This is a genomic window from Sulfitobacter sp. M05 (assembly GCF_029285175.1).
GTDB lineage: Bacteria > Pseudomonadota > Alphaproteobacteria > Rhodobacterales > Rhodobacteraceae > Sulfitobacter.
The window spans coordinates 1-115,343 of record NZ_JABEDH010000008.1 but is presented as its reverse complement, the minus strand read 5'-3'; the positions used below and the strand labels follow the sequence as shown (position 1 = coordinate 115,343).

Here is a 115,343-nt window from a genome sequence, read left to right as displayed (position 1 = left end):
AGGACCGTATGACTGTCGAAGGTGGTCCAGAACAACGTCATCTCGACATCACCAGTGGCACCGTGACGGTAATGAAAGACCATTTCGATCAATGCGCAAATGCCCAGAATGCCAATTGCCGCCGGAACAAGGGTTTTGATGTAAGGCACCACAAGCCCCCTTGCCTTACCCAACCGGTAGGCCGGCACATGCATCATGATCAGTCCGGCAAGCCCGCCGGGGAAGAACATGACCGTGGCCAGAAACAACGCCCCGACATAGATCGCCCACAGCTCTGTCTGGAGGCTGAGAACGGTCTGCAAAAGCGTGAACACAATTGCGCCGATGATCGGGCCAAAGAAGAACCCAACCCCACCAAGGAAGGTCACCAAGAGGATCACACCAGAGGAAGCAGCATTCAGGTTCTCTTCGGTCAGAATTTCATAGCTGATGGCAAACAGGCCACCCGCGATGCCGCAGAAAAAGCCGGAGGCGCAGAAGCTGTAGAACCGGACCCAACGGGCAGAGTAACCAAGGAACTGCGCACGCTCCGGGTTGTCGCGTACCGCATTTGCCATACGACCAACGGGGGTGCGCGAAAACAGGTACATCAAAAGCGCCGACAGGATCAGCCAGAACGAGATCAGGTAATAAACTTCGATCTGTTTCAGGAACTCGATGCCAAAGAACGGCAGGCCATAGGTACGGTCACCCGAAATGCCCTCTTCGCCCCCAAAAAACGCCACGATAATCACCGAACAGGCAGCAATCAATTCGCCAACCCCGAGGGAAATCATCGCAAACCGCGTGCCTGCGCCAGAGGTTGAGAAGGACCCGATAATCATTGCAAAACCCATGCCGAACACACCTCCGAACAAGGGCAACAGCGGCAAAGGCAGCGCGAGGCCAAAGTCTTCGACATAGTTCATGATGTGCATACAGAAGAATCCGCCAAGGCCCATGTAAACCGCATGGCCAAAGGACAGCATCCCGCCCTGCCCCAACAACATGTTATAGGCCAGCGCAAAGATCACCGTGATCCACATTTGGTTCATGATCGTCAGCGCGGAATTCGACTGAAAGATGAGCGGCATAATCATCAATGCAATTGCAGCAATGATCCACGGCGCAACTGTCAGGGTCAATGAACCGGCCCGCATCCGCTGAGCGGGCTTACCGGGGTCTGTTGTGATCTGATCGGTCATGTTTCACGCTTTCCGAAAAGGCCTGCAGGGCGGAAGATCAGGATCAGCACCATCAGGATATAGGGTAGGATGTCTGCAATCTGCGGGCTGGTCACCGTCCAGAGATCTCGCAGCGGGTTCTCACTCATGTTTTCCGGTGTGGCAAAGCCAAGACCGTTCAGGATGTCAGACATGGCGATGTTATAGGATTTGGCAAAGGTGGTGATCCAACCGATCAGAAGGGATGCGACCAAAGCCCCCCAAAGACTGCCCAAACCGCCAATCACGATGGTGACAAATACAATCGAGCCCAGCACGAAGGCCATCCCAGGGAAAGTGCCCAGCACCGGCCCGGCAATTACGCCGGCCACTCCCGCCAGAGCAGTACCGACACCAAACACACCCATGAAGATTAACGGCACATTGTGGCCCAATGCCTCAACCGTACGCGGATAGCTCAGTGCGGCCTGAATGATCATACCGACCCGCGTTTTGGTCAGAACAAACAACAATCCGATAAAGATGCTGATAGAGATAAAGATCATGAAAATCTTAAACGCTGGGATCGAATTACCGGCAATTGAAAAGGCCGTGAAATCAAGAACCTCAGGCACAGAATAGGGCATCTGGTTTTTGCCCCAGATGAATTGAACAAGCTCTTCGATCAATAGCGCCAGCCCGAATGTAAAGATAAGTTCGGGGACATGCCCGTATTGGTGAACCCGTCTTAGGCCATATCGCTCGATACCGGCACCCAATACACCAACAATTAAAGGTGCAAATAGCAACCCGGCCCAGAACCCCAATGCGAGGCTAATCTGATAGGCAAAATAGGCTCCCAGCATATAGAAGCTGGCATGGGCGAAATTGAGAACGCCCATCATTGAGAAAATAAGCGTCAAGCCGGCCGAAAGCATAAACAATAGCAATCCGGTCACCAGCCCGTCGATCAAGTTGACGAGGATGAGTTCCATCGGTCCCCCCACAGGGTAGTCATGTGATTAGAAAGGAAACGCCCGACCCGCGATTGCCGCAGGTCGGGCAGAAAAGAGCCTGTTACGGGCGCTTCATTTCGCAGGTGCTGGCGATATCCATCGAGGCCATTTTGACCGTCGATTCAACCACAACGCCATAGTCGGAATTGTCATAGGTAAAGGTCACACCCTCATTTGTGTGTGCTTGAATATGCATGTCCTGGATCAGCTGGTGGTCATTCGGACGCATGAAAAGCTTGCCGCCCCAAATGGTATCGTATTCCATACCTTCCAGTGCAGTCGCAACTGCAACCATATCATCTGCGGTGCCGGCTTTTTCAATCGCCGCGGCCAGCATGCCAATGGTGTTGGAAATCCGGCTTTGGTCAACGTTGCCGTCAGGATACTTTTCCTTGAACGCCGTATAGAACGCCGCGGCCTCGTCGGATGGAGGTGGGTTAATCTGGCCTTCACCAATCAAACGGATCACACCCTTGCCGCTTTCGCCAAATGCACCGGTGATGCCAGAGCCCGCAGCGTAGTATGTGTAAATCGGGCCATCAAATCCGTTGTCGATGATCGACTTGCCCAGACCCAACATGTCCGCGCCCCAGTTCCCTGTGATGACCGCATCCGCACCGGATGCCACGATCTTACGGGCGTAGGGCGTGAAATCCTTCACTTTGCCAATTGGATGCAATTCGTTACCAACAATTTCGATATCAGGACGTTTTTCGGTAAGGTTTGCTACCGCAGATGCAGCAACCGCCTTACCAAAGGAATAGTCCTGTCCGATGATATAGACTTTTTTCAGGTCCTCTTTCTGGGCCATGACGTCGGTCAATGCATCCATTTTAATGTCTGCATTCGCATCGAAACGGAAATGCCAGAAATTACATTTGTCATTGGTCAGTGCCGGATCAACGGCGGCATAATTCAAGAAAAGAACACGGCTTTCAGGATTACGCTTGTTATGCTTGTTAATCGCTTCGGTCAGCGCGTTCGCAACACCTGAGGAGTTCCCCTGAACAATAAAACGGACACCTTGGTCAATTGCAACTTGCAACTGGATCAGAGACTCTTTCGGGCTGATCTTGTTGTCAAAGCCGATCACCTCAAACTTCTGACCATCCAATACACCGCCTTTAGCGTTCACCATATAGTCCGCCGAAAACTCGAACTGGTGCAGGCCATTTGTGCCGGTACTGGCGAAGGGCCCGGACAACGGATCAATGAATGCGATTTTAATATTCTCCGCAAAAGCCGCAGACGCGCCAATGATCAGCGAAAGCGCGGAAACCACGCCTAATTTTGATAGATTTTTCATGTGTTCCTCCCAAGGAATTTCTGCGCCCCAATTGTTATTTTTAGGGTCTCGTTAGATACAGAAAGAGTTGCATACCCCCTGTCAAAGTCAAGAGGACAGGTGATCTGTGCCACTGCGTAATTTTGCAAATGATCGGCGTAAAACCTGTTCCGATTTTTCAAAACTCACAAAGGTTTCAACATGAGAGATTTGCCCAACATACTGAAATATAAAAGAATAGAGTTGGGATACTGCTGATACGTGTCACGAACCTGCATCGCATAAGTCGCCAAACTGCGCATCATCCGGCACCGGATGAACCCCCGAAAAATCAGACCATTCCCATGGGATTCGACCTCCTTAACTCACGGCCAATTCCACTCTGCGAAACTACTCTTCCAGGGTCTCGTCACTGTGCCGAATACTCAGCGTCTCGCCGGCTTTTTTCAGTAACGGCGCATATACATTTTCAAGCTGTTTCGGCTTTACGTGAAATGATGGACCGCCAACATTCAGCCCATAAACACGCGCGCCGCCAAGAGAAAAAACCGGCACAGCGATGCCGTTCACATCCGACCGCCAAGTGCCGTATCCGGTGCAAAATCCGTTGATCTCGTAAAAGGCTTTTGCTTCGGCAAAACGGGCCCGACCGTCTGCCTCGCGCTGACTGCTTTCACGCCCGGCAATTTGAAAAACCTTTTCGCGCGCGTCATCCTGCATTCCCACCAGAATGGCCTGCCCGATCCCAGAATCAAACAGCGGCAGGCGTGTACCTACCCGGATCGAAAGCGCCACCCCTTCCAGAGAATTGCAGGTCACCAGATAGATCACATCCAGTTGGTGCTGTTCGCCAAGCGCCACCGTGATGTAACTATTGGGCCCATCGCGCAGCCGGCGCATCTCGTATTTCGCGCGCTCACCCACATCAATGGCGGAAAGCACACTGAATCCCAGATGCAAGACGCCGGCACTTAGGCGGTAGGTGCCGGCCCGCGTGTCCGCGGCAAGGTAATCCAACGCGCAAAGCGTATGAGTCAGGCGGAAAATCGTGGCCTTGGGCAAGCCTGTGCGTTCCGAGAAATCAGAGTTGCTGAGAGAGACTTCTCCAGGGCGGAAGCATCGCAGCAATTCAAGACCCCGCGCCAAGGCGGTGACGAAATTGCGGTCTTTCGAGTCTTCCACGCCTGTCTGAAGGCCGTCCATCACATCTCTATCCCCGTTTCAGCGCATCCAACCCGTGCCGGGCAAAGACCGGCACAAATGCCCCGACCTTCATCGCGCGTTCAGGGTTGGAAGCGTTTCCGTCCAGCGCCCGTTTCAGCACACCCTGGATGATCCCCGCCATGCGGAAAAAGCAAAAACCCAGATAGTAGCCAAAGTTGTCGATACCCTTCAACCCACGGCGTTTGCAATAGGCAGCAATAAACTCTTCGTCCGTGGGCAAACCAAGTGCGCCACGATCAAGCCCCCCCATGCCACGCCCCTCTGCCCCTGCGGGCAACTGCCATTGCATGATCACAGCCGCCAGATCAGCAAAAGGATGTCCGATCGTGGACAGCTCCCAATCCAGCACAGCCCGGCAATCGGTGGTTTTGGCATCAAAGATCATATTGTCGAGCCGGTAGTCACCATGCACCAATGTGCGCTGACCGTCATCCTCCGGGCGGGCTTCGACCAACAGGTTCATCAGCTCGTCCATCGCAGGAATACTCTGGGTTTCCGAGGCCTTGTATTGTTTGCTCCAGCGTGCGACCTGCCGTTCGAAATAATTCCCTTCCGGGCCGTAATCATTCAGGCCAACCGCACCGATATCGACCTGATGCAAGGCGGCCAGCACGCGGTTCATCTCATCAGTGATGCCACTGCGATCTGCCGGCGACAGATCCGGCATTGCAGGTTCGTTGAAATTGCGCCCCGGCACATGGTCCATGATATAAAACATAGAACCGATCACAGAGTCATCTTCGCACAGCAAATGCATCCTGCTGACGGGTACGTCAGAGCCTTCCAGCGCCTTTTGCACCCGAAACTCGCGATCCACCGCATGGGCAGATTTCAGCAACACCCCCGGCGGCTTGCGCCGCAGCACATAGTTCTTTTCCGGCGTTCCCAACATAAAGGTCGGGTTGCTTTGCCCACCCTGAAACTTGGTCACCGTCATCGGACCCGCAAATCCGGGCAGGTGATCCTTGAGGTATCCGGCAACTGCCGCCTCGTCCAATGTCTGTGTATCTGCGCTCATGGTTTTCCCTCAGCTATAGCTTAGCAGCTCCGCGCCCGAAGGCGTCATAAAATGCGGTGTCGCGTTGAATTCATGCAAACCAAACCGGCCACCCGAAAACATAAAACGCGTCATGGCCGTGTTCTTAACCTGTAAATTCAATTCCATCATGTGCCGCTTATCCGCCCCAAGCGCCATTGCGGTCATTTGACCAATGACACCACCCGAAGAGACCACCAACACACGTTTGGCTTTGGTGTCACAGGCAAAACGCCGGGCCGCATCCACCCGCATGATGAACTCTGCATAGGTTTCTGACGCGCCGTCGAATGCCGCGTCCTGCCATTCGAAAACGGTTTCGCGCAGGGCCCGGAAATGTGTCTTGCGGTCGCCTTTGACCAGTTCCGGCACATCCCCTTTGAAACGAGCCTGCAACAGATCCCCGAAATCATACTCATTGAAACCGGCATGTTCCTCGGGCGCTTGGGTGAACCCCATAGACGACATCGTATCACGCTGCCGTTTCAAGGTGCCTGTCACCAAGCGGTCCGGCACCCAGCCGACCTGTCGCAGCAGGGCACCAACCGCTTGGGATTGGGCGTGCCCCAGATCGGACAGAACGTCGTAATTGTCCTGTCCAAACGAGGCTTGCCCGTGGCGAATAACCAGAAGTTCGCTCATGAAAACTCTGCGGCCAGTTTCTTGCCCGCCGCAAAATACTCATCCGCCATCCGGTCCACTATCTTTTGCGCGGGACCAACTGATTTGACCGCGCCGATGCCCTGGCCTGATCCCCAAATGGTCTTCCACGCTTTTGGTTTTTCGCGATCACTGCCAAAGTTCATCGACGATGCATCCGCTTGCGGCAGGTTATCGGGATCCATACCCGCAGCTTCAACCGACCCCTTAAGATAGTTCCCCCATACGCCGGTAAACAGCGAAGAATAGACAATATCTTCGGCACCAGAATCGACAATCATGTCCTTGTAACCCTGATCCGCATTCGCCTCGTCTGTGGCGATAAACGGCGATCCGGTATACCCAAGGTCGGCCCCCATCGCGCGCGCACCAAGCAGGGATTCACCCGTTGCAATTGACCCGGAAAGCGCCAGCGGCCCGTCAAACCACTCGCGGATTTCACGCACCAGAGCAAAGGGCGATTGTTGCCCGGCATGACCGCCGGCACCAGCGGCAACAGCAACCAGCCCGTCTGCCCCTTTTTCAATCGCTTTCTTGGCAAACCGGTTGTTGATGATGTCGTGCATGACAATCCCACCGCAGGAATGCGCCGCCTCGTTCACTTCGACCCGCGCGCCAAGGGACGTGATCCAGATCGGCACCTCGTGTTTCACACAAATCTCCAGATCCCGTTCAAGTCGTTCATTCGAACGATGCACAATCTGGTTCACCGCATAGGGCGCGGCAGGGGTGTCGGGGTTGGCCTGATTGTGGCGGTCCAGCTCCTCGCGGATTTCGGTCAACCATGTGTCAAGCAGCGGATGTTCACCGGCACCTTCCCGTGCATTCAATGCCGGAAACGACCCGACGATCCCCGCCTTACACTGTGCAATCACCAGCTTTGGCACAGAAATGATAAACAACGGCGAAGCGATCAAAGGAATGCGCAGGCCTTGCAGCGCCTTGGGAAGGTGGGAATCGTTGCGGGCCATAGAGCCTCCAGATTGGATCATGTTGATGGTAAGGGGGCGGCTAAAACCGCCCCGTTTGTTGGCAAATTGCACGGTTACAGAACTTCGAAAAGACCGGCAGCCCCCATGCCGCCGCCAACACACATGGTGCAGACAACATATTTCGCGCCGCGGCGTTTGCCTTCGATCAAGGCATGACCAACCATGCGCGCGCCAGACATCCCATAAGGGTGGCCAATAGAGATTGCACCGCCGTTGACGTTCAACAATTCATCCGGAATGCCCAGAACATCACGCGACTGGATTACCTGAACGGCAAAGGCTTCGTTCAGTTCCCACAGACCGATATCATCCATCGTCAACCCATGCGCCTTAAGCAAAGCGGGCACCGCATAGATCGGGCCAATCCCCATCTCGTCTGGTTCACACCCTGCGGCCATCACACCAACGTAACGGCCCAGCGGCTGCAACCCTGCCTTTTCTGCCGCTTTTGCTTCCATAACAACGGATGCGGACGCGCCATCGCTCAATTGCGATGCGTTACCGGCAGTGATGAATTTACCTTCTTTAATATGGATTCCGTCTTTGTGAACAGGTTTCAGCCCCGCAAGATCCTTAGCAAGAGTGCCGGGGCGGTTGCCCTCGTCTTTTTCCAGCGTGACCTCGTGGCTGGAAATCTCTTTTGTCTCGCGGTCCTGAACCATCATCTTTGAGGGCAATGGCACAATCTCGTCATCGAACTTGCCCGCTTGCTGTGCCAGATGCGTACGCTCCTGCGAGCGGGCGGCATATTCATCCTGGCTGTCGCGGCTGACGTTATAACGTGCGGCAACGGTCTCTGCTGTTTCCAGCATCGACATGTAAATCTCAGGCTTATGCTCCATCAGCCATTTGTCGGCCTTCACGCGCATCTCTGGTGTTTGCACCATGGAAATGCTTTCGACACCACCGCCGACAACAACATCCATACCGTCCATGACAACCTGCTTGGCCGCTGTCGCAATTGCCATCATGCCTGACGCGCATTGGCGGTCCATCGACATCCCGGCCACGCTGACCGGAAGCCCTGCGCGCACTGCCGCCTGCCGGGCAATGTTGCCCGCAGAATGGCCCTGCTGCAACGCCGCCCCTAACAAGACATCCTGTACCGCGGCCGGGTCAACGCCGGCCCGCTCAACCGCATGGGCAATTGCATGGCCTGCCAGCTCCTGCGGCGTGGTGTTGTTAAACGCACCCCGATAGGCTTTGCCGATCGGGGTGCGTGCTGTTGAAACGATTACTGCATCACGCATGTGATTTCTCCTTGAATGTCGTTTACCAATCCAGCTTCAGGCCGCGTGCCTTGGCTGCATTGAGAGCGTATTTTTTGGTTTGGCTGAAAGCGTCCGGCAAATCCTGTTGATCTGCTGGGTCAGTCATTTCTTCAAATTTTGCGGCCACCGCTTCGGGTGTGTTTTCATCGTCCAGCAAAGTGATGCCTTGTGTCTCATAGACCCGCGTCTGAGCAAAACTGCCCGCGCCGGCCCCCATGATGAACCGGCTCGGCGCATCTTCACTCACCAGATACAACAATCCCGGTGTGATGGTTTCAGGGGCCAGCAACGCCGCCGCTTCGGCAGGCAACAACTCTTCGGTCATCCGTGTCGCTGCAGTGGGGGCAAGGGTATTGACCCGAATATTGTCACGCGCACCTTCCATATGCAGAACATTCATCAATCCCATCATCGCCGCTTTGGCGGCACCGTAATTGGATTGACCAAAGTTGCCATAAAGCCCAGATCCTGAGGCCGTGAAGACAATACGCCCGTATTTTTGTTCCCGCATGATCGGCCAGCAGGCGTGCGCCACATTCGCCGATCCGATCAGATGCACATCCACAACTTTGCGGAAATCAGACATCTCCATTTTGGCAAATGTCCGGTCGCGCAGGATGCCGGCGTTATTTACCGCAATATCAACGCGGCCCCAGGCTTCCATCGCCTGTGCCACCATATCCTGAACGCCGGCTTCATCCGAGACATCGCACCCGTGCGCCATGGCCTCGCCGCCCATCGCCCTGATCTCGGCGACGACAGCCTCTGCCGCTTCAGACGATGTGCCGGTTCCGTCGCGGGCCACACCCAAATCGTTCACCACAACTTTGGCCCCGCGCCGGGCAAGACCAAGAGCGTGTGACCGCCCCAGCCCCGTGCCCGCGCCAGTGACAATTGCCACGCGACCCTCAAATCTGATCTCGGCCATCAGTGCAGCGCCTGTTCAAAAATGTTCGGGCCAGACATCACATTGATGCCGCCACTTACCGGAAGGATGGCCCCCGTTACATAGGCCCCGCCCCGTCCACACAGGAACAGCATACAGCCCGCAATATCCTCATCACGACCAACCCGGCCAACGGGCACGTCTTTGCCCACCTTCTCACGGGTATCTTCATCATGGGTCGCAAAGGCGGTCATCTTGGACACAAATGGCCCCGGTGCCAGCGCATTCACCGTGATATGCTTGCCGGCGAGTTCTTTACCCAGAATCCGCGTCATGTGATGCACGGCGGCTTTGGACATGGAATAAGAATAGGCCCCGTCGCCCATTTCCCGCTCGCCCATGACAGAACCGACGTTAACCACCCGCGCCGGATCATCGACGCTGGCACCCGCCATCAGCATCGGCAACAGCTTTTGCGTTAGATCGAACATGCCGGCGACATTGACGTTCATTACCTTTTCCCAGGCCTGATGCGGGAACTGCCCCAGTGGGGCACCCCAGGTGATCCCGGCGTTATTCATCAGGATATCAAGCTTGTCGGTACGCGCTTTCACCGCAGCAACCAGCGCGTCGACACCGGCTTCGCTGCCGACATCGCCCGCAAAACCGATGGCCTTGCCGGATGCGCCCAATGCGTTCAGCTCTGCCGCGACTGCTTCGCAGGCATCGCCTTTTCGGCTGGCCATCAAGACAGTAGCCCCCGCACGTACCAGCCCCTCGCAGGCCATGCGGCCGATGCCGGTTGCGCCACCAGTGACCAAAGCCACTTTGCCCTCCAAACCGAACAGTGATTGAATATCCATCTTAAAACCCTCTCGCTGCTGCGACTTTTTCGGCATGGTAGGAGTAATCCCCCAGCCATTCGGCACCCACACGGGCGCGTTTCATGTAAAAACCCATATCGAAGGCATCGGTCATGCCGATACCGCCATGCATCTGAACACCTTCGATCACGGCCAGCTTGGCGGTGTCTGTCGCGCGGGCTTTGGCCAGCGAAACAGCCAAACCGGCGTTTTCGGGATCGTCGTCAAGCTTACGACCTGCATTCAGGATTGCCGATGCCGTCACCTCGATCTCACACCAAAGATGGGCAGCGCGGTGTTGCAATGCCTGAAAGCGGCCAATTTCAATGCCGAATTGTTTGCGCTCTTTCAGGTACTCAACGGTCATGCCGAATGCTCCTGCCGACAGGCCAGACATCTCTGCGGCCAAAGCCGCCTGCCCTGCCTGCAACGCCGGTTTCAAAACATCCATTGCATTATCAACCGCCCCCAGAACATCGCCTCCGGTGGCTTCGACATTGTCAAAATTGATCCGCGCCACGTCGCGGGCATCAATCATATTCGACGCATTGCGTTCGATCCCGGCGCGATCTGCCGGAATATCAAACAAGGTCAGACCATTCTCGGTTCTGGCCAGCACCAGCAAACGATCGGCAAGCGCCCCGTCTACCACAAACTGCTTCTTCCCATTCAGACGGAAACCGTTGCCGTCGGCCTTGGCCTCCATGGCCGTGCCTTCGGGGTCGAACTTAACTCCTTCGTCCACGGCCAAAGCATAGGTCATGTCACCTGCCGCGATCTTAGCCAATGCGTCTCTGGCACGCGTGTCAGAGACATGTTTCAACGCCGTTGCCGCAATCACCGCAGAAGACAGGAACGGCGATACGGCCAACGTCTTACCCATTTCACGCGCAATGATATTGGCCGCGGCGAACCCCATGTCTGAACCACCTGCATCCTCGGGCACCAGCACACCGGCCCATCCCATATCCGCCATTTCTTTCCACAAGGCCCGGTCAAAGGTCTCGCCCGCATCGCGCATCTGGCGGAATTTGGAGACCGGCGCCGCGCCATCCAGAAACCCACGCGCCATATCGGCCAACATAGTTTCTTCTTCGCTCATCACTAGCTTGCTCATGCCGGCAACCCCAATACACGCCTAGATACAATCGACAGCATCACTTCGGATGTGCCCCCTTCAATCGAATTCGCCTTGGTGCGCAGCCAGTCGCCCGCGCGGTTGCCCAAAGGTCCGTCCCACTCAAGCGCATCAGAACCGCCGGCAGACATCATCAGCTCGTGACGTTGCTTGTTCAATTCGGTGCCCATGTATTTCAGCATCGCCGATGCATCACCCGCGCCTTGCCCCGCTTCTGACTGGTCCTTGTAACGTTCCAGCGTAAGGCCAATGGCCAGCGCGTCAATCTCACAGCGCATCGCATCCGCCCGCAACGTGACGTCCATCTCTTCGACTGTATCGGCAATCACCGCACCCAATGCGCGCCCCCCGCCCGACAATCCGGCACCCCCGCCCGAAATCATCTCGCGCTCGTGGGTCAACAGATATTTGGCAACATCCCAACCACGATTCTCTGTCCCGACAATCTGTTCCTTGGGAATTTTCGCATCGGTAAAGAATGTTTCGCAAAACGGCGAGATGCCCGAGATCATCTTGATCGGGCGTGTCTCAACACCTTCCTGTTCCATGTCACACAACAGGAACGAAATGCCTTTGTGCTTGGGCGCGTCCTTGTCTGTCCGGACCAAAGCAAAAATCCAATCGGCCCGATCAGCATAGGAGGTCCAGATTTTCTGCCCGTTGACCAACCAATGGTCGCCCTTGTCCTCACCCTTGGTCTGGACGTTCGCAAGATCAGAGCCCGCGCCTGGCTCTGAATACCCCTGACACCACCGAATTTCCCCCCGCGCAATTGGCGGAAGATAGTGCAGCTTTTGCGCGTGCGAGCCAAAGTGCAACAAGGCCGGTCCCAGCATCCAGATACCAAAACTCTGCAATGGAGAGCGCGCGTTGATCGCCTCCATCTCTTCGTGAAACACCTTTTCCTGTTCCCGCGTCAGGCCCGCACCGCCATATTCAACAGGCCAAGTCGGCACAGTATATCCTTTGGCGGCGCAACGCTCCAACCACAGCTTTTGCGCCTCGGAGGTAAAGACCCAATTCTTGCCCCCCCAGCAAATACTATCTTCCGTCATGCCGCCGTCGCGCATCTCCTGCGGACAGTTCTCCTCCAACCACGCACGCAGCTCGGCGCGGAATTCATCTCTTGAATTCACAGTCATTCTCAAATTCCTCCCTAAAGACGTCACGTCAGTTTGCGGACATCCATTCCGCTGTGCAGAATGGCGACCCGAATTGCGATTGACAAGTCACGACGCCACGTCCCACTTTCAGCGCAAAGCAAATGGGGGAGAAGACGATGAAAGCAATGCTGAGCAAGGAAGTTGGCGGGCCGGAAACACTGGTGCTGGAAAACATGACCACACCTGAACCCGGCAAAAAGCAGGTGCGTATCAAGGTGAAAGCCGCAGGCGTGAACTTTCCGGATACACTAATCATCCGTGACATGTATCAGATGAAGCCGCCCCGCCCTTTCGCCCCCGGCGGTGAAATCGCCGGCGAGATCGAGGCCGTCGGAGAGAGTGTAAAACACCTTGCCGTTGGTGATCGTGTGCTTGCCATGACAGGCTTTGGCGGCTTTGCAACAGAGGTTGTTGCCGATGCCGAACGTGTCATCAAAATTCCCGACAACATGCCCTATGACGAGGCCTCCTGCTTTGTTCTGACCTATGGCACCTCGCATCATGCGCTGAAGGACCGGGCCGAAATCAAGGAAGGTGAATCCCTTCTGATCCTCGGTGCCGCTGGTGGTGTTGGCGTTGCAGCCATCGAATTGGGCAAAGCCGCTGGCGCGCGTGTTATTGCCGCGGTTTCATCGAAGGAAAAAGCGCAATTTTGCCGGGACCTTGGGGCGGACGAAACCATCATCTATTCCCGCGACATGTCAGACCGCGCCACGAAAAAGGAGTTCTCCAACCAAATCAAAAAACTGGCCGGCGGCGACGGCGTTGACGTTGTTTATGATGCCGTTGGCGGGGATTATGCAGAACCCGCAGTGCGCGCTTTGGCATGGAAAGGCCGCTACCTTGTGGTGGGGTTTCCGGCGGGCATTCCACAAATCCCACTGAACCTGACATTGCTGAAAGGCTGTCAGATCGTTGGGGTTTTCTGGGGCGCACATACCATGCGCGAACCGCAGAACCACATCGAAAACATGGGCGATCTGTTCCGTCTTTATGGAGAGGGCAAGATCAAGCCGCGCATCTCTGCCAGCTATCCACTGGCGCAGGCCGGGGATGCACTGACCCTGCTGTCAGACCGAAAGGTACTGGGCAAGGTCGTGGTCACAATGGAATAGATCCGGGCTTTAGCTCCTTAAATGCGACACATCATTAAAACCACGCAGGGTCATCTCTTCGCCGCGGATCACAAGGCGACTGATCGATCCGTTGTCCGCGCCGTTGAAAGCAAAGGCAGGGGATCCGGTTGCGATGGACAAGGCAGCGGCGATGACACCGCCATGCACGACAACCGCAACCAACTCGTCCGGGTGGGCCTGCGCAATCCGCAACAACCCCGCCCGCACCCGCGTTTGCAGTTGCGCGGTGGTTTCCGCACCGGGCAGCTCACCCCATTCCTGACGCGCGCGCGCCCGCAGGATGGCAGGATCGTTGTCCGCCGCCCGAAACCGGAATTCGCCGCCATCCCAATCCCCAAGGAAGACCTCCCGCAGGTCACGCTCGACCTTCGGTACGATACCCAAATGCCGCGCCAGGGGGGCCGCCGTTTGATGAGTGCGCTGCATGGTTGTGACGAAAACAGCCGAGATAGGCTCTGTTTTCAACCTTTCGCCAACCGCGGCGGCCTGCGCCTCTCCTTCAGGGCGCAGCGCCGGATCGCCCTGCCCTTCGATCATCGGAAAGCTCTCGCCGCGCACCGCCGCTTGCGTTTCGCCGTGCCGTATCAACAACAAATCCGCCGCACCTTTGGCAGGTCTAAACCTGTGCTGCCGTGCCTCTTTCATCTTTCACCTCTTTCTGTTTCATCACAATAGGACACATCCCATGCAAAACCGCCAGATCACCGTCGCTGAACTTCCCACTGATGCCCTATCACAGGACCATTTCGCCTTGGTAGAGAATGAAATGCCCGTCGCGGGGGACGGCGAAGTCCTGTTGCGCGTCATATTGATGTCAATCGATGCTGCAAACCGGTCCTGGATGAAGGGCGCGACCTATCGCGCCGCAGTTCAGGCCGGCGACCCTATGCCAACCTACGCCGTCTGCGAAGTTATGGAATCCAACAGTCCGCGACTGGCCATCGGAGATATTGTCGCCGCCGAAGCAACATGGTCGGACTACATCACAGCCAACGCCCGCAAAGTACAGAAACTGCCCAAGGTAGAGACTCTTTCGCACCTTATGTCGGTCTACGGTATCGCGGGGAAAACAGCCTATCACGGGTTGCTTTCGATCGGGAACCCCGTGGCAGGTGAAACGGTTCTGGTCTCAGCTGCGGCGGGATCCGTTGGCGGCTACGTAGGCCAGATCGCCAAGGCGCTTGGCTGTCGCGTTGTTGGCATCGCTGGCGGGGCGGAGAAATGCAAATGGGTCGAGAATGAACTCGGCTTTGACGCCTGTATTGATTACCGCGAAGCTGGCCTAAGCAAAAAACTGGCCGCCGCCTGCCCTAATGGCGTCGATGTCTATTTCGACAATGTCGGCGGGAAAATTCTGGAATCTTCTTTGAATTTCATGAATGAAAAAGGCCGGGTGATCTGCTGCGGTGCAATCAGCCAGTATGACACCGACGCCCCAAGCGGCCCGCGCAACCTGCCAGGTGTGATCGTGGTTAAGCGCCTCAAGATGGAAGGTTTTATCGTGATGGATTTTGCGCATAACGATGAAAAATGCATCCGTGCGATGCAGCATTGGGTTGGCACTGGCCAGATCAAGGTAACAGAAGACATCGTTGACGGGCTGGAAAATGCCCCGCAGGCGTTGATCGGTCTGCTTGCCGGCGAAAACAAAGGCAAGCGCATGGTGCGCGTTGCCGCAGACCCGTCATAAGGAGGCCGCAGATGTCCTCCTTGCAAACTGCCCTTTCCGAAGCGGAAAAACAAATTGGGACCGAAGTTGGCGTTTCGAACTGGATTACCGTTGATCAACCGATGATCGACCAGTTTGCGCAAACCACTCAGGATACGCAGTGGATTCATACGGATCCAGAACGCGCGGCCGCTGAAACCCCTTTCGGGGGCACCATTGCCCACGGGTTCCTGACGTTGTCACTTGCCAGCCGCTTTGCCTATGATTGTTTTGCGATGTTGCCCGGTCAGGTCATGGGCATCAACTATGGTATGAACAAAATACGATTTCTGATGCCAGTCCGTGCCGGTAGCCGGTTGCGGGGCCGATTTACCCTGAAAGAGGTCAAGGCTCGCAGCAAGACCGATCTCTTGCGGACCAATATCCTGACCATCGAAATCGAAGGGGAGGAGACCCCCGCCGTAGTGGCCGAATGGCTGGGCCTTGCGGTGTTCAAAGACTAATGCGACCATCCCGTCAGTAATGACTGTGCTGGCGGGATGTCTATCGACTGCCGACAATCAAGACGGGCTGTCAAAGCTGTCCGGCACCATTTCCTGCCAGAATGCCTTGATAGAGACTGTATTCAGCGCCGACATCCAACCATGCCGTTCAAAATCGGCAAGGGCATCAGCCGAGTCAATTTTTGACATGAACAACCGTCTGTCCGCATCCCGTTGGGTTGGTGTGCGCGACGCAACCAGATCACGAATACGTTCCAGATCCTTCGCGCGTGACGTCGAGACCGCGGCGGGCCTTGCCTCTGCGCTGAACCCGTCCCGGAGGGCGGCAGAAAGATATCCCACAGGGTTCTTCACATTGCGCTGTTGGCTCACATAGGCGATTTTCTCGGCGATATGGTCTTCGCCATGCTGTGCGATCCACTGGCGGGCCAATCGGTCGCTTACCCCCAGCGCCTGCAATCGGGCATATACATCCGACCGGCGTACACCGGTTCCGTCATCCAGATCGAGAATCGCCAGCTGTGGGTTCTCGCTGATCTTGAAACGGATATCGGTCACCGCCCTGCCCCGTTTGCGGATCTCGGGTGTGACGACGATATTCGACGTCTTGTTCACTTCGGCAACTGCGGTTTTGATAATCTTGGCGTTCAGATGTTTGTAGATCGCGTAATATTCGCTGTCCTCGACTCCCATCAACCGACGGAACAAATCAAGAGACCACCAGCCGGTACTGCCGGTGCGGATAAACCGGTAGCAGTTCTCATAAAGCGCCAAAGCATGGCCCGAGGTGAAACGGCGCTGAATATTCAAATTGATCAGCGCAAATACCGCCGGATCGTTCAGCTTTGCCGCCAGCGCCGGCGAATAGGCATATTCGCAGACCCCGCCCTTAAGGCGTGCGTAGCTTAGCAAACTGGAAACACCCCATTCCTGTTGCCCCTGATCATCCAGCATGTCCCATTCGGCAACAGTCTCTGCAAGGCCACGCAGGCTCGCTTTGAGGGTGTCCATGTCGTTGGAGTTATAACCAATCATCAAGCACAGGGTGCGGGCGTCGATCATATGAACCTGACCGGTTGTCAGCGTGTCATAGGCGTTCAACAAAAGAACATTGCTCAGCTTGCGCTGCAACAGCGTCAGCTTGCCGGACACATGAATCGCTGCCACGTGCTTTTTAACCGACCCACGCCGCAAGGCACCCGTTAACCGGTCTTTTGGAATATCTTCACTCTTGTTTTGCCTGCTCATCGTCCTGCCCGCCGAAGTTTTCTTCGATCATGCCGCATCATGGGCCAAAAGGAACCTGCTGGCAAGGAAAAGACAGGTGCCCTAGATAGGGAGCAGCCAGGGCGGCGAATTCAAGCTAAAGGTACCAATCTACAGGATAGGCATTTCACTCAAATCGAACAACAGGGTCTAACAGGGCTCAAAAAGTCTCTAATTCGACCGGTCCTGCATCATGGTCCCCCTTATACCGCGAATCGGGGCGCTTCCTCCCGTATCCGGGTCCCTTAAAAACTGTAAAGCGGCACCCTTGCTACCGTAACTAGGCGCCCAAACACCTATAACCAACTGAAAATAAATAGATTATATTCAACAAACATCATAAAGATACTGAAAGATACTACATAGTTTGTTGTTTGATTTATTATGCTTATGAATTTGCCGACAGTCCTTCCAAGGAATTCCCAATCGGCCTAGAGTGTGCGATAAACTCGCGAATACGCGTGAAAACAGCGCACATACCAGAGGACATATGGCCTTAACACCCAAAGCACCCCCGCCCCCCTATTTCAACATTGATCCGGCCAAGGCTGCGAGCCGCCTTGGTGAGCCTATTGATACTGCACGATTCGCAAAAGCCGCGGCCTTTGCTGCAAAGGGGCGCGATGATCTGGCCAAGCGCGGATATGCGCCTGACGGAAAAAAACGGCTGCGCCGGTTCTCCACATGGGAAATCTGCCGCTATCTGATCGACGTCGCGCCAGCCCATTTGCGTCGCGTTCTCAAGGCAAACCCTGATTTGCCACAAGGTACTGGTGAGGCAGGAAGCAAGTGGTTCACGCTTGAAGAGGTGCTGACGCTGCGCGAACATTTTGCCACCGAAGGTGCCTCGAACAAACAGTATAAATCCTGGCGTCCCGAGGGGCTGCCGGCCAAGATTGTATCGGTTGCGAATTTCAAAGGCGGTGTTGGCAAAACCTCAACCTGTGCGCATCTCGCGATGTCTGCGGCGCTGGACGGTTATCGCGTGTTGGTCATTGATCTGGATTCCCAGGGGTCGCTGACATCAATCATGGGAGGGGATGTCCCCGATGAATGGTCGACGGCTTTCCCCCTGATTGCCAAGGATTTCGCACGTCACTTGCAGGCGGAGAACACGGTGCGCCGCGCCAAAGGGACGCCGGAGTTGCCGTTTGACGAAACTCTGACAGAGAGCCTTGAGGTTTCGCCGCGAAACCTCATCCAGGAAACTCATTGGCCAAACATTGATCTGATTGGTGCGCAGCTGAATTTGTATTGGGCTGAGTTTCAGGTGCCGGTGTGGCGGATGCAGGTGCGCAGTTGGCCGCTTTGGGACGCATTGACCAACGCATTGGAAAGCGAAGGTATTCTTGATGATTATGACATCATTCTGCTCGATACGCCCCCTGCCCTTGGGTATCTGACAATCAACGCATTGGCCGCGGCGGATATTCTGTTGGTGCCACTTGGTGCGTCCTTTCTTGAGTTTGACTCGACGGGCCGGTTCTTTGACATGCTCTATTCCACCTTCGCCAGCATTGAAGAGGGCGAAAACCGGATTAGGCGGCAGGAGGGGCTGTCGGAGATGAAGTTTGAATGGGACGCGGTGCGGGCCCTGATCACCCGGTTTGACGCAAGCCAGCAAACCGACCTTGCGAATGTCATTCAGGCCTATTTCGGTGACTTCATGACCACCTATCGGCAGGAGGTCACAGCCATGGTCGGGCAGGCGGGTGAACAGGTAAACGGCATCTACGAAGCCGATTATCGGGAGTTCAATAGGGACACATATGTACGTGGTCGGGAAGCATTCGATCGGACATGGGCAGAGGTCAAGGAAGTGCTGCTGGGGACGTGGTGGCGCGACCTTCAGGAGTTGAACGAGCAGGAGGGCAACGATGGCCAAGCGACGTAAACTAGAGGCCCCCTCGGCGGATGCCTTGGGTCGGATCGAAGAGGAGTTTCGCCGCGAAACCCCTGCCCATCCAATTTCCGCGCCCATTGCGCAGGTCGCCGCCGATACGGCTGGCGCGCTTCAGGCCGGCACACCGGAAATGCGCCGAGACGAGGCGGAAGCCGCCGCCTATCGCGATGCCGAAGGTCAGGGGCGGCTGATCAAGGAAATCCCGCTGGCAGAAATCGAAGCCATGTCGATGCAGCGGGATCGCACCGTGATGGACGCTGAATCACTGGATGAGTTGCAGCATTCGATCGCGGCCCATGGGCTCCGTTTGCCGGTCGAGGTCTACGTCTTAACCAACGCGGCAGGCGGCAAACGTTATGGCCTTTTGTCAGGCTATCGGCGGTTGATTGCCCAACAGAACCTGTTGGCCCGCACCGGAGAAGATCGGTTTTCGCGGATCAAGGCGGTTGTGCGTGATCCGGATCAGATTGGCGGCGCCTTTGTTGCCATGGTCGAGGAAAACGAAATCCGGCAGGACCTCAGCCATTATGAACGCGGCCGCATTGCCGTTATCGCCACACAGCAAGGGGCGTTCCCCACAACAGAGGCCGCTGTCGCAGAGATGTTTGCGGCAGCTTCCAAAGCCAAACGCAGCAAGATCAGATCTTTTGCGATGATCTTCGAAGCTTTGGGCGATGTCCTTCAGTTTCCCGAAAGCTTGCGTGAGAAGGATGGGCTGAGGCTGGCGCAGGGGGTGCGAACCGGGGCTGAAACCCGGTTGCGCGAGGTTCTGGGTGCAGCGCAGGTTACGGATCCGAAATCTGAATTGACCTTGATCGAAAGTGTTCTGGCCGAACAATCATCCACCGGGGACGCCCCGAGCCGTGGCGGGCGGCCCCGTGCTGCAACGCCAAAGACCGGCTGGAGTGGCGACACATTGCGTACATCAACCGGTGTGACCATGCAGGCGGAAAATTCAGATGATGGGTTTGTGATCAGATTCAGGGGTAAGGGTCTGTCACAAGAGATGGCAAAAGCCCTGATGCTGGACCTTCAGGCCAAGCTGGAGAAAGGGTAGGGGGCGTTCTTCGTGACGATACGTCACTTACAAGGCCGCCGGATGGTTCTTGATCTGATCGGGGGCTAGCATACTTCCGATAACAGGGAGGAACGACAATGCAATTAGATCAGGCCATGATGGAGCGCCGGTCAATCCGGGGGTTTCAAGACAAGAAGGTCCCACGCGCCCTGCTGGAGGAAATTATCGCGCTGGCCAACCGCGCGCCCTCTTCGATGAACACGCAGCCGTGGCATCTGCATGTCCTGACCGGCGAGCCGCTTGAGAAAATCCGCGAGGGGAATTCGACCCGCATGATGCAAGGTGTCCCGCCGGTCAGAGAGATTGTCGATCATGGGGCCTACGAAGGGCCACACCGGGACCGGCAGGTTGGAATCGCCAAGCAGTTGTTTGCCGCCATGGGTATCGCCCGCGATGACAAGGCGATGCGCCAGGATTGGGTGATGCGCGGCTTTCGTCAGTTTGATGCGCCGGTGTCGATTGTCGTGACTTTTGACAAATCCCTTGAGGGGGGCACGATTGCGCATTTCGATCTGGGTGCGGTGACCTATGGTTTGGTTCTGGCCGCTTGGTCGCGTGGGCTGGGCGCGGTGATCAACGGGCAGGGGATCATGCAATCGCCCGTCGTTCGTGAACATGCACAAATCCCAGACGATCAGGTGATCATGACCTGTGTTGCACTGGGGTGGCCAAACGAAGATTTTGCGGCGAATGATGTGGTTTCAATACGTCGTGAAGTTGACGAAATGGCCCGGTTCGTCGGATTTGATTGACGTTAAGCACTTGATTAAATTCAATAAAGTGAAACCCCTTGGTAATCCATTTTCTTTATTCTAAAGACTGGATAGCTTGATGCAGAGCGATTAGAGGACCTAAACCGATGCGTGACTTCCACGAGCCGAAGCGATCTCCGATTTATGCAGCAAATGGTGCCTTGGCGACATCGCACCCGTTGGCGACACAAGCAGGGCTGGAGGTTCTGAAACGGGGCGACAATGCCGTTGATGCGGCCGTGACAGCAGCGGCGGTGCTGACGGTGGTTGAACCGGCAATGACGGGCATTGGCGGTGACGGTTTTGCCCTTATCTCGCAGCCTGGCAAACCGCTTTATGGATTGAACTCATCCGGTCGGGCACCTGCGGCCCTGTCCAGCGAGATGCTGCGCGCACAGGGCTGGCAGGAAATGGACGATTCCTCTCCTCATGCGGTGACTGTCCCCGGCGTTGTAAAGAGCTGGGAGAGCCTGTTGGAAAGCCATGGGACCATCGGGTTGGACGCTGCCCTGCAGCCGGCCATTCACGCGGCAGAGGAGGGCTTTGTTGTCTATCCACGTGTCTGGTCGGACTGGAGCGATTGCGCCGTCAAGCTGATGGAACAGGGGGCAGGCAGCAAACATTACCTGATCGATGGTCGGCCCCCAAATATGGGCACGATACATCGGCTTCCTGCATTGGCTACGACCCTTAGAACAATCGCGGCACAGGGTGCGCGAGGTTTCTATGAGGGGAGCGTCGCCGCGGATATCGTGGCCGAATTGCGCCGCCGTGGTGGTGTAATGACCGAGGAGGATTTGGCCAACCATGTTGCCGATCCCTGCACCCCTGTGGCATCAGGATACCGCGATATTGATCTGGCAGAGTTGCCGCCAAATGGCACAGGCATCACCGCGCAAATTATCCTGAACCTGTTGGAAGGTTTCGACATTGCGTCCTTTGCGCCAAATAGCGTCGAGCGCTTGCATCTGGAGCTTGAAGCCGCGCGCATTGGCTATGCTATCCGAGATGCGCATATTGGCGATGTGCAGACCATGGGGGTGAGTGTTGAGGCCCTGATCGACAAGGCCTGGCACAAGGGATTGCGCGCAACGATTGATCCGGCCCGCCGCAACACTGATTTGCCGCCAGTTGATCCGAATTTTCAAAGCGATACAATTTATCTAAGTTGTGTCGATCGCGATGGCATGGCGGTGTCGCTGATCAACTCGGTTTTCAAGGGGTTTGGTTCAGGGATTGTCACAGAAAAGACCGGTATCCACCTGCAAAACCGGGGTGCCGGTTTTCGTGTGATGGCGGGGCATCCCAATACCATCGAGGGGGGCAAGCGCCCATTGCATACGATCATTCCGGCGATGGCAATGGCAGGGGGCAAGCCCCGCTATTGCTTTGGTGTGATGGGCGGGCATTACCAGCCCTGCGGCCATGCCCATGTGATCAGCAATATGGTTGATTTCGGCATGGACCCACAGGCAGCACTGGACAGCCCGCGTGTGTTCTGGAAGCCGGACGGCTCTTTGGAGGTTGAGCCGACGTTGTGGCAGGGAGTCTTGGACGGGTTGATTGCCAAGGGGCACTCTGCGGCGTTTTCCACGTCTCCGATTGGCGGCGGCCAGATCATCGAAATAGATCACGAGGCCGGGGTGCTAATCGCCGGCTCTGATCCGCGCAAGGACGGCTGTGCCCTTGGGTACTAGCCGCCTGTCGCGCTGCGTTTGGTTTGGGCTCTGTAGGAGAACGGCAGGGATGTGAGGTACAGGCAATTGCCGATGATCAATGTGGGCCAAGGATAGACCATCAGGCAGACCACAAGCACCATGGCAGCAATCACCACAATGGGCAGATGGCTGCGTTTGATGCTGGCGTGTTTGATAGAATAGGTCGGCACGGTACTGACGGCCAAAAGGCCAACACCGATGATATAGAACGCCCGCAGGATTGGAAAATCAGAGTTTTCCCAGCCGTGCAGGTACATGAATACCGGCATCAACGCGAGACAAGCCAGCGCGGGGGCAGGCACGCCGACGAAATACTCGTCCTTTTTCAGCGAAACATCGCTGTCGTCCAGCGCCAGATTGAACCGCGCCAGTCGCAGGGCACAGCAGACCGCCAGAACCAAGGAGGCAAGCCAGCCCAGATTGGCATAATGAGTGTTCATATAGAGGGTGTGATACAGCAGCACCCCCGGCACGATCCCGAAGTTAAAGAAATCTGCCAGCGTATCCAGTTCAGCGCCAAAGGGGCTTGCGGTATCAAGAAAACGCGCCAGTTTCCCGTCAGCGGCGTCTAGAAAAACAGCCAACAGAATAAAATATAGTGCCACTTCCAGACGGCCCTCAAGGCTCATTCTGATTGAGGTCATACCGGCGCAGATGGCAAATACAGTAACCACGCTTGGCACGATATGGCGCAGCTTGATTTTCGACGTATGGCTCATTCAGGAACACCGGGCCGCTGGCGTGTCGGGTCGCGCAGATCGGCAAGGATGGTTTCCCCTGCGACGGCGGTTTGTCCGACTGAAACCAGTGGTGAAACCCCCTTGGGCAGGTAAATGTCCAGACGGCTTCCAAAGCGGATCAACCCGAACCGGTGACCGGCCCCCAGCAGGCTGCCTTCTTGCACGAAGCAAACGATCCGGCGCGCCACAAGGCCCGCGATTTGCACAACACCGATGCGGACACCTTCGTCGGTTTCGATGGTAAGGCTGTTGCGTTCGTTATGTTCGCTTGCCTTGTCCAACGAGGCGTTCAGGAACTTTCCGTGCCGATAGACAATATTGACCACTTTACCGGCGATGGGCGCGCGATTCACATGGCAGTTAAAGACGTTCATGAACACCGACACCCGGGTCAGCGGTTCGTCACCCAGTCCCAGATCGGGGGAGGGGGCGACATCCTCGATCAAGGAAACCACCCCGTCAGCCGGCGAGATAACCAATCCTTCCTGTTGCGGAATGACTCGCACCGGATCTCGGAAAAAGTAATAACACCAGACTGTTGCGCCAACACCCAGCCAGAAAAGCGGTGCCCAGACAAAGAAAAGTACAGCAGTGATAGCGGCAAAGATTGCAACAAACTTGCGCCCCTCATTGTGCATGGGTACCGCAACGATCTTGAGCATATTCATCAGCAGACTTTCAGGTCAGAGCAAAGGGAGGGCCAGAACCACCCCTGTAAAAAACACCGTTTGCACACAGGACGCGCGTGGTTGCAAGTGATCCAAAGTTTTTGGCATCGCGGGCGCGTTCCTGTCAATCCGGTGCCCGTTGGTTGGCAATTTAATCCGTCGCTGTGTGCCGCAGTTTGTGCCGCGCCCTGTCTGTTAGCTAGTACCATTTAGCCATCGGTGGCAGGCTCATCAAAACGGCGTCCGGGTCATGGCCGGTTTCCAGCCCGAATTTAGTGCCACGATCATAGACGAGGTTGTATTCGGCATAAAGCCCGCGGTGGCGCAGCTGCGTGTCTTTGTCTGCTTCTGACCAAGGGGTGCTGTGGCGCTTGTCAATCAGCGGCACAAAAGCAGGTAGAAAGGCACTGCCGACATCTTTGGTCAGATCGAAGTCCGCGGCCCAGTGACCTGTGTTCCGGTCATCATAGAAAATGCCACCAACGCCGCGTGCCCGCTTGCGGTGCGGAATATAGAAATATTCATCGGCCCATTTCTTTAGCTCGTCATAGAGCGTTTCGCCATGCGGGTCGCAGGCGTTCTTCATTTCCGCGTGGAAATGGGCGGTGTCGTCATCATATTCGATGCATGGGTTCAGGTCGGCACCGCCGCCGAACCACCAGGCATGCGGGGTCCAGAACATGCGGGTGTTCATATGTACCGCCGGGCAATGCGGGTTCTGCATGTGGGCCACGAGGGAAATGCCGGATGCCCAGAACCGCGGATCATCCGCCATTCCCGGGATGCCCTTTCGGGCCGCCATTGCGGATTGTGCGCGTTCGCCAAGTGTGCCGTGGACGGTCGAGATATTCACCCCGACTTTTTCGAACACTCTGCCGCCGCGCATGACGCTCATTTCACCGCCGCCTGCGTCCGATCCGTCTTCCGCGCTACGCTTGGTTTTGCGCACTTCGACACGGCCCGCGGGGGCCTCCGACGGGTGGCGGTCTTCCAATGCGTGAAACGCACTTACGATGTCATCACGCAGCTGGCGAAACCAATCCGCGGTCTGGGTCTTTTGGGCGTCGAAATTGTCGGTCATGGCAATAAGTCTCTGTCGGTAACTGGGGTGCTGTCGGCATCACGGTGGATAGGTGAATATCGACTTAGGTTCCACCGCAATATTGTGGGACAATCAGGCAGGGCAGGGCGATTGCGCCCCCGACGGAGCCGGTAGGGGCCATGCCCCTCGGTTTTGATGAGGATGACCCTCGGAAATCACGATTGGAATTCTTTGAAATTCCCTGACATTTACGCGGCATGACACATCGATTGAATGTACCGGCGGATACGATAAATTCCGCGCCCTTTCCCTGGCCGTCTTTCTTCAAGTGGATGGTTGTGTTTTGCGTCACCGGGGCCAGTGTGCTGTTTGCCCAGTACATCCTGCCCGGGGCACCTGCGGCACCCGTTATTCTGGCGGCTGTTTGTCTGGCGCTTTGGGCGACGGGAATTGTGCCCGAAGCATGGACCGCGCTGTTGTTTATCTTGGTGGCGTCGGTTCTGGGGTTGGCAGCGCCCATCGTGGTGTTCTCGGGATTTACTTCGCCGACGTTTTGGCTGTTCTTTGCCGGGTTGGTTCTCAGCGCTGCGATGACCCATACGGGCCTTGGGCAGTCAGTGTCGCCCCTTGTCGGCCGGTTTCTGGGTCAAAGCTACCGTATGGCTGTGGCGGGCTGTGTCCTTGCAGGCGTGCTGCTGGCTTTTGTCCTGCCGTCTGCGATGGTGCGGTTGATGATCTTGCTACCTGTGGTGGGATTGCTGGTGGAAGAAGCCGGATATGAAACTGGCAGCAACGGGCGAACGGGGATGTTGCTGGGCGCGGCCTTCGGGACATTTCTGCCGGCGTTTGCGATCCTGCCGGCGAATACGCCCAATATGATCCTTTCGGGTTCAGCCGAGGCAATTTATGGCCTGCGGGTTTCCTATTTCAACTACCTGCTTTTGCACTTTCCTGTGCTGGGTATGCTAAAGGCACTCTGTCTGATCATTGTTGTGCCCTTGCTGTTTCCGGCACCGGCGCCGCAGAAGATAAAACGTGCCGCCCCGCCACGGCTGTCACCAGCGGCTAAACGTCTTGGTTTTGTGTTGATGGTCACCTTGGGCCTTTGGCTGACGGATGGGATTCACGGTATTTCACCGGCCTGGATTGGCATGGCCGCAGCGCTTGTTTGTTTGGTGCCACACTCCGGTCTGGTCAGCCCGACCTGTCTGAAAACGGACATCGGTCTAGGCGGATTGTTGTTTCTGGCGGGTTTTCTGGGCGTCGGCGCGATTATTGCAGACGCAGGGGTTGGTGATGCACTCGCCGAGGCCGCCAAAGCCCTGCCCGATGTCACGGGCAAGCTTCAAGGCATTGGCCTTGTGGCCGGTTTCTCTGCTGTGATTGCAACACTCACAAATGTCGCCACAGTGCCGGTCATTGTGACACCGCTGGCGGAAACGCTGGCAGGGTTTTCCGGCCTTGGGTTAAGCACCGTATTGATGGCGCAGGTGATTGCGTTTTCAACGCCGCTGCTGCCCTATCAGGCACCGCCGTTGATTGTCGCCAAAGAAATCGCGAACCTGTCTCTTGGTGTCATTACAAAGCTGTGTTTGGTAATGTTCGCCCTAACGGTGCTGGTGTTATTGCCGCTTGATATTCTTTGGTGGCACATTCTGGGGCGTTTATAGGGGTATAGGCCGATGGATTTTCACCAGCTGAGGACGTTTTCAGCGGTTGCCGATACCGGCAGCATTACGCGGGCGGCAGAAAAGCTGAACCTCAGCCAGCCAGCGGTCAGTGCGCAAATCAAAGCTTTGGAAGAGATATTGGCGCTGACGCTGTTCGAGCGGACAACGCGCGGGATGGAATTGACCACTGAGGGTCGCGCAATCCTGAATGCGTCACAGAAGGCCCTTCAGGCTCATGCCGCAGTGATCCGCGAAGCGGTACAGATGCGGGGAACCGTGGCGGGGCCGTTCCGGTTGGCCGGTGCGGCAAACGCTCCCGGCGATGGGGTGGGGGCGTTGATGATTGCTTTGGCCGAGCATTACCCGCAGGTGGACGTAAATCTGATTCATGCAACATCGCCTGAGGTTTTGACCGGCGTGAGGGCAGGGGATCTGGACGCAGGTTTCTGCGTGACAAGTGAGGATCTGGAGGCGGATTTGGTGACCATCGAAACGGCCCGCTTCGGAACCTATTTGGCAGCACCTGCCGGACTTGTTCCCAAGGGTCAGGCGTTGGATTGGCACAGCCTTGTGCGTCAGGTCTGGATCGTACCGAATTCTGGCACCTGCTGCGGGTTGGCGATCGAAAAATTGTTTTGCGCCCATAATCTGCGCCCGAAACAAACAATCCAGATTGACCGGGAAAGTGTGACACGCACATTGATCGCTGGCGGGGTCGGGATCGGGTTGCTTCATGCTGATACTGCGCGGGCTGCTGTAGATGCCGGCGAGGTGGATATCCTGATGGAGGTCGAAAAGGCTGTGCGCGTGCTGTTTGTCCATGCGGCGGACAGAAGCGCCGATCCGGTGTTGCGGGCGGTGACCTCGATCCTGCGCAAAGGATGATCTGACGGCTGAGTGACCCGCCGCCCGCGGGCAGTTCAGTGTATGCCCGATGGATACATGCACAGACCCACAGGGCAGGGCAGGGGTGGCAAAAGCCGCGCGAATACCTATATCAAGGCGCTGACGGTCTGCCGGATTGGCCGGGCGCCAGACGATATTGCGGACTGTCAGGGAAATTCTGATGTTACTTCTTGAGAAACTGAAAAAAATCGATGCAACCATCGGGATTGTTGGCCTTGGTTATGTGGGGCTGCCACTCGCCAATGCATCGGCCAAGGCCGGATACCGCGTGATCGGCTTTGATGTGGATGCCGGTAAGATCGACAAGCTTTATAGCGGTCACAGCTATATCGAGGCGGTATCGGATGCAGATATCGAAGCAACGGCAGACCTGTCGGACTGGACGGTTGACTTTAGCCGGATCAAAGAATGTGACGTCGTGGTGATTTGCGTGCCCACGCCGTTGAACCAGCACCGGGAACCTGACCTTTCCTTTGTCGAAGATACCGCGCGGGTGATTGCCAAACACATGACGCCAGACACTTTGGTGGTGCTTGAATCGACCACATGGCCGGGCACAACCGAAGAGGTGATGAAACCGCTTCTGGCCGAAAGTGGGCACGCCATCGGGCGGGACATTTTCGTCGGTTATTCCCCGGAAAGGGAAGACCCCGGCAATGCGACCTACCGCACGAAAACCATTCCCAAGGTGATTGCTGGCGACGGGCCAGACGCACAGGCGATGATGGAAGCTTTTTACGGCGCTGTCGTGGAAACCGTTGTGACAGTGCCCAATCCGACGGTGGCCGAAGCCGTAAAGATTACCGAGAACATTTTTCGTTCGGTGAACATTGCTTTGGTGAACGAACTCAAGCTGATCTACGACGAGATGGGTATCGACATTTGGGAGGTGATCGACGGTGCTGCAACCAAACCTTTTGGGTTTATGCCGTTCTATCCCGGACCCGGACTTGGCGGGCATTGCATTCCGATTGACCCGTTTTACCTGACGTGGCGGGCCCGCGCGTTTGACGTGCCGACCCGTTTTGTCGAATTGGCCGGCGAAATCAACACCAACATGCCCCATCATATTGTACATCGCACCCGCGAGGTCTTGGACCTTGAAAAAGGCAAGGGTTTGAACGGGGCAAAGGTGTTGTTGGTCGGTGTGGCCTATAAGAAAAACGTCTCAGACATGCGCGAAAGCCCCGCGATGCGCTTGATGCAATTGTTTGACGAGGCGGGTGCGGAGGTTGCTTTTGTTGATCCGCATGTGCCGGTCATTCCGCCGATGCGGGATTATGCGATGTTTGAAGGGCAGACGGCACTTTCGGTAGATGCAATTGCGGATGGCGGGTTTGATGTTGTGGTGATTGCAACTGATCACGACGCGGTTGAATACGAGCCACTTCTTAAGTTGGGATGTCCTGTCATAGATACGCGCAATGCCATCGCCAAACGAGGGTTGCCGATGGATGGGGTGACCAAAGCCTAACGGGCACCGTTTGTGTTTTGTGGCGCGCAATTGACCTCAGATACCATCCCCCGCGCTTGCCAAAGGGGGGGACAGGGGGCGGCAGCGCAATGCGCCGCCCCCCAATCTTGATACCCGACTGGATGTTAGCCGATGGTGTCGCCATTGTCGCGCCACACGGCGATTACCGAAGAACGTGGTTTGCCGTTGCCATCGGGCCAGCTTGCGCCGGGGTGCTGGATGCCGACAAAGGCGACCTTGCGATCAAGAGACCAACACAGGCCGGTAACTTCAGCCCCCTTTGGGGCTGTCAGGAAACGGGCGATTTCGCCGGTTTCGGGATTGCCGACCAGCATCTGGTTGTTGCCCTGACCCTCGAAATCACCTTCGTTTGAATCGTTGCCATCGGTCTGGATCCACAGCATGCCCGTGGTGTCAAAGGCCATCCCGTCGGGTGAGTTGAACATATTCCCTTCGGTGATGTTTTCTGACCCGGCGTAGATGTTGTTATAGGCTGTGGGGTTGCCCGCCATCACGTAAAGGTCCCAGGTGAAACGATCCGATCCGTGATCCTCGCTCATCGGGCGCCATCGAACGATCTGACCAAATTTGTTGGTTTCGCGTGGGTTCGGGCCGCCAACCGGTGTTGCATCACCACCGGCGTTCGGTTTGACGCCGCGGTTTTTGTTGTTCGTCAGGGCGCAGTAAGCTTCGCAACGCAGCGGGTTTGCGGCGATCCATTCCGGGCGATCCATGGTGGTCGCGCCGACCTTGGAGCCGGCCAGACGTGAAAACACCAGAATGTCATTGACGGACATGCCCGTGGTTTCCGGCGTCAGGGCCAGCCAATCGCCGCTTTGGTCATCGTTGAACCGCGCAACATAGAGTGTGCCCTCTGACAGCAGGTTCTGCGTTGGCCCGCCTTCTACCCAGACATCATTGGAAATATATTTATAGATGAATTCGCCCCGTTCGTCGTCACCCATATAGACCACAACACGCCCGTCTTTGGCGGTTACCATTTCGGCGTTCTCGTGTTTGAAACGGCCCAGAGCGGTGTGTTTAACAGGGGTGCTGTTGGGGTTTGTCGGGTCGATCTCTGTCACCCAGCCGTGGCGGTTGGGCTCGTTTGGTTCCGTGCTGAGGTCGAACCGGTCGTCGAACTTTTCATAGGCATAGCGGCTTTTGCCACCAATGCCGTAGCGCGCAAGCCCATCGGTTACCTCATAGCTGCCCGTGGCTCCGAAATAGCCGTTAAAGTTCTCTTCGCAAGTCAGGTAGGTGCCCCAAAGCGTTCTGCCCGACCCGCAGTTGTTCATCGTCCCCTTCGGAGAAAGCCCGGCGGGATCCGCATTGGTTTTCAACAGATCGGAACCCGCGGCCGGCCCGTCTATGGTCATCTGGGTCTCATGGGTGATACGCCGGTTGAGCGGGCTGTCGATGACCGGTTTATAGCCATCGGCATCCTGTGCGATTTCCATCACCGTGACACCTTGAATGTTCTTTAGCAGGGAAACCTCATCTGCAGTACGCGGTGTACCTTCGGAGGCCGCAGGCAGGTTGATTTTGGGATTTGCATATTCCGAGTTAACAACCAGAACCTCTTTGCCCTCAATTTCGAACAGCTCCATGCCATCGGTGTTCTCGCCGAATACCCGATCGGATTTTTCAAGTGACACGCCGGTGTCTGCGGAATAGCTGTTGGCTGCGTCTGAAAACAGCGGATCGCCCCAACGCACCAGTGTTTTCCACTGGTAACCCGCAGGTACGTGGATATCGCTGTCGGTGGAAATTCCGATGGGCTCGAAAGGAAAGCCGGCGGATTGCGCACGCGCCGATGTGGAGGACCCAAGAACACCGCTGCCAAAAACCGCAGCACCGGAACCAAAGGCCAGAATGCCGCTCAAAAAGCCACGACGTGAAACGGCCCGTTCTACAACTTGATCAAAGCCGTTGTCCGCCGGACGCGGGTCGCGATGTTCATCGAATTCGTCCCATGAGATATCTTGAAGGGATGGGTGGTCCATGACGGATTTCCTTTGAATAGACTGAAATGGCCTGCTGCCAGTTGGTGTGGCAATGTACGGGCTGGATGGCACGGGTTTGTGAAAGTTATTTGACAGACCATGCGGATTTCTCAGATGTGGAATGCGCCGGCGCACTGGCATAACTGCTAAATTTATAACATAATCAAGATTACCGGGTTGCAGGGATCCTTGAGAACCCACGCATAATGATGTGAGGATACCGTCAGGTAGTATTCTGGATGACAATATTCACAAGCCGTTGAACGATTATTTTAAGGGCCGCACTGGATTGCCAACTGGCGGCCCGCAACAATTGGGCATTCGCGACGGGAAACCAAATTGCCGACCTGAATGGGTATTACTGATAGGTACTCTAAGTTAGTCCCATGGCGCGCTTCTTGTCTGCGGCCCATTTCATGATGGTGAGGTCAAAGGTAAGCGCCATCAAAGCAACACATATACCCAGCACAAAGTTCTTGCCCAAATCGGTTCCCGCCAATGTGCGTTGAAGCTCCTGCCCCAGATCCTGCGTCCCGATAAAGGCCGCAATGATGACCATAAAAAACGCAAACATGATCGCCTGGTTAAATCCAACCGCCATGGTCGGCAAAGCAAGCGGGATTTGTACATTCCAGAGCTTTTGCCAACTGGTCGCCCCCGACATATCAGCGGCTTCGGTCATCTCGGGCGGTACAGTACGCAACCCTTCAATGGTATAGCGGATTAGCGGCACCATTGCGAAAACCAGGATTGAGAAGATCACGGCGATGTCGGTGATTCCAAAAAGCATGATTGCAGGGATCAGATAAATAAAACTGGGGAACGTCTGCGCCGTATCACAGATCAAGAGCATCCTCTTGGCCCAAGCCTCTGATCGTGCAGCCAAGATCGCGATGGGCAGGCCGATCAAGGCGGCCAGTGCAACAGCTGCGGTAACGGAATAAAGTGTGATGATCGCGCGGTCCCACCACCCCGATAGGGCCACAAAACCAAAGAAGACCAGTGCATAAATCGCCTGTTTTCGCCCAGCCAGCGCCAATGCAAAGGCCGCAACCAAAAGTATGAACGCAGGGGTCGGGATCGACAGCATAAAATTACGGAACGGGATCAATACCTTCACATTCAGGAACGCGCGCAAAAATCCGGTGGTCGCTTTGACCCAGTCAATATTCAGAAACCACTTGATCAGGTTATCCAGTTCTTTGCCCTGAGAGAAATCCTGACCCCGACCAATTTCTCCAGCAATTGGCATCACCCATGACAGCAAAGTGAAAAAGACAAATAAGACCAATCCCAACAACAACATCTGATGCCGTTTCCAGAAAGGTGTATCCCGCTCGAAATGCTCGGGCTGTTTGATAACCCATGCCTTGGACATCCGGTCCAATGTCACTGCAAGTAATACAATCGTCACGCCGATCTCAAAAGAACGACCCAATTTGAAACTGCCCATCATCGCCAGCAATTTGGCACCCAAGCCCGGCATCCCAATAAAGGCGGTCAGGACCACCATAGCAAGACAGAGCATGATCACCTGATTCACACCAACAAGGATTTCGGTGCGCGCTGAGGGCAAATAGACGTAACGCAGCATCTGGAACTTGGAGCAGCCACTCATCTTGCCGGCTTCTACAACCTCGTCAGATACTTTTTGCAGCCCCAAAGTGGTCATCAGGATCATAGGTGGAATGGCATAGATTGTTGTCGCCACAGCCCCCGCGGTTGGCCCCACTTTGAAAAAGATCACAGCCGGCAGCAGATAGGTAAAGAATGGCAATGTTTGCAATACCGACAGGATCGGCTTGATGGCCCGGTCAACCCAGGCGTATTTCCAGGCCGCGATCCCAAGCGATAATCCGATGACAAAGGCAAGGGGGGCAGCAATCGCTAGCACCGAAAGGGTTTGCATCGCAATTTTCCACTGGCCAATCAGGGCGGTCCAGATAAATGTGCCTCCGCCCATAAGGGCCAGCCGCCAGCCACCAAGATAATAGCCAACAACCGCTACGGCAGCGGCCAGCGCCGTCCAGGGGATCGGTCCGATATTTGGCCAACGCCGTTTGCCAAAAAATATGTTGGCAGATGCATCAAGCAGCCATTCCAACCCTTCGGTCAGAAATCGGGTAAGGGCGAGCAATCCCAGATCATCTTTTACAAAAGAGAAAATCGCATCCAGCCAGCCTGCAAAATTCGGTACCAGAGCTTCGGGGACGCGGTGCAACCACTCAGGTAATGCCCCAGCATATTGAACCAAGGTCAGAAGAACGGCCAAGCCCACCATAGCAAACGCAATAGTGGCGGTGCCGAATTGGGGCGCTGCAACCTGCTTTTGCGCCCTGTCTACATTGTCGCTCATTTATCATCCCCAAGCAGGACGTCCAAAGCGGCCTTGCGCGCCAGCGCTCCGATAATTTGGCCGTCGCGCTGCACCGGAATGGTGTCGCGGGCATCGCTTACCAACATGCGCGCCATGTCATGTACAGTGGCCTTGGCGTCAACCGGCGCGCCCTCGCCTTTGTTATCCGTTGTTGCCAAGGCACCGGCATGAATAACCCGCGCCTTGTCGATGTCTTCGGTGAATTTGCGCACATATTCGGTGGCGGGGTTCAGGACAATGCGGTCGGGTGTGTCACATTGCTCGACGGCACCGTCTTTCATAATTGCGATACGATCGGCAAGGCGCAGCGCTTCGTCAAAATCGTGGGTGATAAAGACGATGGATTTGTTCAACATCTGCTGCAAACGCAGGAATTCATCCTGCATTTCCTTACGGATAAGCGGGTCAAGCGCGCTGAACGGTTCATCAAGAAACCAGATATCGGGTTCAATCGCCAGACTGCGGGCAATACCAACGCGTTGTTGCTGGCCACCAGAAAGCTCGCGTGGGAAATATTCCTCGCGCCCCTCTAGCCCGACCAGTTTTACGACTTCCAGCGCGCGTTCACGGCGGGTGTGTCTATCTTGACCCCGCATTTCTAACGGGAAAGCTACGTTTTCCAGAACAGTCCGATGTGGCAGCAACCCGAACGACTGAAACACCATCCCCATTTTGGAACGCCGCAGGTCGATCAGCTCTTTCTCGGGCAACGACATAATGTCTTGTCCCTCTACATCAATTGTACCACCAGTGATGTCATGCAGCCGCGAAAAGCACCGTACCAGCGTCGATTTGCCGGAGCCCGAAAGCCCCATGATCACCAGCATTTCGCCACGGTGAACGTCGATGGAAACATCCTTGACGCCTGCGATATAGCCGGCGGCGCGCATATCATCGAAACTCGTCCCCGGTTGCATGCTATCCAGATAGCCTCGGGGATCTTTACCAAAAATCTTCCAGACGTTCTTACAAGAGATGACGGGGGTATCGGTTGGCATGGTAATCCTTAGGATAAATTGCCCCGTCCGGCAGGACCGAACGGGGGTTGAGTGTCAAACGATCAGTTGAATCCTAGTTGATCCACGCTTCCCAAACGTCTTTATTGCCTTCCAACCATTGGGCCGCTGCGTCTTCGGGCTCCAGTTCGTCAATATCAACGAGCTTTGCCATTTGTGCGATTTGCGGGTTGGTAAAGCTGATCTTTTCCAGAACTGCATAAGCATCCGGCCACTTTGCTTCCATGCCATCCCAGGCCGCTTTTTTCAGGTAACCAGTTGCAGGGTTGCCGCAATCATAAAGCGCATCCGGGTTTGGCCCCACGGCTGGATCTTTGTCACAACCATCTTCCCAGGCAGGGAATTCGACAAATTCACCAGGCCAAACAGCCTCGGCGAAATTGGGGGTCCAGTTAAAGACCACAACGGGGCGCTTATCCGCTTCCGCCGCACCGATTTCGGCCCATAGCGCCGCCGCAGAGCCCGCATTTACCACAACAAAATCCATGTCGAGTGCGGCAACGCGCTCCTGACCATGCTTAAGCCAATCCACAGGACCATCAAGATAACGGCCCTTTTCGCCGGTCTCCGCCGTTGCAAAGATGGCCGCGCAATCGTTCAACGCTTCCCATGATGGCAGGCCGGGACAGGCGTCCTTGGTCCACATTGGATACCACCAGTCTTCGCGCGTGACGGCATTGTGGTCACCCACATCAACGATACCGCCTTTCTCCAATGCGGCACGGAAGGACGCGCCAAAGGCACCCTCCCAAACTTCAAGTTCCATGGTGACGTCACCCAGACGAATGGATTCATACACCGCTTGGCTGTCCGTGGTGACGTATTCAACGTTGTTGCCTTTTTCCTCCAGAATCTGGCCCACAACATTGGACATCACAATCTGGCTTGACCAGTTGTGGATCGGAATAACAATGGGGTCGCTGCTGTCTGCGGCAAATGCGGTCGTCGACATCAGCGCCAAGGCACCAGCTGTCAAAGCTTTGGTCATCTTAATCATTTGTAAACTCCCTAGTTGGTTGCGCCCAGTGCGGCGCATTGGACGCTTCGTCAGTCGCGAACCGCCGGAATGCAGAGCGATTCTATTGACCGCTTGCATGCATTCTCGAGCAGTTTGGCGTTATTTTCCCCTCAATCAAGTTTTTTTCTTACCAATGTGTAAGGGGGGCTCCAAGTTCCAGGTAGCATTGTCGTATCTGCAAAGAAATCTGTCCAAACTCGGACTGACAATTTTGTGCTTCTTCTTAGACTTAGGGCAAAGGGGATGTCTAAAATGCGCTACTCAGGACTGCGGGTTATCAAAGAGGCGTTAACTGGCCACAAAGGGTGGCAGCCAGCGTGGCGCGATCCCGAGCCGCAGGCGGCTTATGACATTGTGATCATCGGCGGAGGTGGGCACGGTCTGGCCACGGCCTATTACCTGGCCAAGGAGTTTGGCCAGAAACGTATTGCGGTTCTTGAAAAGGGCTGGATCGGTGGCGGGAATGTTGGACGTAATACCACGATCATCCGGTCAAACTACCTGCTTGATGGAAATGAACCCTTCTATGAATTTTCGCTTAAGCTGTGGGAAGGGCTAGAGCAGGACTTCAACTATAATGCCATGATAAGCCAGCGCGGCATTCTCAACCTGATCCATTCCGATGCTCAGCGTGATGCTTTTACGCGCCGAGGCAATGCCATGATCCTCAATGGTGCTGATGCCGAGATGCTGAGTACCGAACAGATCAAGGCGCGTTACCCTTTCCTGAACACCGACGACGCGCGTTTCCCTATCAAGGGCGGACTAGCGCAGCATCGCGGTGGCACCGTGCGTCACGATGCGGTTGCTTGGGGTTATGCGCGCGGTGCTGACAGTCACGGCGTTGATATCATCCAGAATTGCGAAGTGACCGGTTTCAGAATCGCAAACGGTAAATGCACCGGAGTGGAAACGACCCGCGGCTTTATTGGCGCGGGCAAGGTTGGGTGCGCGGTCGCGGGTTCCTCAAGCCGGCTGATGTCGCACGCGGGAATGCGGCTGCCAATGGAAAGCCATGTCTTGCAGGCGTTTGTTTCCGAAGGTCTCAAACCGGTGTTGCCCGGCGTCATCACCTTTGGCGCTGGCCATTTTTATTGCAGCCAGTCGGACAAGGGTGGGCTGGTGTTTGGCGGTGACATAGACGGCTATAACTCCTACGCGCAGCGCGGCAATCTGCCTGTCGTCGAAGATGTCTGTGAAGGGGGCATGGCAATTTTCCCGTCCTTCGGACGCGCCCGGCTGTTGCGGATGTGGGGCGGCATTATGGACATGTCCATGGACGGGTCACCCATCATTGATCGGACTGAAACCGAAGGGCTCTATTTTAACGGTGGCTGGTGTTATGGCGGGTTCAAGGCGACGCCGGCATCGGGCTATTGCTTTGCCCATCTACTGGCAAAAGACGCCCCCCACCCCACTGCAACAGCATATCGTTTTGACCGGTTCGAAAAGGGCAGGATGATTGATGAAAAAGGCATGGGCAACCAGCCCAATCTGCATTGAGGTGCGATAGATGATTATCAACCACCCCCTTCTTGGCCCCCGCGACAGTGCCGAATTCACCTATCTGGGCGATGCCCGTCTGATTGACCGACCCGACTGGCAATCACAGACCGCTGCCCGCGACTTTTACGAATATGGCTACCTGCGCGAAAATCCGGCTGGGTGGCACGAAGAATTGTGGTTTCATGAGGCCGGAGATCGTTCCTGGCTGGTGGTGACACGTAACACTGTGACCCATGAAATTTCCAAAGTTGAAATGGCCCGCGATGTGGCCCGTAAACGTGGGCGCAGCACATGACCCAGAAAAACAGACTTCAGGGCGGCCAGGTTGATACCACGACCACCTGTAAATTCAAATTCGACGGCAAGTCCTATACGGCTCATTCCGGCGATACTCTTGCTTCTGCCTTGTTGGCCAATGGCGTACGCCTCATGGGGCGTTCGTTCAAATACCACCGCCCGCGCGGGGTGCTGAGTGCTGGATCCGAGGAACCTAACGCACTGGTTGAGCTACGCAACGGCGCACGCCAAGAGCCCAACACCCGCGCCACGACAATCGAAATGTTCGACGGATTAAGTGCCAACAGTCAGAACAGGCTTGGGTCTTTGCGGTTTGACCTGCTGGCGATCAATGATCGGTTTTCAAATTTTCTGGCTGCCGGTTTTTATTACAAGACTTTCATGTGGCCAGCTGCCTTTTGGGAAAAGATTTACGAACCGATTATTCGCAAGGCCGCCGGTCTGGGCTCGCTTTCTCTACAGGATGATCCGGATGTCTATGACAAAGGTTTCTTGCACTGTGATCTGCTGATCATCGGCGCGGGGCCGGCGGGGCTGATGGCGGCTCTGACCGCTGGTCGGGCGGGGGCAAATGTTATTCTCGCGGATGAAGATTTCCGCATGGGTGGCCGGCTCAATAGCGAAACGTTTAGCATTGATGATGCGGCAGGGGCGGATTGGGCTGCGGCCACAGTTGCGGAACTTGCCAATCTTCCCAATGTGCGCCTGATGTCTCGCACCACTGTTATCGGTGCGTTTGACCACGGTATTTATGGCGCTGTTGAGCGCGTTAGTGACCATTTGCCAACCCCAGAGGTAGGCAAACCCCGACAGGTGTTATGGCGGATCTATACGAAACAAACTGTGCTTGCCGCCGGTGCAATTGAGCGGCCCATCGCATTCGAAAACAATGATCGTCCCGGTATAATGCTGGCTTCCAGCATCCGCAGCTATGCCAACCGGTTCGCTGTCGCGGCGGACCAGCGTGTCGCGGTATTCACCAATAACGATGACGGCCATCGCACGGCGGCAGACCTTCATGCAAAAGGCGTGAAAATCTCTGCTGTGGTGGACGTGCGCGCCGATGCACCGCGTAGTCACGATTACGAAGTTCTGCACGGCGAAGTCGTGAACACGAAGGGCCGCCTTGGGCTTGCGTTCGCCGAAGTGAAGCTGGCGGATGGCACCATGAGGGTGCTGGAATGTGGCGCGCTTGGCATGGCGGGGGGCTGGAACCCCAACGTTCATATGACCTGCCACCAACGCGGGCGCCCTGCGTGGAACGAAGACATTGCCGCCTTTGTTCCAGGCGGTGCCTTGCCTCCCGGCATGTCGGTGGCCGGAGCCGCCAATGGAGCATTTTCGACCTATGCCGCTCTGACGTCCGGGGCCGCCGCTGCCCAAAAGGCGCTTGGCCTCAAGGGGCGGCTTCCGGCAACGCCGCAGGCTGAAGATGCGCCCGTAAATCTCAAGCCGTTCTGGTATGTTGAGGGATGTTCCCGCGCTTGGTTGGATCTGCAAAACGATGTGACCGTCAAGGATGTGAAGTTGAGCCATCAGGAAGGTTTCCGTTCGGTTGAACACCTGAAGCGCTATACCACGCTTGGCATGGCCACTGATCAGGGCAAGACATCAAACATGGGTGGTCTTGCGATCATGGCCGAATTGGCGGGCAAGGCGATCCCTGAAGTTGGCACAACGATCTTTCGTCCCCCCTATACGCCCACAGCGATTGGCGTTTTGGCGGGGCGGCATCGCGGACAAGAGTTTCACCCCAAACGCCTGACCCCATCGCATCGTTGGGCCGAAGAACAAGGTGCGGTTTTTGTCGAGGTCGGCAATTGGCTGCGCGCGCAATGGTTCCCGCGTGCAGGCGAAACCCATTGGCGAGAAACCGTTGACCGCGAAGTCTTGGCGACCCGCAAATCTGTTGGTGTTTGCGATGTCACGACATTGGGCAAAGTGGATGTGCAGGGCGCTGACGCGGCGGACTTCCTGAACAAGATTTACTGCAACGGTTTTGCAAAACTCGCCGTCGGCAAGACACGTTATGGTCTGATGCTGCGCGAGGACGGGATTGCAATGGACGACGGCACCGCTGCACGATTGGCCGAAGATCATTTCGTAGTCACGACCACCACTGCAAATGCCCTGCCCGTCTACCGTCATATGGAATTCGTACGCCAATGCCTGTTTCCGGATATGGACGTACAGTTGATTTCCACGACCGAAGCATGGGCGCAATATGCCGTCGCCGGACCAAACAGCAGGAAACTGTTGGAAAAGATCGTCGACCAGGACATATCAAATGATGCCTTCCCGTTCATGGCCTGCGCCAATATCACCATTTGTGGTGGTTTGCGGGCGCGTCTGTTCCGTATCTCCTTTAGTGGGGAACTGGCCTATGAAATCGCGGTGCCCTCGGCGTACGGAGACGCGCTGATGCGTCGGATTATCGAAGTTGGTGCGGAATTTGATGTTACACCTTATGGCACAGAGGCGCTTGGTGTGATGCGTATCGAAAAAGGTCATGCCGCGGGGAATGAACTGAACGGGACCACAACAGCCCAGAACCTTGGTATGGGCCGGATGGTAAGCAAAAAGAAAGACAGTATCGGCTCAACCCTTTCCGAGAGAGAGGGGCTGAACGCTGAGGGTGACGTGCGACAGGTTGGCATCAGACCCGTGAATCCGGATGACCCGGTGCCGGCAGGCGCACATTTGATGAATGCCACAGGCCCGGTGGATGCTGGACACGATCAGGGCTATGCAACGTCTGCCTGTTTTTCACCCAACCTTGGCCATGCAATTGCGTTGGGTTTCCTTAAAGACGGTGCAAATCGAATGGGTGAAAAGATGCGCCTGGTAAGTCCGCTGACAGGTATTGATGTTCAGGTCGAAATTGTCAGCGCCCATTTTGTAGACCCAGAAGGGGAGCGGCTTCGTGCATGATCTCGTAAAACAAACGGCACTTGGTGGCACCGAGCCACGGGTCGACAAATACGATCACATCACCATTTCCGAAAATGACGGGTTGTCGCTGGCCTCTGTCGCCGCACGCCGGGGGAAAGAGGCCGACTGCCATAAACTCCTGAAAAAGCTGCTGGGTGCCGTGCCAGGACCGGGGCGTGCACAACTGCATGATCCTGAGGCGGGATTTTGGATGGGGCCGGAACAGTGGATGATCGGTGCCCCAAGTGAATCCCACGAGGATTTGGCCGAGAGGTTGAAAGGTCTATTGGGCGATGCCGCTTCGGTGACGGAGCAGACAGGTGCATGGGTTTGTTTTGATGTTATCGGGCCTGCTATGCAGGACATGTGCGAACGCCTGTGTTCTGTGCCCATTCGGCAGATGCAGGCCGGTGATGCGCAGCGCACTGTTATCCACCATCTGGGATGTTTTGTCATCCGCCGCACTGCTGCGGATCATATCCGTATTCTGGGGCCGCGTGCCTCGGCCGGCTCGCTGCATCATGCTCTGGTCGCAACGGCGCAGGCGCTGGACACAGGGTCCTATGGCTCCGACGCACCGGCCTGACAGATTTTGTGAAAGTTAGGGGCGAAGCTACAGGAATAGTGGCTCTACCTCAGATTGTCTTTGCGCAGATCGCGCCAGCGCGGCTAAATCAAAGAGTTGGCATGGCCTATGCCTAGGCCAACGGAACAATCGCGTTCTCTCTTACCCGGAACATATTGATCTTTTCACGGTCTTCGCGGGGATGGATGCCAAAGACTTCTTGGTAGTTTCGTATCATCGTGTGCGACGTCGCATATCCAACGGCAATCGCGATTTCTGACATGCTTTCCTTGGTATAGTGCAACAGTTGGCGTGCCTTGTGCATCCTGAGAGACCGATAATATCCCAGTGGCGTTGTGCCGGTGGTCTTATGAAACAGACGTTCGAGCTGGCGAACCGATACACCGATCTGTTCCGCCACATCAGCGATATTCACAGGATCTTCGATGTTCTGGCTAAATATCTCGACGGCTTGCCGGATCGGTTCGGGCAGCATGTCGTTGGTGCTTTGCGTCGTAAAGGTGGGCTTGCGTTGAACAACTCCCTGCCCGCGCATCATGGGATGTTGAAACCAACAGGCGACCTCGGTTGCGACATGGGCCCCCAAGGCGTCATCAACCAGCTGCAAGGCCAGTTCAAATGCAGCCGCCGCGCCAGAGGCGGTGACGCGGCCTCGGTCCATGATCATAACATCTTCTGTTGCGTCGAGATTTGGAAATTCTGATGCAAACGCAGCCTCGTAACACCAATGCACCGAGGTGACATATCCCGTTAGCAATCCTGCACGTGCCAGCGGGAACACACCTCCACTTATCGCTCCCACTGATACCCCGTGACGTGCGAACTTGCGCAACTTGCCATCCGATTGCGTGGGGTTTTCAAACTGCGAAGACGGCCCGCTAAGTAGAAACAACTGATCCAGATCGCCGCAATCATCCAGCGCTTGATCCGGTTCAAACCACACATGTGCGCTTGCCTCGATCCGCTGGCCATTTTCAGACACCAGTTTCCAGCCAAACGCATCCTTCCCTGCAACTTCATTCGCTGCACGCAATGGTTCGATCATTGACGTCAGGCAGGCCATCGGAAAACCGGGGAAGATCAGGAAACCAATTTCAATTTGTTTATCTGAGGGCATATTGTTATCTTAACAGGAAAAATCTGTGTTAGACCAGTATCAACACACGTCCAAAATGCGTAGTCGCGGTTGCGACATCTGGTCAATGGGCTATGTGCGGTGAAAATAAAAAGGATACGGCCATGTCTCCTAATAATCTTGACCAAGACCCGCATCGCCTACGTGAAAACCGAGAGAAAATCCTTGAGGTTGCCATTGGCCGCGAGGTTCGTGCCTTTCGGCGTCAACAGGAAATCACGGTTGCTGAACTGTCCGCCACAACCGGCTTGTCCATTGGTATGCTTTCCAAGATTGAAAACGGCAACACCTCTCCGTCGCTCACCACGTTGCAAACTCTTGCCAATGCGCTTTCTGTTCCGCTGACGTCCTTTTTTCGACGGTTTGAGGAAACACGCGACGCGGTGCATACCAAAGCAGGCGAAGGGGTTGAGATTGACCGTCAGGGCACCCGTGCCAACCATCAGTACAATTTGCTGGGGCATATTGGTGCAAACGCCAGCGGCGTGATTGTCGAACCATATCTGATCACGCTGTCTGACGAAGCGGATGTTTTTCCGGCCTTTCAACATGCGGGCATCGAAACCATCTATATGTTGGAAGGTGAAATTAACTACCGCCATGCGGATGATGTCTATCTGCTCCAGCCCGGTGATACATTGTTCTTTGATGCGGATGCACGGCACGGGCCTGAGGTATTGGTCAAGCTGCCCGCACGGTACCTCTCGATTATCAGCTACCCGCAGAACAGTTAATCTGGGCGGTCTACAGATAACCCAGCTTCCGGTTACCTGGTCAGCGGAGGTTCCGTGTCGAGTTCCGGCCAGATTCCCGGCGAAGTGGGCAACCCGTCATCAAAGTCTTTCAGATAGTCCAGCATCATAGGCCGGTTATCTATGAAACCTTTGTAAGTGGCCAGTTCCTCTGGAAGATCGCGGATGACCCGGTGCAGTCGGCGGCCCCATTTCGGCACCCCCATCAGATCCTGAAAGCTGCACAGGTAGCATCGGATCGGAAATACCAGAGCATTCGACCGCGGGAGGCGGAAAAACGTTTGTAGTTCCACGCGCAAATGTTGTTTTGCCCCGATGTTTTGCGGCGTCAGTTCGGTTTTCTGAATGCCCCATTTATGGTAGTTCTCTGGTGAGGTATCCAACAGCGGGTTCACTGTCATCGTCCAGTTCAAGCGCCGCGCCGGTGCCCCTTGCTGAATGTTCATCAAGAACTTTAAGGCGCGCACAAATATCCCTTTTTCATGGGCAAGAGGCACAGGTGCATGCCATTCGAAAAAGTTCATACCGATGTCGAAATCAAGTGACCAATCCGCCTGAGTTGTCACCATGCCGGCATCCATCCAAAGGTTATCATCGCGCTGATCAAGGACAGCAAAGTCGCCTTGCGCCTGACGGGTGATATACTCCATCGGGCCACATGGCAGCGTCGCCTCGTCCAGAAAGGTAAAGCTGTGATCAATGCCCAAAGGCTTGTTGATCCAACGCCATTTGTTCCCGTCGCGATGCAATTCAAACAGGTCTGGATAGTCCTCGGATTTGGACACCATGATAAGCTCAAGCAGGTCCCAGCCTGCCAAGGTCATATGCGGCAGGGACTGGCAGCGCAGAGGATCATCCGCCAACACCATGGCACGATCGCGCATTTCTGAAACATAGTGTTCATCCACATCAAAGCGCATTTCATATACAGAATCGACTGGCCCACCGCGATGTTGTTCCATGTTGACCGAATACATGTAGCTGTCTTCGTGAAAGGGAAATGGAAAGCGTTTGATCGCCCGTTCTGAGTTGTAGAACGAATAATCATCCCGAAAGCTCTCGTTGTTAAATTGGATCGTCATTTCCGCACCCTACCTGTCCAATACGAGGGTCTTGCCCTCAAATCTCGAAACGCAGGGCATGATCTTTTCGCCGCCTGCGTGTTCTGCGTCATCAAGCCAGTGATCGCGGTGAATGAAGTTCCCGGCATAGTCTATTACTCGGGTTTCGCATTGCCCGCAGGCACCGCCACGGCAAAGATACGGTGCATCGACATTTTCCCGTTCCATCGCTTCCAGCAGGCTTTCGTTTTCGCCCACTTCAATGGTTTTGTTGCTGATCGCCAATTTGACCTCAAAGGGTTTGCCGGGCTGTGGTGCCAGGAATTCCTCATAGTGAATAGCCTCGCGCGGCCAGCCTTCGGCAGCGGCGGTCTTGCGCACCCAGTCAATCATGCCTTTGGGACCGCAGACATAGACATGCGTGCCCAAAGGCTGGCCATCCAGAAGATTCACCAGATCAATGGTCTGCTTTTCGTCGTCATAATAGACGTGGGTTTCATTCGGATAATGATCCGTCAATTCATCCGCATAAGACCCAAGTGCGGCTGACCGACAGGCATAGTGCAACTCCCAATTGCCATTGAATCGTTGTAGCTGTTTGATTTGGGCTAGGAACGGTGTGATCCCGATACCCCCGGCAAGAAACAGGTGTTTCTTGGCCCGCAGATCCAGCGAAAACAGGTTCACCGGAAAAGAGATCACCATCTCGTCGCCGGCTTTGACCTGCTGGTGCATAAACAGCGACCCACCCCTGCCTTCGTCATCACGGCGTACGGAAATTGTGTAGGCGGTCTGATCCATCGGGTCCGACATCAACGAATAGGGATTCAACCGTGTAATGCCGCCGTCGTGCATTTCCACAACCGTATGTGCCCCGCCAGAGAATGTTGGCAACAGGCCTCCATCCGCCCGTTCAAAACGAAACCGTGTAACAAGTTCGTTTAATGGCACAACCTCGGTGACTTTGACGGTTATCTTTTCAGCCCCGCTCATTCGTAAATCCCCTTTTGCACTGGCACATTACCGGGGTCTTCGGCGTCGATGCAGACTCCCTGAAAGGCAGCAATCCGGCGCGAATAATGATCCCGCACGAACAGGTTCAATCCACAATGGGAGCAGACAAACGGATCGGTTTCCACGTCTTCTGTGATGCCCTTGCAATGCACGCATTGCATCCTGCGTGCGGTTGCGCCGCGGTGTTCTGTCTGGATCGCGGTGTGTGGTATGCCTGCAATAACAGCTTCGTTCATCGCCTGCCCCATCAGCCCCTCGGTACCTGCAAGATAGACCTGCAACCCCATCTTGGCGTCTGCCAGCGACCTGCGGATACGGGGCAGTGCCGCGCCGTAGGTCGGCCCCTGATAAAACTGGGCTGGGTTCAACGCCTTCAGCGCAGCCGCAAAATCAGTACCGCGTGTGATATAGACGATATGGGCCAGCTGCATCATGGATGGCGCACGCTGTGCAAGATCGAGGACAGCATTTGCGCCCTCGCCATCAACGATAAACATATGCGCCGCGCCGGCCTGTGGTTCGAGTGTGCCATAGACAGGGCGGCTCTTGATGCTAGGGGGAAAGGCGAACGTAGACATATCGATCCTTTGTTTTCTCAGGTGCGCAAGAACTTCGGTGCGCACCTGCTTGTAAATCAACCCTTTGCGGTGCGAACGGACTTATCTTTATCATAGAACGGCATCTCCTCGGCCGTTGCAGCGATTTCGGAGCCGTCAGCATTTTGCACAACCAGTTTGGTGCCAGGTTTTGCCGCAGCTACGGGCATCCGCGCGATGCCTACGTTATGCTTATTCACCTCAGAATACATTCCAAAGGTCACGTGGCCGACTTGCTTGCCATCTTGCAGTAGTGCCGCCCCTTCATCTGCGGGTGTGGTTCCCTCAAGAACCACACCGTAGATTTTGAACCGCTCCTTGCCTTTCAGCGCATAGTGATTTTCCGCACCGATGAAACCGATCTTGCCCGGTGAAACGGTGAACTCCAACCCCAGCTCCCAAAGGGTATCTCCGCAAGGTGTTCCATCCTCGAACGGGTAGGTCTCCGAATTGTCACCGGGGTAGAACAACAGATAGCTTTCCGTACGCAACAGATCGAGGGTAGAGAACTGACAAGGCCGGACACCCATATCCTTGCCCGCTTCCAAAATGCTGTCCCACAAATGGGTGGCATCCTTGGCGCGGCAGAAAATTTCATATCCACGTTCGCCGGTATAGCCTGTGCGCGAAATCATAACGTCACGGCCAAAAAGCCGTGTTTGCAGGATGCCAAAATACGCCAAATCCCGGATAACCGGAATTTCCTTGGCCAGTAGATCAACTGAAACAGGCCCCTGCAACGACATGTCGTGCAGGTCATCGTCGAACAGGATTTCACAGTTTTTTCCCGCAGCGACAGAGGCCAACTGCTCCATCCCGGTGCCGGTACCATGCACAACCATCCATGTGTTCACCGCAAGGTGATAGATGATGCAATCGTCAATGAACTTGCCCTCTTGGTTGAGAATAGAGGCATAGGTGGACCGACCGGGCGCGATTTTTTCAACATTGCGGGTGGTGACGCGGTCAATGACATAGGCCGCATCGGCCCCGACAACGTGAACTTTCTTAAGGCCAGAAACATCCATCAGCCCCGCCTTGGTGCGAATGGCTTCATAGTCCGCTTTGGCGCGTTCGGGGGTGTCATCATAGAACCAGGCTGTCCCCATCCCGTTCCAATCCTCTAACTCGCCGCCTATTTCGGCGTGGCGGTGCCCTAGTGCGGAATGTCTCCAAAGAATGGCCATGTTTCTCTCCCTTAAGCCCGACTCTGGGCGGTTGAGAGCTATTCAGACCCAAGAATATTCAAAAAGCAATATTTGGATGCAACTTTTTTTCCTGGCAGGCAATTTCCCGCGATATCTCTCACCGCAACACTGAGCCGTGATGCACCGTTCCAAGTAAATTCATTGACAGAACCTGACATTTCGGGAACTTTCAGGAAAAAAATATTACTGAGGGGCAAGCGCGCCTCCTAATCAACAGAGGGAGAAGATGTCGTGGAGGGAAACCTAAACGCACTCACAACAGTGTTCACAGAGTTTTACTACTGGGTAACAGTCGTATTCATGTTCTTAATCCATGTCGGGTTCTGCATGTACGAAGTCGGCGCAAGCCGGGCCCGCAATCACATGCATACATTGATGAAAAACATTATGATCATTCCACTGGTAACAGTGACGTTTTTCTTCTTTGGATGGTGGATTTACTGGGCTTTCCCCAATTTTTACATCTTTGGCGGGGCCATTGATTTTGATGCAGGCGCAGCAAACACACCATGGTCCCCCAACATGGCGACCAACCTTGAAGACCGCATTACCGGTGTCTTCTGGGCGGCATTCTTGCTGTTCTCATGGACGGCGGCTTCAATCGTGTCGGGCTCAGTGATCGAACGAATCAGATCGTCGGCGCTTTGGGTGCATGCGGTTCTGATTGGTTCGGTGTTCTGGATCGTCGATGCTGCTTGGGGATGGCACTGGGATGGCTGGATGGTCAAAGTGCTGGGCTATCACGATGCCTATGCGTCGGGGGTGATCCACGCAATTGCGGGTGGCTATGCTCTGGGTGTGATTATGGTATTGGGTCCGCGGATCGGCAAATTTGCCAAAGATGGCACACCACGTGATATCCCGCCTCATAACCCTTGGATGCTAACGATCGGCATCTTTTTGATTTACACGGGTTTCTGGGGCTTTTACGCGGCCTGCAATGTACCGATCATTTCACCCGAAGTGATTGATGGTCAGATCACCGGGGCAACCTGGACTGCGACGAATATCTATCTGGCCCCCACAACCCTGTCGGCCATTACCTTTAACTTCCTTATGTCATTGTCTGGTGGATTAATGGCCGCCTATGTGGTCTCGAAAGGCGATGCATTTTGGACATTCTCCGGCGGGCTTGCCGGGGTAATCACCGCCTCTGCCGGTAACGATCTGTACCACCCTGTTCAGGCGATGATTATCGGGGCAATTGGCGTCGTCATCGTTTACAAGCTGCACTATTGGGTTGAACGTAGGTTCAAGCTTGATGATGCCGTCGGCGCGGTCGCGGTACACGGGTATTCAGGTGTTGTCGGCCTAATCATTGCAGGTTTTGTCCTTTGGGGTGCGCCAAGCTCACCCTATGAGGGCTATGCAACAATCAGTCCTTGGGGTCAGGCAGCAGGTGCTGTCATCATGTTCTTCGTGCTTGGGTTCGCACCTGCATGGATCATCTCGAAAATCCAGGCGTCGATGGGTGTGCTGCGTATCCCCGAAGAGGTGGAATTGCAGGGTCTCGATTACGAGGAAAACCATGTCTACGAAGATGCAAAGGCTGAAATCATTGCAGCGAACAATGCGGCGTTGACCGCAAAATCCTAACTCAAAGGAGTGAAACAAATGTCTATTGGTTATGATAGCTGGGCTGTTGATCTAGGCGAAGTTGGCCCGATCTACCCGATGCAAGGTTGGGAAATCCCGATGGTCGTTGTTGGCGTGATCTTCTGGCTTGTGTGGCACCGTCTCCAGTTCGTTCAGGAAGGGAAAGATCTGGAGCAGGCCAAACAGATTGCTGATGCCGATAAGATCGCGAAGGCGATTGAACGATACTAAGTGCGGTCTTCTAGCGTCTTGGAGGGGGCGGCGATTGTCGCCCCTTTCCACTTTCACAGACACATACTTAAATGAAAAAAAGTTTCCCAGTGGTTGAGCGCCCATGCCATTGGTGCTAGCGTTAGAATCAGAGTGCTGCCCTGTTGGTGGCCGTTAATTTCGGAGATTTGGAAATGTGCGGGATTGTTGGACTGTTTCTGAAAGACAAGTCGCTCGAACCCCGGCTGGGCGAGTTACTGACCTCGATGCTGATCACAATGACGGACCGCGGCCCGGACAGTGCCGGCATCGCAATTTACGGCGGTGAAACCCAAGGCCGTACAAAAATGACAGTGCAATCAGACACTCCTGATGTTGCTTTTGATGGGTTGGACAAGGCTCTGGAAAAAGCTCTGGGCGGTTCCGTTTCCATGCGAGTCAAAAGCACCCATGCGGTTCTGGATATTCCAGCAGGTACCGCAGCCAATGTGCGGATGCTTTTGACTGAAATGGATCGAGGCATCCGCATGATGAGCCGCGGTGACAGCCTTGAAATCTACAAGGAGGTTGGCCTTCCCAAAGACGTAGCAGCGCAGTTCGATGTCTCTAACATGGCGGGCACTCATGGGATCGGCCACACTCGAATGGCAACGGAATCTGCCGTCACCACAATGGGTGCCCATCCATTTAATACCGGTGATGACCAGTGTCTCGTGCATAATGGTTCGCTGTCGAACCACAATTCACTGCGCCGCAAATTGCGCCGTGACGGTATTCATATCGAAACTGAAAATGACACCGAAGTTGGCGCTGCCTATCTGACATGGCAAATGCAGAATGGTGCAACGCTGGGTGACGCGCTGAAAAACAGCCTTGATGATCTGGATGGCTTTTTCACCTTTGTCGTTGGCACTAAGGATGGTTTTGGGGTGGTGCGTGATCCGATTGCCTGCAAACCGGCGGTAATGGCCGAAACCGATCAATACGTTGCATTCGGCTCGGAATACCGTGCGCTGGTGGATCTGCCAGGCATCGAAACCGCTCGTGTCTGGGAACCCGAACCCGCAACCGTGTATTTCTGGAGCCACAACCCAACCTCGCCAACTTCTGCAAAGGCTGCCTGACCATGCAAACAATCGACCTGTCAAAAATCGGTCTACGCGAGATGAATAAGACGCTTCATGCGCAGGCTGCCAATACCAACCAAACCACATGGGAAATCGTCAACCCTAAGGGCGCACATGCCATCGCCTGCGGTCTGGATGCCCCGATTGAGGTTACTGTCAAAGGGTCCACCGGGTATTACTGTGCGGGCATGAACCAACAGGCAACTGTGAACATTAAAGGGTCTGCCGGGCCGGGCACAGCCGAAAACATGATGTCCGGCAAGGTCTTTGTCGATGGCGATGCATCGCAATACGCCGGAGCCACAGGCCATGGTGGCCTGCTTGTTATCAAGGGCAACGCGTCGTCGCGCTGTGGAATTTCGATGAAGGGCATCAACATCGTTGTACATGGTAACATCGGCCATATGTCCGCCTTTATGGGACAATCCGGCAATTTGGTCGTTTGCGGTGATGCAGGTGATGCGCTGGGGGATAGTTGTTATGAAGCGCGGCTGTTTGTGCGCGGATCGGTGAAATCACTGGGTGCCGATTGCGAAGAGAAAGAAATGCGGCCAGAGCATCTTGAGATCCTGCGCGATCTTCTTGCTGAAGCAGGATCAGACGCCAAACCGGAAGATTTCAAGCGCTACGGTTCGGCACGCAACCTCTATAATTTCGACGTTGATAACGCCGCTGCGTATTAAGGATACCATGATGAACAAACACGACCCCAAGGGTATCCCCCATACCACACCGCGCCAATCAGCGACATTCACCCAGGATGTAAACTCTGACATTCGCCGAGCAGCGGCCACAGGGATTTATGACATTCGCGGTGGTGGTGCCAAACGCAAGGTGCCGTCCTTTGATGACCTTTTGTTCATGGGTGCTTCTATCTCGCGCTATCCTTTGGAAGGGTATCGCGAGAAGTGTGAAACATCAGTAACCATTGGCGGGCTACATGCCGAGAACCCGATCGAGTTGGATATCCCGATCACTATTGCGGGCATGTCTTTTGGCGCACTATCCGGCCCCGCGAAAGAAGCGTTGGGGCGTGGTGCTTCTGCGGCAGGCACGTCAACCACCACGGGTGACGGCGGTATGACCGCCGAAGAGCGCGGGCACTCTAACAAGCTGGTGTACCAATATCTGCCATCGCGCTACGGGATGAATCCTGATGATTTGCGCAAGGCAGACGCCATCGAGATTGTTGTCGGCCAAGGCGCGAAGCCGGGCGGTGGTGGTATGTTGCTGGGCCAGAAAATCAGTGACCGCGTCGCAGAAATGCGCAACCTGCCCAAAGGGATCGACCAGCGATCAGCCTGCCGTCATCCCGACTGGACAGGGCCGGATGACTTGGAAATCAAAATTCTGGAGCTGCGCGAAATCACCGGTTGGAAAGTCCCGATCTACGTCAAGGTTGCCGGCGCACGCCCTTACTATGACACTACACTTGCGATCAAAGCGGGTGCTGACGCGGTTGTTCTGGACGGGATGCAAGGTGGGACTGCCGCAACTCAGGACGTCTTTATCGAACATGTGGGCCAGCCAACTTTGGCCATCATTCGCCCTGCTGTGCAGGCATTGCAAGACCTCGGTATGCATCGCAAGGTACAGTTGATCCTCTCGGGGGGCATCCGATCGGGTGCCGACGTGGCCAAGGCGATGGCGCTGGGTGCGGATGCTGTTGCCATTGGCACAGCGGCCCTGATTGCGTTGGGAGACAATGATCCCAGATGGGAGGCTGAATACAACGCCCTAGGTACCACAGCCGGTGCTTATGATGACTGGCATGAAGGGCAAGACCCAGCGGGTATCACCACGCAGGACCCCGAGTTGATGGCACGTTTCGATCCCATTGAGGGGGGACGCCGGCTGCGCAATTATCTCAAGGTAATGACACTTGAAGCGCAAACAATTGCGCGCGCCTGTGGCAAGAACCACCTGCACAATTTGGAACCCGAGGATTTGGTGGCGCTGACAATGGAAGCCGCCGCGATGGCCCGCGTACCGCTTGCCGGAACCGAATGGTATCCCGGCAAACCAGGAACAGGATACTAATACAGATATTTTGGGGCGCGGATCATGATTGGTCCGCGCCCCTTTCACTTAAAAAGACCACAGGGAAAACATTAATGGCATTAGATCTCGCTAAATTCGCCGAAGAGAACGGCGTCAAATACTTCATGATCTCCTTTACGGATCTTTTCGGCGGTCAACGTGCCAAACTTGTCCCCTCCCGCGCCATTGCTGACATGCAAGAGGAAGGCGCCGGTTTTGCAGGTTTTGCCACATGGCTTGATCTAACCCCTGCCCATCCTGACATGCTGGCCGTGCCGGACCCGGAGGCCGTGATCATTCTGCCATGGAACAAGGAAATCGCCTGGGTGCCGGGCAATTGCGTCATGGAAGGCGAGGATGTCGCGCAAGCTCCGCGAAATGTATTGCGCCGCCTGATTGCTGAAGCTGCCGAAGAAGGTATGCACGTCAAGACAGGTATCGAAGCCGAATTTTTCCTGCTAACCCCCGCCGGTGACGAGATCAGCGATCTAAGTGATACTGCGGCGAAACCCTGTTACGACCAACAGGCATTTATGCGTCGTCTCGATGTGATCCGCGAAATCAGCGATTACATGCTTGAGTTGGGCTGGAACCCCTATCAAAACGACCACGAAGACGCCAATGGCCAGTGGGAAATGAACTGGGACTTTGACGATGCATTGACGACCGCAGACAAGCACAGCTTTTTCAAATTTATGACCCGTACGGTCGCCGAAAAGCACGGCTATCGTGCGACTTTCATGCCTAAACCGATTGAGGGGCTAACCGGCAACGGGTGCCATGCGCATATCTCCGTCTGGGATGCGCCGGGGGACGCGTCAAAGACCAACGTATTTGCAGGGGAAGGGTCAGGCCAGACTGGCGAATTGGGTCTTTCAGAACGCGGCAAGCATTTCCTTGGCGGTATTATGAAACATGCCTCTGCACTTGCTGCGATAACAAACCCTACCGTGAACAGCTATAAACGCATCAATGCGCCGCGCACATCATCCGGGGCCACATGGGCACCTAACACGGTGACATGGACCGGCAACAACCGCACCCATATGGTGCGTGTGCCCGGCCCAGGTCGCTTTGAATTGCGTCTGCCGGACGGTGCCGTAAATCCATACCTTTTGCAGGCCGTTATCATCGCCGCAGGCCTGTCGGGTATCCGTTCCAAAGCGGATCCTGGGAAACGTCACGATATCGACATGTATGCTGAAGGCCACACGGTTCGCGGTGCGCCCTTGCTGCCGCTTAATATGCTGGACGCTCTGCGCGAATACGACAAGGATGAGGGCCTAAAGGCGGCAATGGGCGAAGAGTTTTCTGCCGCCTATCTGAAATTGAAACATCAAGAGTGGAGCGATTTCTGTAGCCATTTCTCGGAGTGGGAAAGAGCCAATACGCTCGACATCTAGATCTGGTGCCCTAGGCATCTTGAACCCGACATCATGACATCAAGAGGATTCCGCATGACAAAACGCATCGCAATTATTGGGGCTGGCCCGTCCGGCCTGGCGCAGCTTCGCGCGTTTCAATCTGCAGCCGAAAAGGGGGCCGAAGTTCCTGAAGTCGTCTGCTTTGAAAAACAGGAAAATTGGGGTGGTCTGTGGAATTACACATGGCGCACGGGTCTGGATCAATATGGCGAACCTGTGCACGGGTCGATGTATCGCTATCTGTGGTCAAACGGCCCCAAGGAAGGGCTCGAATTTGCCGACTATTCCTTCGAGGAACACTTTGGCAAACAAATTGCGTCCTACCCGCCCCGTGCCGTGCTGTTTGATTACATCGAAGGCCGGGTTCAAAAGGCCGGCGTGCGAGATCTGATCCGTTTTGACACCGCGGTCCGCTGGGTTGAAAAGGCTGGTGACCAATTCAATGTCACTGTTTGCCATCTGCCCGACGACCGCACATATACCGAAAGCTTTGATCATGTGATTGTGGCCTCCGGGCACTTCAGCACGCCCAACGTGCCGCAATTTGACGGGTTCGAAACCTTCAAGGGGCGTGTTCTTCATGCCCATGACTTCCGTGACGCAATGGAATTTAAAGACAAGGACTTGCTGATTGTCGGTACCAGCTATTCCGCCGAGGATATTGGATCGCAGTGTTGGAAATACGGGGCCAAATCCATCACCGTCAGCCACCGGACCGCGCCAATGGGATTTGACTGGCCTGACAATTGGGCCGAGGTGCCCTTGCTGACCCATGTTGATGGCAACACTGCGCATTTCAAAGATGGGTCAAGCCGGGACATTGATGCGGTGATCCTTTGCACTGGCTACAAACACCACTTTCCCTTCCTGCCAGATGAGTTGCGTCTGAAAACCGCCAACCGGTTGGCGACGCAAGACCTCTATAAGGGCGTTACCTATGTTAACGAGCCTGCGCTGTTCTATCTTGGAATGCAGGATCAATGGTTTACCTTCAACATGTTCGATGCACAGGCGTGGTGGGTGCGCGATGTCATCCTTGGCCGGATCGAACAGCCTGATACAGCCACAATGGTCGCCGATGTTGCAGACCGCATCGCGCGCGAGGATGCTGGCAAAGACGATTATGACGCGATCTGGTATCAAGGCGATTATGTGAAAGAGCTGATCGCAGAGACCGACTATCCCTCTTTTGATGTTGAGGCGGCCTGTCAGGTGTTCAAGGAATGGAAGGGGCATAAGAAGGCGGGTATCATGACCTTCCGCAACAACAGCTATACCTCCGTCATCACAGGCACGCTGGCACCGGCTCACCATACCCCATGGAAAGACGCGCTGGATGACAGTCTGGAAGTCTATCTGAAGAATTAACCACTTCGACAAAACCTGATAGGAGGAGTATCATCCAACGCGTTGAAATCTTTGATTTCAGGCCGCGTTGGGTGTTCCGGGGTTTTCACAGGTGTGTAACCGCGCCGTCATTGACGAGCATCAGTGCGACCCGCCGCAACGTTTGGCGCAACCGGTCAATATGGGGGCCGTTATGCCCCAGATCATCCAGCGCCTTGTCCATTATCGCCAGCCAATTCTCTGCGTCGCAGGTCTGGATCGGGATATGGGCATGGATTTCTTTCACATTCATATGCCGGTGTTTTTCAAGGTAATATTGGCGCCCTCCCATAAACCCGGACAGGAAGTTGAATTGTTCAACCCGGGTATGGGCCATCCCGTGATGTTGCAGATGCAGAGAATTGATCCGCCGACCTTCCGGAACTGTCTCGACCAGATCATAGAAGTGTTCAACAAGGGTGCGCAGGGCCTCCTCTCCTCCGATCTGATCAAGGACAGTCTGTGTCATGAGCGGGGGCGTTCCTTCTTCGGATCAAAGGCAGCGAGATTTTCGGCGATTCGGGCCGGCAGGCGCTTTTGATGTCCGTCCAGTTTACCAATTTCTAGCTCTGTTCCCGGCTCACAATGGGCCACATCCACACGCGCCAAGGCGATGTTCTTGCCCAACAAAGGAGAGCGGATCGCTGATGTCACCTCACCAATCTGGGCGCGGCCAACATGCACACAATCGCCGTGTCCCACTTCCACGTTACTGTCGATCTCAAGCCCGACCAACTTGCGCATGGGGTTCTCTTTGCGCCGGATCAGCGCATCACGCCCAATGAAATCATCTGTCTTTGATTTCAGCGGAACGGTGAACCCAATCCCCGCCTCAAAGGGGTCGGTCTGGTCCGAAAAATCGTAACCGGCAAAGATCAACCCCGCCTCGATCCGCACCATGTCCAAGGCCTCAAGCCCCATAGGTTTGAGGCCGTGGTCCTGACCCACTTGCCAAATGGCATCAAAAATCTCAGCGCAGTCCTTGGGGTGGCACATAACCTCGTAACCCAATTCGCCAGTGTATCCTGTCCGGCTCAGAACGAAGGGTGTGCCGGATTCAGTGTTCAGGCGCGCAGGCGTAAACCGGAACCAGCCCAATTGATCAAATTCGGGGTTATGAGGTGCTGTCCATACGATCTTGCGCAGCAGATCACGGCTTTCCGGTCCTTGGACCGCAACGTTATGCAACTGATCGGTTGAGGCCCGTACCAGCACTTTCAACCCAAGCTTTTCAGCCAGTTCGCGCAGCCATTCACCGCCGTAGTCCGATCCACCAATCCAGCGAAAGTTGTCTTTCCCCAGCCGGAATACAGTGCCGTCGTCTACCATCCCGCCGTGTTCATAGCACATCGCCGTGTAGACAACGCCACCCACAGCCAATGTCTTCATATTTCGGGTAAAGGCGTATTGGCACAACGCCTCTGCATCCGGTCCGGTGATCTCAAACTTGCGCAGTGGTGACAGGTCAAGAATGATGCATTTCTGGCGACAGGCATGGTATTCTTCGATCGGTCCCGCATCGGCATAGCAATTGGCCAGCCAATAGCCGTTGTACTCGATAAAATTCCGCGTGTGCTTAGCAAAGCTATCGTGGAAACCGGTTTGTTTGGTCATTTTCGGCTCCGAATCTGGGGTGACGCGTGTCGCGATGGAACGTTGGAAGGTTTCCTCACCGCTATAGGTGCGGACGTGAATATCGGTCGGGTTCCAGCCATTGGCTGCGCTGGTATCGTCAGGGCAAGCCGAGCTGACACAGACAATATCGGTCAGGGCGCGCAGCAATACATAATCACCAGGGCGCGACCACGGTTCATCCGTATACATCACGCCATGTTCGTCGATTGATGTATTGAAGAAAAAGTTGATCGCCATCCAACCACGCCTTGCACCTACGCCATGTTCGGCAAGCGCAGTGTTGAAATTGTTCGAACAATTGACGTGCCCGGGGTAGCCGATATCGTTGTAGTATTTTTCAGTGCAGGCCATTGCAAAAGCGTCGTGACGCCCGCAGGTGTCTTGCACCACCTCGACCAGCGGGATCATTTCCTGATCATAGTATTTGGCGTGCAGCCCCGGCATTGGATAGGCGTGGCCCATCAACGTGCGGGTGGTGGTAACGTCCAATGCGTGTTCGATCCCCTTATCAAGCTTTCGGGCCGAGAAACATTCGAAGTCTGTGCATTGGCGTCCGTCGACATCGATGATCTGAATGTAATCACCGGCTTTCACAAAATAGGACTCAGCCGTTTGGGTATGTACGCGAATGTCCTGCAATGGATCCGCCAAGGGATCTGGTAATTCAAAGCGCAGTTTGCTCTTTAACACGGCGCGTTTGACCATCACCGTGAGGGGTGTTGCGGTATTCTGTGCTTCAATATCCATGGCATCGCCGGGGGCCGCGATGATCACCACACCATCCCGGGTAGCGCGAAATTGCTCCTGCGTTCCGGCCGGCGTCGTCGCTTCGAATAAATGCACGGCCTGTGCCTCAGCCAGATCTATTCCGCGTGCCTGAAGGCCCATCCGCATACCCCGCAGCGATTGGTTGTCACTGCTCAGCAGCCCTTTCAAACCACGCGCGTCACCCTGTGCATTGGCACCAATAATTCCGGCGTCAAGCACCCCTCTGGGGTCACTTGCCACCACTTCGCAATGTTGGCCACCTTCTGTGTTTATTATGGTCAGGTGATCGCCCGCTTCGACTGGGATCAGCACAGCGCCCTGCCCTTCGACAACGTAGCGTTCCGTGCCGGGGGGCAAAGAGAAGACCTGTGGCTGAATAATTTTGCTGGGCTTTGGCGGGCCGGGGCGCACCCTTGGATAGTCGTCTAACATGATTTGTCTCTCGGCATATCAGTGTTGCATGGGCGGAATATTTATTTAATGATAAGAATGCATACACTTTTCTCTACGGCAAACAAAATCGAACAAATGTACCCTCTTATCATCAGTTTCTGGCACCTGCACCGACGGAGGTCCTATTCCCGATCTCTTTTCCGCATGCCCGCATGCTTTCTAAAGCGCTGTGAACGCCGCGAATCAGCATGATTCTCAACACTGGGACACCCGAATGAGCGCCCTTTCCCTTGGGTTGATTGCCGCACTTTGTTGGGGGTTCCATGATATCTGCGTTCGGTTCTTAAGCCAAAAAACCCCTAACAGCGCCTGTATCTTTGTGGTCCTCTCGACGGGTTTGATCTTCCATCTTGGGGCCGTGATCTTTCATGGTGGGGCCGCGCCGATACCTGTCGGGGCACTCTGGTTGTCTGTCTTTGCTGGCGGCTTTTTTGTGATTGCTACCGTTGGTCTGTATTATGCGTTTCAGCGCGGCCCGGTGGGATTGGTCGCGCCCTTGATTGCCGGGTATCCGGTTCTTTCCGTTGGAATTGCCATGGCCCAAGGCACCCCGGTATCAAGCCTGCAGTGGCTGGCGGTTATTGCAATCGTGTCTGGGGTTGCCTTTGTCGCGGCGCGTTCTGACGGCACAGCCGCCACGGCCCCTGCCAAAGGGCCAACGATTGCCCTTGCAACCCTTTCCGCCATTGGGTTTGCGGGTACCTTTGCACTAGGGCAGCACGCCGCGCAGCTCAGCGATGAGGTTTCCACCACCCTTGTCACCCGCGTCGTGGCGGTCGCATTGATCATCCTGGCCTTACTGCTGCTCAAACTGCCGTTCTGGCCGGGTAAGCGCGCTTTACCGTTGCTGATTTTGATGGGCATCGCGGATGGTATTGCCCTTTTATGTGTTCTCTCCGCTGGCAATCTTCCTCACCCGCAATACGCTGCGGTAACCTCCTCGATGTTCGGACTGTTGACGATACTATTGGCTTGGTTGTTGCTAAAAGAGAAAATGTCGCTGGCGCAATGGTGTGGCTGTGTTGTTGCTTTTTGCGGTGTTGGGTATCTGGCTTTATAACCATCCGGCCGCAATTTGACGCTGATGAGCGACCATTGCATTGCGCATCAGGATGGCCACGGTAACCGGCCCGACACCACCCGGGACCGGCGATATCCACCCCGCAACGTCGATCACTGCGTCGGTATCTACATCCCCAACGATTTTGGGGCCTTCTGGCGTTTCAATCTGATTGATCCCGATATCAATTACGGCGGCACCCGGTTTGATCATATCCGGTCCTATCAGATGGGCCTTGCCAACCGCCACCACAACCACATCAGCGCGCCGCGAATGCATTGCAACAGAACGGGTCATGTGATGGCAAACCGTCACAGTGCATCCCTCTGCCATCAGCATCATCGCGGCAGGTTTTCCAACAATCTCGGAATGGCCGATCATCACAACTTCAAGCCCCTCCATTGGCAGGCCGGTTTCCTTTATCAACGCCACCGAGGCCGCAGCCGTACAAGGTGCAAGGGCAACATCGGAATAAACGATATTGCCAATCGAAGCCGGGCTCATCCCTTCGACATCCTTCAGCGGATGGATGGCAGACTGCAACGCCCGCACATTGATATGATCCGGCACGGGCCGCTGCAAAATAATGCCCAGAACCGTCGGATCGTCGTTCATCTTTAACAGCATTGCCTTGCAAGATTCCTGGGTGATGTCACCTGGCCAGCTGATCTGCTCAAACGGCAAACCGGCTTGCTCTGCGCCGCGCGCTTGGTTGCGCACATAAACGGCCGCTTCGGGCACATCACCAATCAGGATCGACACAAGTCGGGGCATCTGCGGAAAACCTGCGACGTAGGATTTAACATCAGCAATCATATGCTTTTTGACAGCAACACCGTCGATCAGGCGATTGTCTTTGGAATTGGGCATTGGTTGTCCTTGCGCTGGCAAACTTCTTTTCAGACTGCCCCATTGTAAACCGCGACGCTTCTATTGGGGTCAATCCAACAGAGCGACAGAAATAACATTAATTGCGGCATTTGCATTCAAACCACCAAATTGCATGTAATCTCCATGCTTAAAAATATCGGGTGTTAGAGCGTCCCGCCTTAAACATGAATCGCTTGTTCGTTGTCTCTGTTAGGCCACTGTCTCCACTCTTGGGCAATATCCATGCCGCGTATGGGAAATGGCAGGTATATGCGCCATAGTTGCTATGTCTGATGTCGTGGCTGGAAAGGCTGGGAAAAAAGAGGGTGGGTGCCGCCGAAGTCTAGGCAGCGGCAGGAGACCACCCGCCGAAACCGGCGAGCCTTGGGATCAGGCCCGCCAATTTCGCCTACCGCTAAAGGGTCAATGTGCCGATGCTGGAGCCACCGCAAACGAATAATGTCTGACCGGTGACAAAGCTGTTTTCTGGCGCACAGAAAAACAGAAACGCATTGGTGACATCTTCGACCTTGCCCAAGCGGCCAACCGGTATCCGGGTTGCCAGAGCAGCCTCCTGTTCGCTTTCTTTTGGAATGATACCCCAGAAATTATCTGTCTGCACCGGTCCGGGGGCCACTACATTCACGGTGATACCCTGGGGTGCAAGTTCCAGTGCCCATGTGCGTGCCATGCCGATCATACCGGCTTTGGAGGCGGAATAGGCAGTTCGGGTCGGGGCACCCAGTGCCGCGCGTGACGCGTTGAACATGACCCGTCCGAAACCGTGTTTCTTCATGGAAGGCAGGAAAGCCTGCAACAGACCAAGGGCGGAACCAAGATGCAACTGGGCCAGTCCGGTAATGTCCTCGGGCTTGGCCGATTCAATCAGGTTAGGCCAGATCAATCCGGCATTGTGGATGAGGTGGGTTACCTCGTAGCGGGCCGCAATATCGGCGGCGACTGCGGCGACAGAGGCCGGATCCAGCAAGTCGGCTTGGATATGTTCACAGCCTTCGGCGCTCCAGTCGGCCGTATTGCGGGCGATGGAAACCACACGGTAGCCACGTTCAAGCAACCTATGGGCGAGATCGGCACCAATCCCTTTGCTGCCCCCGGTGATCACTGCGGTATAGGTCGTCATGTGGTTTCTCCCGGTATCAGGGCCAATACGCGAAGCGGGCTTCCTGTGCCGCCTTTGATCTTGAGCGGTGGCGCGATCAGCATTGCGCCTGTCGGCGGTAATTGGTCGAGGTTGCACAGGCATTGCAGCCCGTATTTGCCCGCCCCATGCAGCAGGTAATGCGCCGGATAGGGCGGTGTGTAATGGGCACCCTGTCCGGCATCCGTGCCGACGGTTTCCGTCCCAAACCCGCGTATCCCCCGTTCAAGAAGCAACTCAATTGCAGCAGGGACCGGACCCGGAGAATGTGGCCCATCGTTGTGCATGTTCAGATAGTCGGTACCGCGCCGCTTTGACCAATCGGTGCGCATCAAGACCCAGGCATCGGCAGGAATACGTCCATGCGCGTCCTCCCAAGCCAAAATAATGTCTGGCGTCAGTTCGAAATCAGCGTCCTGTGCTGCGCCTTCGGAGCAATCTATAACAACGACTGGTCCGACGAACATCTCGGGTGGGATTGCATCGACCGCGCCGTTCGGCACATCCTTGCCAGACACCCAATGGATTGGGGCGTCAAAATGCGTCCCGGTATGTTCGTTCAGGGTAAGGTTGTGCCATTTCCACGCTGGGCCCCGGTGATCATAGGCCGATACTTCCTCCATCCGGAAACGGGCGCATTGGCCGAATTCAGGCGGCAGAATGATGACCGGAAAATCCGGATCGAGTGTGTGGGTCAAATCAACTATGCGGGCTTGTCCGTCTGCCAATGCGCTGACCAGATCTGTGATTGCGTTGCTCATGAGCCGCCTCCGCGTAATTCCCGTTCAAACAATGCGGGATCGGCTGACCATCGTTCCAACGCCTCGCGGGCGATATCTCCGCAAGCGACCTCTTCCAAACCGTCAATCAGTCCTTTGACAATCGCGCGGGCAACAGAACTGGGCGACACCTTTGGTGGCGGAAGTGGTTGATGCCATTCATCGTCCGCCGGACCGGAATAGACGTTCATGACCCGCAAGCCCGCCTTGCTGAATTCCGCGCGCAGTGTTTGGCTGAGAGAGCGGGCAGCGGCCTGCGTGGCCCCGAATGTTCCAAAAGAGGTATCCGGTGCCAAGGCCTGCGATGACAGCAGGTTCACCCATGCCGCCGCCGAATTGACGCCATCCGCGGTGCGCCCCGCCATGGCAGGACCGAAGGCCTGCGCTAGCCGCATCAGGCCAAGGACATTGGTTTCCATACTGTCACGGGCGAAAACCGTATCGCCCCCCAGTACGCCGCCGGGACGCAGGAAGCTTGCGGTGTTGATCAGGATATCAACTTTACCGCCGATCTCGGCCGCCAACCGCGTGACCGATGACGTATCCGTCACATCCAGGGGCAACAAATCCACATTCTCCAGCGCCGCCAATGCCGCGCGCCCTTCCCAGTTCCGCCAGTCTTCTGGCTCGCCAATAAAGATAGTGGTGGCACCAGCACCTAACAGCGCTTTGGCCAGCGGCAGGGCAAGCGGGGATCGCGCATCGGTGATCAGCACGCGGCGATGACGCGGATCACAGGACATCGCGCGTAACATTGGATCATCCTGCATATGTTCACTTCCTTTCTGTGGAAGGGCAACCATCACTCCCTGCCCCGCCTTATCCAGTTTCAAAACTATCTCCGCGGTGTCACCCCGGACGACCTCGCTATGCAAATGGCAGACAACCACCGGCCCCGCCGCCAGCTTGACCGACCCCATGCGCCACGGAAGGCGTTCACGGAAATAGGGGTCGGGGGAGACACGGATGGTGGTTTGCGCCAGCACCTTTGCTGTCGGATCGGTTTCACGCCAATCCAGCGCAACAGAAAGGCATTTGCAGCAGGCGTCGCGCGGCGGATATTGCACCGCGCCGCAATCCTCGCAGTGCTGAAGTGCAAAAGCACCGCGCGCCGCCGCGACCGCCAGCCCTAGCGCCGCACGCGAGCGTGCCACCGGTGGCAATGTTGGAACGGTACTGCGTTTTTGTGGGTTCTTTTTTACTGGTGTTGGCAACGGTTTTGTCATGTGCATGCCCCCTGAATGATGGCAGCAGCAGAACAGACGCCGCGATCATAATTGATCATGCCAAATCCGGAGACCATCGCACAGCGTGCATGAGGAACCTGTGTGCCGCCGGCCTGATCGGTTACCTGACGCAGCGCCTCTACCAAACCCAGATAGCCACCTGCCGCCCCCGCTTGTCCGACGGACAGCTGCCCTCCTGACGTGTTGTGCGGGAAATCTCCGGATATGGTCAGATCACGGCTGCGTACAAATGCGCCCCCTTCGCCTTTGGCGCAAAACCCAAGGTCCTCGAATTGCATCATCGAAATCACCGGATAGTCGTCATAGGTCTGAAGCACATCAATATCTTCGGGGCTGGCATCGGCCATCTGATAAAGTTCGTCGATGTCGACCCCCCAGCCACCACACAGCTGGATTGGGTCGTCGGCAAAGGCATTGTGCCGTTCGATGGTGCCCGAGATTCGGGCAAACGGCAGGCCGCGGCGCAGTGCGTCATCTTCGCGCATGACCAGAAATGCCTCGGACCCCGCGCAGGGCATCACACAATCAAAAAGGGCGATCGGATCGGATATCATCCGCGCATCCATATACTGATCAAGGGTCAGCGGCGTTTTCATCAAGGCATCGGGATTGTGCAGCGCATTGGCGCGCTGCGCGACGGCAATGCGGCCAAAGTCTTCGCGGGAGGTGCCATATTCTTCCATATAGGCGTCCATAAGGAGGGCAAAGCTGGCGTTTGGCCCGCCAAACCCGTAAGGAAACGTGGCATCCATCGAAAAGCGTGAAAACCCGCTGAGCAGGGTGCGGAAGCTATCGATCCGGTTGGTATCCCCGGCGACGCAGGCGACGACATCCACATCCCCCGCCTGAACCGCGCGCGCGGCGCGGCGCAGCGCGATTACACCGCTGGCCCCCCCCGTTGGCACAGTGTCCAGCCAGCGCGGGCTCAGTCCCAGATGCTGGGTCAATCCGACGGGTGTGTCTGGAAACAACGAGAAGCTGGAGATCGACAGCCCGTCAAGGTCCTGCGGGGCGATGCCGGCAGTATTGAGTGTGTCGCGCAAGGCCCGTGCGATCCACCAATGCGCGGTTTCCATGCTGTAACGGACATAGGGAACAGAAACCGGTGCCGCGAGAACAACACCATCATAGGTTTGCCTTTTCATGCAGCGTTCCGTTTCTTGAGGGGGCGGGTGTCGATGGTATCGGGGTTGGAAACCAGTGTGTTCGCCAGTGTTTTCAAGGCCGCCCGTTGCAATTTATGTGTCGCCGTCAGGGGCAAGGCGTCGACAAAGGCAATGAACCCGGGTGCCTTGTAATAAGCCAGTTGGGTCAGGCACCATTCGGTGATTTCGCGGGCCAGATTGGCCTTGTCTGTGGTGGCTGGTTTCAAGACAATACAGGCAAGCACCTCGTCTCCGCGCACGGCATCCGGCACGGCAGCCACGGCGGCGTTTGCAATCGCCGGATGGCGCATCAGGGTTGATTCAACTTCGACTGCGGCGATGTTTTCGCCCGACCTGCGGATCACGTTCTTTTTGCGATCAACAAAATACATCATCCCGTCGGCATCACGCCGGACGATATCACCGGTATGAAACCAGCCGCCCTGCCATGCTTCGTCTGTTGCGGGGGTGTTTTTGAAATATCCGGAAAAGAACCCCCGGCGCGGGTCACTGCCTGCACGGCGCACTTGCAACTCGCCTTGATCTGCCAAGGCCCCGTTTTCGTCAATCAGACGCGCTTCCAGACGAGCCTCGACCGTACCGAGGCAGCTTTTGCCGATGAGACGTGGTTCGCGATTGGCGCAGATCACGGCCCCTGCACCGGTTTCGGTCATCGCCCATGCTTCGACCAATGGGAAGCCAAACCGATCTTCGAAAGCACTGTGTAGTTTCGGATCAACACCCGCCCCGAAACCGAAACGCACGTTATGCTCTTTGTCGTCAGGTGACGGATCGGCTCCCATTAGCATCGACGGCATGACGCCAAGGTAGTGTAGGCAGGTTGCCTGAGATGCACGGACAGAGGCCCACCAGCTGCGCGGGTGAAAACGATCCAATACCGTCAAACAGCCGCCTGTGGCGATCATTGCCATAAAGGAGTAGGCCATGGCGTTCATGTGGAAAATCGGCAGAGGCGTAATCATCCGCTCACCGTCATCGCGTAGGGCGCACAGCCCGCCGGTTCCCGCATACCACGCGCCGGCCTCCAGAAAATAGGTGTTGGTCAGGATGCAGCCTTTTGGATCACCTGTTGTCCCAGAGGTATAGAGTAGTGCGGCCTCGGCATCAGCGCCGCTGCCTGTGGTGATCCTGTCCGGCGTCGCGGGTGGTGGCAGGGCATCGGTGGGCGTGACCACTGGCATTGCGCAATCCACAGCCTTTGCCGCGTTGCGCAAATCATCGCACCGACCAGGCAGTGCGACAGCCAGAACCGGCTCTGCGTGGCCGATCATATAGCTTAGCTCGGTCAGGCGCAGGTCTGGGTTAACGGGCACAACTGACAAGCCCAATTCGTTCAGTGCAAGCCACCACAGAAAGAAGGACGGCCGGTTCTCCATCAACATCATGACGCGCTGTCCGTCGCGGTATCCTGCGTTGTCGAGTGCTATGCGCAAGCGGGTCACTTCAGTTTGCGCCTCGGCATAGCTTATCTCGCCCGCCTTGATGTCATAAATCGCGGCGGTTTCCGGCAAAACGTTCAGGAACGCCCGATCAGGGAAATGCGTGGCCGTATCGCGGAATGCTGCGAAAACCGAAGGGAGGTCAGGCATATTCATGGCAGCAACTGGATGTTGCGAAAAGCAGCATCGCAGTTCACGATATCCACCCGTTTGTTTGCGATCCGCAAAGCACCGTCAACCAGGGCCAGATCATGCCGTGCTGTAATGGCAAGCAGTTGCTGTTCATCCAGACGCGTTTCGACGTAGTGCATGAAGGTCGTGGTGACAAAACGTGTCTCCTCCATTTCATCGACGAATGGTCGTTGTAACACGTGGTGACAGCGGCTTTTGGGCTTTTGGCTGAAGGTGCGCGCACCGTTCAGGCGTTCCACACGCAGCTTCAGCATGAACATGTCTTCATACATCAGCGACGTTTGGTTGATGGGATCGGATTGTTTGTAATCCAATGGCATCCAATAATGCCCGTCCGGCAGCCAAAGGTTCAGCCAGTCGGTATAGTTCCCTTCATCAAGCATACGGGCTTCATCGTAGATGAAATCAATCAACGTATCGCGGGTGACAGTCATTCAGCGGCCTCCTTTTCATCCATTGCGATGGTCATGAACTTGACCCATGCGTGAAATTGGTTGCGCATCTGACGTTCTGTGGTGCCGTTCTCTATTGCCTCTGTCTCGAAATCCTCATCCTCTTCGATCAGGCGCTGGATGTTGACCCATTCAAGGCCATCAACCATCAGCCCCTCTTGCGCGCGCTCATACATTTCCAGATCGTCATGTCCGACAATTGACGTCGGTGCGTTGATCATCCGGTTGTACATCGCCGTGCGCGCCGTCAGCTCATCAGGCGCATCAACCAACCGGTAGATATAGCTTTCTACAATGGTCTTGTCGGCAGCCAAGGGGATGAAGACCCGCAGCTGCTGGATCGGCCCTTTGATCATGATGTTTGGGAAATAGACGGTGTTGTGCCGGTTGTCGGCCAAAATTGCCTTAGCCTTTTCCGCACCATAGCTTTCAGTCATCGCCTCCAGATACCCCGGAATTTCGGAGTAGTCGGAATGGATCGAATGCGAAACGCCGGTATGCCCGTGCCCGTTGGGCCAGGTGCGAATGCCCATGTCCTCAAAGAACTCATAGGCCGACATGAAGGGGGCAATAATCTCCATCGCGGCCGGTTTGGGGGCGTCTTCCGGCAGGCCCAGTTCTTCGTAAAGCTTGACCGCGGTCCCGGCACTTGATTCATGGGCAACCATCGGATGACAGGTGTCGGTCTGGTTCTCGACCAGCATTTTCCAATTGCAATGGTGAAGGTATCGCAGAGGTGGCCCCACAACCTCCAGCCGGCCAGCCGGTGACCGGTCGACCATGTTATCAAGCGATGTCAGGCTTTCGCCAAAATAATCTTCAAAGCTGATACCCTCTTCGGCGAGACGGGCAAAAATGAATCCGCGGTAATTCCTTACATCCCCTACCGCTTTCATACCGTTGCCGCTCTGGGTCTTTTCCAGACCGGTATCCTGATATCCCTTTTTCAACGGGATCGCCAAAAGACAGCCATCGGTCTTGAAAGACCATGCGTGGTAAGGGCAGCGGAAAAACTTGCCGGTATTGCCCTGACGGTCGATGACAATCTTTGTGCCCTTATGCGGACAGCGGTTCAGCAACACATGGATATCACCGGTTGAATGGCGAACCTGAATAACCGGCTGGTTGCCGATCTGTGTGCTGAAATAATCCCCCTTGTTCGGTGTCTGGCTTTCGTGCCCCACAAAAATCCACGCGTTGGCAAACAGGTGTTTCATTTCCTGCAAGTAGACTTCCTGACTGGTATAGATGTCGCGGTGAACCTGATGTGGTTCGACCAATGCGGCAAGTGCGGCTGGATTGTCGGTATAGGTTCCCATGTCGTTAATCCTTTATATATCCAACACAAGGCGTGGTGATTTTGACCGGCTGACACAAATCTGCATGACCTTGCCCGCTGCGCGTTCGTCTTCGGACAGGACGACGTCCCGGTGATCGGGGGTGCCGCTGATGACATCGCATTGGCAGATGCCACAATCGCCGCGCTGGCAATCGTACATCACGTCAACGCCGCCTTTTTCGAGCGCCTCAACGATGGATTGGTCGGCACCAACCGTAAAGACTTCACCCGAGTTGATCTCGACCTCGAAGGGGGCATCGCCGTCCTGCGCTTCGGGGGCGTCAAAAAGTTCAAAATGTATGCGCGCGTTGTCGATACCCGCCGCTTCGGCCTTGGTGCGACAGGCATCAATAAGTCCCTTGGGGCCACAAACATAGAGATGGGCCGCGACATCAATCTCGGTGATAAGGGCGTCAAGGTTCAGCGCGCTGGACGGATCATCATCGCAATGCAGGTGGAACACATCGCCAAAATTCTCTTGCAACGTCTCGACATAGGCCATCACCCCAGCAGAGCGGCCAGAGTAGTGAAATTCAAAATGCTGCCCCGCGGCGCGCAACGTGGTGGCCATGGATATCATCGGCGTAATCCCGATGCCCCCTGCCAGCAAAACAGCGGGGGCACCATCATGCAGCGGGAAATCATTTTTTGGCGCGGCGAATGAAATTGGTGTTCCCGCGGTCAGCCCGTGCATATGCGTTGATCCGCCCTTGCCTTCAGGCTCGTGCTGAACCGCGATACGGTATTCAGTGGGGTTTGGTGTGATCGGTTCAAAGGCGATCATCGAATAAGCCCGCGTGTCGCCGTCCGGCAGATCAAAGGACACATGTGCGCCTGCCGTAAAGCCTGGCAAGGCTGTGCCATCGCGTTGGCCGATGCAAAACTCGCTGATGCGATCAGTCAACTTTGTTACCTTAAGTACAGTACCTTCGAGTTTTGGCATGAATGTTCTCCCCCCGCTCCAAATAATATGAAAAATCATATATTTTAGGTCAAGGGTTTTCTTGCCATCGGATTACAACCGCTTCATTTAGGGGCCGCCGGCACCTGTTGCCGGGGCTATTCAGAAGGGTAATCGCCGTGTCACGACAAGTTTCGGAAACCGAAAACGATCACGGCGCGGCAGATGAATTTGTCCCGGACTACCTGTTGTATTTGCTTGCTGCCGCGAGCGAATCGGCCAGTGCGCAATTTCATGCTCAGGTCCGAAAAGCGGGCCTTCGGGTGCCGGAATGGCGCGTATTGGCGTGTCTTTCTGACCGCGATGGAACCATGATAACACAGTTGGCCCGCGTCGCTCTGGCCGAACAATCGCGGCTGACTCGCATCATTATCCAAATGGAGGATCGCGATCTTGTTATCCGGCGCAGCGATCCAAAAGATGGCCGCCGGGTGCGTGTTTTTCTAACCGAAAAAGGCCGCGAAGTTGTGTCAGTGTTGGTGCCGATGGCGCGCCAGCATGAAGCATCTTTGTTGGAGCTTTTGAGAACCAATGAAGGGGCCACCCTGAAGCCGGCGCTGAAATCACTTCTCGCTGCACTGGAGGAAAACGGGAAAAAAGAGTTTCCATAACGTTCCAAATGTGAATATATGAAAATGCATATACATTGAGGTTGGACCGATTATTTTCGGAACCAATCCTGCTGCACATAAAACGGGAGGAAGCTAAATGACTAAATTCACTAATTTTCTGGCCACCACAGCCGTAGCCTTTTGTACTGCCACGGGCGCGTTTGCGGCCGACACCCTAACGATTTCCACCTGGCTGCCGCCAACCCATCCGGTCAACACCGGGATGTTCACCCAGCTGTCTGAAATGATGTCAGAGGCCACCAACGGCCAGATCATCACCGAATTGAAAAACGGTCTTGCACCGCCTCCGGCCCAGATGGATCTGGTTTTAGATGGGGCCGCTGATATTGCGATCCTGTTCCACGGATACACGCCCGGTCGTTTTGTCGGGACCAAGTTGGTCGAAGTTCCGGGGTATGAAGGCAACGCTGAAGCGGCTTCGGTCGCCCACTGGCGTGTGCATGACGCGATGCTGGCACAGCTGGATGAACACCGCGGCGTAAAGGTGATTGCGCTTACCACCCATGGGCCGGGACAGATCCACTCGAACAAGGAAGTTGCGACACTGGATGACCTCAGCGGTTTGAAAACCCGTCTGGGCGGGGGTGTCTCTGCGGATGTGGGGGCCGAGCTGGGCTTGGTCGGGATTCAGGTTCCTGCACCGAAAGTATACGAGACGCTTGATTCAGGTGCCGCTGATGCTGTGGCGATGAATATGGGCGAACGGATCAGTTTTAAACTGAACGAAGTGGCCAAGAACGTCTACGAGATGCCCGGCGGTTTTTACCGTGGGTCTTTCTCCGTCATTCTCAGCCAAGAGACATTCGACAGCCTGCCAATGGATGTGCAAAAGGCACTTGATGAAAAGGTGTTCGGCGAGCCGGCCAGCCGTATGATGGGTGCGGTATGGGATCAAAGCGATGTCACCGCGCGAAGCGCAACTGAAGCGGCCAGCGACAACAAGATTGTGACCGCCAGCGCCGAAGATCAGGAACGGTTCGCCGAGATGGCCGCCCGTGTCCGCGAAAAGGTCATTGCGGAACTCACTGATTCCGGCATCGACGGTCAGGCCGCATACGAGATGATGCGCGCAGAGATGGCTAAGGCCAGCGAATAATAACGAAACCTTGGCAGACCACCGGTTGTGGTCTGCCAGTCCGGAGTTGTCATGCGCCGTCTTGCCCAATTGTTCCAAAAACTATCCGTCATACCGATGATGATGGCATCCCTTGCCTTGTTTGCCCTCATGGTGCTGACATTTGCAGATGTCGTCATGCGGTCTGTGTTCAACGCACCGATTGAAGCGGCGACGGAATTGATCCGCATAGGGATTGCGCTGATTGTATTTTCGGCCTTGCCCATTCTGTCATGGCGTTCTCAGCATATCGCAGTGGACCTTCTGGATGGCCCGTTTGCCCGGCTAAACCTACAGCGATGGCGTGACGGTCTGGTCGCACTTGCCTGTGGGGTTATGCTGTGGGCTCCTGCGAGCCGCGTTGTCGATCTGGCCTTTCGCGCGCGCAGCTATGGCGACCAGACGGAATATCTTGAGATTCCGACGTTTTATATTGCGATGTTCATCGCCGCGATGACTTTCCTGACCGCTGTTGTTCTTATCTTGCGAGGGCTGCTCCACCTGCTTGCGCCCCATCTTCTGGAGACCGCCGAATGATTGCTTCTGCTGTCGGATTTACCGCCGTTTTTTTGCTTGTCCTGTTTCGCATCCCGATTGCTTTTGCCATGGGCTTGGTCGGTATGGTCGGGTTGGTCTATGAGACCAGTTACCGTGCATCGATCTCCATGGTGTCGCGGCTGATCATTGATACCAGCCAAGACTATGGCCTGTCCGTGATCCCCTTGTTTATCCTGATGGGATTGTTCGTGAACAAAGGCGGCATCAGCCGCGAACTCTATCAGGTGTCCAACGCGTTTCTCGGCCATTTCCGTGGCGGGCTGGCCATGGCCACGATCGTAGCTTGTGGTGGGTTTGCGGCGATCTGCGGGTCATCACTGGCCACTGCGGCCACTATGTCCAAAGTGGCGATGCCTGAAATGCGCAAATTCGGCTATGCCGATTCACTTTCTACCGCGTCGATTGCGGCGGGGGGCACATTGGGCATCTTGATCCCGCCATCGGTGATCCTTGTGATCTATGGGCTGCTCACGGAAACCTCTATCGGGGCGTTGTTTATCGCCGGTATCATTCCGGGGTTTTTGGGTATTCTGTTCTATCTGGCCGCGGTGCGTTTCTCTGTTGCCCTAAACCCCGATGCGGGGCCTGCCGGCCCACGTGCGACTTGGCGCGAACGGATCGGGGCGTTGAACAATGTGTGGTCGGTGCTGGCGCTTTTTGCATTGGTTATTGGCGGTCTTTATGGCGCACTTGATTTCTGGCCCATCCACCTTGCCTTTTCGCCAACCGAAGCGGCGGGCATGGGGGCAATGGGGGCGTTTATAATTGCCCTTGCCCGTGGCGGCCTAAGCTGGCGGGACCTGCGCGAGGTGCTTGAAGAGACGACCTTGACCAGCGCCTCATTGTTTGCAGTGCTGATCGGTGCCTGGATTTTTTCGAACTTCGTGAACCTTGCCGGCTTGCCGGAGGGATTGTTGGCGCTGGTTACATCGCTGGATCTGGGACCGTGGGTGGTGATGGCTCTTATTCTTCTGATCTACATCCTGTTGGGGTGCATCTTCGAAAGCATGTCGATGCTTCTGTTAACAGTTCCGATCTTTTTCCCATTGGTAACAAGCCTGGGATTTGACCCGGTTTGGTTCGGGATCATTGTTGTTGTGGTTACAGAAATCAGTCTGATCACCCCCCCTGTCGGATTGAACGTCTTTGTCCTGAAAGGTGTGGTTGGGGATGTGTCGACAGGTACAATCTTTCGCGGGGTAACACCGTTTTGGGTGGTCGACATCCTGCGCCTGTTGTTGCTTCTGGCCTTTCCTGCTCTGGTGTTGTTCCTGCCCGATCAAATGTAGGGGCACCCGGCGCCAAGCCGAACCTTATACGTCCCACAGGTTGGTCATCTCAGACCTTGGTCGAATATTGCCGGGGCACTGTGGCGACTACGGTTTTGCCTATGGATGACAACACGCCCTTCCGCGCGAGTCTACTTGGGCTCCTGTTCTGGATGCTCACGGTCTGCGCTATCGTAGCAGAGCCCTTGCCGCGTGAGGCCCTTGAGCCCTACATCGCACCGCCCATGTCACTGGGCGAGGCGCTGAACGATCAAGGTGTCTGGGAATTATTAAATTCTGGCGGTGCCCAAGCCGGCTATGTGTTTGAGACAGAACCGATGGCACCCCTGCCCGGGTTTTCAGGAGCGGCAATCAACATGTTGGTTGTGCTTGATCTGGATGGCCGGTTCCTTGACGTACAACTGATTTCCCACAATGAACCAATCTTTGTTTCCGGCCTGCCGGAAAAGCTGTTTTACGACTTCTTCAAACAATATCGTGGCCACTCCATTTCCGAAACTCTGGTCGTGGGGTCACCTTATGGTGGCGGTAGCGAAGGCTCGGCGCTGGTTTATCTGGACGGGGTGACCAAAGGGACAGCATCGGTACGCATCGCCCATGAAAGCATCCTTGCCGCGACATTAAAGGTGGTGCGTGAAAAGATGAACGGCATCTCTACCGGTCCTCCGGCATTCCCGAATCCAGATCACGTGGAAACGTTAACATGGGAACAGCTGGTCGCCCAAGGCATCGTCACCCGCAAACAGGTGTCGAACCGCGAGATCGAAGCGGCATTTGCCGGCACCCTTTGGGAGGGTGACGATCCGCAAGCAATCGAGGACCCCGAGGGCCGGTTTCTGGATTTGTGGATTGTCGATCTTGGCCCGCCATCCATCGCTGCCGCGGTTCTGAGCAAATCCGGTTTTGACGAGTTGCAGGACTTTATGTCGATTGCTACCACAGACGAGCCGATACTGGTCATTGATACGGCACGGCACGGCTTGGTGACGGAAGATTTTGTGCGCAATACCTCGCCCGATTTGATCCGCGCACAACAGGGCGGGTATCCGATTGCCCTGCGCGATTCTGATGTTTTTGTCGACCTGAACGCAGCGCTTCCCGACGCGCTGCACGACGGGACAGCTTTGATCCTGCGCACTGATCGGCGGTTGGGTTTTGATCCGACCGCGGAATGGAGCTTGCATATCAAAGCTCTGCGCGCGCATGGATCCTTTCAGCCTGAAATCGGGTCTGTTGACCTGACTACGACCCATGCCGCTCCTGAACGGTTCTTTACCCGGATAGAACCGATAAAGCCCGCGCCGCCTTGGGTTGATGCCCTGCGCAACCGGCAAGGTGACCTGATTGTCCTAGGTGTATTTTTGGCCGGGTTACTTGCCCTGCTTGGCCTGCGCCTGAACCGCCTCGCAGGGCACCGGCATTTCACCGCCATTCGGTTATCGATCCTGATGTTTGTTATCGGCTTTATCGGCTGGTGGGGACAAGGCCAGCTTTCCATTGCCACGCCGCTGGCAGTGGCACGCACGGCGCTTGAGGGTGGGTCATACGGGTTCTTGCTCTATGATCCGTTTTCACTGGTGGTCTGGGGTGTGACCATTCTGGGTTTCGCCCTCTGGGGGAGGGGATTGTTCTGTGGCTGGCTTTGCCCGTTTGGGGCCTTGCAAGAGTTTGCCCATCACATTGGGCGCCTGCTGCGCCTGCCCCAGATTGAACCATCGGCGGAATGGGATGACCGGTTGAAGTGGCTCAAGTACGTTGTGCTCGCGGTATTGGTTGCGCTGCTGCTCACCGCCCCTGCCCGTCTGGACAAGGCCATCGAAGTTGAACCTTTCAAGACTGCTATCACCACGTTCTTTATCCGTGAATGGTACTATGTCGCTTATGCGGTCGGACTACTTTTGTTGTCGATGGTGCTGTTCAAAGGGTTCTGTCGCTATGTCTGTCCTTTAGGTGCCGTGATGGCAATTGGCGGTCTTTTGCGCGGGCGCAAGTGGATTGATCGGCGGGAAGCCTGCGGCTCACCTTGCCAACTATGCAAGGTGAAATGCGCCTATGGGGCCATCAAGCCAACCGGAGAAATCCAGTATTCCGAATGTTTCCAATGTCTGGATTGCGTGACGATCCACGATGATGCGGCGCAATGTGTGCCGCTAATCCTTGCCGCAAAGGGACGCAAATTGAAAATGGCCGCAGAATGACCCTATCCCGCCGCAGATTTCTAACCGTCTCGGCTGCTTTTGCCGCGATGCCCCTAGGCGCGCAGGCCCATTCATGGCAGGGGTTTGCCTTTGGCGCGCAGGTGAATTTGACCGTGAAAGGCCCAAGGTCGCAGGCGCAGTCGGTGCTGGCCGAGGCCCGCAGGTTGATCGGAAAACTGGAGCGGTTGTTCAGTCTTTATGATCCTGCATCGGCCCTGTCGATGTTGAATCGCAACGGGGCACTTGCAGCACCGGATGCCTCTTTCATGGCGCTGATGCAGGCCGCTGATTATGCACATCGGGTATCGGACAGGTTGTTCGATCCCACGGTGCAAGCGCTTTGGGCGGCACTGTCACAGGGGGTAACTCCTGATGCGGCACGTGCCAGGGTGGGCTGGGACAGGGTGCAAATATCAGAGAACCGGATCGCCCTTGGACCGTCTCAGGCAGTGACCCTGAACGGCATCGCACAAGGATTTGCCACGGACCGCATCGCAGATATGCTGTTGGCGCGTGGGTTCGGTGATATGCTGGTGAACATTGGCGAATATCGCGGTACAGGCGGACCGTTCACACTGGCCCTGTCGGATCCAGCGCATGGCATCATGGGACACCGCACCCTATCGGATGGTGCAATCGCAACCTCCAGCCCCACCGCTACAATGCTGGGAGTGCAGGGCCATATCCTGCATCCGACAGCCCGCCCGCAATGGTCGAGCGTGTCAGTCGAGGCCGCGCAGGCCACGATCGCAGACAGCTTGTCTACGGCGATGGTGCTGGCCCCGCGTGATCAAATTCAAATCATGAAAGAACGCTCAGGCATTGCCCGCGTGACCCTTGTGGATTTCGATGGCAACCTAAGCACGGTCTAACCTGCCTTAGGGCTCGTTTCACGCAAAAGGCCCCACCATGCCGGCGGGGCCTTTATACTTTGATCCAAGCTCAGGACGCAGCAGAAACCGCGCGGGCCGTCATCACTTTGACCAGGTGGGCCCGATATTCCGGGGATCCGTGAAGATCGGAAATCATATCATCGGAAGAGACGGTTAACCCCTCCAGTGCCGCAGCGGAGAAGTCGGCGGCCAGGGCATCTTCGGCGGCATTCCAACGATGCACCCCTTCGTTAGAGGCACCGGTCACGGCCACCCGCACGCCGTCACTGGTCTTGGCGACAAACACCCCAACCAGCGCAAAGCGCGACGCGGGCTGTACAAACTTTTGATAATTTGCCTTTTCAGGGATTGGAAATTTGACGGCGGTGACGATTTCGCCTTCTTCTAGGGCGGTGTCGAACATCCCGAGAAAATAATCATCCGCCGCAATTTCACGGGTATTCGTGACAATGGTCGCGCCGGAAGCCAGCGCCGCCGCTGGGTAACATGCTGCCGGATCATTGTTGGCGATGGAACCGCCGATCGTGCCTCGATTGCGGACCGCCGGGTCCCCGATATTGGCAGCCAGTTGTGACAATGCAGGATAGCTGCCGTTGGTCGCGACATCCGCATGGACAGTGGTACCGCCGATGGTTAATATGCCGCCGTCCAAGGAAATGCCTTGCATTTCGGACACGCCCGCAAGCGAGACCAGTTTGTCAGGGCTGGCCAGCCGCGCCTTGAGGGTCGGGATCAGGGTCTGCCCACCGCTTAGTGGCATCGTCTCTCCGCCCAATGCGTTGACCGCCTCTGCGATTGTTGCGGGGCGCTCTATGTCAAATGTATACATGTTGCTTGTTCCTGTTACGCGTTCTGCATTGCTGACCACACACGGTGCGGGGTCACGGGCATGTCGATATGGGTGACGTTCTTGCCGCCTGATTGCATGGCGTCGATCACTGCATTCACAACTGTCGGAGGTGATCCGATGGCCCCCGCCTCGCCGCAGCCTTTCACCCCAAGGGGGTTATGCGTGCAGGCATTTCCTTGCGAGTGATCGACCGTGTAAAACGGCACATCATCCGCACGTGGCATCGCATAGTCCATGTATGACGCGCTGAGTAGCTGGCCGTTCTCGTCATAGGTTGTGTTCTCAAGCAAGGCTTGACCGATGCCCTGCCCCAGACCGCCATGCACCTGTCCGGTCACGATCATCGGATTGATAACATTACCGAAATCATCCACGGCGGTCATGCTTTCAACGGTAACCTTGCCGGTTTCCGGGTCCAGTTCAACCTCGCAACAATAGGCCCCTGAGGGATAGGTGAAATTGGCCGGGTCGTAAAATGCAGTTTCCTCAAGACCCGGTTCGATGTCCTCAAGCGGGAATTCGTGCGGGATGTAAGCCTTTAGGGCGACGTCGCCGAAGGAAACCGATTTATCAGTTCCCGCGACAGAGAACTGCCCGTCGTTGAACTCGATGTCCCCGTCCGAGACTTCCAGCATATGGGCTGCGATCTTTTTGGCCTTGTTGATCACCTTTTCTGTTGCACGCACCACCGCCGAGCCACAAACCGCAAGTGACCGGGATCCATAGGTGCCCATGCCGAACGGGATTTTCGAGGTATCACCATGCACAATGTCGATTGCAGCGGCATCAATGCCCAGCATTTCGGCAACCACTTGCGGAAAAGCCGTTTCGTGCCCCTGCCCGTGGCTGTGCGCGCCAACCATAACCGACAGATTGCCGGTGGCATTTACCCGCACGGTTGCAGCATCATAAAGACCAACACGCGAGCCCAAAACCCCAACAAGGTTCGAGGGCGCGATGCCGCAGGCCTCAATATAGGCGTTTACACCGAACCCGCGCAGCAGGCCTTTGGCCTCTGACGCTTTGCGCCGTTCCGCAAAACCCGCCACATCGGCGACTTTTTCCATCTGGTCCATCAGCGCGTCATAGTTGCCGCTGTCGTATTCCAGACCTGCCGCAGACGCGAAGGGATACTGATCCGCTTTGATAAAGTTCTGGCGCCGCAGCTCTATCGGATCACGGCCAATTTCACGCGCCGCCTTGTCGATAACGCGTTCCAGAGAATAGGTGGCTTCGGGCCGCCCGGCACCGCGGTAGGCGTCGACGGGTGCCGTGTTTGTAAATACCGCTTTCACGTTCACATACACATTCGGCACGGTATAGTTGCCGGCCATCAATGTGCCATGCAGGAAGGTTGGCGTCGCCGTGGCAAAATTCGACAGATAGGCGCCGACGTTGGCCAATGTCTCTGTGCGGAACGCAAGGAAGTTGCCATCTTCATCCAAGGCCAGCTCGATCTTGGTCACGTGGTCGCGGCCATGGGCATCTGTCAGAAAGGCCTCACTACGATCCGCGGTCCACGTCACCGGGCGACCCAGCTTTTTGGCCGCTGCCAGAACAAGCGCCTCTTCGCCGTAGTGATAGATTTTCGACCCAAACCCGCCGCCCACATCAGGGGCAATAACCGTTAGCTTGTTTTCAGGAATGCCCAGCACAAAAGCGCTGATCAACAGGCGCGTCAGATGCGGGTTCTGCGAGGTGGTGTGCAGCACGTATTCGTCGTTTGCCGCCCTGTATTCCGCCCGTGAACTGCGTGGCTCCATTGCGTTGGGTACAAGACGGTTGTTCACCAGTTCCAGCGTCGTTACGTGATGTGCGCCCTTGATGGCGGCGTCTGTCGCTTCGCGGTTGTCTTCAATCCAACCCCAGTCAAAACACTGGTTCGTGCCGATTTCATCATGCACAAAGTTGGACCCGGCCAGCGCATCCTTCATGTTTACGATGGCCTCCAGTTCCTCAATGTCGGCCTCGATGGCTTCGGCCGCATTTTTGGCCTGCTCGACGGTTTCGGCAATCACTGCGGCATAGGCGTCGCCTACATGACGCACTTTGCCATGGGCCAGAACGGGCCGCTTGGGTTCGTGCATCGGCGTGCCGTCGCGCGAGTTGATCAGCCAGCCGGCGGGGTTGCCTCCGACCTCGACAAAGTCCTCTCCGGTGAAAATCGCCAATACGCCCGGCATGGCTGCGGCGGCTGTTGTGTCGATGCTTTTGATTATACCATTGGCGACCGTCGAACGGGCAAACACCGCTGCCGTTTCGCCGTAAGCCTTGATATCGTCTGTGTACTGGCCGGCACCTGTCAAAAACCGGACATCTTCGCGGCGCACGGTTGCGGCACCAATTCCATCATCCTTGGGCATGTCTGTCCTCCCTTTATGTTCGTTATTCAGCAGCGATGGCAGAGACATCCTGTCCGGACGCGGCCATGATCGCTTTGACGATGTTGTGATATCCGGTGCAGCGACAGATATTGCCCTCAAGGTGTTCGCGCACTTCGTCAACTGTCGGTTTGGGGTTGTCTTTCAACAAGGCAGCGGTGGTCATCACCATCCCGGGAGTACAGAAACCACATTGCAAACCGTGGTGATCCTGAAACGCCTGTTGGATCACGTTCAGTGACCCGTCCGCATTCGCCTGCCCCTCGATTGTCGAGACCTGCGCGCCTTCGGCTTCGGCGGCGAACATTGTGCAGGACTTAACCGGACGGCCATTCACATGCACCACACAGGCCCCGCATTGCGAGGTGTCACATCCCACATGGGTCCCCGTCAATCGTTGATCATCGCGCAGAAACGCCGACAACAGGGTGTTGCCCTCTATCTCGCCCGCAACGGATTTGCCATTGATGGTCATTGTCACTTTCGTCATCGTAATCCTCCCTTGGATCGTCCTTTTTTGGCGCAAGGTTCTCAGCTGACCAGCTTTTTGAACCAGCCCTTTTTCTTGGGTGTCTCTTCATTGCCCTGTTCGACGGCGTTGTCGTCATCCGCATCCGGTGCCCCGACAGCATCTGAAAAATTTTCGAAAAACTGATCGGCCATTTTTTTGGCAAATCCGTCGATGATACGGCTGCCCAGCTGTGCCAGCTTGCCGCCCACCTTGGCCTCGACGTCGTAGTGTAAAATCGTGGTTTCGCCTTGCGGCTCAAGACGGACATCTGCCCCGCCCTTTGCAAAACCTGCGGCACCGCCTTTGCCCTCGCCCGAGATCGTCAGGCTGCTCGGGGGCTGCATGTCGGTGAGTTGTACAGCGCCTTTAAAGGTTGCTTTGACGGGGCCAACTTTCTGCACGACGGTTGCTTCGAAGCCCTCGTCGGGGGACCCACTCATCTCGGTACAGCCCGGCACACAGGCGCGCAGAACTTCCGGATCGAGCAATCCAGCCCAAACCGTCGCAGCATCGGCGTTGATCTCGCGGCTATCGCTTAATTTCACTGAATTTCCTCCCTAGCTTCAGTCGAGCCTAAGCAGGGGAGGGCAGCTGTTCCATTGGACTTAATGTGTAAGACCAAAGTCTCGGGTCAGCAGTTTGGATTAGCGTTCCGGTGCTTGAAAACTCAGGCCATAGTTTTGATATATCTCTGCAATCCGGCCATCCTGGAGGGCATAGTTCACCGCGTCATCCACCGCATAGGATAACGGGCGGTAGCGAAAATTAACGGCAACCCCCAGTGTCCAGCGGCTGACGGCAAAGCCCGCCAATGGGGGTTGATGCACATCCGTGCGCTCGCCTAGCCCGTGTTCAAGTTGCGCCAGTGGCCCCATCGCGGCCATCGTGTTGCCGGCGTTAAGGGCGGCCATTGCCTGTGCCATGTCAGGATAACGGTGAATCTTACTCGCCAGTTGTCCGCCCGCGAAAGATGACAGGTAAAAATCCGAAATCGAATCGTTTTCGACCGCGACCGTATCGAAACGGAAATAGGCCGGAACCGGCTTCTCTTCCGGATAACTGGCCCTATCAAATGCAATGGCAATCGATTCCGCGCTATATTGACCGGTAAACACCACCTGTTCAACACGGCACTTAAAGGCGCTGTTGTAGGGCACCCGCATCATCACATTGGACACGCGCCCGCCGATGATTGCACCTTTCCAAATGTTATTGCGCAGATCTGCTTCTAGGTTTTCGCCCGCGGCAACAAAGTTAAACCGGGCCTCAACCCCAAGGTCCGCCGCGATCAGGCGGGCAATATCGACATCAACGCCACGCGGTTTGCCGGCCTCCTGCCATGAATAAGGCGGGTGGTTTTCATATACCGCAAACAGCATATGGCCCTGTTCCTGAAGGGTATCCATATCTTGCCCAACGATATCCCGCCCGACATTCTGGGGCTTGGGTTGGGGGATGTGATCCGCGCAGGGATCGCTGGCTTGGGCCCCGGTTGCGATCAACAGGCCCAAGGTAAACAGTACGTTGCGTGCGAAGGGATACAGGGTCTTGATCCTTGCGTGTCCTAATGTGTGGCTGACAAACCGATGGTCAGGGTTTCGGCAGCAGATTGATAGGCCGCAGGCGTGCCGTCAATCAGGTTCGCGGCGCGAAAGGCAACTGAATCCGCCACTGGTGCCCCTGAAAGAGTTTCAATATTGCTGGCAATTTCGCTCAGTCGGGCTTTTAGGGCATCCGCATCCGCGCCACTTGCATCACTTGCATAAGACGCCAATTGATCGCGCAGCGCCTTTAGCTCGTCCGAAACTTCTTCCATGGCGTCTGTGTCGGGACGGGTTTCGATATAGGTGCGGATTGCCCATGCCGCATCCTGACCCAACAACTCACCAAATGCTGGCATTTTGGTGATGCCGTTTTGGGTGTACCCTGTGCGAAACCGCTCGACGAACCATTCGTCACCGTATTCTTCGGCCTCAATATAACGCAAATCAGGGGCCAGACCGCCCGATACCACCTCAAGCCCGTGACAACGTGCGCAGTTCTGGTTGTAGCCAGAGGCACCGATTTCAAGAGCTTTGAGCCAGACGTCCTGCCCCGCTGTTTCGGCGCGGTATGGGTTCTCGATTAACCACTCTTCGCCAGTCTCCGGCAGCCCCGCTGTATCAACCGCTTGGGGCGCGACATCCCCATGCGCGAACACTGCTGCCGCTGATACAAAAAGAATACTGGCGGCCAAAACGGCCTTTGTTGACATCTGTTCCATGGTCTCTCTCCCTAGAGGATACGGTTTTCCCTTTGTAGATCGGCCTGCGTTGGTGTTGGTATTGGACTTTGGTTGTGGTCCCCACGGGTCCGACGAAAGTCCTATTCGAGGCAAATAGTTACCCTGCTAGCGTTGTGATCTGGGAGGGCAAAGATGTTCAGGTTTTTTGGAATTTTGATGGCGGTGCTATGCGGACTGCCCGCTTGGGCAGAGACCGCCATGAACATCGGATACCTTCACGTCGACGTGCCGCGCGCGCCAACATTGTCCAATCTTGACCCAATTCCGGCTGACAATGGTCTGGCTGGTGCGCAAACGGGTTTGCAGGACAATCAGACGACGGGCAAGTTTCTGGGCCAGACCTATACGCTGGAGCCTGTGGTGATCCCCGTCGGCGATGATCCCTTGGCCGCCGCCCGCCAGTTGCTGGCATCCTCGCCCTTTCTGGTTTTGAACGCGCCCGCCGAGGTCGCGCTTGCCATTGCAGACATGCCCGCGGCCCAAGGGGCGCTGTTGTTCAACGCTTCTGCCGGTGACATTTCGCTGCGCGACGAGGACTGCCGCAGCAACCTGTTTCACAGCCTGCCGTCGGATGGGATGCGCGCCGACGCGCTGGCGCAGGTTTTGGTGCAGAAACGCTGGACTGATCTGGTGATGATTTCAGGCACCCATGCGATTGATTTGGCCTATGCCACTGCCATGCGTCGGGCACTTACTAAATTCGGTTTGGCTCTTTCCGGGGAGAAGACATGGGATGCAGATGCAGACATGCGGCGAACGGCATCACAAGAAATTCCGCTATTTACTCAGGGTTTCGGTGATTATGACGCGCTGATCGTGATTGACGAGCTGCACGATTTCGGGCGCTATGTTCTTTATAACACGTGGCAAGCCCGCCCTGTTATCGGCTCTGAGGGGCTTTCGGCACTGACCTGGGCACCGGTGATCGAACAATGGGGGGCGGCGCAGTTGCAGAGCCGCTTTGAGGAACAGCATGGCCGCAAGATGAAATCCGTGGACTACGCCGCTTGGGCAGCCGTGCGCACCTTGGGCGAGGCCGTAACACGGACAAATGCAAGTGATCCGGCCACCCTGCGCGCCTATATCTTATCAGACGCATTCGAGCTGGCAGGTTTCAAAGGGCGGGCGCTGACCTATCGCGACTGGAACGGGCAATTGCGTCAGCCGATTGCCATCGCCCACCCGCGGGCGCTGGTAGCACAGGCCCCGCTTGAGGGGTTCCTGCACCAGACGAACGAACTCGACAGTTTGGGACTGGACCGTCCTGAAAGCAGATGTGAGGCCTATCAATGATATATCTTTCCAAGATCGCAGGCGCAGCCATAATGTTGGCCGTCACCTGTTCCATGGCCAACTCTGGTGAAATCTGGGTCACCAATGAAAAAGACGACACCGTTTCTGTGATCGACACGGACAGCCTTGAGGTGATCCAGACCTATGAAACGGGCGAACGACCACGCGGCATCACGTTTTCCAACGATTTCAGCCGGGTCTATATCTGCGCATCAGACAGTGATGCCGTGCAGGTCATGGACCCGAACACAGGCCGGATATTGCACGACTTGCCTTCGGGTGAAGACCCTGAGCAGTTTGTGCTGCATCCCGACGATACCCATCTTTATATCGCCAACGAGGACGACGCGATTACCACCGTTGTGAACACGCAAACCCGCAAGGTTGTCGCGCAGATTGACGTTGGCGTTGAACCAGAAGGCATGGCGGTATCGCCGGATGGCAAGATTGCGATTACCACCTCAGAAACGACTAATATGGCCCATTGGATCGACACCGCGACACAAGAACTGTTTGCCAACACCCTGGTTGACAGCCGCCCGCGCCACGCGGAATTCGCCAAAGACGGCAGCGAAATGTGGGTCAGCTCCGAGATCGGCGGCACGTTGACTGTTTTTGACACAGCCACCCAAAGCGAAAAGGCCAAGATGAGCTTTGAGGTGCAAGGGGTGCATCCCGATCGCGTGCAACCGGTAGGTTTTGAGTTCACCAGCGGGGATACCCATGCTTTTGTCGCCTTGGGGCCGGCCAACCACATCGCGGTTGTGAATGCCGATACCTATGCGGTTGAAGACTACATTCTTGTCGGGCGGCGTGTGTGGCACATGGCATTTAACGCGGACAAGACAAAACTGTTCACAACCAATGGTGTCTCGGGGGATGTCACCGTGATTGATGTCGCTTCCCGAAAGGCCCTCAAATCCATCAAAGTTGGCCGTTTCCCCTGGGGGGCGGCATTCCGTCCCTAAACAATCTAGCGAGGCTTTTATGTCCCTTTCCATGAACTTCTTTCGCAGCGCGGTCGTAACCGCCGCCCTGTGCCTGTGTGGTGCTGTCAGTGCCGAAGGGTTTGGTGCAGCGGGTGTTCTGTCCGGCAAGAACAAAGAAGACCTGCCGCCGATCACACTGTCTGCCGGGGAGCCGATATCGGAGACCCCTTGGACGTTGAAATCCGGCACCTATTACGAGTTCGAAATCATCGGTGATGGGTCTCAGGAGCTGGCCCTTGTCGGGCCGGAGTTCTTTCACGCCATCTGGATTGATGAGATCGTGGTTGAAGGCTTGGAAATCCGCCCGCTTGGTCTGGACTCGGTCGAGTTTGACGAAGCTGGCGAGATGGAAATCGGTTTCCTCGCGATCAAGCCGGGGCGGTACTATATGAAGGTTCCCGGTTCCACGGGCGAGACACAGCGCATCGAGATCACCATCGAATGAACGGGCTCAAGGTCTCGGAGTTAAGTTTTTCCTACGGCACAAAGCCGGCCCTTGAGAACGTGAGCCTCGAAGTGCCGGCAGGCCGATTTTGCGCCCTTCTTGGGCCGAATGGCGCGGGAAAATCAACGCTGTTTGCCCTGCTTACCCGATTGTTAAGCTCGCCCGGTGGCCGCATTCAGATTGCCGGTCACGACTTAACGAAAACCCCCGGTGCCGCCCTGTCGAAACTGGGTATTGTGTTTCAACAGCCCACGTTGGACCTTGATCTAAGCGTGCGTCAAAACCTGAGTTACTTTGCGGCCTTGCACGGCATTGCAGGGCGCGATGCGACCCGCCGCATCGACGCGGCGCTGGACAAACTAGCGATGCTGGAGCGGGCAACGGAAAAGGCGCGTAATCTAAATGGAGGGCACCGGCGGCGGGCGGAAATCGCGCGGGCGCTGATCCATGATCCGGCTGTATTGCTATTGGATGAACCGACGGTTGGTTTAGATGCTGCGGCGCGGGCGTCCATCACCGGCCATGTGCATCAGCTAAGCAAAGAGGGGACAACGGTGCTTTGGGCCACCCATCTGACGGACGAGGTTGGGCGCGATGATCAGCTGGTGATCCTGCACCAGGCGCGGGTTCTGGCACAAGGGCGCTGTGAAGAAGTTTGCGGCGACGCACCCTTGGCCGACAGATTCCTTACGCTGACGGCACAGCCGAGATGAACCGCTATGCCACCTCCCTGCTTGCGATCGTCAAGCGCGAGGCGCTGCGGTTTATCCACCAGCGCGAGCGCTTTATTGCTGCGCTTGTGCGCCCTTTGGTCTGGTTGCTGGTCTTCGCCGCCGGTTTTCGTGCCGCGCTCGGCCTCAGCATCATCCCACCCTACCAAACCTACATCACCTACGAGACCTATATCGTTCCGGGCTTGTGTGGAATGATCCTGCTGTTCAACGGCATGCAGTCCTCGCTCAGTCTGGTTTATGACCGCGAAATGGGCTCAATGAAACTGCTCCTGACCAGCCCGCTGCCACGCTGGTGGCTGCTGTTCAGCAAGCTGGTCGGATCAACGGCGATATCGGTTTTGCAGGTCTATGCATTCCTTGCCATTGCTGCGGTTTTCGGCGTCAGTATGCCGGTGCCCGGATATCTGGCCGTCCTGCCCGCCTTGATCGTCGGGGGCATCATGCTGGGGGCATTGGGTTTATTGTTATCAAGCTTTATCAGCCAGTTAGAGAATTTCGCAGGTGTGATGAATTTCGTCATCTTCCCGATGTTTTTTCTGTCATCCGCACTGTATCCACTGTGGAAAATGGCAGAGAGTTCACAGCTGCTTTATACAATATGCGCGCTGAATCCGTTTACCCACGCGGTCGAATTGATCCGCTTTGCGCTGTATCTGGATTTTAACGGGTCGGCGTTGATCTGGACCGTGCTGGCGGCAACCGTTTTCACGTGCGCCGCGCTTTGGGGATACAAACCATCCCGCACGAGCGAGGGCCGAAAGCCCTAGGCCCCCAAAGCCTGACGACCGCTTTTCACCTCTTGATGCCGCTGTGGATCCTGGCTTGTCGCGGTTGCCTTCGGCGTGGTTTTTCAGGGGCCTTTGGGGCGGTCACCGCATATTTCGCGGGCTTACGACCATTGTTCAATACCGCGAAACGCGGTTTGCACGAATACTCTAACCCGGGACCAATGCGCCTATGCAAAGTGCGCGGCCTGCAAAGATGCGCCCACCAACAGGGCATAGGGAGGAGATTATCACATGAATAGGTTTATCATCGCCGCCACCATTGGCATCATGGCGAGTACGGCATTTTCAGGGGCACAGGCCGCCGGTGTCACAGAAGAGATGCTAGCCAATGACGCGGCCTCGACCGGTGACGTTTTGACCAACGGAATGGGGCGCCACCTGCAACGTCATTCACCCCTCGATATTTTGAACAAGGACAACGTCAAGAACCTGCAACCGGCATGGGCATTCAGCCTTGGCGGGGAAAAACAGCGCGGTCAGGAGACCCAGCCAATTGTGCATGACGGTGTGATGTACATCACCGGTTCCTACAGCCGGATGTATGCCATCGACATCATGACCGGCAAGGAAATCTGGCAATATGATGCCCGTCTGCCTGAAGGCATCCTGCCGTGTTGCGACGTCGTGAACCGCGGTGCCGCGATCTATGGCGACAATATCTATTTCGGCACGCTGGATGCCCGCATTGTGGCGCTGAACCAGAAAACCGGTGATGTGGTCTGGAACAAGAAGATCGCCGATTACAAAGCCGGCTACAGCTATACTGCCGCCCCGCTGATTGTCGACGGGTTGATCATCACTGGCAATTCCGGCGGTGAATTCGGTGTTGTCGGCGAGGTACAGGCCCGGGATGCCGAAACAGGTGATATGGTCTGGACCCGCCCGGTAATTGAAGGGCACATGGGCACGCTGAACGGTGAAGAAAGCACGATGACCGGCACGTTGAATGCGACATGGCCGGGTGACATGTGGAAAACCGGCGGCGGTGCAACTTGGCTCGGTGGATCTTATGATGCAGACACTGATACGCTGGTGTTTGGTACCGGCAATCCGGCCCCGTGGAACAGTCACCTACGCAATGCCGGCACGCCGACAGAAGGTAACGCCGGTGACAACTTATACGCCGCGTCACGCCTCGGCATCGACCCAAAGACTGGCGAAATCAAGTGGCACTACCAGACAACCCCGCGCGAAGGTTGGGATTACGACGGTGTAAACGAGGTGGTTGCCTATACCGATCGCAGTGGCAACAAACGTTTTGCCACGGCTGACCGCAACGGCTTCTTTTACGTACTGAACCGCGAGGACGGTAAATTCGTCTCTGCCGTGCCCTTTGTGAAAGATATCACATGGGCCAGCGGTATCGATGACACGGGCCGCCCGATCTATGTCGAGGAAAACCGCCCCGGCAATCCAGCGGATGCGGCGGACGGTAAAAAGGGCTCGGTTGTGTTTTCCTCACCGGGCTTCCTTGGTGGCAAAAACTGGATGCCGATGGCGCATTCACCCAAGACTGGCTTGTTCTATGTACCTTCCAATGAATGGGGCATGGACATCTGGAACGAGCCTATTTCCTACAAAAAGGGCGCGGCCTACCTTGGGTCCGGCTTTACCATCAAGCCGAACTATGACGATCATATCGGCAGCCTCAAGGCGATTGACCCTGACACGGGGGAGCTGAAATGGGAGTTCAAGAACAACGCTCCACTTTGGGGTGGTGTGATGACAACTGCTGGTGGTCTGGTGTTCACGGGCACGCCAGAAGGTGATTTTATCGCCTTTGATGATGAAACCGGTGAAAAGCTGTGGTCCTTCCAGACCGGTTCCGGTGTGATCGGCCAGCCGGTTACATGGGAACAGGACGGCGAACAGTATCTGACCGTGATTTCAGGCTGGGGCGGTGCTGTGCCGCTTTGGGGTGGTGAAGTGGCCAAAAAGGTCAATTACCTGAACCAAGGTGGCCTGCTGTGGACTTTCCGCCTGCCCAAACAGCTCGCCTCGAACTGATCCTACCCATACCTTCCTGAATGCGCGCCCCTGCAAGGGGGGCGCATTTTATCTTTGTGGGCCCAGAGCGTCCCGCCTTAGTACTATTGGACAGGTGCGTAGGTGCGACAAATCGCCTAATGTGGAATAATGAAACCACAAGAACCAGTACAACCGGGGGCGCGATGAATAAGACTGCACAGGGTTGGGCGTTGGTTGTGGATGACCATCCCCTATTTTGCGACGCACTTGAACTGACGCTGAAGTCGGTTGCGAATTTCACTGCTGTAAGAACGGCGGACAGCCTTGAGAATGCCCTTGGCCTGCTGGAACGCAATGACGCCCCATCGCTGGTCATTCTTGATTTGAACCTGCCGGATGTGCATGGTCTGGATGGGCTGATCCGCCTGAAACGGCAAACCGAAAAGACACCGGTGATTATCGTTTCCTCGATGACCGACAACGCGATAATCAGCGGTGCCATTGTCGCCGGCGCGGCTGGGTTTGTGCCCAAGCACAGCCCGCGCGCAGTCTTTAAGGAAGCCATCGAACATATTGCGCGAAATGAGGTCTACAAACCTGCGGGCTTCGTCGAAAGCAGCCCCGCCAATGATCGTGACGACACCGTAAACAGGTTGTCATCCTTGACCAATCAGCAGGCCCGTATTCTGGAACTGATCTGCGAAGGCAAGCTGAACAAGCAAATCGCCTTTGACCTCACAATCGCGGAAACCACCGTCAAAGCCCATGTAACTGCCATCATGCGAAAGCTTGGCGTGCAAAGCAGGACACAGGCCGTATTGGTGGCCCAGAACGCCCGTTTTGCAAGTGTCTTGCCAACTTCGATGTGACTGGAATATCCTTCCCAACGGGGAGAACATCAAACATGACACAGAGGGTTGCGGCAGGGCCAAGTGCCGATGCCACGGATATTGCCACGGCTCCGATTGTGCTGACCAGTCAGGTTTCATGGTCCGACACATCCCCGATCAGGAAAATCAAACAGGACTTTGGCAAGGTGCCACTCAGTTTTGTTTCTCTGTTCGTCTCTCCCAAAGCCGACTTTGAAAGTATCGTGAACGAGGCGCAGCGGCTTTTTCCTGAAACAAATGTCGCCGCCTGCACAACCGCTGGCGAGATCAGCGCACTGGGCTATGACGAGGGCAAGATCATCGCCGTCGGGTTTCCGTCGGCAGGGTTTGCAACAACCTCTTTGCTGATCGAGGATATTCACGCCCTGAACCCCCTGCCCCTGATTGACCGCATCACGCTGGAACGGGTGCGGCTTCAGGAAGGTCACCCCGATCTGACATCCAATTTTGCCTTTCTTGTTGTGGACGGCCTGTCCCTTTCTGAAGACGCGCTCACGGCTACTATTTCACCCGCCTTGCGCGAGATGCCAATGTTCGGGGGCTCTGCTGGCGATGGCACCGACTTTAGCCGCGCACTGGTGTCATTAAACGGCAAAGTGGCGGTTTCTGCGGCGGTCCTGACGCTGGTACGCAGCCGGTACCGAACTCAGGTTTTCAGCCTCGATCATCTTGTCCCCTCAGAGCGCCAGATGGTGGTCACCGAAGCGGACCCGGAAAGACGCATTGTGAAATCCATCAATGCCGAACCGGCGGCACGTGAATATGCCCGCATCGTTGGCAAGGACCCTGAACAGCTGGACCGGTTCACCTTTGCATCTCATCCGGTTGTGGTGCGGATTGGGGCCGCCCATCACGTGCGGGCCATCCAACAGGTGAATGAAGCCGGCGAACTTGTGTTCTTTTCCGCAATTGACGAAGGCATGGTTCTGACCGTGGCCGCGCCGCAGAACATGGTGGATCATCTGCACAACAAAATGACGGACCTCTCCAGTCAGGACAAACCTGCCCATATTTTAGGCTGTGACTGTATTTTGCGCCGAATTGAGGCGGAGCAACGCCAGATGACACGTGATCTGTCCCACATAATGGCCTCTTATAACGTGACCGGATTTTCGACATACGGCGAGCAAATAGGCCCGCTTCATGTCAACCACACGATGAGCGGTGTCGCCATCTACGCAAGCGAAGACTAGACTTTTGTCCCTGATAAACCCTGCCGATACGATCGAACGCCAGAACCAAAAACTGTTGCAGATTGCACAGTCGCTGATGCGCAGGGTTGAACAGAAAAACGAACAATCTGGTTTCGCTTATCACCAGTTCGAACGCGCTGCCTTGCTGGAAACCGAGGTACGCGAGCGGACTCACGATCTTGAACGCGCGCTTGACCTTTTGCAGGAATCCAACACCCGTCTGGAAATCGCAAATGACGAAACCGAAAGAGCCCGCTCTAATCTGACAGAAGCGATTGAAACCATCAACGAGGGGTTCGCCCTGTTCGAGGCAAAGGACGGGTTGGTGCTGTCCAACAGCCGGTTCTGCCGCGACCTGAGCGACCTAGATGGTGCCTTAGTCAACGGATTGAGCTTCGAAGAATATGTCGAACTGGTTTCGCAAAGCGCCTTTCTGGCCCTGCCCGACGGCCAGCTACCTGCCGATTGGGTGGCCCAAAGGTTGGAACGCCACCGTGACGATCACGTCGTGTTTAACGTCCGGCTGAAATGGGACCGCTGGTTACAAGTCAGCGAACATCGCACGTCACGCGGCGGCACGGTTATCTTGCAAACCGACGTGACCACCATCATTCGCCGTGAACGGCAGGAACGCGACAAAATCCGCGATAAACAGGCCGAAATCCTGCAAGCAACGCTGGACCATCTCAATCAGGGCGTTTGTATTTTTGACAAAAACCACACGCTGATCGGGTGGAACTCCGGGATGAACGGATTGTTCGAAGCCACGCCGGACGCCGCTGTTTTGGGGATGGAGTTTTCGGTTCTGCTGGAGCGAATCGAAGACGAGTTGACCTTTGAAGGGCCGTTCGACCCGGAAAACCTGCGCGAATGGGCCAATCGCAAGGGCGGGCGCAAGCCGGTCTTGTTCGAAGTGCGCAAAGGGTCTGAACATACTTTTAGTGTCTTTGCACAAGAGATGCCCGACAAAGGGTTGGTAATCAGCTTTACCGACGTCACCTCGGAACGTGCGGCGGCGCGAACGCTGTTTGAAATGAACGAATTGCTGGAGCGGCGGGTCAAGGACCGGACCCGCGAGTTAGGCCTTGCCCTGGCCGAAGCAGAGCGCGCGAATAAATCAAAGACACGGTTCGTCGCCGCGGCCAGCCATGATTTGTTGCAGCCCCTGTCAGCGGCCAAGCTCTTTGTTTCTTCCCTTTCCGACCAGACCGATCCCATAGATGCGCAAGAGATCATCACCAAGGCAGAGATGGCGTTGAACAGTGTGGAGCAGTTCATTTCCGCCCTTCTCGACATTTCCAGACTGGACGCCGGCAAGGCGGTGTTTGACGTACGACCCCTGCGATTGTCGGGTATTTTCAGCCCCTTGCGCAATGAACTGATGCCCGTGGCTGAACAAAAAGGCATTGATCTGACGATCCTTGATTGCAACCTTACAGTCAAAAGCGATCCGGGGTATCTGCGCCGGATCATTCAAAACCTGCTGGCCAACGCAATTCGCTACACGGATCAAGGCCGGGTTTTGGTGGGTGTACGCCGTTCCGGCACCATGGCCCGTATCGAGGTTTGGGATACCGGACGCGGCATTGCGCACGCCGACCAACAAAAGATTTTCAAAGAGTTCGAGCGGATTTCACCAGACAATTCAGATGCGGGGCTGGGCCTGGGCCTGTCGATTGTCGAGCAAGCCTGCAAGGGGCTGGATCATGCATTGAGTATCTGGTCAGAACCCGGTCTTGGCAGCTGCTTTTCGCTCAATGTACCCATCCACGTAGAAGAATTGCCGGTCTGCGCGCCCAAAGTGTCCAGCGGCATTTCCGGGACAGTGCCCGCAACCGGTCAGCTGCTGCTTTTGGTCGAGGACAATCCCCAACTGGCCCATGCCATGACCGCGATGATCGAAAACCTTGGCGGGACGGTGATCCATGCGCATACCGCCGAGGAGGCCTTGGGAATACTCTCGGAAATCCAGCTGGTGCCGGATGCTTTGCTCATTGATTACCAACTGGGCACCGGGCGCAACGGCATCGAATTGCTTGAGGAACTCACCAACCGCTACGGCCCTCTTCCCGCGGCCATCGTATCGGCTGAACGCACCAAATTCCTACGCGAACGGTGCAAGACACTTGGTGTGCAACTGGTGGCCAAGCCGGTGGAAAAGGCACGCCTGACCGAGCTGTTCATTGATATGTTCGACACCGCGCCACGCTAGAACCTTCGCACGATAGCGCCCGGCCCTAAACATGTATCACCAGCACTTTCCGACACCTCGGGTTCTTGGGACATTGCGGATCCAAGATGCCCTAGGATGAAGGCCGAATGCGTTAGGGACTTTTGCGGTACACCAGCTCGCCGGTCTCATCCTGTGAAAATGCCTGCGCTAACTCAACCATCTTGCCATGAACCGGTGATTTCACGCAAACCGGATCAGTCGCGGCGGCCTGTCCGGCAATCGCCATCGCCTGACACCGGCATCCCCCGAAATCCAGTTTGCGCCGGTCGCAGGATTTGCATGGCTCCTGCATCCAGTCTTCCCCGCGATAGGCATTAAACGCAGTGCCATTGTACCAGATATCTGCCAGCGGCTTGTCACGGACATTGTCAAATTCCAACGTCGGAATTGTTTGTGCTGCATGACATGGCAATACCAGACCATCAGGCGTTACATTCAAACCGGTTGTGCCCCACCCCCCCATGCAGCGCTTGGGGTAATCGCTGTGATAATCCGCCGGAACATAGTCGATCACCAATGTGCCTTTCAGCCGGCTGCGGGCCTCCTGTACAATACGGCTGGCCTCGGTCGCCTGTTCCGCTGTGGGCATCAAGGTCTTTCGGTTTAACATCGCCCATCCATGGAATTGAACAATCGCCACTTCCATCCGCCGCGCTTTCATCGCGACAGCCATTTCAATGGCTTGCGGCAACTGGTGAAGATTTTGACGATGTACCACAGCATTCAGTGTCAGCGGAAATCCGGCCTCGACGATCCAATGCGCGGCCTGCATTTTGCGATCAAACCCGCCTTTGTACCCGCCAATCCGGTCGGCCATATCAGCATCGGTGCCCTGTAAGGACAGTTGCACGTGATCCAGTCCCGCGGTCTCCAGCTCTTTCAGGCGGCGCTGGGTCAGGCCAATCGCCGAAGTGATCAGATTGGTATAAAGCCCGGCAGTGCGGGCGGCAGCAACCAATGCCACCAGATCGCGCCGCGATGCGGGTTCACCTCCCGAAAGGTGCAATTGCAGCACACCAAGCCGGGCCGCTTGTGCGAATACATCTGCCCAAGCTTCTGTATCAAGTTCGGCCTCCTTTTTGGCCATCTCGACGGGGTTTGAACAATAAGGACAGGATAAGGGGCATCGATAGGTCAATTCGGCCAGCATCGCGATAGGTGCCGGAACTGTAGGACGCGCAGTCATCAGGTTAGCTCCACAATTCGGCGGTCGGCCAAACCCGCCAGAAACTCGCCGACGTCCCCTGAAATCTGATCCACGGGTGCCTCGTACTTCACCGCAAGTCCGGCCACAATCTGGCTGAAAGTCCGCAGGCCATCCACCTCTTGCAAGATCGCCAGCCCGATGGGATCAAGGTCAATCGTCCTTTCAGGAGCAAGCAAAACCCAACGTGAACGCACCTTGTCCGCGTGCAGGCGCACCCCGCGCGGGATCACTGGAATGGTGTGGGACGCAACGACAGTCATGCACTCGCTCCGCGCAAGAATGTGCCGGGTTGCCACGCGCCGGGTGGTATGCGTGCCGGCGTCACATAGGCCGCGTGCAGCGCATCAAGCTGCGCCCAAAGCACATCTGTTTTAAAGATCAATGCCGCCGCTGCCGCGTCCTGTTTTTCGGCAGTGTCAGCATGTTCCAGAACCCAGGCAAGGCCAAAGGCGACGTCCTTTGGTGCCTCGGTCAAGCGGTTGCGAAAATAGGACAGGCTGTTGTCATCGGCGAATGCATAGTTGGCCAACAACCCTTCGATCCGCGCCGCATGGATTTTTGGCGCAAAAAGTTCCGTCAGCGAAGCTGCAACCGCCTCAAGCAGCGATTTGTCACGTACGAAACGCACATAGGCATCAACAGCAAAGCGGCTGGCCGGCAGCACCCCCTGTTTACTGGCAACATAGTCCCGGTCAACGCCAACCGCATCCGCCAGCCGCAGCCAACGGGCGATGCCGCCCTCGTTCTGTTCTGTACCATCGTGATCTTCAATGCGCGAACGCCACGCACGCCGTAGCGCGGGGTCATCAACACGGCTCATGAAAGCGGCGTCTTTTATCGGAATGCTGGCCTGATAGTAGAACCGGTTAATCACCCAGGCCCGCACTTGATCCGGCGTGCAGCCTCCAGAATGCAGCAGATGGTGAAACGGATGTTTGTCGTGATACCGCTCTGCCCCGATCTGGCGCAGGCGGGCTTCGAATTCTGCCGGGGATGCTGTCAAATTTCCAACTCCATCCCGTCACAGGCGACGGTCCAACCCGCCGCCTCGACTTGTTTCTTTTCATCCGACGTCGGACGCAAAACGGGGTTGGTGTTGTTCATATGGACAAATACCTTTTGTTTCACATCAATGTCGGCAAAGGCACGCAGGGAGCCGTCCGGGCCGGACATCGACATATGCCCCATCCGTTGGCCGGTTTTCTGACTTAGCCCTGCAACCACCATTTCGTCGTCCCGCCAGAGGGTGCCATCAAACAGAACCATATCAGCACCTTCAATTCGCGCCCGTAAATCCTTATGCATTGTGGAACACCCCGGAATGTAGAACACGTTCTTATCCTCCGCGCGCAGATGCACTCCGACGGTCTGCTCCCCCTCCAAATCGGTTTGGACACTGTCCCCCTCAAGGTACAGCGGCACCTTGCCCGGTACCGCAAACAGTGTGGCCGTCAGCCCCTTGGCCAGCTCGAATTCCTGATCCAACGAAATCTGATGACGTGTCACAAAGGCGGGATTAAGGGCTGCAAAAATAGGATTGTCCGCGACAACTTGCTGAATTTCGCCGGTGGCAAACAATTCAAATTTCTGCTGTTCTCGCAAGGTTAACAGGCCTGCCACATGGTCAATATCGCCATTGGTCAACAGCACCGACCGCAGCGGCAAGGTGCGTTTGCCAGTTGGGTGCAGCGCTGGTGTACGCGCCAGTTGCTCGCGAATGTCAGGGGATGCGTTGAGGATTGCCCAGTCTTCGCCGGTTGCACTGAAGGCAACCGACGATTGGGTTTGTGCAGGAATTCTTCCCAAGCGAGCGAGATTGCAGTTTTCACAGCCACAATTCCATTGTGGCAAACCGCCCCCTGCTGCCGCACCGAGTATCTGCGCGCGGAATGTCATTCTGATCTCCGCACGCAGCCGGCTTTAGAACAGGTCGTCGCCGTCGCGATCACCATCCGGACCGTACATATTGATTTCCATGCCACATTCGATTTCACGAATAACAGGTTTTGACCATGCCATCTTAGTTCCTCCCAAAATTATCAGCACAACGTAACGCAAGTGTCGGGCGGTCGGTGCCAAATGTCTATGAGACCAAGGTGCAATTCGGCAGGAAATTACAGTGCTGGTGAAAACCGCCCCCCCCCTTAGCGTTTCGAGAAAACTTGAATCACTTGTTCGCCTTCTCTCCCTTGGGTCTAACGCGAAAAGGGATGCGTTATGTCTCAAGTTAAACATGAAAAGCTTAAATCAAGCTGGTGGAAAGCCCTTCAAAGTAGCTGAGCATAACCAGCACAACGGCAACCGCCACAAGGAAGGGCCAAAGCGCTCTGAGGATGGCCCCCGGCGAGGTGTTGCTCATCGAAGATGCTATATAAAGCCCGATGCCGACAGGCGGTGTCAAAAGGCCCAGCACAAGGTTCAGGCAGATTACAACGCCGAACTGATAGGGGCTGATGTCGTATGATTCAGTCGCAATTGGCAGCAGGATTGGCGTGATCAGAATGATCGCGGCAATCCCGTCGATGACCATGCCCACCACCAACAAAACGAGGTTCACGATCAACAGGAACACAAACGGGTTTGAAGTAACGGATGTAATCAACGCCGCCAGATTTTGCGGTACCTCCTCATAGATGATCACCCAGCCGAAAACGCTGGCGGCAGCGATCATAAAAATGATCATTGACGCGTTTACCGCGGTGCGCTTGAACATCTCGCCCAATTGCGCAGGGCGCAGCTCGCCATAAACCAACCAGCCGACAAGGAAGGCAATCAGCGATGCAATTGCGGCGGATTCCGTCGGCGTGGCGATGCCGAAAACAATGCCCCCGATGATGGCAACCGGGATCAGCAGGGCCGGAACTGCGTGCAGACAGGCGCGTATCGCCAGCGGAGCCGCCATCCATTCACCCTTTGGGAAATTCTGCCGCCAGCCGATTACGGTAATGACAAGGGCAAAGGACACCGACAGCATCAGACCCGGAATAATACCGGCAATGAACATGTCGCCGATCGGAATTTGGGCCAACACCCCGAAGATCACAAACATCATCGAGGGCGGGATTACCGGTGCCAACAGGCCGCCGGCAGCGGTGGTCGCCGCCGCGAACCCCTTGTCATAACCTTCTTCTTCCATGGCCGGCACCATAGCCCGCGACATCACGGCGATCTGCGCCGTTGCCGAACCGATGATGGCTGCCATGAACATATTCGCCAGCAGGTTGATATAGGCCAGCCCGCCGCGAAATCCGCCGACAAAGACCCGCGCCATGTTGATCAGGCGCCGTGTCATACCGCCTTCGTTCATCAATTCGCCGGTCAGCATGAAAAGCGGAATTGCCAGCAGCCCGTAGTTTTCCAAACCGCCAAACATCTTCTGCGCAAGGCTGTCATACAGGACGGTGTTTCCGCTTTCCCAAATGTACCAAATGGCAGTGATGATCAGAACAATTGCAACCGGGACCGAGATCAACAGCGCCGCAAGAAAGACAACCGGGCTCATGAGGGACGGTCCTTGCCAAAAAGATGCATCGCAGAATGCAGTGTCGCGCCAATGGAAAACAGCCAGATCACAGACCAGAACAGGTATTTCGGTACGCCGAGGGTGGAGGTTGGTTCGGCATAAACAAAGTTAAAGGTTTGGCCCTGGAAGGCCACAGTGTCGAACCCGGCCCGCATCAAATCAAGCGGCAGAAACCAACGCCAGCAAAACCACAACATCAACAGGGAAAATGCAAAGACGACAACGTCCACACATTTGAGCAATACATATCTAGCGTTCGGCGAAACCGCTTCGGGCAGCAAGGTTACCGCAACCGAACTGCGGTGATGAAGAGCGGCGGACGCGCCCAGAAACGTCATCCACGCCATGGCGTAAATGGCAAGCTCATCAACCCAGAACAGGGCGTTGCCCGCAGTACGTGTCACAACGTTCAGCAAAACCAGCAAGGTCACGCCGACCGCTAAAAGTGCAGCCATCCAAAGCTCGATCCGCGCCCAAGCCGCCGAAAGTCGATAAAGCATTACAATCCCCGATGCTGAAAGGGCGCAGGTTCAACCCGCGCCCCATAGTCCGATACAGATGACTTATTCGGTTGCCACGGCAGCAGCACGCAGGGCGTCAAGGGACGTGGCTTTCTCAGACCAAATAGCGTTCCATTTGTTCACGGCATCGCCAAAGAAATCCGCGCCGACTTTAACATATTTCGTATCGGTCCCTTCGATCTGTTCCAGCCAACCTGCCTCGCGTTCGATATAGCTGTCGATGGTGCTGTCGACGTGTTTCGCCATCAGATCACCAATCATAGTACGATCCGCTTCGGACATGCCGGCCCAGACACGGGCAGAAACAAGGCCAACCATCGGGAACATCATATGATCGGTCTGCACAACCGTATCCGCGTGTTCGTAGTATTTCAGCACCCAAATCAGCTCTGCATCCATGTCGATGGCATCAACTTGACCGTTGGCCAAAGCGTCATAAACCGATGGCAACGGCATGGGGGTTGGAGCAGCACCGACAGCGTTATAGAAATCAAGGATCGGGGAAAACGGCGTGATCCGCAATTTCAAGCCGGCCAGATCTGCCGCGCTGGAAATTTCGCCACGGCTGACGATCTGACGCAATCCCGCCATCCCATAGCCGACCCCAACAGCGCCAACCTGTCCTGCCAAGGGTGCCAGCAAACCGGTCGCCGTATCCGAGCGCAGGATGCGGCCTGCGTGGCTGATGTCTTTGGCAAGATAAGGCGCGTAAAAGGCTCCCAGATCTGGCGCACGGTTCGAGACCTCGGCCACGGTCATAAACGCCATATCAAGGGCACCGGTCTGCAACTGTTGCAGCATCTCAGCTTCATTGCCAAGCTGACGCGCCGGAAAGACCGACACACTGTGCGCGCCATCGCTGGCCTCTGCCAGTTCTGTACCAAAGGCCTCGGCCGCTTTTGTCCAGATATGGGGTGGGGGCGTGATCAGCCCAAGGCGGAATTCCTCGGCCTGCGCGGTTGCAACAGACGCTGTCAGAGCGACGGCGGAGGCGATGAGTTTAATTGTATTTTTCATTATATTCTCCCTGTTTTTGTTTGTTCTTAGACGGTGACCCAACCAGCGGGCGGCTCCTTGCCCGGATGCACCGTCTGGCAATTCGGGCAGGTACGCAGCTCGGTCGATGCATAGAAGCTTTCGTAAACCGGCGGCAAATCACGTACGATGGATTCAAGCTGCATTTCGGCGCGATGCACCTTTGTGCCACACTCAAAGCAATACCATTCGACCGCGTCCAACTGGCCTTTCTGGCGTTTGGGCTCGACGACCAAGCCGATAGACCCTTCCTCGGGGCGTTGCGGCGAGTGCCGGACATGAGGTGGCAGCAAGAAAATCTCGCCCTCACGGATCGGCACGTCGTAGAATTCCTCACCGTCAAAAATCTTGAGAACCATATTGCCCTCAAGCTGATAGAAAAACTCTTCGACCGGATCATCATGGTAATCCGTGCGTTTGTTCGGCCCGCCAACGACGGTCACCATAAGGTCGGCATCTTCCCAGATTTGTTGATTGCCGACTGGCGGCTTCAAAAGGTGGCGATGCTCGTCAATCCAGTTTCGGAAATTAAAGGCCTTCAGCTTTGACATGGTGTTCTCCCTTTCAAGAAAACTTCTGTGACTTTGCCCATAACCGCAAAGTAAAGTTGGGGATGCAGCTATCTGAATAAGTTATAGCCAGCCCGACAAGTGTCGCCCTAGATTTTCAAGCCACATCCGTCGAATGCACGTTGTACCGCCGCTTTTTCAGCCGCTGTCAGATCCAGCATAGGCGCGCGTACCGGCCCGCCAACCTGACCCAACAACTCTTGCCAGTATTTCCCGAAAGCAGTTGGTTTGCCCGCAGGTCGGCTGTTCGCCATCGCGGCGCGCACCGGATCAAGACTGTCGCGCACTTTGCGGGCAGCGTCGAGTTTTCCTTCGAAGGCAAGCTGCGTGTATTCGTGCATCCGTTTGTCATTAGCGGTCTGCAACTGGTAGGGTGGCGAGGAACACAGATACAGCTTCCAATCCAGTTCTTCGATGTTGTCCAGCCAATCGTCTTCCAGCGATGTAGAGACATGGATCTTGTCGCCGATCATCCGGCTCAGCTGCACGTACATGTCACGCGGGACTGAATATTTGATGGCCATAATATTGGGCAGCTCAGCAATCCGTGCGCATTCGTCAGGTTGCATCAGATAACCACTGTCGGGATGGCTCCACATTGCGATGCCAATGTCCAGTTCATCACAGAAGCGTTTGTAATACTGATACAAAACCTCGCTGCGATCATGCACGAAACTCAGCACCGGGGCATGGACCACGATGTAATCGGCGCCACAGTCCTGTGCGTAATGGGCAAGTTCCAGTGCCGTGTTCATGTTCTGATCAGAGACCGAGGCAATCACCCCAGCCTTGCCGCCACATTCATCCACCGCCAATTGGATGTTCCGCTTGCGCTCCTCAAGGCTCATTGAAAAGAACTCGCCCTGTTTGCCGGCCACAAACAGCCCCTGGATTTCCAGGTCATCCACCCAATGGCGAATATTCGACCGCAATCCGGCCTCGTCAATTGACAGGTCAGCATTGAAAGGGGTCAGTGCCGCGGCCCAAATGCCCTGCATGTTTTCACGGGCATAGGCCTTGGCATCATTCTTTGTGTATTTCATCGGCTCCAGCCTTTGTTTGGTATCTTCTGCGCTTGCCCTCAGCAGGCCGCAGTTTTGTCGTCAAACCAATGCGAAACGGTCGAACTGGGTATAAAAATAATCTATACCAAGGCGCAGCCAATTCAGGTTAGACCCGTTTCAAAACAAGGAGAGAGCAATGAAAATTGGTTTGATCGGAACGGGCGCAATCGCAAATTACGTGCGCGATGCGTTGGCATCACGTGATGAAACACTGGCTGCCGTACTGGTGCGCCCTGCGCGGGTGCAAGAAGCCCCAGACCTCTATGTCGCGGCAGTTGCCGATCTGCCGGCTGATCTTGATCTGGTGATTGATTGCGCGGGCCACGCCGCCCTTGTTGAACACGGGCCGGCCATCCTAAGGCGTGGCTTCGACCTGATGAGTGTTTCCTTGGGCGCACTGGCAGATCCGGACACACATGCCGCACTGGAGCAGGCCGCAAAAGCAGGGCAGGCGCGGTTGCATCTGGTCAGCGGGGCCATCGGCGCGCTTGATTGCTTACAGGCTGCACGGATCGGAATGATGGAAAATGTAACCTATGTCGGGCGCAAGCCGCCGAAAGGCTGGAAAGGCTCGCCAGCCGAGGACGTGGTCGATCTGGACACACTTGTTGCAGGTGAGGTAGTCCATTTTGAAGGCACCGCCCGACAGGCCGCGTTGCGCTATCCCAAGAATGCCAATGTCGCGGCGGCGGTTGCCTTGGCCGGTAAGGGGTTTGACGCCACCCAAGTGCGCCTGATCGCTGACGCAGAGGTGACCGAAAACATCCACCAGATCGAAGCCGCAGGGGCCTTTGGCCGATTTACCTTTCAGATCAACGGCAAGTCGATGCCGGACAATCCGCGCAGTTCAGCACTGGCCGCCATGAGCGTCCTCAGCAAACTGGACCAGCTGACCCAGCCAATTACACTTTAGGGGCCGTTATGATTGCCAAACATTCCCGCATTGTTGACCGGGCTCTGACCCGGCTGAAGCTGCGCCAGCTGCGGTTGCTTGTTGCGGTCGGTCGACAGGGCAATATCCAGAACGCCGCTCGCGAACTGGGTATTTCGCAACCCGCCGCAACCAAAATGATTCAGGATCTAGAGCTGGATTTTGAGGTCAAACTGTTTAGCCGAACCAACCGTGGCGTTATCCCAACGGTATTTGGTGAAACTCTGATACGGCACGGCAAGCTGATCTTTGCACAGGTGTCGAATGCGGCCCAGGAACTTGACGACCTGAACGAAGGGAACGCCGGACGGGTGGTCATTGGTACGCTTCTTGCCGCCTCGACCGGCCTTTTGCCCGAAGCCATCGACAACCTGCTAAAAGACCGCCCTAAGGTGGCGATCAAAATCACCGAAGGCACCAATGAGGTTCTGATGCCCGCGCTGCTGTCGGGAGAAATTGATCTGGTTGTCGGACGGCTTCCTGCGCACCGTTTCCGTGACAAAATCACGCAAGAGACGTTGTTTGATGACCGTATTCAGGCGGTTGTCGGGCCGCAGCACCCGCTGGCCAGCAAGGCCTCTGTCACCTTTCAGGATGCAACCCCATTTGGTTGGGTTCTGCCGCCACTAGAGACAACGTTGCGCCGGCAAGTCGATCATTTCTTCATCAGTCAGGACCAATATGTACCGCCGCTGGCGATCGAATCCGTATCCTATCTGGCCAACAGGGCCTTACTGCAATCCCGTGATCTGATCGGCTTGATGCCGGCAGAAGTCGCCGCGCATGACATCGAAAGAGGGTTTATGTGCGCCCTCGACTGGTCGGTTCCTTTTGGCCGTGGCCCGGTCGGCGTTTCATACCGGTCTGATTCAAGCCTGTCGCCCGCGGGCCATGCTTTCCGCCTTGCCCTGCATCAGGCTGCCGCGCACCGATAAGCCTCAGGTATTCGTCAAAGTGATAGCTGTATTCGGCCAATTACCTTGAATTGAATGTCAGCTTCACTTGTTCTGGCAGAGAAAATATCAATGAGGACCGGGGCAGATGTATCCTGAATTAAAATTGTTTATTGCAGGCGAATGGCGCACCACAAAGCAGGACATGCCGGTTGTCAATCCGGCCACCGAAGAGGAGCTTGGCCGCCTGCCCTGCGCCGGTATCGCGGATCTGGATGATGCGTTGACCGCCGCCGAGGCTGGCCTGAAGACATGGAGCATGACCTCCCCCCGCGTGCGCGCCGACACCATTCTGCGCGCAGCCAGCCTTATGCGGGACCGACAGGAAGAAATCGCACAATCGATTACCCTGGAACATGGCAAGCCGCTGGCACAGGCCCGCCTGGAGGTTATCCGCGGTGCCGAGTTTTTCGAATGGGACGCGGGCGAAGCGATGCGCACCTATGGGCGGATCATCCCTGCCGCACCGGGGAATAAATTTGCCGTGCATCACCAGCCGATTGGCGTTGTCGCGGCCTTCTCACCGTGGAACTTCCCGATGAGCCAACCCGCCCGCAAAATTGCCGGCGCGTTGGCGGCGGGATGTTCGATTATCCTTAAAGCAGCTGAAGAAACGCCCGCCGGTGCGATCCATATCGCGCGGGCATTTGAGGATGCCGGCCTGCCCGCAGGGGTTTTGAACCTGGTGTTCGGAGAGCCCTCGGAAATCTCGGGCCACCTTATTCCGCAAGATCCCGTGCGCCTTGTTGCCTTTACCGGATCAACCACAGTGGGCAGACATCTGACGACACTGGCGTCGGAAAACATGACCTCAGTGTTGATGGAACTGGGCGGACATGCGCCGGTGATTGTCTGCGAAGACACCGATGTTCAGGCCGCTGCCCGCTCTGGTGCCATCCGCAAAATGCGCAATGCCGGTCAGGTCTGCACCTCCCCCACCCGCTTCTTTGTCCACGACAGCATTTTTGAAGAGTTCACCGAAACATTTGTTGCCCGCGCCGCGCAGACGGTTGTCGGCAATGGCATGGATGCCGGCGTCGAAATGGGCCCGCTTGCTAATGACCGCCGTGTGCCTGCGCTCAGCGCCTTGGTGGAAGATGCCCGCGCACAGGGCGCAACCGTCGCAACAGGCGGGGCACGCCATGGCACGCAGGGCTATTTCTTTCAACCAACGGTTCTTGTGGATGTACCTGACAGCGCGCAGATCATGCAGGAGGAACCCTTTGGCCCGCTTGCGGTCATTAATCCGGTCGCCTCTCTGGATGCGGCAATAGCGGCGGCGAACGCGGTACCTTACGGCCTTGCGGGATACGCATTCACCAACCGTGCCGATTATATCGACCGCATGATCGATTCCGTCGAGGTCGGCAATCTTTCGGTTAACACGCTTGAGGCCTCTATGCCCGAAACCCCCTTTGGCGGGGTGAAATCAAGCGGCTACGGACGTGAGGGTGGCTCGGAAGGGTTGGACAACTATCTGAGCATCAAACACGTCTGGCATTCCCGCGAGATTGCCTAGCGCCACACCCATGACCGGCACAGATCACGCAAGGCCTGTGCCGGCTATGGTTTACCCCTCTGAGATCAGGCGAAAATTTCGCCGCCCCGCAGTCAGGCCAGCGACCTTTTGCACAATGGAGTTGGCATCAATACCATAGTGTTTGTAGAGGTCAGCAATCGTGCCTGTCTGGCCGAAATGCTCGACACCCAAGGGCACAGTCTGGTGGCCCTGTACCGCGCCCAGCCACGACAGGGTTGCAGGATGGCCATCAATCACCGTGACAAACTTGCAATCGCGTGGCACAGCGCCAAGCAGGGTTTCGATATGACTTTGTGCGGCCGCATTGCCACGTGAACGGGCGCGCTGCGCGGCGGTCCAGCCAGCGTTCAGCCGGTCCGCCGATGTCACCGCCAATACGCCAACATCGCGACGCCCCTCTGCAATCATACCCGCCGCCTTAATGGCTTCAGGGGCCACTGCACCTTGATAGGCAATAATGACCTCGCAGTTCGGGCCCGGTTTGCGCAGCCAGTAAGCCCCGTCAATCGCCCCTTGGCGAAAATCCTCATCACCACGTTGCCCAGGTTGTTCAATCGGATTGGTGGTCAGGCGCAAATAGACCGACCCACCAGTTTCATCGCGCAACCATGTGCGCTCGTCGGGGTCCCCGTCGCCATCCTTTTGCAGGTATTCAAAAGCCCATTTCATGATCACGGCCAGTTCGTCGGAAAACGCTGGTTCAAAGCTCGCCAGCCCGTCTTGACTCATTCCGATAAGGGGGGAACCGATGGATTGATGCGCGCCCCCTTCGGGGGCCAGAGTGACACCCGACGGCGTGCCCACAATCATAAACCGCGCATCCTGATAACAGGCATAGTTCAACGCATCCAAACCACGCGCGACAAACGGGTCATAGACCGTTCCAATCGGAATGATACGCTTACCCCACAGAGAATGCGACAGACCCGCCGCGCCCAGCAAAAGGAACAGGTTCATCTCGGCAATACCCAGCTCGATGTGTTGGCCTTTGGGCGTGAATTCCCATTTTGCTGTCGACGGAATTTTCTCGTTGATAAAAGTATCGGCCTGTTCCTTGCGTGCAAAAAGCTTGCGCCGGTTAACCCAAGGGCCAAGATTCGTGGTGCCGGTCACGTCAGGCGACATTGTGACAATACGGTCTGCAAGGGAGCTGTTGCCCTTGGACAGATCATCCAGCACTTTGCCGAAGGCCATCTGTGTGGAAATCTCGCGATCTGTGCCCAGCTCGATCAACGGCACGTCAATCACTTGGTCGTTATAACGGCGCCGGCCTTTGGCAAAAAACGCAGTCCGGTCAAGGAAGCTCTGCAAGGCAGCAGGATCATCAACCGTTGCGAATTTCTCCCACTCCTCCCCTTCAGCAACCCCCATATGGCGCTGCCATTCGGTCATCTGGGTCTTGTTCATCAATCCGCCGTGGTTGTCTTTGTGCCCGGCAATCGGTGTGCCCCACCCCTTGACGGTATAAGCGAGGAAGCACACCGGGCGGTCGTGGTCGATGGCATCAAATGTCTCGGCCATTGTCTGAACGCAGTTACCGCCAAGGTTCTCCATCAGGTCGGCCAGCGCCTCGTCAGAGCGGGCTTCGATTAGTTTGCTTACGTCGCCTTGATCTCCCAATTCCTCCATCAGGCGTTTGCGCCAAACCGCGCCCCCCATAAAGGTCAGGGCCGAGTAAAGCTGGTTTGGACAGCCATCAATCCAATCGCGCAGTTTGTCACCACCGGGTTCCAGAAACGCCGCACGCTGCAATGCGCCGTATTTGACCTTCACAACATCCCAACCAAAGGCGTCGAAAATCTGTTCGATGCGTTTGAACAACCCTTCACGCACCACCCCGTCAAGTGACTGGCGGTTATAGTCGATGATCCACCACGTATTGCGCAGATCGTTTTTCCACCCTTCCTGAAGTGCCTCATAGATATTGCCTTCATCCAGTTCAGCATCCCCGACCAAAGCCACCATTCTGCCCAAATCCACGTCATTGCCCCAGCTTTTGGCAGAGATGTAATCCTGAACAATTGAGGCAAAGGACGTGATCGCGACTCCCAGACCAACGGACCCAGTCGAGAAATCGACATCGTCGATGTCCTTGGTCCGGCTGGGATAGCTTTGAACGCCATGGAAACCGCGGAAGCTCTCCATCTTTTCACGGGTCTGATTGCCCATAAGGTACTGAATCGCATGAAAGATCGGCGAGGCATGAGGTTTAACCGCAACCCTGTCTTCGGGGCGCAGTGCGCTGAAATACAGCGCCGTCATAATTGAGACCATCGACGCAGAGGATGCCTGATGCCCACCAACCTTGATCCCGTCGGCTTTGGGTCGGATGTGGTTGGCATTGTGGATCATCCAGTGCGACAGCCACAACAGACGCTGCTCAATGGTCTTGAGGTGTGTTTGGTTGATATCAGTCATGGCGGGGCTCTCCTGCTGCGCAGTATCGTGGCGTTAACACTGGCGATACTCTGGCGTTTGTCTAGGGGGCGGGCGCAGGCTGGTGGATAACCTGCGCCCTGAGTTGACCTGTGAAAATCAGGCCGCCTGCATGTTATGCGCACCAAGCGCGGTATGCAGATCATCGATAATATCCTGCACCCCCTCAAGCCCCACTGAAAGACGCACCAGACCCTCGGCGATACCATGTTCTGCGCGTTCTTCCGGTGAATAGGTTGAATGGGTCATGCTTGCCGGATGCTGGATCAGACTTTCTGCATCCCCAAGGCTGACCGCGCGGTGGATAAGATTCAGGCGGTTCATCATCGCAATCCCGCCTGCCTTGCCCCCTTTGACTTCAAACGGGATCATCCCGCCAAAATTAGCCATCTGCCGGCGCGCCAGCTCCTTTTGCGGGAAACTGTCCAACCCCGGGTAAGACACGCTCAGCACCGCGGGATGTGCTTCAAGTGCCTGCGCCACCAAGAAGGCGGATTGGCAGTGTCGCTCCATACGCAGCTCAAGCGTTTTGATCCCGCGCAACAAAAGCATAGCCGTCATCGGTGACATCACCGCACCGGTCATGTCCTTAAGGCCAACCAGCCGGATCTGGGTAATGTCCTCGCGATTACCAACGACCAGACCAGCAACCACATCCCCATGCCCGCTTAGGAACTTCGTGGCGGAATGCACCACGATGTCCGCACCATGTTCGATCGGACGGGTGACCACTGGCGTGGCATAGGTATTGTCGACAATCACCTTGGCCCCTACCCGATGGGCAATTTCTGAAACCCTCGCGATATCAACCAGACGGTTGTTCGGGTTTGCAGGTGTTTCGAAATAGACAACTTTGGTCTTGGCGCTGATGGCCTCTGCGACGTTTTCGGGATTCGTCATATCCACCGAAATGACCTTGATGCCAAAACGCGGCAGGCCGTGGCTTAGGAAAGCGAAGGTGCAGCCATACAAGGTCTTGTCGATAACCACCTCGTCCCCGACCTGTAAAAACGACCAAAGGGTCGCTGTAATGGCGCCCATGCCTGATGCCGTACACAGGCCGGCCTCCGCGTTTTCAAGATTGGCAATCCGTTGTTCCAGATGATCCAGCGTTGGGTTGGAAATACGCGTGTAAAAGTGCCCCTCTTTCTCACCGGCAAACATCGCTCCGCCGCTCTCAGCACTGTCAAAAGTAAACGTCGACGTCATATAGATTGGCGGATTCAGCGCACCCTGATGGGATTGCGGATCATAGCCGTGATGAATGGCGCGGGTGGAAAAGTCGTAGTCACTGGAATGCATCGCTGTCTCCTCGATTTCAAAAGCATTATCCACTAGAAACCGAGGTCATTTATTGCTAAATCACCCAACAATATCATAATTATTGGTTTAAAATGCCACAACTTGACGCAATTGACCGAAAAATCATCCGAACCCTTCAAAAAAACGGACGGATGACCAACCTTGACCTCGCCGCAGAGGTGAATCTTTCGCCATCTCCCTGTCTGCGCCGCCTGCGCCTGCTGGAACAGAGCAAGGCGATCACCGGCTACAGCGTTGATGTTGACGCCCGCGCCTACGGGCTTCCCGTCACCGTGATGGTGCGGATCAGTCTTGAGAAACACACCAAAGATGTCGTTGACCATTTCGAAGAACAGATGAAACGCATCCCCGAAGTGCTTGAGTGTTTTGTGATGACCGGCTTGTCAGACTATATGTTACGGGTCGTGGTCAGTGACCTCGAAGGCTATGAACGATTTGTCAGGGACAGGTTGCAGTCGATTGGCGGAATCGGCTCAATCGACAGCAGTTTTGTTTACGGCGTGGTCAAACGCACCCATGTATTTCCAGAGATATCCGGCCATAACATGTAGCATAAGAGGCGTTGTAAACAGCCCCCGACTGACTGGACACAGGAAAGACAATCCGCTGCCCTTGCTCCCACGGCGACAAAAGGAAATTGCCCATGCCCGACACAGAGCTTTCCAAAGATCCCAGTTCGCAGGAATTGGCAGACACCCGAACCGCTTGGGCCGAAGACCGAACCATTCTGGCAAATGAACGCACCTTTGCCGGCTGGATGCGCACCGGGATGGCCTGCATCGCGCTCGCGCTGGGGCTAAAGGCCATTTTCAAAGACACAAATTATCCGCTGATTGCCAAAGGTGTCGCCGAGATTTTTATCGTGGTTGCGATCCTGATTTTCTGGGCGGCGGCGACCAAATGCCGCCAGGCGCAAAAACGTATGAATGACCACGATGTCGAAGCGCAGTCACATCAACGGATGATGGTCTTGGCGTTTGTCTTGACCTTTGGGGCCGTTGCAACCGGCGTCATACTCTGGCTGCTTTAGAGGCAGGGCCCGAAATCAACACCCGTCATTGCGGATCGGTGTGGGCCAGTTCGTGCCGCACCTGCCCCCAAGCCATCATCGCAAAAATCGCGGTGCCACCAACCACATTGCCACCTAGAACAGGCAGGAAAAATTCAAAGACAGCGGCATAAAACCCAAGATCCCCCCGCACGGCGAGCAACGCCATTTCAACCGATCCCGCGACCACATGGGTAAAATCACCGGCAGCGATAAGCCAAGTAAACACAAGGATAACAAAGAAAGTTGCGTTTTCCGCCTGCGGCAACATCCACACAATCGCCGCAATCAGGATACCCGCCGGAACGGCGCGTGCAAAACTTTCGCCGGCCGGCATCCCGACCGCATGTTCCGACAAGGACACCAATGCCGGCATCAGCTCGGCAGGGATCGCAGGTGTATGGGCAAACAGCGTTGCAATCGCGAAGGCACCGACAACATTTGCAGACAGAACAACCAGCCACAGCCGCCCGACCTCGGCAAATTTCCGTCGGGTTGGTTCAACCATCAATGGCAGGACAGTTGTAATAGTGTTTTCGGTAAACAGCTGCATTCGGCCAAGGATAACCAGCAAAAACCCCAAGCTGTAACCAAGGTTCTCAACCAGATAGCTGCCCGGGGTATCAGGCAGATAGGTTCGGAAAATCGCTTCCCCCAGAACCGAAAAACTGATCATGATACCGGCCGCAATACCAGACCAGATAAGAGAACGGACAGGGCGCTCTAGCTCCTCCTCGCCATCACGGCGGATCACTTCGTAAATCAAGCGCGAGGACAGTTTGGACGCGTCTCTCACCGTCTTCTCTTCTGCTACACTTTCGCGGGTGCGCGCCAAGGCATCGTTATGTGGTTTACTCATCTTCGTCCGGCCTCTCTGTGGCGGGGGTCTGCTTGGATAGTGTCTCTGCCCGCCGTCGTTCATATTGTGCTGCAGACCCAGAACGGGCCGCAACAACCGCTTGGACGATCATCTATTTCGATTTGACCCATTGACCAGCATACTGCCCTGCCGTCGCTGTTATTTTTCCATTGTGGCAGACATCTTGCGAAGACTCGCGGCGTTTTCCCCGTGATCCCAAGGCCGCACAGCGTTAACTCCGATCTGGATAGTTGCGCCTTTCCGCTTCCCCTCTTTCGGGATGAGCGCTACAGAAAAACACCTCCTAAGGTATACCGAATGGGAAAACGCGTGCGTATTACAGATATGGCAATACAGTTGGTCCCCTCTTTAGCCCTGACAGTCGGGGGACGATTCCATTTCTGACAATGTAAATCCGCGCGAAACAGATGCGCCCAAAGACGCACGCGGCTTTTTCGGCACAACCCTTTTGGCGCGGGCGGCACGCGGGTCGACCTGGACGGCGCTTGCCTTTGTGATCTCACAAGGGGCGCGGTTTGTTTCGAACCTGATCCTTGCCCGCCTGCTGTTCCCTGAATCCTTCGGCATCATGGCGCTGGTTACCATGATGCTGATCGGTCTGACCCTGATTTCGGATATGGGCATCGCTCAATCCATCATGCAAAGCAAACGTGGTGACGAACCGGCCTTTCTTGATACCGCGTGGACGTTACAAATCATCCGCGGGTTTGTTCTCTGGCTTGCCGCCTGCGCGCTGGCCCTGCCGGCTGCTGCCTTTTACGAACAACCTGTCATCGCCTTGATGTTGCCCGTGGCGGCTGTGTCGCTACTGTTTGCAGCGCTAGAACCCATTCGCGTTGAAACCGCCAACCGGCATTTGCTGATCGGGCGAGTCACAGCGCTTGATCTGGCCGCGACGCTGGTTGGCATCATTTCGATGGTGGTCCTGGCCTGGGTTAACCGGTCAACATGGGCGCTGGTGGCCGGCTGGACCGTCACGGCAATCGTACGACTGACCTTTATGTGGTTGTTCCTGCCGGGCCCCGGGAACCGCCTTCGCTGGGAAAAGGCCGCCGGATCGGAACTGTTACACTTTGGCCTGTGGATCTTCCTGTCGTCGATTTGTGGACTGCTGGTATCGCAAGGCGACCGCGCCATTCTGGGCAAGTTCCTCAGTATTGAAGGGCTGGGCATTTACAATATCGGCATGTTTCTGGCCAGTTTCCCGTTAATGCTGGGTATGATGATCACATCGCGCGTGTTGATCCCACTTTACCGCGAGCACCTGAATGCCGAAGACAGATCAGCCCGTGACCGTTTGTTCAAACTGCGCTACTACCTCACCGCACTGATGCTTGCCGTGTTGTTCGTGCTTGCAATCGCCGGCCCCTGGATCGTTCAGTTGTTATACGACGACCGCTATCTGGCGGCCGGTGGCATTATCGTTGCCGTGGCCAGTGCCCAGATGATTACCGTGGTGTCACTCACCTATGATCAGGCCGCACTTGCCACCGGCGATTCACGCGGCTTCTTTGGCGTTAGCCTCACCAAAGCACTGTTAAGCACCGGTGGTTTTCTGATCGGGGTCAGTTTGTACGGATTATTCGGGGCGGTCGCCGGCCTTGTCATTGCGCTGCTGCTCTATCATCCGTTCATCGCCCTGCTGGCTTGGCGGCATGGTGCATGGGACCACCGGCACGACCTTTTGTTCCTGCCGGTTGCATTGCTGTTGGGGGCTGTCGCAGTCTGGATGAACTGGCACGATGTGATGATGTTGCTGCCCGGATCAGCGGACGCACTTCACGCGCATTAATCCCGACCCGCGCCCAAGGCGTTCAGCAGCGCGGCAATCTCTGCACCAAGCCTTTGTACATTCGGCTCCGCAAGGATACCCAGATGATCACCCGGAACATCCGTCAGATCAAAACCGGCAGTCGCGATGCCGCCCCAGCCCAACCCATTACGGATCGCTTCTTTACTGTCGAACCTATCGTCACCTGCCCTGAAAATGGTCAACCGCTTGCTATAGGGTTGGGGCTCATAAGCTTCGATGGCAATCTGATTGGCAGCCACAAAGTCATTGACCCCACCCAGATCATCCGCCTGCACTTCGGCTGATGCGCCATCATCGGATTGCAGCCGCTGTTTCGATACATCCTGCGCACGTGCTTCTTTACGCAGTGCAAGATGTCTGGTGATGTAGGGCCAGCCATGACGCAGGGTTTCGCCCAGATGCACACCAACCCGCGCCAGACGACCCACACGATCACGCCCCGCCGGTCCTTCTGCATCCAATAGGATCAGCGCCTGAACGTCACGGCCCGCCTTTTGCAGCAATTGCGCCAGTTCCAGCGTCACATAACTTCCCGCCGAGACGGCAATCAGGGAAAGCGGGCCTTCGGGATGGTGCCGCTCGATCTGGCGTAAATAGAATTGTGCAATGTCGGGCACGGTCGTCGGGGTGGTCTTTGACAGCAACCCAACCGTTAACCCGAAAACCGGCTGTTTGGTACCCAGCACCTTTGACAGAGGTCGGAAATAAGAACCGTTATCGCCCAACACATGCACCGCATAGATTGGTGCCAGCGTCCCTTTCTCCTGTATCGGGATCACCACCAGCGGATCGGGATCCTGTGCAATCAACGCCCGCACCACACCCTGCGGTGTTGGGTCAGTATAGATCGCTGTGGGCTCCAGCTTGAGCTTAAACGCGCGTTCCAGTTCGGGCATGAGCCGCAAGAGCGACAGTGAATCCCCACCCGCATCAAAGAACGAAGTTTGCGGCCCGATACTCTCAGCCTGCAAAACATCGCGAAACAGCTGTATTACCTCTTCAACCAGCGTGCCTTCGGGGGCTTCGTTTCCGCCCACCGCATCCATACTACCCCCGGGATCGGGCGCGGGCAGACGGGCGACATCAACCTTACCCCCCGCGGTTTGCGGCCATGTGTCGACGGGCACCAGAACAGGGTGCATCTGGGGTGGCAAAACATCAGTGATCGCGGTTTTCAAGGCTTCCGGTGTCGCAGCGCCGCCGCCCCCTGTAACAGAGTACCATGCAACCAATTGCTGCCGACCCGAGGCGGGGCTGAACAGATCAGCATGAGCGCGCTCGACACCGCTTTGCATTTCGATTGCGGCTTCGATCTGGCCCGGCTCAATGCGGAAACCGCGCAATTTGATCTGGCGGTCCATACGGCCCAGATAATGCAGCACGCCACCCTGCCACTTTACACGGTCACCTGTGCCATAGATGCACCCGACATCAGGGTCGAACCGCGCCTGCGCAAAACTTTGGGCAGTGCGGTCGGGATCACCAATGTAACCTTTTGACACAGCAGGCCCAGAAATAAACAATTCGCCCTCAACACCCGGGGGCAACAACCCGCCATCCCACCCCAAAACCCAGGCGCGGGCATGGGACAGGGGCCGACCGATTGGCACGGTTTCACCAGTCAGGTCTGCGGCGGTCGCCTCATGGGTGGTACAGGTGATTGTGGTTTCTGTCGGCCCGTATCCATTCAGCCAGCGGACCTGCGGCAGCAGCGCCTGCCAACGTTTCAGCGCTGATAACGGCACCCGCTCCCCGCCGACAATCATCAGCCTGACCTTGGGCGGAAAGACCACATCATGGGTGTCCAGCATCTCTGTCAAGGCGACCCAGAACCCTGTTGGCAGGTTGCTCACCGTGATTTCAAGCGCCTGCAACTGGGTTAGGAATTCGGGCACTGATTGCGCCATGGCGTCATTGCGCAACACCAATGTGGCACCACTTAACAATGTTGGGAAAATCTCTTCCAGCGCCACGTCGAAACTCAGGGCCGCAAACTGCAAGACACGGTCCTGCGGCGTAAGGCCGAAATGCGGAATGATCGCATCGGCATGGGCGGCCAGCGCAGTATGGCTGATCATCACCCCCTTGGGCCGCCCCGTCGTCCCAGAGGTAAAGATAACATAAGCAAGGTCATCCCCATTGGGCCGCGCCCCCTTGGGCAACAAAGCATCCGTGTCAGTCAACGTTGCAATATCACGTGTCGGGGCATCAAGCGCCGGGGCTGTGGCGTCCGTCAGGACAAACCTTGCCCCGCTGTCCTGCGCGATAATGTCCAAAGTTGCTTTTGGATACCCAGGATCCATCGGGACAAATGCAGCGCCGGTTTTCCAGACCGCCAGCATGGCCGTGATAAACGCCATACTGCGCACCATACAGACACCGACAGTATCGCCCTTTTGCACACCCGCTGCGATCAGGTTCGCGGCCAACCGATCCGCGGCATCATTCAACGCCCCATAGCTTAGCGGGGTGTTCTCTGGCTGCATCAAGGCAATCCTGTCAGGGAAGCCGGCCACCACCTGTTCAAATCTGTCGAGACTTGTCGCGCTTTGAGAAGGTATCGCTTGGGCCGGACCGGCCAGCGTAACAATCTGGTCTTGCTGGTCCGTGGTCAGCATATTCAACGCAGCCACGGCGGTATCCGGTGTCACCGCGCCCAACCCCGTCAACACCTGAACCATAGCGTGCCCAAGGCCGGGCCCATTGGGCACCTGAGCAGGGTCATATTCAACGACGATCTTTAACTGTTGCCCCATATAGGCGGCGATAGAGACCGGCGTGTCCCCTTCCTCAAGCAGATCAACCCGACGTTCTGCCCACTCCCCACCAAGGGAGTGCAGCTGCTCTTGCAGAGTGCCGAAGTCAAACATCAGAACGGAGTCAAAAAGCGACCGACCCGGCGCAAGCCCCAGACGCCGGCTAATGTTGGTCAACGGTGTATGTTCAAACGGGCGCAATGCAACCTGCTCCGCACGCAACGCCGCCAACAGCTCCCCGAAACTCTGTGTCGGGGCCAGCTTTATCCGCATCGGCACGGTTGTGATAAAGCAGCCAGCCGCGTCGCCAGAACCATCGATAACATGGCGACCATTGCGGGTCGCCCCGATAACCACATCGCTCTGGCCAGAAAAGCGCGCCAGAACAATCCCCCATACGGCAGATACAACCGTGCTGCTGGTCACACCAGCCTGCGCGGCCAGCTGCGCCACTGCTTTGGTCTGCACCGCGCTCAGGTGAAAGGCCACTTCCTTCTTGCGGGTGGGTGCCACCCCGTCCTGCACCAGACCTTCGCTGCCTTCCCATCCTGCAAGACTGCGCGCGAAATGATCTTCGCCGGGGCCATGATCAAGTGCAGCCAGATGTCGGCAATGCGCCTCAAAGAGATTGTCTTGCGGGGCAATCGGAGTGCCGTTTTCCGCGCCCTCAGTGAGTTCCCTATAGCGCTTGAATACTGCATTCAAAAGCGGTGCAAAGGCGCGCCCGTCAAGCAAGCTGTGCGGAAAGCTCCAGACCAACACCGATTGCGCCTGACCGGTACGACACAGGGCAACCCGAAACGCCGGAGAAGACGTGGCGTCGATCCCTTCCTTGCGGTCCTGCTCCAAAAACTGCTGCAACGCCGCATCGCTCTTTGCGGAATCCAACTTCTGCCAATCGTGCAGAGCGGGGATGATCGCTGCCGGTTCTGCACTGTGTTGCAAAAGCTCCCCTTTGGGTCCGTCGCTGATCACATTGCGCAGCGCCGGATGGGCCGCGCAAAGTTCGGACCAAGCGCGCGCCATGGCCTCGACATCCAGCTTAGCAGAACCGATATGCACAACGATCTGTTCAACGTAATGCCAGGGCCGATGCGCCAATGCGGAACTGGCGTACATGCTGTGTTGCAACGGTGTCAGGGGATAGCCGGTCACCATCCGAAACACTCCTTGGACAGGTTTTTCATTCTCGAAAGCACCCTTTGAACGGGTTTCGCCCTTGTTACGACGCAAATTGCGATTTTTCCAGCATCCTGTGCAGAGCTGGCACGCCTGTAACATTTCTCGTCCGCGCAGCACTGTCTTATGCGCCGTCTCACACTTGCCAGTGCCATATCGGAGGATTCGAAAAACACCAGAGTCTCGCCAGACAAAAAGCAGCCCAAAAAGTGGAATGACGTTCCGTTCTGCGGTATTGGCACCGGTTGATTTCCTGCCTAGTCTCTGTGTCACAGAGTCGGCTGCGATCTATTAATCGCCAGTACCGGCGGGCTACCTTGGGAGGGGGAACCATGCACGCATACCTTTGGCTGAGATGACAGCGATGACACCTGAAGAGGCAGTACGCCATGTCATCGAGACAGACCCGACATTTGCAGTAGATACTGTTGACGTCCGCGGAGTGACTGTCAAATCGTTCCGCAACATACCACCAACAGTACCGGGCCTTATGGCCGCAGGCTGGGCACGGCATGGCGACGGGAAATTCGAATATATCGCCTACGAAGACGAAAGTTATACATACGCAGACTACACCGGATCGGTGAACCGTCTGGCCCATGCGATGCAGGACAGTTTAGGTTTGGGCAAAGGGGACCGGGTTGCTATCGCAATGCGCAACTATCCTGAGCTGCTCAAGCTGATACTGGCAATTTCGTCCATCGGCGGTGTGGTCGTATTTGTGAACGCTTGGTGGACAACCGAAGAATTGGAATATGCCCTGACCGACAGCGCCGCCAAGGTGGTGTTTGCCGATGGCCCCCGCATGGAGCGCCTTAAACCCCTGAAAGAAAAACTGGACCTGACTCTGATCGGTGTGCGGGATGCCGAGGGCCAGACCAAACATGACCTGACCGGCCTGCGAGACGGAGCGGCCAGCGATCAGGCCCCAAAAGTGGCCATCGACACAGATGATGATTTTGCCGTGATGTACTCCTCTGGCACCACTGGCGACCCGAAAGGTGTGGTTCAAACCCATCGCGGCGCGGTTAACGCAGTGTTCAGCTGGCTGATGCAATCGGTGCTGGCACCGCTGATCGACCCACCCACACCGGACGCCGCAGAACCGCCCCGCCCTTCGGCATTGGTGGTCACCCCATTGTTCCACGTTACGGCGACACATCCATTATTCCTGCTTAGCCTGCCAGCGGGTGCCAAAATCACCTTGATGCACAAATGGGACGCGCAGGAGGCCGTGCGCCTTATCCGCGACAATGACATCACCCGTTTCCTTGGCGTGCCGACACAATCTGCCGAACTGATGGAAGCTGCGAAG

General features: G+C 56.0%; 102 protein-coding genes (1 of these 102 running past the window's edge). 45 read left to right on the top strand and 57 right to left on the bottom strand.

From position 1 onward, the window contains the following. From HKX44_RS19295 to HKX44_RS19240, 12 genes are all read right to left on the bottom strand, one after another. Nucleotides 1-1,184, bottom strand: partial view of a branched-chain amino acid ABC transporter permease gene (locus HKX44_RS19295; protein WP_276152912.1) — the 5' portion only. Its footprint begins 115 nt before the window's first position; 1,184 of the gene's 1,299 nt are visible here — the first part of the coding sequence; the start codon lies at nt 1,182-1,184; the stop codon falls past the left edge of the window. After that, complete coding sequence (locus tag HKX44_RS19290; RefSeq protein WP_276152911.1) at nt 1,181-2,137, bottom strand: branched-chain amino acid ABC transporter permease; 957 nt, start codon at nt 2,135-2,137, stop codon at nt 1,181-1,183. Before HKX44_RS19290 ends, HKX44_RS19295 begins: the two co-directional genes overlap by 4 nt. 82 nt (nt 2,138-2,219) lie before the next feature. Then, the gene (locus HKX44_RS19285) at nt 2,220-3,464 is read right to left on the bottom strand and encodes a branched-chain amino acid ABC transporter substrate-binding protein (RefSeq protein ID WP_276152910.1); all 1,245 of its coding nucleotides are present in this window, start codon (nt 3,462-3,464) and stop codon (nt 2,220-2,222) included. 369 nt (nt 3,465-3,833) lie between these two features. Further along, on the bottom strand, nt 3,834-4,646 hold the full coding sequence (locus HKX44_RS19280) for an IclR family transcriptional regulator (protein ID WP_276152909.1): 813 nt from the start codon (nt 4,644-4,646) through the stop codon (nt 3,834-3,836). Nucleotides 4,647-4,653: 7 nt separating this feature from the next. Beyond that, entirely contained in the window at nt 4,654-5,685 is a 1,032-nt protein-coding gene (locus HKX44_RS19275; protein ID WP_276152908.1) for a phosphotransferase family protein, read from the bottom strand. Between the two features lie 9 nt (nt 5,686-5,694). Beyond that, nucleotides 5,695-6,345, bottom strand: coding sequence for a histidine phosphatase family protein (locus tag HKX44_RS19270; RefSeq protein WP_276152907.1), 651 nt, complete (start codon nt 6,343-6,345; stop codon nt 5,695-5,697). Continuing rightward, nucleotides 6,342-7,334, bottom strand: coding sequence for a nitronate monooxygenase family protein (locus HKX44_RS19265; RefSeq protein ID WP_276152906.1), 993 nt, complete (start codon nt 7,332-7,334; stop codon nt 6,342-6,344). The genes HKX44_RS19270 and HKX44_RS19265 overlap by 4 nt, the downstream gene beginning before the upstream one ends. Nucleotides 7,335-7,408: 74 nt before the next feature. Beyond that, complete coding sequence (locus HKX44_RS19260) at nt 7,409-8,605, bottom strand: acetyl-CoA C-acyltransferase (RefSeq protein ID WP_276152905.1); 1,197 nt, start codon at nt 8,603-8,605, stop codon at nt 7,409-7,411. Nucleotides 8,606-8,627: 22 nt separating this feature from the next. Further along, entirely contained in the window at nt 8,628-9,554 is a 927-nt protein-coding gene (locus HKX44_RS19255) for an SDR family NAD(P)-dependent oxidoreductase (protein ID WP_276152904.1), read from the bottom strand. Then, on the bottom strand, nt 9,554-10,375 hold the full coding sequence (locus tag HKX44_RS19250; RefSeq protein ID WP_276152903.1) for an SDR family NAD(P)-dependent oxidoreductase: 822 nt from the start codon (nt 10,373-10,375) through the stop codon (nt 9,554-9,556). Before HKX44_RS19250 ends, HKX44_RS19255 begins: the two co-directional genes overlap by 1 nt. A 1-nt stretch (nt 10,376) precedes the next feature. Continuing rightward, nucleotides 10,377-11,492, bottom strand: a complete 1,116-nt coding sequence (locus HKX44_RS19245) for an acyl-CoA dehydrogenase family protein (RefSeq protein WP_276152902.1) — start codon at nt 11,490-11,492, stop codon at nt 10,377-10,379. Further along, nucleotides 11,489-12,655 (bottom strand): acyl-CoA dehydrogenase family protein, encoded by a 1,167-nt coding sequence (locus tag HKX44_RS19240; protein WP_276152901.1) that lies wholly within the window; start codon nt 12,653-12,655, stop codon nt 11,489-11,491. Before HKX44_RS19240 ends, HKX44_RS19245 begins: the two co-directional genes overlap by 4 nt. A 137-nt stretch (nt 12,656-12,792) precedes the next feature. Here HKX44_RS19240 and HKX44_RS19235 point away from each other — a divergent pair, with 137 nt between their 5' ends. Next, complete coding sequence (locus HKX44_RS19235) at nt 12,793-13,791, top strand: NADPH:quinone oxidoreductase family protein (protein WP_276152900.1); 999 nt, start codon at nt 12,793-12,795, stop codon at nt 13,789-13,791. Nucleotides 13,792-13,800: 9 nt separating this feature from the next. On the opposite strand, the gene HKX44_RS19230 is transcribed toward HKX44_RS19235, so the two are convergent. After that, the gene (locus HKX44_RS19230) at nt 13,801-14,457 is read right to left on the bottom strand and encodes a histidine phosphatase family protein (protein WP_276152899.1); all 657 of its coding nucleotides are present in this window, start codon (nt 14,455-14,457) and stop codon (nt 13,801-13,803) included. 40 nt (nt 14,458-14,497) lie between these two features. On the opposite strand from HKX44_RS19230, the gene HKX44_RS19225 reads away from it, so the two are divergent. After that, nucleotides 14,498-15,502 (top strand): NADP-dependent oxidoreductase, encoded by a 1,005-nt coding sequence (locus HKX44_RS19225; RefSeq protein WP_276152898.1) that lies wholly within the window; start codon nt 14,498-14,500, stop codon nt 15,500-15,502. 11 nt (nt 15,503-15,513) lie between these two features. Further along, a complete protein-coding gene (locus HKX44_RS19220; RefSeq protein ID WP_276152897.1) occupies nt 15,514-15,984 on the top strand; it encodes a MaoC family dehydratase in 471 nt (156 codons plus the stop codon). 57 nt (nt 15,985-16,041) lie between these two features. On the opposite strand, the gene HKX44_RS19215 is transcribed toward HKX44_RS19220, so the two are convergent. Next, the gene (locus tag HKX44_RS19215; RefSeq protein ID WP_276152896.1) at nt 16,042-17,232 is read right to left on the bottom strand and encodes a replication initiation protein; all 1,191 of its coding nucleotides are present in this window, start codon (nt 17,230-17,232) and stop codon (nt 16,042-16,044) included. Between the two features lie 508 nt (nt 17,233-17,740). Here HKX44_RS19215 and HKX44_RS19210 point away from each other — a divergent pair. The 4 genes from HKX44_RS19210 (at nt 17,741) to HKX44_RS19195 (ending at nt 22,680) form a co-directional block, all read left to right on the top strand. After that, nucleotides 17,741-19,144 (top strand): AAA family ATPase, encoded by a 1,404-nt coding sequence (locus HKX44_RS19210; RefSeq protein ID WP_276152895.1) that lies wholly within the window; start codon nt 17,741-17,743, stop codon nt 19,142-19,144. Beyond that, a complete protein-coding gene (locus tag HKX44_RS19205) occupies nt 19,128-20,210 on the top strand; it encodes a ParB N-terminal domain-containing protein (RefSeq protein WP_276152894.1) in 1,083 nt (360 codons plus the stop codon). The genes HKX44_RS19210 and HKX44_RS19205 overlap by 17 nt, the downstream gene beginning before the upstream one ends. A gap of 98 nt (nt 20,211-20,308) precedes the next feature. Continuing rightward, entirely contained in the window at nt 20,309-20,983 is a 675-nt protein-coding gene (locus HKX44_RS19200) for a nitroreductase (protein ID WP_276152893.1), read from the top strand. 107 nt (nt 20,984-21,090) lie between these two features. Continuing rightward, nucleotides 21,091-22,680, top strand: a complete 1,590-nt coding sequence (locus HKX44_RS19195) for a gamma-glutamyltransferase family protein (protein WP_276152892.1) — start codon at nt 21,091-21,093, stop codon at nt 22,678-22,680. Here the strand turns inward: HKX44_RS19195 and HKX44_RS19190 are convergent. From HKX44_RS19190 to hemF, 3 genes are all read right to left on the bottom strand, one after another. Then, nucleotides 22,677-23,420, bottom strand: coding sequence for a phosphatidylcholine/phosphatidylserine synthase (locus HKX44_RS19190; RefSeq protein WP_276152891.1), 744 nt, complete (start codon nt 23,418-23,420; stop codon nt 22,677-22,679). The two genes, HKX44_RS19195 and HKX44_RS19190, sit on opposite strands and share 4 nt — an antisense overlap. Continuing rightward, nucleotides 23,417-24,109 (bottom strand): phosphatidylserine decarboxylase, encoded by a 693-nt coding sequence (locus HKX44_RS19185; protein WP_276152890.1) that lies wholly within the window; start codon nt 24,107-24,109, stop codon nt 23,417-23,419. The genes HKX44_RS19190 and HKX44_RS19185 overlap by 4 nt, the downstream gene beginning before the upstream one ends. 199 nt (nt 24,110-24,308) lie before the next feature. After that, nucleotides 24,309-25,190: an oxygen-dependent coproporphyrinogen oxidase gene (gene hemF, locus HKX44_RS19180; RefSeq protein WP_276152889.1), complete on the bottom strand. Its 882-nt coding sequence runs from the start codon at nt 25,188-25,190 to the stop codon at nt 24,309-24,311. Nucleotides 25,191-25,408: 218 nt separating this feature from the next. Here hemF and HKX44_RS19175 point away from each other — a divergent pair, with 218 nt between their 5' ends. The 3 genes from HKX44_RS19175 (at nt 25,409) to HKX44_RS19165 (ending at nt 29,201) form a co-directional block, all read left to right on the top strand. Further along, complete coding sequence (locus tag HKX44_RS19175) at nt 25,409-26,821, top strand: SLC13 family permease (protein ID WP_276152888.1); 1,413 nt, start codon at nt 25,409-25,411, stop codon at nt 26,819-26,821. Nucleotides 26,822-26,833: 12 nt separating this feature from the next. After that, entirely contained in the window at nt 26,834-27,706 is an 873-nt protein-coding gene (locus HKX44_RS19170; protein ID WP_276152887.1) for a LysR family transcriptional regulator, read from the top strand. Between the two features lie 181 nt (nt 27,707-27,887). Continuing rightward, nucleotides 27,888-29,201, top strand: coding sequence for a nucleotide sugar dehydrogenase (locus HKX44_RS19165; protein WP_276153163.1), 1,314 nt, complete (start codon nt 27,888-27,890; stop codon nt 29,199-29,201). A 125-nt stretch (nt 29,202-29,326) separates the two neighbouring features. Here HKX44_RS19165 and HKX44_RS19160 read toward each other — a convergent pair whose 3' ends face one another. The 4 genes from HKX44_RS19160 to HKX44_RS19145 all read right to left on the bottom strand — a co-directional run bounded on the left by HKX44_RS19160 (nt 29,327) and on the right by HKX44_RS19145 (nt 35,597). After that, entirely contained in the window at nt 29,327-31,207 is a 1,881-nt protein-coding gene (locus HKX44_RS19160) for a PhoX family phosphatase (protein WP_276152998.1), read from the bottom strand. Nucleotides 31,208-31,580: 373 nt separating this feature from the next. Beyond that, a complete protein-coding gene (locus tag HKX44_RS19155; protein ID WP_276152997.1) occupies nt 31,581-33,563 on the bottom strand; it encodes an ABC transporter permease subunit in 1,983 nt (660 codons plus the stop codon). Continuing rightward, nucleotides 33,560-34,582, bottom strand: coding sequence for a betaine/proline/choline family ABC transporter ATP-binding protein (locus HKX44_RS19150; protein ID WP_276152996.1), 1,023 nt, complete (start codon nt 34,580-34,582; stop codon nt 33,560-33,562). Before HKX44_RS19150 ends, HKX44_RS19155 begins: the two co-directional genes overlap by 4 nt. Nucleotides 34,583-34,655: 73 nt before the next feature. Further along, nucleotides 34,656-35,597 carry an ABC transporter substrate-binding protein gene (locus tag HKX44_RS19145; RefSeq protein WP_276152995.1) on the bottom strand — a complete coding sequence of 314 codons (942 nt, stop codon included), beginning with the start codon at nt 35,595-35,597 and terminating at the stop codon, nt 34,656-34,658. 273 nt (nt 35,598-35,870) lie between these two features. Between HKX44_RS19145 and HKX44_RS19140 the strand changes: the two genes are divergently transcribed. The 4 genes from HKX44_RS19140 to HKX44_RS19125 are packed head-to-tail and all read left to right on the top strand — an operon-like array spanning nt 35,871 to nt 40,938. Further along, entirely contained in the window at nt 35,871-37,121 is a 1,251-nt protein-coding gene (locus HKX44_RS19140; RefSeq protein ID WP_276152994.1) for a sarcosine oxidase subunit beta family protein, read from the top strand. A 10-nt stretch (nt 37,122-37,131) separates the two neighbouring features. Beyond that, nucleotides 37,132-37,419 (top strand): sarcosine oxidase subunit delta, encoded by a 288-nt coding sequence (locus HKX44_RS19135; RefSeq protein WP_276152993.1) that lies wholly within the window; start codon nt 37,132-37,134, stop codon nt 37,417-37,419. After that, on the top strand, nt 37,416-40,352 hold the full coding sequence (locus HKX44_RS19130; RefSeq protein WP_276152992.1) for a sarcosine oxidase subunit alpha family protein: 2,937 nt from the start codon (nt 37,416-37,418) through the stop codon (nt 40,350-40,352). The genes HKX44_RS19135 and HKX44_RS19130 overlap by 4 nt, the downstream gene beginning before the upstream one ends. Beyond that, entirely contained in the window at nt 40,345-40,938 is a 594-nt protein-coding gene (locus HKX44_RS19125) for a sarcosine oxidase subunit gamma (protein ID WP_276152991.1), read from the top strand. The genes HKX44_RS19130 and HKX44_RS19125 overlap by 8 nt, the downstream gene beginning before the upstream one ends. 112 nt (nt 40,939-41,050) lie before the next feature. On the opposite strand, the gene HKX44_RS19120 is transcribed toward HKX44_RS19125, so the two are convergent. After that, nucleotides 41,051-42,055, bottom strand: coding sequence for a GlxA family transcriptional regulator (locus HKX44_RS19120; protein ID WP_276152990.1), 1,005 nt, complete (start codon nt 42,053-42,055; stop codon nt 41,051-41,053). A 122-nt stretch (nt 42,056-42,177) separates the two neighbouring features. Between HKX44_RS19120 and HKX44_RS19115 the strand changes: the two genes are divergently transcribed. After that, complete coding sequence (locus HKX44_RS19115; protein ID WP_276152989.1) at nt 42,178-42,807, top strand: helix-turn-helix domain-containing protein; 630 nt, start codon at nt 42,178-42,180, stop codon at nt 42,805-42,807. 32 nt (nt 42,808-42,839) lie between these two features. On the opposite strand, the gene HKX44_RS19110 is transcribed toward HKX44_RS19115, so the two are convergent. Genes HKX44_RS19110 through HKX44_RS19095 form a run of 4 tightly spaced genes read right to left on the bottom strand, consistent with a single transcriptional unit; the run spans nt 42,840 to nt 46,683 of the window. After that, nucleotides 42,840-43,907, bottom strand: coding sequence for a DUF3445 domain-containing protein (locus HKX44_RS19110; protein WP_276152988.1), 1,068 nt, complete (start codon nt 43,905-43,907; stop codon nt 42,840-42,842). Between the two features lie 9 nt (nt 43,908-43,916). Beyond that, nucleotides 43,917-44,879, bottom strand: a complete 963-nt coding sequence (locus HKX44_RS19105) for a PDR/VanB family oxidoreductase (RefSeq protein WP_276152987.1) — start codon at nt 44,877-44,879, stop codon at nt 43,917-43,919. Then, nucleotides 44,876-45,478, bottom strand: a complete 603-nt coding sequence (locus HKX44_RS19100; protein ID WP_276152986.1) for a dimethylamine monooxygenase subunit DmmA family protein — start codon at nt 45,476-45,478, stop codon at nt 44,876-44,878. Before HKX44_RS19100 ends, HKX44_RS19105 begins: the two co-directional genes overlap by 4 nt. Nucleotides 45,479-45,534: 56 nt before the next feature. Beyond that, complete coding sequence (locus tag HKX44_RS19095) at nt 45,535-46,683, bottom strand: aminomethyltransferase family protein (RefSeq protein WP_276152985.1); 1,149 nt, start codon at nt 46,681-46,683, stop codon at nt 45,535-45,537. 252 nt (nt 46,684-46,935) lie between these two features. On the opposite strand from HKX44_RS19095, the gene HKX44_RS19090 reads away from it, so the two are divergent. The 7 genes from HKX44_RS19090 (at nt 46,936) to HKX44_RS19060 (ending at nt 54,469) form a co-directional block, all read left to right on the top strand. Continuing rightward, a complete protein-coding gene (locus HKX44_RS19090; protein ID WP_276152984.1) occupies nt 46,936-48,300 on the top strand; it encodes an ammonium transporter in 1,365 nt (454 codons plus the stop codon). Nucleotides 48,301-48,318: 18 nt separating this feature from the next. Further along, a complete protein-coding gene (locus HKX44_RS19085) occupies nt 48,319-48,531 on the top strand; it encodes a hypothetical protein (RefSeq protein ID WP_276152983.1) in 213 nt (70 codons plus the stop codon). A gap of 173 nt (nt 48,532-48,704) precedes the next feature. Further along, nucleotides 48,705-49,634 carry a glutamine amidotransferase family protein gene (locus HKX44_RS19080; RefSeq protein ID WP_276152982.1) on the top strand — a complete coding sequence of 310 codons (930 nt, stop codon included), beginning with the start codon at nt 48,705-48,707 and terminating at the stop codon, nt 49,632-49,634. 2 nt (nt 49,635-49,636) lie between these two features. Then, nucleotides 49,637-50,320: a GXGXG domain-containing protein gene (locus HKX44_RS19075; RefSeq protein ID WP_276152981.1), complete on the top strand. Its 684-nt coding sequence runs from the start codon at nt 49,637-49,639 to the stop codon at nt 50,318-50,320. A 10-nt stretch (nt 50,321-50,330) separates the two neighbouring features. Beyond that, nucleotides 50,331-51,677, top strand: coding sequence for an FMN-binding glutamate synthase family protein (locus HKX44_RS19070; protein ID WP_276152980.1), 1,347 nt, complete (start codon nt 50,331-50,333; stop codon nt 51,675-51,677). A 74-nt stretch (nt 51,678-51,751) separates the two neighbouring features. After that, nucleotides 51,752-53,080: a type III glutamate--ammonia ligase gene (glnT, locus tag HKX44_RS19065; RefSeq protein ID WP_276152979.1), complete on the top strand. Its 1,329-nt coding sequence runs from the start codon at nt 51,752-51,754 to the stop codon at nt 53,078-53,080. A 54-nt stretch (nt 53,081-53,134) separates the two neighbouring features. Continuing rightward, on the top strand, nt 53,135-54,469 hold the full coding sequence (locus HKX44_RS19060) for an NAD(P)/FAD-dependent oxidoreductase (RefSeq protein ID WP_276152978.1): 1,335 nt from the start codon (nt 53,135-53,137) through the stop codon (nt 54,467-54,469). 85 nt (nt 54,470-54,554) lie between these two features. Here the strand turns inward: HKX44_RS19060 and HKX44_RS19055 are convergent, their stop codons facing one another. Next, a complete protein-coding gene (locus tag HKX44_RS19055) occupies nt 54,555-54,956 on the bottom strand; it encodes a group II truncated hemoglobin (RefSeq protein ID WP_276152977.1) in 402 nt (133 codons plus the stop codon). Then, nucleotides 54,953-57,322 carry an aminomethyltransferase family protein gene (locus HKX44_RS19050; protein ID WP_276152976.1) on the bottom strand — a complete coding sequence of 790 codons (2,370 nt, stop codon included), beginning with the start codon at nt 57,320-57,322 and terminating at the stop codon, nt 54,953-54,955. Before HKX44_RS19050 ends, HKX44_RS19055 begins: the two co-directional genes overlap by 4 nt. Nucleotides 57,323-57,557: 235 nt before the next feature. On the opposite strand from HKX44_RS19050, the gene HKX44_RS19045 reads away from it, so the two are divergent. Beyond that, entirely contained in the window at nt 57,558-58,403 is an 846-nt protein-coding gene (locus tag HKX44_RS19045) for an EamA family transporter (RefSeq protein ID WP_276152975.1), read from the top strand. Here HKX44_RS19045 and HKX44_RS19040 read toward each other — a convergent pair. The 9 genes from HKX44_RS19040 to HKX44_RS19000 form a co-directional block, all read right to left on the bottom strand. Further along, nucleotides 58,398-59,273 (bottom strand): bifunctional 5,10-methylenetetrahydrofolate dehydrogenase/5,10-methenyltetrahydrofolate cyclohydrolase, encoded by an 876-nt coding sequence (locus HKX44_RS19040; RefSeq protein ID WP_276152974.1) that lies wholly within the window; start codon nt 59,271-59,273, stop codon nt 58,398-58,400. The two genes, HKX44_RS19045 and HKX44_RS19040, sit on opposite strands and share 6 nt — an antisense overlap. 415 nt (nt 59,274-59,688) lie before the next feature. After that, nucleotides 59,689-60,414, bottom strand: a complete 726-nt coding sequence (locus tag HKX44_RS19035; RefSeq protein WP_276152973.1) for an SDR family oxidoreductase — start codon at nt 60,412-60,414, stop codon at nt 59,689-59,691. Beyond that, nucleotides 60,411-61,193 (bottom strand): cyclase family protein, encoded by a 783-nt coding sequence (locus HKX44_RS19030; RefSeq protein ID WP_276152972.1) that lies wholly within the window; start codon nt 61,191-61,193, stop codon nt 60,411-60,413. Before HKX44_RS19030 ends, HKX44_RS19035 begins: the two co-directional genes overlap by 4 nt. Next, complete coding sequence (locus HKX44_RS19025; RefSeq protein ID WP_276152971.1) at nt 61,190-62,437, bottom strand: SDR family NAD(P)-dependent oxidoreductase; 1,248 nt, start codon at nt 62,435-62,437, stop codon at nt 61,190-61,192. The genes HKX44_RS19030 and HKX44_RS19025 overlap by 4 nt, the downstream gene beginning before the upstream one ends. Beyond that, nucleotides 62,434-63,603, bottom strand: coding sequence for a thiolase family protein (locus HKX44_RS19020; protein WP_276152970.1), 1,170 nt, complete (start codon nt 63,601-63,603; stop codon nt 62,434-62,436). Before HKX44_RS19020 ends, HKX44_RS19025 begins: the two co-directional genes overlap by 4 nt. Beyond that, on the bottom strand, nt 63,600-65,219 hold the full coding sequence (locus tag HKX44_RS19015) for an AMP-binding protein (protein ID WP_276152969.1): 1,620 nt from the start codon (nt 65,217-65,219) through the stop codon (nt 63,600-63,602). The genes HKX44_RS19020 and HKX44_RS19015 overlap by 4 nt, the downstream gene beginning before the upstream one ends. After that, nucleotides 65,216-65,689 (bottom strand): aromatic-ring-hydroxylating dioxygenase subunit beta, encoded by a 474-nt coding sequence (locus tag HKX44_RS19010; RefSeq protein ID WP_276152968.1) that lies wholly within the window; start codon nt 65,687-65,689, stop codon nt 65,216-65,218. The genes HKX44_RS19015 and HKX44_RS19010 overlap by 4 nt, the downstream gene beginning before the upstream one ends. Next, nucleotides 65,686-67,026: an aromatic ring-hydroxylating dioxygenase subunit alpha gene (locus HKX44_RS19005; protein WP_276152967.1), complete on the bottom strand. Its 1,341-nt coding sequence runs from the start codon at nt 67,024-67,026 to the stop codon at nt 65,686-65,688. The genes HKX44_RS19010 and HKX44_RS19005 overlap by 4 nt, the downstream gene beginning before the upstream one ends. A 12-nt stretch (nt 67,027-67,038) precedes the next feature. Continuing rightward, the gene (locus tag HKX44_RS19000; RefSeq protein ID WP_276152966.1) at nt 67,039-67,989 is read right to left on the bottom strand and encodes a PDR/VanB family oxidoreductase; all 951 of its coding nucleotides are present in this window, start codon (nt 67,987-67,989) and stop codon (nt 67,039-67,041) included. A gap of 107 nt (nt 67,990-68,096) precedes the next feature. Here HKX44_RS19000 and HKX44_RS18995 point away from each other — a divergent pair, with 107 nt between their 5' ends. From HKX44_RS18995 to HKX44_RS18970, 6 genes are all read left to right on the top strand, one after another. Next, the gene (locus HKX44_RS18995; protein ID WP_276152965.1) at nt 68,097-68,618 is read left to right on the top strand and encodes a MarR family transcriptional regulator; all 522 of its coding nucleotides are present in this window, start codon (nt 68,097-68,099) and stop codon (nt 68,616-68,618) included. A 97-nt stretch (nt 68,619-68,715) separates the two neighbouring features. Further along, entirely contained in the window at nt 68,716-69,735 is a 1,020-nt protein-coding gene (locus tag HKX44_RS18990) for a TRAP transporter substrate-binding protein (protein ID WP_276152964.1), read from the top strand. A 51-nt stretch (nt 69,736-69,786) separates the two neighbouring features. Then, a complete protein-coding gene (locus tag HKX44_RS18985) occupies nt 69,787-70,290 on the top strand; it encodes a TRAP transporter small permease subunit (protein ID WP_276153255.1) in 504 nt (167 codons plus the stop codon). After that, complete coding sequence (locus HKX44_RS18980; protein ID WP_276152962.1) at nt 70,287-71,600, top strand: TRAP transporter large permease; 1,314 nt, start codon at nt 70,287-70,289, stop codon at nt 71,598-71,600. The genes HKX44_RS18985 and HKX44_RS18980 overlap by 4 nt, the downstream gene beginning before the upstream one ends. A gap of 152 nt (nt 71,601-71,752) precedes the next feature. Then, nucleotides 71,753-73,798, top strand: coding sequence for a 4Fe-4S binding protein (locus tag HKX44_RS18975; RefSeq protein ID WP_276153001.1), 2,046 nt, complete (start codon nt 71,753-71,755; stop codon nt 73,796-73,798). After that, complete coding sequence (locus HKX44_RS18970) at nt 73,795-74,670, top strand: FAD:protein FMN transferase (RefSeq protein WP_276152961.1); 876 nt, start codon at nt 73,795-73,797, stop codon at nt 74,668-74,670. The genes HKX44_RS18975 and HKX44_RS18970 overlap by 4 nt, the downstream gene beginning before the upstream one ends. Before the next feature lie 70 nt (nt 74,671-74,740). Here HKX44_RS18970 and HKX44_RS18965 read toward each other — a convergent pair whose 3' ends face one another. The 6 genes from HKX44_RS18965 to pedF form a co-directional block, all read right to left on the bottom strand. Then, nucleotides 74,741-75,520, bottom strand: coding sequence for a xanthine dehydrogenase family protein subunit M (locus HKX44_RS18965; RefSeq protein WP_276152960.1), 780 nt, complete (start codon nt 75,518-75,520; stop codon nt 74,741-74,743). Between the two features lie 14 nt (nt 75,521-75,534). Next, entirely contained in the window at nt 75,535-77,904 is a 2,370-nt protein-coding gene (locus tag HKX44_RS18960) for a xanthine dehydrogenase family protein molybdopterin-binding subunit (RefSeq protein ID WP_276152959.1), read from the bottom strand. A 22-nt stretch (nt 77,905-77,926) separates the two neighbouring features. After that, nucleotides 77,927-78,412 carry a (2Fe-2S)-binding protein gene (locus tag HKX44_RS18955; protein WP_276152958.1) on the bottom strand — a complete coding sequence of 162 codons (486 nt, stop codon included), beginning with the start codon at nt 78,410-78,412 and terminating at the stop codon, nt 77,927-77,929. A gap of 41 nt (nt 78,413-78,453) precedes the next feature. Next, nucleotides 78,454-78,978: a carbon monoxide dehydrogenase subunit G gene (locus tag HKX44_RS18950; protein ID WP_276152957.1), complete on the bottom strand. Its 525-nt coding sequence runs from the start codon at nt 78,976-78,978 to the stop codon at nt 78,454-78,456. A gap of 99 nt (nt 78,979-79,077) precedes the next feature. Continuing rightward, a complete protein-coding gene (locus HKX44_RS18945) occupies nt 79,078-79,839 on the bottom strand; it encodes a transporter substrate-binding domain-containing protein (protein WP_276153160.1) in 762 nt (253 codons plus the stop codon). 158 nt (nt 79,840-79,997) lie between these two features. After that, on the bottom strand, nt 79,998-80,687 hold the full coding sequence (gene pedF, locus HKX44_RS18940; RefSeq protein WP_276153000.1) for a cytochrome c-550 PedF: 690 nt from the start codon (nt 80,685-80,687) through the stop codon (nt 79,998-80,000). 162 nt (nt 80,688-80,849) lie between these two features. Here pedF and HKX44_RS18935 point away from each other — a divergent pair, with 162 nt between their 5' ends. From HKX44_RS18935 to HKX44_RS18895, 9 genes are all read left to right on the top strand, one after another. Then, entirely contained in the window at nt 80,850-82,010 is a 1,161-nt protein-coding gene (locus HKX44_RS18935; protein ID WP_276152955.1) for an ABC transporter substrate-binding protein, read from the top strand. Continuing rightward, on the top strand, nt 82,007-82,978 hold the full coding sequence (locus tag HKX44_RS18930) for a YVTN family beta-propeller repeat protein (RefSeq protein ID WP_276152954.1): 972 nt from the start codon (nt 82,007-82,009) through the stop codon (nt 82,976-82,978). The genes HKX44_RS18935 and HKX44_RS18930 overlap by 4 nt, the downstream gene beginning before the upstream one ends. Before the next feature lie 19 nt (nt 82,979-82,997). Further along, nucleotides 82,998-83,444 carry a hypothetical protein gene (locus HKX44_RS18925; RefSeq protein ID WP_276152953.1) on the top strand — a complete coding sequence of 149 codons (447 nt, stop codon included), beginning with the start codon at nt 82,998-83,000 and terminating at the stop codon, nt 83,442-83,444. Next, nucleotides 83,441-84,157: an ABC transporter ATP-binding protein gene (locus tag HKX44_RS18920; protein WP_276152952.1), complete on the top strand. Its 717-nt coding sequence runs from the start codon at nt 83,441-83,443 to the stop codon at nt 84,155-84,157. Before HKX44_RS18925 ends, HKX44_RS18920 begins: the two co-directional genes overlap by 4 nt. Beyond that, the gene (locus tag HKX44_RS18915; RefSeq protein ID WP_276152951.1) at nt 84,154-84,945 is read left to right on the top strand and encodes an ABC transporter permease; all 792 of its coding nucleotides are present in this window, start codon (nt 84,154-84,156) and stop codon (nt 84,943-84,945) included. The genes HKX44_RS18920 and HKX44_RS18915 overlap by 4 nt, the downstream gene beginning before the upstream one ends. Before the next feature lie 252 nt (nt 84,946-85,197). Next, complete coding sequence (locus tag HKX44_RS18910; protein ID WP_276152950.1) at nt 85,198-86,973, top strand: PQQ-dependent methanol/ethanol family dehydrogenase; 1,776 nt, start codon at nt 85,198-85,200, stop codon at nt 86,971-86,973. 164 nt (nt 86,974-87,137) lie between these two features. Then, nucleotides 87,138-87,803, top strand: a complete 666-nt coding sequence (locus HKX44_RS18905; protein ID WP_276152949.1) for a response regulator transcription factor — start codon at nt 87,138-87,140, stop codon at nt 87,801-87,803. Nucleotides 87,804-87,838: 35 nt separating this feature from the next. Continuing rightward, the gene (locus tag HKX44_RS18900) at nt 87,839-89,017 is read left to right on the top strand and encodes an FIST N-terminal domain-containing protein (protein WP_276152948.1); all 1,179 of its coding nucleotides are present in this window, start codon (nt 87,839-87,841) and stop codon (nt 89,015-89,017) included. A 4-nt stretch (nt 89,018-89,021) separates the two neighbouring features. Beyond that, a complete protein-coding gene (locus HKX44_RS18895) occupies nt 89,022-91,229 on the top strand; it encodes a PAS-domain containing protein (RefSeq protein WP_276152947.1) in 2,208 nt (735 codons plus the stop codon). Nucleotides 91,230-91,341: 112 nt separating this feature from the next. Here HKX44_RS18895 and pqqE read toward each other — a convergent pair whose 3' ends face one another. The 10 genes from pqqE to HKX44_RS18845 all read right to left on the bottom strand — a co-directional run bounded on the left by pqqE (nt 91,342) and on the right by HKX44_RS18845 (nt 99,148). Then, a complete protein-coding gene (gene pqqE, locus HKX44_RS18890; protein WP_276152946.1) occupies nt 91,342-92,436 on the bottom strand; it encodes a pyrroloquinoline quinone biosynthesis protein PqqE in 1,095 nt (364 codons plus the stop codon). After that, nucleotides 92,436-92,717 (bottom strand): pyrroloquinoline quinone biosynthesis peptide chaperone PqqD, encoded by a 282-nt coding sequence (gene pqqD / locus HKX44_RS18885; protein WP_276152945.1) that lies wholly within the window; start codon nt 92,715-92,717, stop codon nt 92,436-92,438. Before pqqD ends, pqqE begins: the two co-directional genes overlap by 1 nt. Beyond that, the gene (gene pqqC, locus HKX44_RS18880) at nt 92,714-93,460 is read right to left on the bottom strand and encodes a pyrroloquinoline-quinone synthase PqqC (protein ID WP_276152944.1); all 747 of its coding nucleotides are present in this window, start codon (nt 93,458-93,460) and stop codon (nt 92,714-92,716) included. Before pqqC ends, pqqD begins: the two co-directional genes overlap by 4 nt. After that, complete coding sequence (gene pqqB, locus HKX44_RS18875) at nt 93,457-94,353, bottom strand: pyrroloquinoline quinone biosynthesis protein PqqB (protein ID WP_276152943.1); 897 nt, start codon at nt 94,351-94,353, stop codon at nt 93,457-93,459. Before pqqB ends, pqqC begins: the two co-directional genes overlap by 4 nt. A gap of 24 nt (nt 94,354-94,377) precedes the next feature. Beyond that, complete coding sequence (gene pqqA, locus HKX44_RS18870) at nt 94,378-94,476, bottom strand: pyrroloquinoline quinone precursor peptide PqqA (protein ID WP_276152942.1); 99 nt, start codon at nt 94,474-94,476, stop codon at nt 94,378-94,380. A 223-nt stretch (nt 94,477-94,699) separates the two neighbouring features. Further along, nucleotides 94,700-95,959, bottom strand: coding sequence for a TRAP transporter large permease (locus HKX44_RS18865; protein ID WP_276152941.1), 1,260 nt, complete (start codon nt 95,957-95,959; stop codon nt 94,700-94,702). Continuing rightward, complete coding sequence (locus HKX44_RS18860; protein WP_276152940.1) at nt 95,956-96,480, bottom strand: TRAP transporter small permease subunit; 525 nt, start codon at nt 96,478-96,480, stop codon at nt 95,956-95,958. Before HKX44_RS18860 ends, HKX44_RS18865 begins: the two co-directional genes overlap by 4 nt. 63 nt (nt 96,481-96,543) lie before the next feature. Then, on the bottom strand, nt 96,544-97,518 hold the full coding sequence (locus HKX44_RS18855; RefSeq protein ID WP_276152939.1) for a TRAP transporter substrate-binding protein: 975 nt from the start codon (nt 97,516-97,518) through the stop codon (nt 96,544-96,546). 26 nt (nt 97,519-97,544) lie between these two features. After that, on the bottom strand, nt 97,545-98,087 hold the full coding sequence (locus HKX44_RS18850) for a 3-hydroxyanthranilate 3,4-dioxygenase (RefSeq protein ID WP_276152938.1): 543 nt from the start codon (nt 98,085-98,087) through the stop codon (nt 97,545-97,547). Between the two features lie 107 nt (nt 98,088-98,194). Further along, nucleotides 98,195-99,148 (bottom strand): dihydrodipicolinate synthase family protein, encoded by a 954-nt coding sequence (locus HKX44_RS18845; RefSeq protein ID WP_276152937.1) that lies wholly within the window; start codon nt 99,146-99,148, stop codon nt 98,195-98,197. A 157-nt stretch (nt 99,149-99,305) separates the two neighbouring features. Between HKX44_RS18845 and HKX44_RS18840 the strand changes: the two genes are divergently transcribed. The 3 genes from HKX44_RS18840 to HKX44_RS18830 all read left to right on the top strand — a co-directional run bounded on the left by HKX44_RS18840 (nt 99,306) and on the right by HKX44_RS18830 (nt 102,572). After that, on the top strand, nt 99,306-100,082 hold the full coding sequence (locus tag HKX44_RS18840) for an aspartate dehydrogenase (protein WP_276152936.1): 777 nt from the start codon (nt 99,306-99,308) through the stop codon (nt 100,080-100,082). 8 nt (nt 100,083-100,090) lie between these two features. Continuing rightward, entirely contained in the window at nt 100,091-101,035 is a 945-nt protein-coding gene (locus HKX44_RS18835) for a LysR substrate-binding domain-containing protein (protein WP_276152935.1), read from the top strand. Between the two features lie 106 nt (nt 101,036-101,141). Continuing rightward, nucleotides 101,142-102,572 carry an NAD-dependent succinate-semialdehyde dehydrogenase gene (locus HKX44_RS18830; protein WP_276152934.1) on the top strand — a complete coding sequence of 477 codons (1,431 nt, stop codon included), beginning with the start codon at nt 101,142-101,144 and terminating at the stop codon, nt 102,570-102,572. A 51-nt stretch (nt 102,573-102,623) separates the two neighbouring features. Here HKX44_RS18830 and HKX44_RS18825 read toward each other — a convergent pair whose 3' ends face one another. Next, nucleotides 102,624-105,011, bottom strand: coding sequence for a 1-deoxy-D-xylulose-5-phosphate synthase N-terminal domain-containing protein (locus HKX44_RS18825; RefSeq protein ID WP_276152933.1), 2,388 nt, complete (start codon nt 105,009-105,011; stop codon nt 102,624-102,626). A gap of 117 nt (nt 105,012-105,128) precedes the next feature. Further along, entirely contained in the window at nt 105,129-106,331 is a 1,203-nt protein-coding gene (locus tag HKX44_RS18820) for a methionine gamma-lyase (protein ID WP_276152932.1), read from the bottom strand. Between the two features lie 92 nt (nt 106,332-106,423). Between HKX44_RS18820 and HKX44_RS18815 the strand changes: the two genes are divergently transcribed. Beyond that, on the top strand, nt 106,424-106,903 hold the full coding sequence (locus HKX44_RS18815; RefSeq protein WP_276152931.1) for an Lrp/AsnC family transcriptional regulator: 480 nt from the start codon (nt 106,424-106,426) through the stop codon (nt 106,901-106,903). 92 nt (nt 106,904-106,995) lie between these two features. Next, nucleotides 106,996-107,382 (top strand): DUF202 domain-containing protein, encoded by a 387-nt coding sequence (locus HKX44_RS18810; protein WP_276152930.1) that lies wholly within the window; start codon nt 106,996-106,998, stop codon nt 107,380-107,382. Nucleotides 107,383-107,407: 25 nt separating this feature from the next. On the opposite strand, the gene HKX44_RS18805 is transcribed toward HKX44_RS18810, so the two are convergent. Next, nucleotides 107,408-108,259: a formate/nitrite transporter family protein gene (locus tag HKX44_RS18805; RefSeq protein WP_276152929.1), complete on the bottom strand. Its 852-nt coding sequence runs from the start codon at nt 108,257-108,259 to the stop codon at nt 107,408-107,410. Nucleotides 108,260-108,728: 469 nt separating this feature from the next. On the opposite strand from HKX44_RS18805, the gene HKX44_RS18800 reads away from it, so the two are divergent. After that, complete coding sequence (locus tag HKX44_RS18800; protein WP_276152928.1) at nt 108,729-110,072, top strand: oligosaccharide flippase family protein; 1,344 nt, start codon at nt 108,729-108,731, stop codon at nt 110,070-110,072. Here HKX44_RS18800 and HKX44_RS18795 read toward each other — a convergent pair. Continuing rightward, nucleotides 110,069-114,007, bottom strand: a complete 3,939-nt coding sequence (locus tag HKX44_RS18795) for an amino acid adenylation domain-containing protein (RefSeq protein WP_276153253.1) — start codon at nt 114,005-114,007, stop codon at nt 110,069-110,071. The genes HKX44_RS18800 and HKX44_RS18795 overlap by 4 nt on opposite strands. 385 nt (nt 114,008-114,392) lie before the next feature. Here HKX44_RS18795 and HKX44_RS18790 point away from each other — a divergent pair. Next, on the top strand, nt 114,393-115,343 hold a 951-nt coding region (locus tag HKX44_RS18790; RefSeq protein WP_276155659.1), incomplete at its 3' end, for a class I adenylate-forming enzyme family protein.

Coding starts and splice junctions, on each gene's coding strand:
- HKX44_RS19015 (WP_276152969.1), bottom strand. CDS start 65,219: ATGAATATGCCTGACCTCCCTTCGGTTTTCGCAGCATTCCGCGATACG.
- HKX44_RS18990 (WP_276152964.1), top strand. CDS start 68,716: ATGACTAAATTCACTAATTTTCTGGCCACCACAGCCGTAGCCTTTTGT.
- HKX44_RS19075 (WP_276152981.1), top strand. CDS start 49,637: ATGCAAACAATCGACCTGTCAAAAATCGGTCTACGCGAGATGAATAAG.
- HKX44_RS18945 (WP_276153160.1), bottom strand. CDS start 79,839: ATGGATACCCTTCAGGAACAGGGCCATATGCTGTTTGCGGTATATGAA.
- HKX44_RS19005 (WP_276152967.1), bottom strand. CDS start 67,026: ATGGGAACCTATACCGACAATCCAGCCGCACTTGCCGCATTGGTCGAA.
- glnT (WP_276152979.1), top strand. CDS start 51,752: ATGGCATTAGATCTCGCTAAATTCGCCGAAGAGAACGGCGTCAAATAC.
- HKX44_RS19270 (WP_276152907.1), bottom strand. CDS start 6,345: ATGAGCGAACTTCTGGTTATTCGCCACGGGCAAGCCTCGTTTGGACAG.
- HKX44_RS19025 (WP_276152971.1), bottom strand. CDS start 62,437: ATGACAAAACCGTTGCCAACACCAGTAAAAAAGAACCCACAAAAACGC.
- HKX44_RS19175 (WP_276152888.1), top strand. CDS start 25,409: ATGACACATCGATTGAATGTACCGGCGGATACGATAAATTCCGCGCCC.
- HKX44_RS19130 (WP_276152992.1), top strand. CDS start 37,416: ATGACCCAGAAAAACAGACTTCAGGGCGGCCAGGTTGATACCACGACC.
- HKX44_RS19255 (WP_276152904.1), bottom strand. CDS start 9,554: ATGGCCGAGATCAGATTTGAGGGTCGCGTGGCAATTGTCACTGGCGCG.
- HKX44_RS19215 (WP_276152896.1), bottom strand. CDS start 17,232: ATGAGCAGGCAAAACAAGAGTGAAGATATTCCAAAAGACCGGTTAACG.
- HKX44_RS18850 (WP_276152938.1), bottom strand. CDS start 98,087: ATGTCAAAGCTGAAGGCCTTTAATTTCCGAAACTGGATTGACGAGCAT.
- HKX44_RS19105 (WP_276152987.1), bottom strand. CDS start 44,879: ATGAGCGGGGCTGAAAAGATAACCGTCAAAGTCACCGAGGTTGTGCCA.
- HKX44_RS18970 (WP_276152961.1), top strand. CDS start 73,795: ATGACCCTATCCCGCCGCAGATTTCTAACCGTCTCGGCTGCTTTTGCC.
- HKX44_RS18845 (WP_276152937.1), bottom strand. CDS start 99,148: ATGAAATACACAAAGAATGATGCCAAGGCCTATGCCCGTGAAAACATG.
- HKX44_RS19285 (WP_276152910.1), bottom strand. CDS start 3,464: ATGAAAAATCTATCAAAATTAGGCGTGGTTTCCGCGCTTTCGCTGATC.
- HKX44_RS19030 (WP_276152972.1), bottom strand. CDS start 61,193: ATGAGCAACGCAATCACAGATCTGGTCAGCGCATTGGCAGACGGACAA.
- HKX44_RS19055 (WP_276152977.1), bottom strand. CDS start 54,956: ATGACACAGACTGTCCTTGATCAGATCGGAGGAGAGGAGGCCCTGCGC.
- HKX44_RS19290 (WP_276152911.1), bottom strand. CDS start 2,137: ATGGAACTCATCCTCGTCAACTTGATCGACGGGCTGGTGACCGGATTG.
- HKX44_RS19110 (WP_276152988.1), bottom strand. CDS start 43,907: ATGACGATCCAATTTAACAACGAGAGCTTTCGGGATGATTATTCGTTC.
- HKX44_RS19150 (WP_276152996.1), bottom strand. CDS start 34,582: ATGCCAACCGATACCCCCGTCATCTCTTGTAAGAACGTCTGGAAGATT.
- HKX44_RS18915 (WP_276152951.1), top strand. CDS start 84,154: ATGAACCGCTATGCCACCTCCCTGCTTGCGATCGTCAAGCGCGAGGCG.
- HKX44_RS18900 (WP_276152948.1), top strand. CDS start 87,839: ATGACACAGAGGGTTGCGGCAGGGCCAAGTGCCGATGCCACGGATATT.
- HKX44_RS18795 (WP_276153253.1), bottom strand. CDS start 114,007: ATGGTGACCGGCTATCCCCTGACACCGTTGCAACACAGCATGTACGCC.
- HKX44_RS18965 (WP_276152960.1), bottom strand. CDS start 75,520: ATGTATACATTTGACATAGAGCGCCCCGCAACAATCGCAGAGGCGGTC.
- HKX44_RS18830 (WP_276152934.1), top strand. CDS start 101,142: ATGTATCCTGAATTAAAATTGTTTATTGCAGGCGAATGGCGCACCACA.
- pqqA (WP_276152942.1), bottom strand. CDS start 94,476: ATGGCATGGTCAAAACCTGTTATTCGTGAAATCGAATGTGGCATGGAA.
- HKX44_RS19060 (WP_276152978.1), top strand. CDS start 53,135: ATGACAAAACGCATCGCAATTATTGGGGCTGGCCCGTCCGGCCTGGCG.
- HKX44_RS19145 (WP_276152995.1), bottom strand. CDS start 35,597: ATGATTAAGATGACCAAAGCTTTGACAGCTGGTGCCTTGGCGCTGATG.
- HKX44_RS18860 (WP_276152940.1), bottom strand. CDS start 96,480: ATGCTTTATCGACTTTCGGCGGCTTGGGCGCGGATCGAGCTTTGGATG.
- HKX44_RS19115 (WP_276152989.1), top strand. CDS start 42,178: ATGTCTCCTAATAATCTTGACCAAGACCCGCATCGCCTACGTGAAAAC.
- HKX44_RS19225 (WP_276152898.1), top strand. CDS start 14,498: ATGCAAAACCGCCAGATCACCGTCGCTGAACTTCCCACTGATGCCCTA.
- HKX44_RS19035 (WP_276152973.1), bottom strand. CDS start 60,414: ATGACGACCTATACCGCAGTGATCACCGGGGGCAGCAAAGGGATTGGT.
- HKX44_RS19050 (WP_276152976.1), bottom strand. CDS start 57,322: ATGTTAGACGACTATCCAAGGGTGCGCCCCGGCCCGCCAAAGCCCAGC.
- HKX44_RS18930 (WP_276152954.1), top strand. CDS start 82,007: ATGATATATCTTTCCAAGATCGCAGGCGCAGCCATAATGTTGGCCGTC.
- pedF (WP_276153000.1), bottom strand. CDS start 80,687: ATGTCAACAAAGGCCGTTTTGGCCGCCAGTATTCTTTTTGTATCAGCG.
- HKX44_RS18920 (WP_276152952.1), top strand. CDS start 83,441: ATGAACGGGCTCAAGGTCTCGGAGTTAAGTTTTTCCTACGGCACAAAG.
- HKX44_RS19085 (WP_276152983.1), top strand. CDS start 48,319: ATGTCTATTGGTTATGATAGCTGGGCTGTTGATCTAGGCGAAGTTGGC.
- HKX44_RS18865 (WP_276152941.1), bottom strand. CDS start 95,959: ATGAGCCCGGTTGTCTTTCTTGCGGCGCTGTTGATCTCGGTCCCGGTT.
- HKX44_RS18975 (WP_276153001.1), top strand. CDS start 71,753: ATGCTCACGGTCTGCGCTATCGTAGCAGAGCCCTTGCCGCGTGAGGCC.
- HKX44_RS19275 (WP_276152908.1), bottom strand. CDS start 5,685: ATGAGCGCAGATACACAGACATTGGACGAGGCGGCAGTTGCCGGATAC.
- HKX44_RS19170 (WP_276152887.1), top strand. CDS start 26,834: ATGGATTTTCACCAGCTGAGGACGTTTTCAGCGGTTGCCGATACCGGC.
- hemF (WP_276152889.1), bottom strand. CDS start 25,190: ATGACCGACAATTTCGACGCCCAAAAGACCCAGACCGCGGATTGGTTT.
- HKX44_RS19245 (WP_276152902.1), bottom strand. CDS start 11,492: ATGAGCAAGCTAGTGATGAGCGAAGAAGAAACTATGTTGGCCGATATG.
- HKX44_RS19040 (WP_276152974.1), bottom strand. CDS start 59,273: ATGCCCAATTCCAAAGACAATCGCCTGATCGACGGTGTTGCTGTCAAA.
- HKX44_RS18825 (WP_276152933.1), bottom strand. CDS start 105,011: ATGACTGATATCAACCAAACACACCTCAAGACCATTGAGCAGCGTCTG.
- HKX44_RS19160 (WP_276152998.1), bottom strand. CDS start 31,207: ATGGACCACCCATCCCTTCAAGATATCTCATGGGACGAATTCGATGAA.
- HKX44_RS19095 (WP_276152985.1), bottom strand. CDS start 46,683: ATGGCCATTCTTTGGAGACATTCCGCACTAGGGCACCGCCACGCCGAA.
- HKX44_RS18925 (WP_276152953.1), top strand. CDS start 82,998: ATGTCCCTTTCCATGAACTTCTTTCGCAGCGCGGTCGTAACCGCCGCC.
- HKX44_RS19240 (WP_276152901.1), bottom strand. CDS start 12,655: ATGACTGTGAATTCAAGAGATGAATTCCGCGCCGAGCTGCGTGCGTGG.
- HKX44_RS19260 (WP_276152905.1), bottom strand. CDS start 8,605: ATGCGTGATGCAGTAATCGTTTCAACAGCACGCACCCCGATCGGCAAA.
- HKX44_RS18935 (WP_276152955.1), top strand. CDS start 80,850: ATGTTCAGGTTTTTTGGAATTTTGATGGCGGTGCTATGCGGACTGCCC.
- HKX44_RS19185 (WP_276152890.1), bottom strand. CDS start 24,109: ATGAATATGCTCAAGATCGTTGCGGTACCCATGCACAATGAGGGGCGC.
- HKX44_RS19235 (WP_276152900.1), top strand. CDS start 12,793: ATGAAAGCAATGCTGAGCAAGGAAGTTGGCGGGCCGGAAACACTGGTG.
- HKX44_RS18985 (WP_276153255.1), top strand. CDS start 69,787: ATGCGCCGTCTTGCCCAATTGTTCCAAAAACTATCCGTCATACCGATG.
- HKX44_RS19020 (WP_276152970.1), bottom strand. CDS start 63,603: ATGAAAAGGCAAACCTATGATGGTGTTGTTCTCGCGGCACCGGTTTCT.
- HKX44_RS19265 (WP_276152906.1), bottom strand. CDS start 7,334: ATGGCCCGCAACGATTCCCACCTTCCCAAGGCGCTGCAAGGCCTGCGC.
- HKX44_RS19210 (WP_276152895.1), top strand. CDS start 17,741: ATGGCCTTAACACCCAAAGCACCCCCGCCCCCCTATTTCAACATTGAT.
- pqqB (WP_276152943.1), bottom strand. CDS start 94,353: ATGACATTCCGCGCGCAGATACTCGGTGCGGCAGCAGGGGGCGGTTTG.
- HKX44_RS19155 (WP_276152997.1), bottom strand. CDS start 33,563: ATGAGCGACAATGTAGACAGGGCGCAAAAGCAGGTTGCAGCGCCCCAA.
- HKX44_RS18955 (WP_276152958.1), bottom strand. CDS start 78,412: ATGACGAAAGTGACAATGACCATCAATGGCAAATCCGTTGCGGGCGAG.
- HKX44_RS19205 (WP_276152894.1), top strand. CDS start 19,128: ATGGCCAAGCGACGTAAACTAGAGGCCCCCTCGGCGGATGCCTTGGGT.
- HKX44_RS19140 (WP_276152994.1), top strand. CDS start 35,871: ATGCGCTACTCAGGACTGCGGGTTATCAAAGAGGCGTTAACTGGCCAC.
- HKX44_RS19230 (WP_276152899.1), bottom strand. CDS start 14,457: ATGAAAGAGGCACGGCAGCACAGGTTTAGACCTGCCAAAGGTGCGGCG.
- HKX44_RS19190 (WP_276152891.1), bottom strand. CDS start 23,420: ATGAGCCATACGTCGAAAATCAAGCTGCGCCATATCGTGCCAAGCGTG.
- HKX44_RS19045 (WP_276152975.1), top strand. CDS start 57,558: ATGAGCGCCCTTTCCCTTGGGTTGATTGCCGCACTTTGTTGGGGGTTC.
- HKX44_RS18840 (WP_276152936.1), top strand. CDS start 99,306: ATGAAAATTGGTTTGATCGGAACGGGCGCAATCGCAAATTACGTGCGC.
- HKX44_RS18960 (WP_276152959.1), bottom strand. CDS start 77,904: ATGCCCAAGGATGATGGAATTGGTGCCGCAACCGTGCGCCGCGAAGAT.
- HKX44_RS18810 (WP_276152930.1), top strand. CDS start 106,996: ATGCCCGACACAGAGCTTTCCAAAGATCCCAGTTCGCAGGAATTGGCA.
- HKX44_RS18980 (WP_276152962.1), top strand. CDS start 70,287: ATGATTGCTTCTGCTGTCGGATTTACCGCCGTTTTTTTGCTTGTCCTG.
- HKX44_RS18835 (WP_276152935.1), top strand. CDS start 100,091: ATGATTGCCAAACATTCCCGCATTGTTGACCGGGCTCTGACCCGGCTG.
- HKX44_RS19080 (WP_276152982.1), top strand. CDS start 48,705: ATGTGCGGGATTGTTGGACTGTTTCTGAAAGACAAGTCGCTCGAACCC.
- HKX44_RS19280 (WP_276152909.1), bottom strand. CDS start 4,646: ATGGACGGCCTTCAGACAGGCGTGGAAGACTCGAAAGACCGCAATTTC.
- HKX44_RS19070 (WP_276152980.1), top strand. CDS start 50,331: ATGAACAAACACGACCCCAAGGGTATCCCCCATACCACACCGCGCCAA.
- HKX44_RS18820 (WP_276152932.1), bottom strand. CDS start 106,331: ATGCATTCCAGTGACTACGACTTTTCCACCCGCGCCATTCATCACGGC.
- HKX44_RS18910 (WP_276152950.1), top strand. CDS start 85,198: ATGAATAGGTTTATCATCGCCGCCACCATTGGCATCATGGCGAGTACG.
- HKX44_RS19120 (WP_276152990.1), bottom strand. CDS start 42,055: ATGCCCTCAGATAAACAAATTGAAATTGGTTTCCTGATCTTCCCCGGT.
- HKX44_RS19250 (WP_276152903.1), bottom strand. CDS start 10,375: ATGGATATTCAATCACTGTTCGGTTTGGAGGGCAAAGTGGCTTTGGTC.
- HKX44_RS18805 (WP_276152929.1), bottom strand. CDS start 108,259: ATGAGTAAACCACATAACGATGCCTTGGCGCGCACCCGCGAAAGTGTA.
- HKX44_RS19195 (WP_276152892.1), top strand. CDS start 21,091: ATGCGTGACTTCCACGAGCCGAAGCGATCTCCGATTTATGCAGCAAAT.
- HKX44_RS19135 (WP_276152993.1), top strand. CDS start 37,132: ATGATTATCAACCACCCCCTTCTTGGCCCCCGCGACAGTGCCGAATTC.
- HKX44_RS18855 (WP_276152939.1), bottom strand. CDS start 97,518: ATGAAAAATACAATTAAACTCATCGCCTCCGCCGTCGCTCTGACAGCG.
- HKX44_RS19100 (WP_276152986.1), bottom strand. CDS start 45,478: ATGTCTACGTTCGCCTTTCCCCCTAGCATCAAGAGCCGCCCTGTCTAT.
- HKX44_RS19220 (WP_276152897.1), top strand. CDS start 15,514: ATGTCCTCCTTGCAAACTGCCCTTTCCGAAGCGGAAAAACAAATTGGG.
- HKX44_RS19165 (WP_276153163.1), top strand. CDS start 27,888: ATGTTACTTCTTGAGAAACTGAAAAAAATCGATGCAACCATCGGGATT.
- HKX44_RS18815 (WP_276152931.1), top strand. CDS start 106,424: ATGCCACAACTTGACGCAATTGACCGAAAAATCATCCGAACCCTTCAA.
- HKX44_RS19200 (WP_276152893.1), top strand. CDS start 20,309: ATGCAATTAGATCAGGCCATGATGGAGCGCCGGTCAATCCGGGGGTTT.
- pqqD (WP_276152945.1), bottom strand. CDS start 92,717: ATGACTGTCGTTGCGTCCCACACCATTCCAGTGATCCCGCGCGGGGTG.
- HKX44_RS18905 (WP_276152949.1), top strand. CDS start 87,138: ATGAATAAGACTGCACAGGGTTGGGCGTTGGTTGTGGATGACCATCCC.
- pqqE (WP_276152946.1), bottom strand. CDS start 92,436: ATGACTGCGCGTCCTACAGTTCCGGCACCTATCGCGATGCTGGCCGAA.
- HKX44_RS19000 (WP_276152966.1), bottom strand. CDS start 67,989: ATGCCAAAACTCGAAGGTACTGTACTTAAGGTAACAAAGTTGACTGAT.
- HKX44_RS19010 (WP_276152968.1), bottom strand. CDS start 65,689: ATGACTGTCACCCGCGATACGTTGATTGATTTCATCTACGATGAAGCC.